The organism is Arsukibacterium sp. (genome assembly GCF_041616895.1).
Classification (GTDB): Bacteria; Pseudomonadota; Gammaproteobacteria; order Enterobacterales; family Alteromonadaceae; genus Alishewanella.
The window spans coordinates 1-97,223 of the sequence record NZ_JBFJPY010000003.1 but is presented as its reverse complement, the minus strand read 5'-3'; the positions used below and the strand labels follow the sequence as shown (position 1 = coordinate 97,223).

The window sequence follows — 97,223 nt, the reverse complement described above, 5'->3', positions numbered from 1 at the left end:
GTAGTCGTGGTTTTGCCGGCATCAACGTGGGCGAAGATACCAATGTTTCTGTATAAGGATAAATCTGCTGACATAGTAATCTCAATAAGCTAGGGTTTGAAAATAGTGCGACAATATACAGGATTTTAAAAAGATTTGCAGAGAAAAAATGGTGTCGGTTGCTAATTTTTTATCCATGCTGTCAACGCTGCCTGACACCCGATTTTAAATAGTCGCTGCGCCAGCACCAGCCTCAGTATTAATAACTACGAAAATTAATGAAAGCTGTCTCTCACCACTAGCATGGTAGAGGCGGTATGTTATTTAACAGTGAATGAGCTTATTTAGTCAGACAGAGGTGTTTCGGGCAGGCACAGCATTAGAAAGGGCGGAAGTCAGTGTCACTGACTTCCGCCTTGATACTATGGTTACTCTATTTGACCTCGTATTTCGCCACCCGGGAATTCCGGAGTATGGACATTAACGTAGTGACCACCTGCGGCCAGCACGTCAAAAATACTTTGCGATAACTCGGCAGTTGCCGGTGCCTTCCAACGGTTAACGTTGTCAGTATCTTGTTCAAGCGCTAAAAGGACCGGGCCGTTTACTCCAGCCACACCGGTATGGATGTGCGCAGCCGTAGCATCTTCCACTCCTGAGGTCAGCACTTGCAGCTCCAGTTTGAAATCACTTAACCCCACCAAAGCATAACCGCTACCACTGGCGGTAGTGGTTACTGCAGGGACTTCCTGAGCACCTGACAGCGGGAACGTGATTAACGCGAACTGATCGCTAGCGACAATTTGACCACGAAGCTCACCACCGGGATTAGCTGGCGTATGCACATTGACATAATGACCGCCTGATGCCAGCACCGCTAAAATATCTGCGTCTATCATGGTGTCAGCTGGGGTCGCCCATTTGCCAGCATCATCAGCAGACTGTTCCAGTGAAACCAGCACATCGCCATTTAAGCCAACACGGCCGGTGTGAATATGGGCCATGGTGGCATCATCCACGCCTTCAGTCAGGGCCGTTACTTCGAGAGCAAAAGTGGTTGTATTAACCAGTGCATAGCCGGTACCGGTAGCAGTCGTCGTTACCGCAGGTACTTCTTGCGCACCAGTTAATGCAAAGGTTGCCAGCACAAAGTTGTCGGTAACAATCTGACCACGCAACTCACCACCAGGATTGGCAGGAGTATGCACATTGACATAATGGCCGCCAGAGGCAAGCACGGCGAATATGTCTGCATCAATCATGGTATCGGCAGGCGTAACCCATTTGCCGGGCTCGTCCATAACTTGCTCAAGGCCTACCAATACAGGGCCATTATTACCAATGCGCCCGGTATGGATATGCGCCATGGTGGCATCATCTACGCCCTCGGTCAGGGCAACCAATTCAACACTGTAATCGGTGCTATTAACCAGGGCGTAGCCGTCGCCGGATGCGCTAGTGGTCACCGCCGGAACTTCCTGAGCACCAGTTAGGGCAAAGGTCGCCAGCACAAAGTTATCGGTTAAAATCTGCCCGCGCAGCTCGCCACCCGGATTAGCAGGGGTATGCACATTGACATAATGACCACCAGAAGCCAGTACGGCGAACGTGGCTTCGTCAATCTGAGTGTCCTCAGGTGTCATCCAGGTACCCAGATCATCACCAGATTGCACCAGACCCACTAAGACACCGCCGTTATTACCGATGCGACCGGTGTGAATATGGGCCATAGTGGCATCATCAACACCGGTAGTCACTGCGACCACTTCTACCTGAAAATCATCAGTATTCACCAGGGCATAGCCGTCTCCCGATGCCTGGGTATCTACCATGGGTACTTCCTGTTTGCCGGATAGCCCAAAGGTTGCCAGCACAAAATTGTCGGTCAGAATTTGCCCTCTCAGCTCACCACCCGGATTGGCAGGAGTGTGGACATTAACGTAGTGTCCTCCGCTTGCCAGCACCAGAAAGGTTGCTTCATCAATCATCGTATTCTCAGGAATAACCCACACCCCTTCTTCCTCGGCGGCTTCCAACGCTACCAGCACGTCACCGTTAGTACCAATTCTGCCGGTATGAACATGGGCCATCGTTGCATCATTTACGCCCATGGTCCTTGCCGTAAGGATAAGTTGGTAATCGGTTTGATCGACTGCCGCATAAGCAAAGCCAGAAGCAGAGGTATCAACTGCCGGTACTTCTTGTTGACCTGATAATGGAAAGGTAACGATTACGGTATCTTCGTCTACTATCTGACCCCGTATTTCGCCGTCAGGATACTCTGTGGTGTGGACATTGATGTACCACTCGCCGTTTTGCAGATCAGCGATAAGCTGCTGACTGATGTCGGTGGCAGCAATGGTGTACATACCGTTACTACCTGCGACAAAATTAAATGCCACAGGGCCGTTAAAGCCTAAGTCGCCATCATGAATGTGCGCGGCTTCAACGTTTTCAACAGCAGATAAATCAAGAGTAGCTCGAATTTGCCGCAAGTTGCTGTCAAGTTCTACTGTTGCAGAGGCCGATTGGGCTGAATCAACATGTGGTACTTGCTGCATACCTGACAAGGCTACCTCAAACGTTTGGGTAGTGGTAAATACCGGTGGTGGTTCAATAATAACTTCTTCATCGTCTGCGCCTTCAAAACAGCCGGTAAGCACAAACAACGGTAGTACAAGATAGAATAATTTTTTCATATCAACACTCCTGTAGCTAGCTGAAAAGTAAAAAATAAAGGGTACAAAAAATTAACTGCAATAAGACGTACGCGTGATAACGTGCTTTGGATGCAGCAATTTCAATTAATTAAGGGTAGTACATCATGTCTGATCAACAACCGGTAGCACCGGTGTAGCGCCAAGTTGAAGCATATAAGGCTAAAGGTTTCCTATCTTTAGTGCCTGCGACCACAGCGATATTGCTATTTATCGTATACCGGCCAGCTAATAAAGCTGGGATTCTGTTGTACACTTGTAGCAGGTAATGACCGCGCAGCGGCTTTAATTGTTTAGCAAAAGGGAGGTATTGATGGTCGTTGATTTTATGTTTATTGCCCTCGCACTTGGACTACTTTTTGTTGGTGCTGAGGGGCTTGTCAGGGGCAGTGCTGCAGTGGCAACCCGGGCAGGGCTAAGTCCTCTGGTTGTCGGATTGACGATTGTTGCGTTTGGCACCAGTTCGCCGGAACTTGTCGTCAGTGTCAAAGCGGCTATTTCACAGCAAGGCGATATTGCAGTAGGCAATGTAGTCGGTTCAAATATCTTCAATATTGCTTTTATTCTTGGGTTAACAGCTCTGGTGTGTCCTATCCCCGTTCACCGACAGATCATAAAAGTAGATGCGCCCATTGCGTTGGGAGCCGCCATTTTACTGGTATTCCTTCTTATGGATAGAACGCTTGGACGCATTGAGGGCGCTTTACTTATTACAGGGATAATTGGCTATACCTTTATGAACGTGATGTTGGCACGCAAAGACGGTGCTGCACTTGATACGTCTGGCACAGAGCCAACAATAGCTGTAATGCGACGTTCCTGGATGCTCGATATTGTGTTCATTTTAGCCGGATTAGTTGTACTGGTAATAGGGTCGCAGCTGCTCGTAGAGCACTCGGTGAAACTTGCCACGTACTTTGGCATCAGCGAGGCAGTTATTGGGCTAACAATTGTCGCTGCTGGCACCAGTATGCCGGAACTCGCAACCTCTGTTGTTGCGGCTTTTCGAAAGCAACCCGACATTGCGATTGGTAATGTCATCGGCTCGAACGTTTTTAACATTCTTGGAATATTGGGGGTGGCTTCAGTTGTCACGCCAATAAGTGCAACAGGCATATCGACATTCGATTACGCCACTATGATTATTTTCACGGTGTTACTCATATCCTTACTCTATACCGGGCGGCTGCTTCATCGCATTGAGGGGGTTATGCTTCTGCTGCTATATGGCGCCTATGTTTTTGTTTTATGGCCCCAGTGACGTGATTCTAGTTATGTAGCCTTAGATTTGTAGTAAAACAGGTGGCCGACGCCACCTGTTTCTGAGGTTGTGTAAAAGCGTTAGGTTACTCTGCCAGTGACGCCCATAAATCATATTCATCGGCTTCATCAACTACGGCGTCGATAATCTCGCCTGGCTTCACATTGGTTAAACCGTTTAAATACACCGCGCCATCGATTTCCGGTGCGTCGGCGTAGCTTCTGCCAATTGCGCCTTCTTCGTCTACTTCATCTATCAGCACTTTAATGGTTTTACCAATTTTGCTTTGCAAACGAGCCGCACTTATCGCTTGCTGCTTTTGCATAAAACGATGATAGCGGTCGTCCATTACCTCGTCTGGCACCGGATCAGCTAATTCGTTGGCTTTTGCACCCACCACCGGGCTGTATTTAAAGCAGCCAACGCGATCAAGCTGCGCTTCATCTAACCAGTTAAGCAACATCTGAAAATCTTCTTCGGTCTCGCCTGGAAAGCCAACAATAAAGGTAGAACGAATGGTGAGCTCAGGGCAGATTTCGCGCCATTTTTTAATCCGCTCCAGCACCCGCTCAGCCTGACCGGGGCGTTTCATCAGCTTTAAAATACGTGGGCTGGCGTGTTGAAACGGAATATCTAAATAAGGCAGTACTTTGCCAGCGGCCATTAAAGGAATAATGTCATCGACGTGCGGGTAAGGGTAAACATAATGCAGCCTTACCCAGATACCCATCTCGCCTAAGGCTTCACATAGGGACTGCATCGAGGTTTTTACCGGCGCACCATTCCAGAAACCGGTGCGGTGTTTCACATCAACGCCATAGGCGCTGGTATCCTGAGAAATCACTAGTAACTCTTTAACGCCAGCATTTTTTAAACGCTGCGCTTCATCTAATACTTCCCCGACAGGTCGGCTGACTAAATCGCCACGCATTGACGGAATAATACAAAAAGTACAACGGTGGTTGCAGCCTTCAGATATTTTTAAATACGCATAATGCTTGGGCGTTAATTTAACGCCATGGTCTGGCACCAGCATGGTGAAAGGGTCATATTTGGGCTTTGGCACAAACTCATGTACCTGCTTTAACACGTTTTCATAGCTGTGTGGGCCGGTAATACCGAGCACATTAGGATGCACCTGACGAATTTCATCTTCCCGGGCGCCCAGACAGCCGGTCACAATAACCTTGCCATTTTCAGCCAGCGCTTCGCCAATGGTATCCAATGATTCCTGCACTGCACTGTCAATAAAGCCACAGGTATTAACGATAACCAGCTGGGCATCATCGTAACTCGGTACAATATTGTAACCTTCACTTTTTAGCTGGGTCAAAATACGCTCAGAGTCGACCAGGTTTTTCGGGCAGCCCAGTGACACAAATCCAATGGTATTGCCGCTACTGGCAGCAGTTTTTGCCTGTTCTGCTATCGCTTTGGCAGGGGTATCCAGAGTAGTGGTTTGGCTTGGGTCAAAGGTTTGAACTGTCATAGTGTCTCTGTATTAAGGCGCAGCCTGAAAAAAGTCGGCGGATTATACCTGAAAGTCTGCTAAGAAACAGGTGCTATTGGTCAAATTGTAGCCATTGTGGGTTTATTTCCGTGCACTATCGCAGATCTGGTTAATACTATTAGCTGTATAGCTACTACTGACAAATAAATTAACCACACGGAGATATTATGATTAATGCATATGCGGCAATGGCAGCGAAAGGCAAACTCGAACCTTGGCAATATGATCCGGGCAAACTCGGTCGGCAACAGGTAGAAATTGCTGTCGATTACTGCGGCATTTGCCACTCGGACATCTCGATGTTACATAATGAATGGGGCATGTCTTCTTATCCGCTGGTGGCGGGTCATGAAGTGGTAGGCCGAATTGCTGCTGTTGGCTCTGATGTTACCCATTTGAAAGAAGGGCAGGTAGTCGGGCTTGGCTGGCACTCTGATTACTGTAAAGTGTGTAGCACCTGTGGCAGTGGCGATCATAACCTGTGCAGTAGTGCTGAAAGTACCATTGTTGGCCGCCACGGCGGTTTTGCCGATAAAGTACGTGCTAATGCCAGCGCGGTAATCCCATTACCCGAAGGGATGGATGCAAAAACTGCTGGCCCGTTGTTTTGTGGCGGGATTACCGTGTTTAACCCCATGGTGCAGTTTGACGTTAAGCCCACTGATAAAGTGGCGGTAATAGGCATTGGCGGTTTAGGGCACCTTGGTTTGCAGTTTCTGCGGGCCTGGGGCTGTGAAGTAACTGCCTTTACCTCCAGTGACAGTAAAATGGCAGAGGCCAAAGAGTTGGGGGCTCATCATTGCATTAATTCCCGCAGTGAAGCTGATATTGAACAAGCGGCCGGTCGGTTTGATTTTATTATCTCAACTGTCAATGTGAAACTTGACTGGAATCTTTATTTGTCAACATTAAAAGCTAAAGGTCGACTGCATTTTGTTGGTGCCACGCTCGAGCCGCTGGATATTGGTGTGTTTAATTTAATTATGGCTCAGCGCAGCATATCTGGCTCACCTGTGGGCAGCCCGGCAACAATAGCCAAAATGCTGGAATTTGCTGTGCAGCATGACATTAAGCCGGTTGTGGAAACTTTTAAATTCAGTCAGATCAATGAAGCATTGGCGCACCTGGAAAGTGGTAAAGCCCGCTATCGTATTGTACTGGAGCGGTAGGTTTATAAAAAAATGCCGGGTAAGTCACCCGGCATTTTTACATAATTTTTAAAGAGTTAAGATTTGTAAGGTAAAGCACCTAAATAATCTTTTTTACCAACATCAACGCCATTATGACGCAAAATGGCGTAGCTGGTGGTGATATGAAAATATACGTTAGGCATAACATGCTGAATTAAAAATTCATAACCATCTAAATATTTTCCCTCCCAGCGCGGCTGGCTGACTCGCACTGTAGCCGCACTATCAAAGTCTGCCTTTTTAAAACTGGCAAGGTAATCAATAGTATCGGTAATCCGTTGCTGCAACTGCGCTAGATTTACCTCGTCGTCGGCATGCTTTGGCGCACTGTCTACCTGATCTGTTAAACGCGCTGCACCGAGTTTGGCGCTGTCGCAGGCAATTTGCACCTGGCGGATAAGGGTAAACTGATCGGGCGCCAGCCGGGAATTTAGTAACACCCTCACATCAAATTTTTTCTGCTCAGCATAAGCGGCTCCTTTATCCAGTATCGCGCTTAAATTTTTCAACATTTTGCTATTTTGCACTACGGTCAAATCATAAAACATGGTCAGGCCCTCTGGCTTGGTTGATAAAACATATGGTGATTGAGTTTGGGGCTAAAGATCGTTAGGGCAATGGTTACGGTGGATTATATATTGATCGAGATTAGCGTAGATTTTATTTTTTGCTAATACAGCGAATGTGCGGTTAGTATGATTAAAATTAATTTCGGGGATAAGAAGTCAATCCATGGAACAGGAAGAACTTACCGCCTTAAATAAGCTCAATGTTCTGATTATTGATGATCAGATACTGGTGCAGAATGTCATTAAGTCAGCATTGGTTGAACTTGGCATCGAAAACGTTAAGTGTGCTGAGAATGCATATTATGCACTGCGTTTATGTGAACAAACCACCTTTCATGTCGTGATTTGCGCCTTCAACGTGCAAAGCGATAAAGATGGTTTTCATTTACTCGAAGAGCTTAAATTTAAACGCCATGTCACCAAATGTACGGTGTTGATTTTTTTAAGTGCCGAAACCAATGAAGATTTGGTAAACAGTATTGTTGAACTGCAGCCCGACGATTTCTGGGTAAAACCGTTAAGTAGTAAACATGTCCAGAACCGCCTGCCAGTGACGCTGGAAATAAAACGCACTTTATTTAATGTTTACCAGGCGATAGACCGCCAAGACTACAGTAAAGCCATTTATTTTGCCGAGCGCCATTTACTGAACACCGGTTTAATGAAATATCATCTGCAAATGAAGCGGTTAAAAGGCGAATGTTTGCTTAATTTACGTGAGTTTGCCGAGGCAGCAAGGTACTACGACAACTTGCTAAAGGCTCAGCACAAGGTGTCGTGGGTGTATCTCGGTTATATTAAAGCCTTGCTACAACAAGATAAGCTTGCTGATATTCAGGAGCTTTTACAGCAGCTTACGGATAAAACCGATACCCGTTTTGCCACTTATGACATGCTGGCACATTACTACATTGGCAAAGAAAACTATCAGCAAGCGTACACCGAGATCAAAAAAGCCAGCCGGCTGGCGCCGCGTAATATCGAACGCAACAAACGCGTACTCGATTTAGCAAGGCTGAATCATGATCATGCCGGCCAGTATCATGCCACCATTGCAATGGCGAAGTTTGCCAAAAATTCCATCCATGATTCACCCTTACTACGTCTGAATGTTGTGCGCTCAGCCATCGATTATGCCACCACGCTGGACAAAGCCGATGCGTTGAAGGTGTTGAACCAGGCCGAATTATTGTTAAGTGAGCTGGAAAAACAATTACCGCTGGCAGCTCAGCTTAAAGAGCAGCTACTGGTGGTAAGGGCGCGGTTACATACCGCCAGGGAAGAGCGGCCCAAAGCGGAGAGCATCGTTGATAATCACCTGAGTTTGCGACCGACTACTTCGGTTGAAGATAATCTGGACAAGGTCAAAGCGCTGCACGAGTTAGGCCGGCGGGAGGACGCGGTCACGCTGCTTGATGCCATTAAGCGTCAAATCGCTGGTACCGGCCTGACCAATCAGGTGGTAGGCAAATATATTGAGCAGGAAGCCGCCGAGCGCACCGCAGTACATTTTACCCCACAGCAATTAAACCGGATGGCGGTCGAGTTTTTTAAGCGCAATAAGTTTAAGGCCGCATTAAATTCGTTAGAGCAAGCCTACTCACTTACCCCGAATAATATGAACGTTGCCCTGAATATTCTGAAAGTACTGGTGGCGATGCAAGGTCAGGCGCCGTTGGATGAAGGCTGTGCTGCGCTGGCAAAAAATATTATGCAACAACTTCACTATGCTCAACTGGAACCGACACAACAACAACAGTGTTCAGAATATCAACAGCAACTGCAACCAGCACTTGTAGCTGGCAGCAGTGGCTGATAGTGCCAGCTTATATTACTTTGCGATGCACCAGTTTATAAAGTGCCGGCAACAACACCAGCGTTAGCAAAGTGGCAGAAATAATACCGCCAATCACCACCGTGGCCAGTGGTCGTTGTACTTCAGCGCCAGTGCCGCTGTTAAAGGCCATTGGCACAAAGCCAAGGCTGGCGACCAAAGCGGTCATTAACACCGGCCTTAAACGCTGCACCGCGCCTTGTTGTATTGCCTCTGACAACCTAAGGCCCTGTTCTCGCAATTGCTTAATCATGGCCAGCATCACCACGCCGTTAAGCACAGCAATACCGGACAAGGCGATAAAGCCTACCGCAGCAGAAATAGACAGCGGCATATCGCGCAGCATTAATGCTGCAAAGCCACCGGTTAATGCCAGCGGTACCCCGCTAAATACCACCAACGCATCTTTTGCTGAGTTAAGTGCACTGAACAGCAGGCCGAAAATCATCAGTAACGTTAGCGGTATCACCCACATTAAACGATTAGACGCCGATTGCAGTTGCTCAAAGGTACCGCCATAACCAAGCCAGTAACCAGCTGGCAGTGCCAGCTTATCAACCATCAATTGTTTGGTTTCAGCAATAAAACCGCCCAGATCACGCCCTGACACATTGGCGCTGACCACAATATTGCGCTTAGCACTTTCGCGGTTGATCTGATTGGGGGCATTAATCTCATTAAAATGGGCGACTTCGCCAAGCGGCACATAGGTTAACTCGCTGCTGTTGTCAGACATGCCAGGCAGCGCCAGAGGCAGACGTTTTAATTGCTGTGGGTCACTTCTTAAACTTTCATCCGCTCTGATAATCAGGGCAAAAGCTTTATCACCTTCGTAAATAAGTCCGGCGTGCGCGCCGCCCACCATGGTTTGGATATTCTGTTGCACGGTCGCCACATCAATACCCAGAAGTGCCAGATGCTCACGGTCGGGCTCAATCGACAACATCGGTAAGCCGGTTGCCTGCTCCATTCGCACATCGACTGCGCCGGGTACCGTTGCCAGTAATGCCGTCGCCTCCTCTGCAAGCTTCGCCAGTTCAGCTAAGTCATCACCATAAATTCGCAGGGCAACATCGCTGCGCACCCCGGCAATCAGCTCGTTAAAGCGCATTTCAATTGGTTGGGTAAACTCGTAGTTATTACCCGGCACGGCTTCAACGGTTTGGCGCAATAAGGCAACAAAATCGGCTTTGCTGATGCTGGCATCTGGCCACTGTGATTTTGGTTTAAGCATAACAAAGGTGTCTGCCACATTCGGTGGCATCGGATCGGTGGCAATTTCGGCGGTGCCCAGTTTGCTAAAGACCCGTTCTACCTGAGGCAGCGCCGCTATTTCACGCTCCAACAGCAGTTGCATCTGCAGCGACTGGTTTAAGCCGGTACCGGGTATACGCAGCGCATGCAGCGCAATATCGCCTTCATCCAGTTGCGGCATAAACTCACTACCGAGCTTGCTACCTTGCCAGAACATTATCGCCATAACGAGCACGGCGCTGCCGATAAACAGTACTGAATGGCGCAGGCTCTGCCTGAGCACTGTCGAGTAACCACTTTTTAAGGTGCGCATTAGCGCTGAGTCCTGCTCTTTCACTTTGCCATGAACAAAAATGGCAACAGCCGCCGGTACAAAGGTAATCGCCAGTAGCACCGCACCGGCCAGTGCGGCAATAACGGTAAAGGCCATCGGATGAAACATTTTGCCCTCGACGCCGCTTAGCGCAAAAATAGGCAGGAATACCAGTATTATAATTAACACGCCAAACACAGCCGGCGTGAAAACCTCACGGGTAGCCTGGTACACCTCGCTTAAGCGTTCGTCCAGGGTTAATAACCGGCCTGTTCTTTGCTGGGCTAAGCCTAAGCGGCGCAGGCAGTTTTCCACCACGATCACCGCACCATCGACCATTAAACCAAAGTCGATAGCGCCTAAGCTCATCAGATTGCCACTGACTTTATTGATGGCCATACCGCTAATGGCAAATAGCATGCTAAGCGGAATAACTAGCGCGGTAATCAGCGCGGCGCGAATATTGCCCAGAAACACAAACAGCACCACGATAACCAGCACGGCACCTTCAAACAGGTTTTTCTGCACGGTAGCAATGGTTTTGTCTACCAGAGTGGTCCGGTTATACACCGCTTGGGCACTGATACCGCCGGGCAATGACCGGTTAACCTCAAGCAGTTTTGCTGCCACCGCCTGAGAAACGGTGCGACTGTTTTCACCCATCAGCATAAACACGGTGCCGAGCACGGTTTCTTCGCCATTAAGGCTGGCGGCGCCGGTACGCAACTCCTTGCCTAAATACACCTCGGCAACATCGCGCAGCCGCACCGGCGCATCATCACGTTTTGCGATTATCAGCGAGCTAATGTCATCAAGGCTGCGCAACTGCCCGGGCGAACGCACCAGCCACTGTTCACCGCGTTGCTCAATATACCCGGCGCCAACATTGCTATTATTGCGCTGAAGGGCATTGGCGATATCATCCACGGTCAGTTTAAAGGCCAATAGCCTGGCCGGATCGGGCGCCACCTGATACTGGCGTTGATAGCCACCAATGGTGTTCACTTCCGTGACCCCTTTGACATTAACCAGCTGCGGTTTTATCACCCAGTCCTGCAGTGTGCGCAGGTCTTCTGCATGGTAAGCCGAGCCATCTTCTTTTAACGCATCGGGCTTAGCGCTGACGGTATACATAAAAATTTCACCCAGGCCGGTGGCAACAGGGCCCAGTGTTGGGTTAGTGTCAGCAGGCAGGTTTGCTCTGACCGCTTGCAGGCGCTCAGAGACCTGCTGGCGGGCCCAGTAAATGTCGGTGCCGTCGTTAAAGACCACCGTTACCTGTGACATACCATAGCGCGACAGCGATCGGCTGTATTGCAGCTTCGGTAGGCCGGCCATGGCATTTTCAATGATCACCGTTAGCCTTTGCTCTGCTTCCAGCGGCGAATAGCCGGGTGCAGCAGTATTAATTTGTACTTGCACGTTGGTAATATCAGGCACAGCATCCATGGGCAGGCGCTGAGCATTGTATATGCCAGCGACAATAAGCAGCAGGGTTAACCCCAGCACCAGATAGCGGCGGCTAAGGGCAAACTTTAATAGCAAGTCAATCATGGCGCACTCCTAGTGATCATGGCTGGCGCCGGATTTAAGCACATCGGCTTTAAGCACAAAGCTGTTGTCTGTGGCGTATTCAGTGCCGGGTTTAAGGCCTGCGGTCACTTCTATATAGTCATCATCTTCACGTCCAAACTGCAGCATCCGCACTTCAAAGGTATTGCCATAGCGGGCAAATACCACCGGCATATCCCGAAAGCGTTGAATAGCGCGTTTCTGCACGGCCAACGCTACCGGTATGGTAGCCGTCAGTACCTCAGCTTTAATATGCATACCTGGTCGCCAGGAGCCATTACTATTGTCCAGCACGGCGCGTGCCCGCGCTATGTGGCCTTCAGTCATCTTCGGTGCAATGTAACTTAGCTTGCTGTGGGCACTTTCACCATGATGCAAGCTGAATACGGACACCGGCATACCGACACGCAATTGGTCGATATCATTAGGAAAAGCAGATAGCTCGACATAGACGCTGCTGAAATCAACGATGTTAAATAGCACCTCGTCGCGGATCAGCTCATTGTTGTTAAAGAACCGGTCGGTAATGATGCCGTTTGCCGGCGATACAATATCGTACATTTTTAAGGTTGCGGCGTTGCTAATACGGGCTATTCGCTGGCCCTTAGTGACCATATCGCCTTGTTGTACTAATACCTCTGTCAGCGTGCCGGAGTAGGGCGCTTTTACCTTAAACTGAGCGGTTGGCGGGCTACTGATCACGCCAAATAAATGGGTTTTCTGGGTCAGTACCTGCGCTTGGGCGATATCAGTGCCAATACCTGCTAACGTAAAAATTCTGTCGCTCAGTTCAACCCGCCCTTCAAAACTATCGTAATGCCAGTGGTATTGCCGGCCCTGATAGTTGACGCTAATATCGACGCGATACGAGTGGGGCTCAGCGATGCTGATATCGCCTACCAGGTACTGCTGCTCCGGGCTAAAGCGGATGTTGTCCTGCTGGCCATCCAGCCGGTGTAGTGTCACTTCAGCGTCCAGCGCAGCGGGTGCAACCGGCTCACCACTGGCATAAGCATACAAACGCATTTCCGGTGGTATACCTGTTTCAAAAATGGTCACTTCCAGCGCAAAATCAGCTTCAGTTAACAATCTGCCGCCATGCGGGCCCTCAGCTTGTTCAGTAGCATGTTCATTATTATGATCGTCATGTCCGCCTGCGGCCTGGGCCGTGGCGATGAAAAGGAGTAGTAACGATGCCAGCAAGCTGGTCAGTATGGTTAGTGTCTTATTCATAGCTGTGCTCCAACGCAGCGGCAGGCGCTGTGGTTGTGAATGTCATGGGTTGGCCGGTAAGACGCTCCAACTCCAGCAGAGTCAGATGAAAGCGGCTTTGGCTTTGGATTAGGTCATGTTCTGCCTGCGCCAGCTCTTCTTCTGCGGATAACAGGCTTAACAGGTCAAGCTGACCCTGCTGATAACTGCTCAGACTGATTTGCTGCAGTTTTTTTGCTTCAGGCAGTAATCGGGTATTGATGACGTACACGGCATCACGCAGCTGCTGTAAATTTAACCACTGCTGTTGTATCAGTAGCGATAGCTCGCTGGCGGCAAGCTGCTGCTGCCTGGCCTGCAAGGCGTGATCTTCGGCCTGTGCCAGGCGACGACCTTCGTTTGGATCAGTAAGCGTTAGCGGTATACTAACGCCAAACACCAGTGCATTATCGTTGTTAGCCTGGCTACGTCTTAACCCGGCTGAGAAACGGACGTCGGCCTGACTGTCAGCTTCGGTTAAACGCAACTGACTATCGGCAATACGTTGCAGCGTAATATAACGCTGCAACGCCGCACTTTGTTGCAGTTGTTGCTGCAGTGACGATAATGCGGGTACTTCTGGCAACATGGCCAGTTCGCCAGTTACCGCAGCAAAATCAGGCGTGGCATTCCATCTGGCAGCCAGGCGGTATCGTTGGCTTTGAATGCTCTGCTGGATATCTGCCAGTTCAATCTGGCTGCGCAGCAGCCGCAGTTTAATCCGGCTGATATCGGCATCCAGCAGGTTACCTGCTTTACTGCGTAATTCCGCCGTCGCCAGCAGCGTTTGCTTACGACTGATTTTTTCGCGGGCCCAGTGCTGTAAATGCTGTAGACGCAATAACTCCACATAGTGCAACGTTGTCGTTGCCAGCGCATCCAGTCTGGCCAGTTCATAATTATCACGTTGCAGCTGGCTTTGCCGTTGTGCCAGCTCTACCCGGCGCTCGCGTTTTTGACCCAGTTCAACTTGCTGACTCAGACTCAAGGTAAGCTCTGCAGCTTTCAGGCCCCGGTTATCGCCTGTGCCCAACACATTTTCAAGCGAGATATCCAGCTGGGGGGTAGGTTTAATGGCAGCTTGAAGTTGCTGGGCTTCCGCCATTCGCAGTTGATACGGAAATGCTTGCAGCGTTGCATCATGCTGCAAAGTGCGTTGTAAGGCCTGAGGCAGCGCTATTGTTTGCGGTTGTTCTGCCGCAAGCATAGCTGAAAAGCTTGTTGCCGCCAGCAAAGCCGGCAGCAAAAATGTCATACGCATAGGTATGCTCCTGTTAGTTAATCAGTAATAAAAGTGATAAACGAGCAGGATCAGGTGTTGGGTGGCGGTACGGGCGGGCTGTAACTGATAATGTTAAAGTGACTTGGGCTACTGATAATGACAGTTTCATCGAAATTCAGCAGTTCAATGCCGTAAAAAAAAGCAATGTGACAGCTCACATGAGCATGCTCGCTGTGCTGTTCAGAATCGTCAGCGCTGAGGCTGTCATTCGAGGGGGTGTGGCTTTCGTAAAGGGCGGTAAAAGAATGGTTATGTTCAGGCAGATGGATCACTAACGAGTCACATGCAATCACCGCATGGTTAAGCATAATAAGTAATAGCAGTAACACATTGAGTGAGCGATTTAACACAATACTCTCAAACTAATACTCTCCAACTAATACCCGCGCAATCAAGCTTTTTTAACCCGTTGTCATAGTAGCGGCTGTATCTGCCAAAAACAACGAATTAACGATATTTGCGCTGTGCTCTGCGTTTTCGCTCAGCCTCGCGCTCGGCTTTATCTTTTGATTTGGCCGCTTCTTCGGCCTTGGCATCAATTTGCTCCTGACTGACCATATTCGGGGTTTCCAGCGTGATGGGACCCAGGTTACCGGCACGCAATTCGGTGATCAGAATGGTACCGGCTTTTTCTAAATCCACAATACCGCCTTTACGCATACAACCGCGGCGCAAACCAATGGCATCAAGCAGCGCCAGATCGTTTTCTGGTTGTTCAGTTAAATCAAAACGCTGCATCACTTCCTGAGGATACACCTGCAATAAATAATCTGCAGCAAATAGCGCAATATCGGCATACTCGAATACCGTATCTTTAATGGCACCGGTTACGGCAAGGCGATAACCACAGGTTGGGGGGCTGAGCTTGGGCCATAAAAAACCCGGGGTGTCGGTCAATATAACGTTATTTTCCAGCTTTATTCGTTGCTGTGCCTTGGTAACCCCGGCTTCGTTACCGGTTTTAGCAATGGTGCGTCCGGCCAGGGTGTTAATTAACGTTGACTTGCCTACGTTAGGAATGCCCATGATCATGGCGCGGGCGGGACGAATATCAAGGTTACGCTCTGGCAGCATGTCATTGCACAGTTTTAATAGTGCTTTTATTTGCTCGGGGTGTTGCTGGCTGATCGGAATTGCCCGCACGCCGCTTTGTTGTTCAAAATGCGCGACCCAGATTGCAGTTAGTTTCGGATCGGCTAAATCTGCTTTATTGAGCACCTTAATGCAGGGAGTGTTACCACGAAGCTGCGGTACTAATGGGTTTTCGCTGGAAAAGGGGATACGGGCATCAAGCATTTCGATGATGATATCAACCTGAGGCATTACCTCAGCAATTTCTTTTCGGGCCTTGTGCATATGGCCCGGAAACCAGTTAATTGACATCAGTTATCCTCAATAGCGATCAGGGGAGCATCATACTCTATTGTGATAAAGGGCTACAGCAAAAATTGATAAAAGCTAATCAGAGTTATCGGGGTAAGCATCGCGGAGTATACGGCGGCAGAGGGCAAACGGATAATACCCAGTCCTTTAAATAGTAACAGCAGGCTATACAAGCCTAATAGCGGCGGCAACACATCTAACCACAGGCTGTTGGCGGCGTATGGCATCAGCCAGCCTAACAGGCTACTGCCAGCACTGGCAAAAACCAGCAACAACAGTAAAAGTAAATAATGTGCGGGAGTAAACTCGGGATTTAAATTAAAATCGTCCATTGATCTCTGGCTGTGGTTAATGGGTAAGGTTACTGTAAGAAAAAACCATGTTACTTACCCGTTGTTATTTGTATAAATATGTAACGAGGGCGCTAGTGTAGTGCCTTGATTAAATAAAGCAAGCCTCAGGCAATCGCGTTAATGTTTGGCCTGCTGTAAAAACAATGATTTAGAATCATCTGTTGGCTGTGCCAGTGGCAGCCTCAGATTGTATCACTTCTGGAACTGCTGCTTCAGTGACAGGCTCCGGCTGGGGGGGGGCAAACCGCCTGATCTGAACAATCATGCCAAGATAGGGGTGATCCAGGTAATGCAGCTCACCGCTTATTACCCGCCTGCTTTGCTTGACATTGATACTCTGGATGTTGCCTTCAGGCAAAGGGCGCCGCAGGTTAAATTCAGTATTAATAAACAGGTAGTGATCTAAATGCAGTTTAAATAAACCATCAAGTTGCCAAACATGATCCGGTAAATTAGACATGCTGTCGCTAACCTTTGGCAGCGGCTGGTCTGGGCTGGCCATGTCCTCCAGTTTACCTGCAGCCTGGAGTTGGCTCAGCAAGGTATCAATGGCATTAAATAAATCATCCTGTGGCTCACTATTAAACGGGATATCAGGCAGAGCGTCTTGCTCCTCAGTCACGCTCTGTTGACGGCTCTGGCCCCAGTAATCGACCTGCGCTGAGTAATTTTTACCGGCAAACCAGCGGCTGGGCACCGCTAATTTTTCAGTAACCGGCGCCTGGCGCCACACCGTATGTAGCAACAGGCTCTGATTTGACTGACGGTTTATTTTGTTGGCAAGCTCGGTTAACTCAAACGCGCTTTTAGGTGCTATATAAGGTATAGATTGATGTTGTTCAGAGTCGCCAGCCATTACAGCGGGCAGACTGTCAGGCATGGGTAGCTCGGTATTTACTAATTTTTCCGGGAAAAGCGTTGCACGCTGCCAAGCTGCAGGTTCAGTCTCACTGATGCAAAACAGAGCGGCATAAGGCGGCTGCCATTGTTGCCAGTTACGCAGCGGGGCGGGTAAAAAACGACGCCTGGCGTCAGCGTTCGCATCACAGTGAGATAGTGCTAGCAGCAAAGACCTGATCTCAGGCTGATATCTGGCTGACACCAAATCAACGCTATTGCCCAGGCGAATGGGTTTAACCTCGCGGTCAAACTGTTCTTTAAGATCAGTACTCTGGCCAGCGCTAAACACAATAAGCTCAATCTCAAACCAGCGCTCTGCAGGTTTGCTTGATGCGGCGGCATCGTTACTGACTAAAAGCAGTGCGCCACTGATAAGGGCAGTAGCGGCAACAGCGATAGTTTTTACAACAGATACTTTCATGCTTTCTCCAGCTGATGCTGGCTGAAATCAGCCAGCATATTGGCTACCAGGCTTAACCGGTCTTTGGCATCAGGGCTGGCGATAGTAAACCGTAGTTTTTGACCGCCTTCCAGTTTAAAAATTCGGCTTTGTTGCTGGATGAGCCCAATAATATAGGCAGGGGCAACCCGGGTCTTTTCAGCAAACTCTATTAGCCCGCCTTTGGTATTGGCTTCAATTCGTTTAATGCCAAGCTGCTGGGCTTGCTGCTTAAACTCGGTAAGCTTAACCAGATTTTTCGCAGCATCGGGTAACAGTCCGAACCGGTCAATCAACTCGACCTGCACATCATCCAACTCGCTGTCATCTTTGGCACTGGCCAGCTTTTTGTAGAACGATAGCCGCAAGTTTACATCAGGGATATAGCTGTCGGGTAGCAGCGCCGGCAGTTTTAAATCAATTTCGCTTTGCTGGCTTAGCATCATATCCAGGCTGGGCTGACGGCCTTCCTTCAGTGCAGTAACGGCTTCATCCAGCATGTCCATGTACAGAGTAAAACCGATAGTTTCAATTTGACCGCTTTGCTCATCCCCTAACAGTTCACCGGCTCCGCGGATTTCTAAATCATGGGTAGCGAGCGCAAATCCGGCGCCTAAGTCTTCCAATGAAGAAATGGCTTCCAATCGCTTTTCCGCATCTTTACTAAGCCGCTTGGGTGGCGGTGTCAGCAAATAGGCGTATGCCTGATGATGAGAGCGGCCAACCCGGCCCCGCAGCTGGTGCAGCTGGGCCAGACCAAAGTTATCCGCCCGGTTGATAATAATGGTGTTGGCGGTGGGCACATCAATACCCGTTTCGATAATGGTAGAGCACAACAGCAAGTTAAAACGCTGATGATAAAAATCTGCCATGATCCGTTCTAAGTCACGCTCACGCAGCTGGCCATGGGCAATCGCAATATTGGCCTCTGGTACCAGCTCGGTCAGATCACTGGCCATTTTTTCAATGGTCGCCACGTCGTTATGTAAAAAATAGACCTGGCCACCGCGCAGGATCTCCCGCATGACGGCTTCACGCAATAAGCCGGCCTCAAACTCCCGGACAAAAGTCTTCACTGCCAGCCTGCGAGCCGGCGGTGTGGCGATAATGGAGAGATCCCGCATGCCTGACATAGACATATTTAAGGTGCGCGGAATAGGCGTCGCGGTCATGGTTAAAATATCAATATTGGCCCGCAGTGCTTTAATTTTTTCTTTCTGGCGCACCCCGAAACGGTGTTCCTCGTCGACAATCAGCAGTCCCAAATCGTGCAGTTTAATATCGTCCTGCAATAATTTATGGGTTCCAATCAAAATATCGACTTTGCCGTTGGCAACATCTTCCAGTATGGCTTTTTGCTGCTTCTGACTTACAAACCGGGATAACACTTCTACCCGAACCGGCCAGTTCGCGAAACGGTCTTTAAAGTTCTCAAAGTGTTGTTGTGCCAACAGGGTAGTGGGCACCAGAATAGCCACTTGCTTGCCATCATTAACCGCAATAAAGGCTGCCCGCATCGCCACTTCGGTTTTACCAAAGCCAACATCACCACACACCAGCCGGTCCATCGGTTGTGGGGTTTGCATATCATTTAATACGGCAGTGATGGCGTCCTGCTGATCGGCAGTTTCCTCAAACGGGAAACTATCAGCAAAAGCCGCATATTGCTCCAGATCTATTTTGAACGCATAACCCTGGTGGGCGGCACGCTGAGCATAAACATCCAGCAGCTCTGCGGCAACATCACGAATTTTTTCAGCAGCTTTGCGCCGGGCTTTTTCCCAGGTGTCGTTGCCCAGCTTATGTAACGGCGCATGCTCCTGATCGCTACCGGAATAGCGGCTTAGCAGGTGTAACGAAGAAACCGGCACATACAGTTTGCTGCTACCGGCATATTCAATGGTAACGAATTCTGCGCTGATCCCTGCGGCATCAAGCACCTGCAACCCCTGATAGCGGCCAACGCCATGTTGTAAATGCACCACGGGTTGACCTTCGCTCAGCTCGGCCAGATTGCGGATAATCGTATCGGAGGAAACCTGCTGACTTTTTTTACGGCGCCGGCGCTGGCTTATTTTCTGGCCAAACAGCTCGTTTTCACTGATCAGCGCCAGCGGCGGGCTGCTGGTAATAAAGGCACCTTGTTCCAGGGCGCCTACCAGGATGACTAAATCGGCGTCGCTATTGGCAAAATCAGCCAGCCGGGTAATTTCAGGTGCCCGGATCCCGGCTTTGTTAAACAGCTGATGCAGGCTTTCCCGCCGGCCTTCACTTTCTACAAAGAAAATTGCCCGGCCATTTTGCTGCTTTAAGCTCACTAAAAACTGGCTAAGCAAGCTAAGTGGCTGCTTTAACTGATGCTGGATATTCAGATCTGGTAACTCGGCCACCGGGGCGTTTTCCTGGCCAGCTTTAACTGGCAAGGTGGCACGACTTAGTTTTAACCGACTGAAATTATTTAGTTCACTGAACAGCTCATCGGTTTGCAGATAAAGTTCCTGCGGTGGCAAAATCGGCCGCATGGTGTCGATTGCGCGATCATGATAGCGGCGCTTTAACTCAAGCCAGAACTGATTAGCACTGTGTTCAATATCACCATAACTTAAGGCAATGCAGCCTGGCGGTAAAAAACTGAACAAGCTGGCTGTGTCTTCAGCAAATAAGGGCAAGTAGTATTCAATGCCCGCCGGGAAAATACCTTGTGTGACTTGCTGATATAATGACTCTTTTTCATTACGGGCCGCAAAACGCTCACGATAGCGCAGCCGGAACCGCTCAATCGCCGCTTTATCAGTTGGAAACTCATGTGCCGGCAATAACTCAATGGCTTTGACCTGACTTAAACTGCGCTGATTATCCGGATCAAAAGTACGAATACCATCCACTTCATTATCAAAAAAATCGATCCGAAATGGCGAGCTGCAACCCATTGGAAACAAATCGAGTAACGATCCCCGGGCTGAAAACTCGCCATGCTCCATCACCTGATCCACTGCCCGGTAACCTACCGCAGTCAGTTGCAATTTCAGCGCGGTTAAATCAACCTGCTGGCCCTGTTCAATCAGAAAACTGGCCTGTTCCAGGTAATTGCGCTGGCTGATTTTAAGCAGCAGGGTACTGACCGGCACAATAACCAGTCCTTGTGTTAACAGTGGCATCTGATAAAGCGTCTTCAGCCGCTGGGAAATAATATCCTGATGTGGCGAAAATACGTCATAAGGCAAGGTTTCCCAATCGGGCAGGGTAAGTACCGGGCAGCTGCTGTCATGAAAAAAAACAGCCAGTTCCTGTTCCAGCCTGAGCGCACTGGGGGTATCGGGCACGATCAGTAAATATACCCCAGGTTCGGTCTGTACCAGTTGGGCAATAGCATAAGGGAGGGCGGCGCCATGCAGCTGGCCCCAACTAATCTGATCCTGCTGACGTTTAATTCGTGGTAAAAACTTAATAAAACTCATTAAAACCTGAAGCCCTATACAAAAAATGTCACTGTTATTAATGCTGGCAGCAGTGCCAACTTTTACTGCAGATGGTTAATCTGGTAACTGACGCTGTGCGGCTTTTTGTTTTAACTGGCGCGATTGCTGATGCAAACTGGCCCGGACAATAAGTTCGCGATCTTGATCTCTAATCCGCCTAAACACAACTTTTATTTGCCAGCCATCGTTTGTCTGCTCAGAACTGATTACCTGGCCCAGGCAATATACCGCCCCTTCGTTTTCAGCCAGGAAAACTTTTAATTCCACCAGTGCCAGTACCGAGAGCGGTTGGCTGCTTTGCAAACATAAGCCTGCACCACCATAACTTAACGTAAACTGACGATGCGCTGAGCTGTCTTGCTGTCGAAGTACGTAGTGCAGTAACAAGTCGATCTTGCGGGCTTGCTGCTGCAGATAATTAGCTAACTCATCAGCCAGCTCGCCAATCCGGTTAAGCGAGCGCAAGGCCGACATATTTAAACCACCCATTTCACCCGCCAGTAGAAACGGTTCCGGTATACTGGCTAAAAATTCCTGCTCAGAAGGCAAACTGCCGCTAATCTCTTTGCAATTGACGGTAATGTCGTGCTCGACATTAAAGTAGTCGTTATAAGCGTCGGTTAACGACTGTAATATTGGGTCCATAGCAGGCCTCGAGTAAGGTTGCTTGTCATTATGGCTAATAATCACTATTATCAGCAGCGATTTTTGCAGCTAATTTACCATCTAACCGAGGCGAAGTCCTGAATATTAACATGCAATTACCTGTCAGCATTTTGCTTGGTTTACGTTATAGCCAGAGCCGCAAGGGCAATGCCTTTATCTCATTTATTACATTTTTTTCAGTAGCAGGTATTTTGCTGGGTGTGATGGCCTTAACGCTGGTTAGCTCGGTAATGAATGGCTTTGAAGCTGAGCTTAAAAAACGGATCCTGGGGGTGATTCCCCACGTTGTGGTGCAACCCTCAGCTGCTGACAATGGCTGGCAAGCGGCGTTAACCGAGCACGATGGTGTGCAGGATATCAGCCCATTTTTACAAACCGAAGCCCTGGTTCAGGCACCCAGACAACTGAATGCAGTCATGCTGCAGGGCATTAATCCGCAGCAGTTACCGCAGTTTTTAGAGCAAGCGCTGGTGGTCGGTAGCTGGCAAAATTTCGCCGATACCCGTTATGGCGTGGTATTAGGGCGAGGCCTGGCTGAGCAGCTGGAAGTTAGCCGTGGTCAGCAATTACGTTTTATGCTGGCGCAGGGGGGCAGTTATACTCCGGTAGGCTGGCTACCCCGGCAACGGTTGTTTGAAGTCGTGGGCATTGTTGACACCGGCTCTGAAGTTGATGGTTTGCTGGCGGTCACCCGGCTAGATGATTTGGCCCGGTTGTTGCCGGCTACTAGCCGGGAACCGGCTTGGCGCTTAAGCCTGGCAGAACCGTTCAGTGCTCCTCTGCTGGCAGAACGTTTAAGCGAAACCCCCCAATTACGCAGTGTTACAGACTGGCGCCAGAGTCAGGGTAAATTGTTTGCTGCCGTTGCGATGGAAAAAGCCATGATGTGGCTGATGTTACTGCTGATTGTCGCCGTGGCCGCGTTTAACATTGTCTCGGCGCTGGTGATGATGGTGACGGAAAAACAAGCGGAAGTGGCCATTTTAAAAACTCTGGGCATGACAGATCGCCAATTGTTTATGGTGTTTGCGTTTCAGGGCGTGGTCAATGGCATGGTTGGCGCGCTGCTCGGGGTGCTCGGTGGGGTAGTGTTAAGCTTGCAGCTTAACGAGGTGCTAAACCTGTTTGGTTTGCAGCTGGCCAGTGGTATTGCTCTACCGGTAGACATTAACCCGTTACAAATTATCACTATCTTTGCCTGCGCAGTAGGGTTAACCCTGCTGGCAGTGCTGTACCCAGCCTGGCGGGCTGTTAAAGTTAATCCGGCGGAAATTTTGCGCGATGAATAAAGTATTAGAAGCTCACCAGATCAGTAAAAGCTACCGTGATGGCAGTGCGGTTACTCAGGTGTTAGATAACGTGAGCCTGAGCGTCGCCGCTGGAGAAATGGTGGCAATAGTCGGCAGTTCCGGTTCGGGTAAAAGTACCTTGCTGCATATATTAGGTGCGCTGGATCTGGCTGACAGCGGCTCGGTCGAGATTGCCGGCCAATCTCTGGCAGGGTTAAGTTCAGCTAAAAAAGCCAGGTTACGTAACCAGCAGCTGGGCTTTATTTATCAGTTTCATCATTTGTTGATGGATTTTACTGCGCTGGAAAATGTGGCAATGCCACTGTTTATCCGGGGCGACAATAAACAGGATGCCCTGGAAAAAGCGGCAGCGTTGCTTGCCCGGGTAGGCTTGAGCCACCGAGGCCACCACAAGCCTTCAGAGCTGAGTGGCGGTGAGCGGCAACGGGTAGCCATTGCCCGAGCACTGGTTACCCAACCTGCGCTGGTGCTGGCCGATGAGCCTACCGGTAATCTTGATCAGCATACTGCTGAGTCTATTTATCAGTTACTACGTGAGTTAAATGCCAGTATGGCGACCAGTTTTGTGGTAGTCACCCACGATACTCATCTGGCGGGAAGGCTGGATACCCAATACTTAATGCGCGAAGGACAGCTTGAGGTGATGCATGGCTAGTCTGGCCTGGCAACTGGCAAAGCGCTACCGTTCCACCCGTCACACCAGTGGCTTTATCCGTTTTATTTCGGCGTCTTCTACCTCGGGTATCGCCCTGGGCGTCGCGATTCTTATTCTGGCGCTGTCGGTAATGAACGGTTTTGAGCAAGCATTAAAAGATCGTCTGCTGGCAGTGATCCCCCATATTGAGCTTGAAGCGGTAGATTACTCGCTGGCTGACTGGCCACGCCAGCTTGCGACTATGTCGGGTGTAGATGGTGTCAGTGCCGGCGCCCCTTTTATTAAAGCCAACGGCATGCTGCGCCATGGCAGTGCGGTAAAAGCGGCTCAGGTGCGGGGCGTTAGCTTGCAGCACGAGCGGCAGATCAGTGCGGTTACCGAGTTTGTCACCCAGGGCAGCATGGCCACGCTGGATGAAACGCAAATTATCCTGGGCCAGGGTATTGCTGATGCGTTAGACATTACGGTGGGTCAAAGTTTACAACTGATGCTGCCTCGGTTTGCTGCCGATGGCAGTCTGGCTAGTCATCGCACCGTTAGTTTAACGGTCAGCGGTATTGTGGCACTTGGTGGTCAGCTTGACTACAGCCAGGTTTGGGTTGATATGCCGGCATTAGCGCTCTGGTTAGGAATGTCAGAGGGTGAAGTACATGGCTTGGCGTTTCGGGTAGACGACGTATTCGCGGCGCCGCAGTTGTCCAGGGTGCTGGGCAGGCTATCTGAAGAGTACGTCTATACACTGGATTGGTATCGCAGCCAGGGCCATGTTTACAACGATATTCAGATGGTAAGGGCTATTTTGTATCTGGTGCTGACCCTGGTCATTACTGTGGCCTGTTTTAATATTGTGGCAACCCTGGTCATGGCGGTACGTGAAAAAGAGGCGGACATTGCGATCTTGCTGACCATGGGAATGGCGCCCGGCCAGTTGATTAAAACCTTTGTGTTACTGGGTTGGTTAAACGGGCTTATTGGTTCATTGCTGGGGGTGGGGTTTGGTGTGCTGTTAGCCAGTACAATTGAATCTGTTTTTGCCACGATAACCCGGGTGGTTGGCAGCACCTTACTGGATCCGAGCATTTACTTTATCGACTTTGTGCCTTCAGTGCTGCGCTGGCAGGATGTGCTGCTGACCCTTAGCATAGCATTGTTACTGAGTTTACTAGCGACGTTATACCCCGCCTGGCGCGCCAGTAAAGTCGAACCTGCAACCATTTTAGGCCAGCATTAGGGCTGGTTAACGTTTGCGATTTTTCAGCAGTTTAGCAAGCTGAGCTTTCTTAACAGATAATCGCCATAGCCAGTCAATCATAAAATAACCGCTGATACTGGCGGTTATCGCCATTAATACCGATCCTAGTAAAAATGGTTTACCAATAGTGTGCAGGCTATGGTTAAGCCATTCCAGACTCGCCTCAAACGCAAAAGGTTCCAGCGGTTGTGCCAGGACAACCGTCCCAATCAGATAACTTAAATAGAACATAATTGGCATGGTTAGTGGGTTTGAAGTCCATACCAGCGCTAGTGTCAGTGGTAAGTTTACCCGAAATGGAATTGCTGTAGCGGCCGCTGCCAGCATCTGAAATGGCATAGGGATCCAGGCCCAAAACAGGCCCACAGCAAAAGCACCGCGCGCCGAGCGCCGGTTTAAATGCCAAAGGTTACCATCATGTAGCAAACTTCCAAATAAATTTATAAGTTTTTGTTGCTTGATTTTTTCAGCTGATGGTAGATATTTCTTAAATAGTTTTTTGGGCATTCTAACCTGTATTAGAAAGAGGCCATGCTAGGATTTTGCATCGGAGTTATTACAGCCAGCCTATTGTCATTATTTTTGCCGATAGTGCCACCTTTTTTCAGTATTTTTTTTGGAATACTGCTTTTGCTGGTTTTTGTCTGGCGCCGGCCAGGGTTAATGATGTTTATGATAGGGGCTGGCTGCTTTATGGCCAGCTGGAGTTGGCAGTATCAACAGCACCAGATGGCCCGTGATGCCTTGCTAAGTACAGCAGATGCTGCGGTGTTGGTAAATATTGATACGCCACCTAGGGCCTATCCAGATTACACCCAGCTTAGCGCAACTGTGCTAAAGGGGCCAGCATCGGGATTTAAACTATCATTACGCTGGCAACAACCTCCAACACTCGCTGTGGGCCAGCAATGGCGCTTAAAGCTGCAACTTAAACCGGTTCATGGCTATGCTAATCCGGGTAGCTTTAATGCCCAAACCTATGCGCTGGTACAAGGAGTGGTCGCCAGCGGGCAGGTTGTCGCTGGCCGGCACATTCTGCTGAAGCAGCATGACTCAGTGCGCCAGCGCATTGTTACCAGGGTAGAACAGGCCATTTCGCCATATCGCACCGCCCCTTTACTCAGAGCGCTGGCAGTGGGGCAGCGTGATTTTCCACCCTGGCTATGGCAGGGCGCTCAGCACTCGGGGTTAGGCCACTTACTGGCGATCTCTGGTTTGCATATCGGTCTGGTATTTGGCTGGATGTTGTGGCTTGGCAGCTGGAGCAAAGGCTTGTTTGCGGTGACGCGACAGCAACAACTGGCCTTAATCCTGGCATTGGCAGTGGCGCTGCTCTATGCCTGGCTTGCCAGTTTTGCCATTCCCACCTTGCGTGCCAGCATTGGGCTGGCCATTCTGGTTATATGCCGCAGTCAGTTGCAAAAAATATCATTAAGTCGCTTCTGGTTGCTGTTGGTGACCTTATTATTGCTGATCCAGCCGTTCTGGGTGCTTAGTGCCAGTTTCTGGCTGTCGGTGCTGGCTGTTGCTATTATATTCCTTGCAATATGGCGTTATCCGCTAACACACTATCACTGGCGGGGCAGACTACGCTGGTTTCTGATGTTTCATCTGATTTTGACCTTGGCAATGACCCTGCTTGGCATCATCCTGTTTGGTGGTTTCAGTCCGTTAATGCTGCTCTCAAATCTGCTGTTTGTGCCCTGGTGCAGCCTGGTGGCAATTCCAATACTGCTACTTTGCTTACTATTTACCGCTTTAGGTATGAATGTCGGTGGGTTATGGCTGCTCGCAGACAGCACTTTTATGCCGCTACTGTGGTGGTTAGAGTATAGCGCTCAGTTGCCCCTGTGGTGCTCGGTGACAGCGGTTTCGGGCACAGCAGTGGCGCTTTTGGCCATAGTAACGCTGGCCTTACTGATTTTTGCCAGAAAAGCCACCATGCTGCTGTTGCCCCTTAGTCTGGTGTTGCTTACCGGCAGCACACTGCAGTCACCGCCATGGCAATTGCATTTACTCGACAGCGGTCAGCGTCAACTGATATTACTGCAGCGGGGACAGCGGGCTTTACTGTATGACCTGGCGCCCGCGCTGGCTAGTCAGGACATTGCTGGTCGCCAGTTAGCACCGATATTGCGGCAGTTGGGGGTGCAACAGCTCGATTATGTGTTGTTTCGACAACTTCGCACGGAACATAGCCGGTTCTGGGCGTTGCAGCACAACTACCGGGTAGGACAGCACAACCTCACTGATTTAAGCCAGCAACCTGGCGCAGGATCCTGTGCTGAATTACCGACTTCCTACCAGGATGTCTGGCTTGAAATATTAAACGCAGCAGCAGGCGACAGCTGTATCGTTCGGCTTACGATAGGCCCGTGGCGGATCCTTATTCCCGGAAAACTAGACCAAACCACAGAACAGGCGCTGGTGGATAGTAACGAAAATTTGGCTGCGGATATTGTTATTCTGGCCAATAACGGCAGTGGGGCAGTTAACAGCCTGGCAATGTTGCAGCGAGTGCGTCCGGCCCTGGCGTTAAATGCCGCTGCTTTTATGAATGGTTATCAACATCCTGCTGTAGCTGTGCAACAGCGGCTGGCGTTACTGCAAGTCCCTTTGCTTAATACCGCGGACTATGGTGCTATTACCGTTGAATTTAGCGATCAAAACCTGCGCTTAACCAGCTGGCGGCAGCAAAGATTACCGTTTTGGCTGGAAAAGCCAGCGGCAATTGCTGAAACCTTGGCAACAACGCGCTAGAATAAGCAAAATTTTAAAGGCAGGATTACCCATTGTCAGTGTCTGAAATAAAACAAGTTGGAACCGCCCGGCGTTTACTGCGATATGTGATTCCTTATAAATTCGGTTTTCTGGCGGCGGCGCTCGGTATGCTCGGGTATGCTCTGATTGACGTCTACTTCATCTCAAAACTGCCGCAGTTTATTGATAATGGTATTAATGACAAAAATACCGATTATCTGCGCTATGCCCCGGTCTTTATTGTCCTGATATTTATTCTGCGCGGCGCATTTAACTTTGTCGCCAGTTATTGTCTGAACTGGGTGGGCACCCACGTTGTAAAAACCTTGCGCCAGCAATTGTTTGAACATTACATGCGCCTGCCGGTTAGCTTTCATGATCAGCATTCGACCGGCGAGCTTATATCAAAGGTGACATACAACACTGAACAAATTAAGCAAACGACGTCCCGCTCGTTATCCGTGGTATTACGGGAAGGGGTCTTCGTTATTGGTTTGCTGGTAATGATGTTCATCATGAGCTGGCAGCTCTCGGCGATTTTTCTGTTAATTGCCCCGGTGATTGCCGTGGTAGTGAGCTTTGTCTCCAAACGCTTTCGATTGCTCAGTCGTAATATTCAGAATGCAATGGGTAATGTCACCACCTGCTCCGAGCAGATGTTAAATGGCCATAAAGTGATTTTGTCTTTTGGCGGCCAGGAAATTGAAAAAGACCGGTTTCATAAAGTAAATAATTTAACCCGGCAGCAGGATGTCAAATTAGAGGCCACCCGGGCGATCAGCGTATCTACCATTCAGGTAATTGCTTCTTTTGCATTGGCGTTCGTGGTGTATATGGCCAGTTTTCCTGAGATGCTGGAAAGCCTGTCGGCCGGCACTTTTACTACCATTGTTGCCTCCATGATGATCATGCTGCGGCCCTTAAAGCAGTTAACTACCGTAAACAGTGAATTCCAGCGTGGTCTGGCCGCGGCTAAGAGCGTGTTTGAGGTATTGGATCAGCCGGTAGAGCAAGACACCGGCACCGTGCAATTAAACGAGGTTAAGGGGGATATAACATTCGAGCAGGTAAACTTTACCTACCCCGGCCATGACAAACAGGTGTTATTTGATATTAGTTTTAGCGCCAAAGCAGGCCAGACTATCGCGCTGGTGGGACGCTCTGGTAGTGGTAAAACCACTATTTCGAGCCTGCTACCGCGGTTTTATGAGCTTAATAGTGGTGATATTACCATTGATGGTCAGAATATCCGGCAATGCACCTTACCCTCGCTGCGCAGCAAAATGGCGATAGTATCGCAACATGTCACTTTGTTTAATGACACTATTGCCAATAATATTTGCTACGGCCTCAGTGAGCCGGTAGCCGAGGCGACGTTGCTGGATGTGGCTGAAAAAGCGCATGTGTTAGAATTTTCCAAGCAGCTGCCTGATGGTCTGGATACCGTTATTGGTGAAAACGGCGTGAGTTTATCGGGAGGTCAGCGTCAGCGAATAGCGATTGCCCGGGCCTTGCTGCGCCAAGCGCCGATCCTGGTGCTGGATGAGGCTACCTCTGCGCTTGATACAGAGTCAGAGCGAAAAATTCAGGCGGCATTGGATGAATTACTGATAGGGCGTACCAATATTGTTATTGCTCACCGTCTGTCGACCATTGAACAAGCGGATAAAATTATTGTGATGGAGCAGGGCCGGATTATTGAACAAGGTTCTCATGCTGACTTGCTAGCCGCGAACGGCACCTATGCGCAGTTATACAAGTTACAGTTTGGCGCAGAGCAATGAACCTGCTGGAACAAAGCTGGTATCAGAAGGGTCATTGGTTATCCTTGTTACTGTTGCCTCTGGCAGCCCTGTATTGGCTGATTAGCAGTACCAGACGCGGTTTATTCCGGCTAGGGATTAAAGCTCAGCATAGGCTGGCCGTGCCGGTGGTTATCGTTGGTAATATCAGTGTTGGTGGTACCGGCAAAACGCCATTTACGCTCTGGCTATGTCAGCAGTTGCTGGCTAAAGGCATCAAGCCTGGCATCATCAGTCGCGGCTATGGTGCGAATATCAGCTCGCCACTAACCGTCACTACAACAAGTACTGCCAGTGAGGTTGGTGATGAGCCTTTGTTACTGGCCAGACGCAGCCATTGCCCGGTGGTGGTATGTCCGGACCGGGTTGCCGCTGGCAGGGCACTGCTAGCTCAGCACCATGTTGATATCATAATTTGTGACGATGGTTTACAGCATTACCGGCTGGGCCGTCAGCTTGAAATCGTGTTAATTGACGGTCGGCGTGGTTTTGGCAATGGCCTGTTGTTGCCTGCCGGGCCGCTGCGTGAACCGCGCTCGAGATTAACCGCCGTTGACTTAATTATTGCTAATTCAGGTAACATCTCCGAGGCGAATTACCAGATGCAGCTTAGCAGCGGCACAGCTAAAAGCCTGTTAGCTGACACAGCGCTATCACCTTGTGAGGTTACGCTGGTGGCGGGGATAGGTAACCCTGAGCGGTTTCTGACAACTGCACAACAAGCCGGCTTTACTGTTGTCGAGCAACGTTTTTTTGCCGATCATCATCAGTTCTGCGCAGCAGATTTCAGCGGTATTGCCGGCCCGGTGCTGATGACAGAGAAAGATGCAGTGAAATGCCAGCACTTTGCCAGGGACAACTGGTATTCTTTGCCGGTTGACGCCGGTTTTAGTAGCGTTCAAAACAATCAAATTATTAATCACATTACACGATTACTGGAAAAATAATGGCCATTAATGTTGCTCTGACCGAAATACTCGCCTGCCCGTTATGCAAAGGGAAATTAAAATACGATAAAACAGGCCAACGCTTAATTTGTCTGGCAGATGCGTTGGCATATCCGGTGCGAAATAATATTCCGGTGCTGATTGCTGACGAAGCCGAACACCTTGACAGCGATGAGGTTAAGAAATGGCGTTCGTAGTGGTGATCCCAGCGCGGTATGCCAGCAGTCGTTTACCTGGCAAACCACTGGCCGATATTGCTGGCAAGCCAATGATTGAATGGGTGTATCAGCAGGCACTGCAAAGTGGCGCCAGCCGGGTTGTGGTAGCAACCGATGACCGGCGGGTAGCGGATGTTGTCGATGCATTTAGCGGTGAAGTCTGTATGACGCGTGCCGACCATCATTCGGGTACCGAGCGTCTGGCTGAAGTGATCAGTAAACTGCAACTGCCAGCAGATACCATCGTTGTTAATGTGCAGGGCGATGAGCCTTTTATTCCGCCGCTGATTATCCGCCAGGTTGCTGAAAACCTGGCCGGCCAGCAAAAGGCCCGGATGGCAACCTTAGCAGTGCCATTAAGCCATGGCGCAGAAATTAGAAACCCGAACATTGTCAAAGTAGTCAGTGATAAACAAGGCTATGCCCTGTATTTCAGCCGCAGCCCCATTCCCTATGATCGTGATGGCATTGTCGCTGACGATTTAGCCCGCCATTACCGTCGGCATATTGGGATTTACGCTTACCGCGCCAGTTTTATTCAGCGTTATGTTGACTGGCCGGCGTCAGCCTTAGAACAAATTGAAAGTCTGGAGCAGTTGCGGGTGTTATGGCACGGTGAGGCAATTCATGTCGATACCGCGCTGGAGACCCCGGCGGTAGGAGTTGATACACCATCTGATCTGGAACACGCGCGCCAGTATGCGTTGAGTTTGGCTAAATGATCTGTTTGCTATGAGCTATTGTCAATGAATTGGCCGTTTGAACTGGTGGCGCAAACTGCAGAGTTTGTAGTGCTGAACAAAGCCCCCGGGCTGAGTTTTCATTCTGAGCAGGGCGCAGGTCTGGTAGTACAAGCCGAGCAAGCGCTGGGTGTTAAGTTGTATCCTGTTCATCGCCTGGATAAAGTCACTTCAGGGCTTATCGTGCTGGCTCGAAGCAGTGAAGTTGCAGCTGAACTTACCTCGCTGTTTACACAGCATCAAGTACAAAAGTACTATCTGGCGATTAGTCTGACTAAACCGGCCAGGAAGCAAGGCTGGGTTAAAGGGGATATGGCTCCTGCACGTCGCGGGGCCTGGAAGCTGCTGAAGTCTCAGGATAACCCGGCAGTAAGTTATTTTATCAGCAAGGGGGTTGCCGGGCTGCCCTGGCGGGCATTTCTGATAAAGCCCTTCAGTGGTAAGACCCACCAAATTCGGGTAGCGTTGAAAAGTGTCGGTGCAGCTATAGCCGGCGACACCCTGTACCAGGGCGCGACTGCAGATCGGGTTTATCTGCACGCTTACGCATTGAGCTTTAGTTTAGCAGGTAGCTGTTATCAGTATGTTCAGTCTCCAACAACGGGCGCGTTTTTCTTACAAGGCAACGAGCAGGGCTTATGGCATGACTGGGCTGAGCCTTGGCAGCTAAACTGGCCGGAATATAAACAACCGCAACGGATCACTAACTAAGATGTCTGATTATTTACTTCGTTTTGCCGGTATCGGCCGATTGTATGGTGCTGATGCGCTGCAGGCGTTCTCTAAGGCCCATGTTTGTGTCATTGGTATCGGAGGGGTCGGTAGCTGGGCAGCAGAAGCGCTGGCGCGTTCGGGGATCAGTGAAATTACCCTGATCGATCTGGATGATGTTTGTATTAGCAATATTAATCGCCAGCTTCATGCCACCACAGACACCATTGGCCAGGATAAAGTCGCTGTGATGGCGCAGCGGATTAAAGCGATTAATCCTGAGTGTATTGTCCATCAAATTGAAGACTTTATCAGTGTTGATAATCTGCAGCAGCTTATTACGCCGCAACTGGATTATGTGATTGACGCGATTGATTCGATTAAGGCAAAAGTCGCCTTACTGGCGCATTGTAAACGTAACAAAATTAAGGTGATCAGCACAGGTGGCGCAGGGGGGCAGACGGATCCGACCCAAATTCTGATAAGCGACTTAACCCAGACCATTAATGACCCGCTGCTGGCAAAAGTGCGTAACACTTTACGCCGTGATTATAACTACAGTCGCAATCCGCAGCGTCGTTTTGGCATAGACTGCGTGTATTCAACAGAGCAGTTAAAATATCCGCAGCCAGATGGCAGTGTATGTCAGCAAAAAGCGTCGCAGGCAGCGCCAGACGGTAGCACCAGCAGTATGCGTTTAGATTGCAGTGCAGGTTTTGGTGCGACCACTGTCGTGACCGCCAGTTTTGGTTTGGCGGCCGTGTCCAGGGTATTATCGAAAATAGCAGCTAAAGCTAATGAAGCGGCCAAAAATTAATGACAACAATCTTTAATTCGCACCATCATGGCATTAAGACCACTACCCCGTGACTGACTCAGGTAGGGCTTTAAATTTAGTTTGTCAAAAGCATGGGCCAAATCAAATTTCTTCAGCTCAGTGTTACTCATGCCATTGACCAAACACAACATTATCGCCATCAGGCCTTTGACAATTCGCGCTTCACTATCTAGTACAAAAAAATGTTGGTCCTGATGCTTATTATAATAATGCATTAACCAGGCACGGCTTTCGCAGCCTTTAACTAACAATGAGGGTTGTTTCATTTTTTCCGGAATAGGAGGAAGTTTACGGCCCAGATGCATCAGAATCCGATATTTGCTTTGCCAGTCTTTGGCCTCGCTCAGCTCAGGTAAGTCTTCGTTATAGATATGACTCAGCGCAGGTTTAGTCTCAGTCAGTAATTGGTCTAAGGTCATGCCGTTAATATCTCCACGGCCTGCGATAAGGCTTGCAGGCTGGTTGCCACATCTGCTTCATTATTATAGGGCGCAAATGAAAATCTGACCGCACCAGCTAATCCCAGTTGGCTGAAAAAAGGCATGGCGCAGTGCTGACCGCCTCTGACCGCTACTCTTTGCTGGTTTAGTAACTCTGCGACATCGGCAGGATGTTCACCCTGTACATTTAGCGCTACGATCCCTGCATTATGCACAGGCGATGATAAAATATCCAGCCTGTCAATCTTATTAAGTCCTTCAAAAAACTGGTTTAATAACATCGCCTTATAGTTTTTCATTTCATTTCGGTTAATGTTATGTAACCAGTTGGTGGCGGCTGCCAGGCCGATAGCCCCCGCGATATCTGGCGTTCCGGCTTCCAGCCGGAATGGCAGAATGTTAAATAAGCTGTGACTAAATTGAACTTCGCTAATCATTTCACCGCCACCAAAAAGTGGCGTAAGTAGCTCCAGAGCCGCTGTTTTTCCATATAACACACCAATACCGGTAGGACCGAACAGCTTATGTCCGGACCAGACATAAAAATCAGCATCCAGTACCTGCACATCAATGCTATCGTGCACGATACCCTGAGCACCATCTACTACAGTCAATGCTCCGGCTGCTTTGGCCTGGCTGATCATTTGTGCTGCCGGTTGAATATGACCCAGCACATTAGAAATGTGGCTGAAACTAACCACTTTCGGTTTATGTTGTAACAGTCGGCTGAACGCCTGTTGATCCACCTTGTGCTGGGCATCAAGCGGAACCACATCCAGCGTCACTCCGAAGCGGGCGCAGTGCAGTTGCCAGGGTACAATGTTAGCATGGTGCTCAAGTGCAGTGATCAGCACGCGATCTCCTGCTTTTAACACCGTATGCATCAGGCCAAAAGCAATCTGGTTTAACGCTGCAGTCGCACCACTGCAAAAGATGATTTGTTGTCGCTCGCTGGCATTAATAAAGGCGGCAATGTCATCACGTGCCTGCTCAAATGCCCGGGTGGCGTTTTGGCTTAAGCTATGAGCACCACGGTGCACGTTGCTGTTGTTGCGCTGATAAAACACCGTCATCGGGTCAATTACGGCATTCGGTTTGTGCATGGTGGCCGCATTATCCAGATATACCCAATCGGGGTTGTGCTGAAAGAACTCAAACTGGCCGCGAAAGTTTACAGGATCAAAAGGCTGCATAAGGTCTCAGAAGATTAATATGTTATGCGAATTGTCGGTTGTGTCGGAGAAGATAGCAAGGTTACAGGCTGACTTTGAGCCATAAAAAAAAGCGGCGAAGATCGCCGCTTTTTAACGTAGTAACGATTAGCGTTGGCCAAGCTTTTTAAAGTCGCGGCTGGCATAACCGGTGTAAAGCTGGCGTGGACGGCCAATTTTATGGCCTTTTTCACCCAGCATCTCATCCCAGTGAGAAATCCAGCCAACGGTGCGTGACATCGCAAAAATCACCGTAAACATACTGGTGGGAATACCAATAGCTTTTAAAATGATACCGCTGTAAAAATCAACGTTGGGATACAATTTCTTCTCAATAAAGTAGGAATCTTCCAGTGCAATTCGCTCTAACTCCATTGCCACATCTAACAACGGGTCTTTAATATTGAGCTCTTTTAATACTTCGTGGCAGGTATCGCGCATGACTTTCGCGCGCGGGTCAAAATTCTTGTAAACCCGGTGACCAAAACCCATCAGGCGGAAGCTATCGTTCTTATCCTTGGCCCGGGCAACAAATTCCGGTATCCGCTCGACAGAGCCAATTTGCTGTAACATTTTCAGACAGGCTTCATTGGCACCGCCATGGGCAGGGCCCCATAATGATGCAACACCGGCAGCAATACAGGCATAAGGATTAGCACCTGAAGAACCCGCCAGCCTTACTGTTGATGTTGAAGCGTTTTGTTCATGGTCTGCATGCAACATAAAAATCCGGTCCATGGCTTTGGCCAGAATAGGACTCACTTTATATTCTTCTGCAGGCACTGAAAACATCATATGTAAGAAGTTTTCAGAATAGCTCAGGTCGTTGCGTGGATGCACAAACGGCTGGCCAACTGTGTACTTATAAGCCATTGCTGAGATCGTAGGCAACTTGGCAATTAAGCGATGTGCGCTACGCTTACGCTGCTGTGGGTCATTAATATCTAAATCAGAATGATAGAAAGACGACAGCGCGCCGACGACGCCACACAGCATGGCCATAGGATGCGCATCTACCCTGAAACCCTGGAAAAATGAAGCAATTTTTTCATGAACCATGGTGTGGCGGGTAATGGTGGTAACGAAATCAGTATATTGTTCTTTCTTCGGCAACTCGCCTTCAAGTAACAAATAGCATAGTTCAAGATAGTCTGAATGTTCAGCAAGTTGCTCAATCGGGTAACCACGATGCAGTAATACGCCGTTATCGCCGTCGATGTAGGTGATTTTAGATTCGCAGGAGCCCGTTGCCATAAAGCCCGGGTCAAATGTGAAATAACCTTGCTGCCCGAGCGTACGAACGTCAATTACGTCAGTACCAGCCGTGCCAGAATAAATTGGTAATTCAAATGACTTACCATCAATCTGCACGACGGCCTTTTTATCTGCCATTGGATTTCTCCTAATTGTTGTAGTTTCGGATTCTTAAGGGTATTGCACCTATTCTACTCGCAAACTGCCCCTATAAGTCAATTTTAATGCGTATTTGCTTAATAAGTATTCGACTCTAGTAGTATTGTAACCACCCCCCAAGTGTGTAATGTTTCGTATGCGGAATTTTCCGACTAAAATCAAACAAAAATTGTAATGAGCGGCTATGAAATATATACTATTGCCGGCGTAAAATCAGTTCACCAGTCAGATAGTTTTTGTTGAACCAGCTTGAGCAAAAATGAGTATATCGATAACGGCGGGTGGCTGTTTCTACAGCACCTAAAACAACAACTAAGGCTCTGTACGAGCATCGATAGGCAAGAAACTGTGAAAAAGCAAAGACCAGTAAATCTAGATTTATCAACGATCTCTCTACCTGCTGCAGCCAAAGCGTCGATTTTGCATCGTGTTACCGGTGTAGCAATGTTCTTCGCGCTTGTGTTCGTTATCTGGGCATGGGCTTATTCATTGCAAAGCCAGGCAAGCTTTGATTATGTGCAGTCTCTGATGACCTCGCATCTGGCGAAGTTCATCGCCCTGGGTACCATTTCTGTGCTTATCTATCACCTGTTGGCAGGGTTAAGACACCTGGTAATGGATATGGGGCACTGGGAAGAGCTTAAATCAGGCACCTTAAGCGCTAATGTCGTTATGGGTTTATGGATAGTATTGTCAGTTCTGGCAGGAGTATGGTTATGGTTCTGAATCAGGCAAGCTTAAAACGTAATGGTATTGAGGATTACGTCTCATTACGTGCTACCGCCGTAGTGCTGGCGTTGTATACCGTTTTTATTCTTGGTTTTTTCTTAGTAACTCCGGTGGTTACTTTTGAAGTCTGGCAGGGCTTGTTTGCCAATATGGCAATGAAAGTGTTTACCTTGCTGGCGTTGATCTCGATTGCCGTGCATACGCGTATAGGCTTGTGGCAGGTACTGACTGATTATGTGAAATCAGCCCGACTACGTGCCATTTTGCAATTCTTCCTTTACGCACTGGCCTTTGGTTATGTCGCGGTCGGCTTATTTGTGTTGTGGGGTGCTTAAGTGAATATTCCAGTAAGAGAGTTTGACGCCATTGTAATTGGTGCCGGTGGTGCAGGTATGCGTGCGGCGTTACAAATTACCGAGTCAGGGTTAACCTGCGCATTGTTATCAAAAGTGTTTCCTACCCGTTCACATACTGTATCTGCTCAGGGCGGTATTACTGTAGCATTGGGTAACAGCCATGAAGATAACTGGGAATGGCATATGTTCGACACCGTTAAAGGATCGGATTATATTGGTGACCAGGATGCTATTGAATACATGTGCAAAACAGGTCCTGAAGCAATTACTGAATTGGAGAATTTAGGGCTGCCGTTCTCTCGTTTTGAAAATGGTCGGGTTTATCAGCGTCCTTTTGGTGGACAATCAAAGAATTTTGGTGGTGAACAAGCTGCTCGGACAGCCGCTGCAGCTGACCGTACTGGTCATGCCTTGTTGCATCTTCTGTACCAACAAAACGTTAAAAACCGAACGCAGGTTTTCTCTGAATGGTACGCCTTAGACCTGGTAAAAAACCAAGACGGTACCATTGTCGGTTGTACTGCAATTGATATTGAATCTGGTGAAATTGTCTACTTCAAAGCGAAAGCAACCGTGTTGGCAACGGGCGGGGCAGGACGTATTTATGCCTCTACCACAAATGCCCACATCAATACTGGCGACGGTATAGGTATGGCGATGCGTGCTGGTGTGCCACTGCAAGATATGGAAATGTGGCAATTTCACCCAACCGGTATTGCTGGTGCAGGTTCTCTGGTAACAGAAGGCTGTCGTGGTGAAGGTGGTTATTTATTGAATAAAGACGGCGAGCGCTTTATGGAGCGTTACGCGCCCAATGCTAAAGACTTAGCCGGTCGTGATGTTGTCGCGCGAGCGATGATGACTGAGATCCGCGAGGGTCGTGGTTGCGATGGTCCTTGGGGTGTACACCTTAAACTAAAACTTGACCATCTCGGTGAAGAAGTGTTGGAAAGTCGCTTACCGGGTGTTTGTGAGTTGTCCAGAACCTTTGCTCATGTTGATCCGGTGAAAGAACCTATTCCAGTTATTCCAACTTGCCATTATATGATGGGTGGTATTCCAACTAACGTTCATGGCCAGGTAATTACGCCCAAAGCAGATGGTTCTGAATCGGTTGTTGCCGGGCTGTTTGCCTGTGGTGAAATAGCGTGTGTATCAGTTCATGGTGCTAACCGCTTGGGCGGCAACTCGCTACTTGATTTGGTTGTGTTTGGTCGAGCGACTGGTCTACATTTAGGTGAAGCCCTGGCGGCAACAACCGAAGCACGTGCCGCATCTGAATCAGATTTAGAGGCTGCCTTGGCGCGGACCAAGCGCTGGGAAGATTCTAAAGCTGGCCAGGGTGAAGACCCGGTGCAAATTAAGAAAGATTTGCAGCAGTGTATGCAGCTTAACTTCTCGGTGTTCCGTGAAGGCGCAGCAATGGCTGAAGGTTTAGAACAGTTAAAGGAAATCCGTGAGCGGATTAAATTTGCACGTCTTGACGATAAAAGCTCAGATTTTAATACCATGCGCATTGAGTGCTTAGAGCTTGATAACCTGATGGAAACAGCATACTCAACGGCTGCATCAGCCAATTTCCGTATGGAAAGTCGTGGTGCTCACTCACGTTCAGATTTCCCAGAGCGTGATGATGAAAATTGGTTGTGTCATAGCGTCTATCTGCCGGAAGACGAATCGTTATTTAAGCGCAAAGTAAACATGGATCCTAAGTTCCGTGAAGCTTTCCCGCCTAAAGCACGTAATTATTAAGAGGGCTCAGCGATGAAGAAGTTAGTTATTTCCGTGTATCGTTACAACCCTGACGTTGATGCAGCGCCACGGATGCAGGACTACACACTGGATAACCCGGAAGGTCGGGATATGATGGTGTTAGACGCGTTGTTGAAATTAAAAGAGCAAGATCCTACGCTATCATTCCGTCGTAGCTGTCGTGAAGGTGTTTGCGGTTCGGATGGCTTTAACATTAATGGTAAAAATGGCTTAGGGTGTATCACGCCATTATCTGCCGCCGGATTAAAAGGCGGAAAACTGGTTATCCGTCCTTTACCTGGTTTGCCGGTAATCCGCGATCTGGTTATTGATATGAGCCAGTTTTATACACAGTATGAAAAAGTGAAGCCATATTTGATCAATGATGATCTGCCTCCTGCTGGCGAGCATTTGCAGTCACCGGAAGATCGCGCTAAGTTAGATGGTCTTTACGAGTGTATTCTTTGCGCATGTTGCTCAACGTCTTGCCCGTCATTCTGGTGGAACCCAGATAAGTTTATCGGTCCGGCAGGTTTATTACATGCCTATCGGTTCTTAGCGGATAGTCGGGATACGGCTACTGAGCAGCGATTGAATGACTTAGACGATGCCTTTAGCGTATTCCGCTGTCATGGCATTATGAATTGTGTAAACGTTTGTCCGAAGGGCTTAAACCCAACTAAAGCTATTGGCCAGATAAAATCGATGTTGTTAAACCGGGCGCTGTAATGCGCCCTTATTTTAGTTAATATTTAAAAACCGGCCATTTCGCCAGCGAAGTGACGGTTTTTTTGCTACTTTTTTCCAGGTGCTCAGAAATAAGGGAAACTAAATGCACGAAGGTGTAATGAAGGCGTGGTTAGAGTCTTCACATCTTGGCGGTGGTAACATGGCCTATGTGGATGAACTCTATGAATCCTACCTAGCAGAGCCCACCAGTGTTGGTGACGAATGGCGTGAATTTTTCGCCGGTTTGCCAAAAATCGATGGGGTCGATCTTGAAACTCGACACGCTGACGTACGTCAGCAGTTTGCCGATTTAGCCCGTAACAAACACCGTGAAGTGGTGGTTGTTAACAGTGGTAGCGCTACTGACACTCGTCAGGTTAAAGTGCTGCAACTTATCAATTCTTATCGTTTCCGTGGTCATCAACATGCAAACCTTGACCCGTTAAATTTATGGAAACAGCCAAGAGTTCGTGACCTTGAACTGTCGTTTCATGACTTATCTGAAGCTGATTACGATACCGAGTTCAATGTTGGATCATTCGCTAGTGGTCAGGAAACCATGAAATTAGGCGATTTGCATAAAGCACTGGAGAAAACCTACTGCGGTTCTATCGGCGCTGAGTATATGCATATCGTCTCTACCGACGAGAAACGCTGGATCCAGCAACGACTTGAAGGCACCCAATCTACTTCAGTATTTGATAAAGAAACCCGGCTTGGTATTTTAAAAGGCCTGGTGGCAGCAGATGGCCTGGAAAAATATTTAGGTTCTAAGTTTCCGGGAGCTAAGCGTTTTGGCCTGGAAGGTGGCGACGCCATGATCCCGATGCTAAAAGCCATGATACATCGTGCTGGCGAGCAGGGAGCGAAAGACTCTGTTATTGGCATGGCCCACCGTGGTCGCCTGAATACGTTAATTAACGTTCTGGGTAAAAACCCTTCTACCTTGTTTGACGAATTTGCCGGCAAATATGAAGTGGTGGGCGCCGGTGATGTTAAATACCATATGGGTTTTTCATCTGATTTTGCGACCAAAGGCGGTAATGTCCATTTGGCATTAGCGTTTAACCCGTCTCATCTGGAAATTGTTAACCCGGTGGTGATTGGCTCAGTGCGCGCCAGACTGGATCGTCGTGGTTGTACTGATGGTTCTCTGGCATTGCCTATTACCATTCATGGTGATTCTGCCTTTGCCGGTCAGGGTGTTGTGGCTGAAACTTTTAATATTTCGCAAACCCGAGCTTTCAAAGTAGGTGGCACGGTGCGGGTGGTCATTAACAACCAGGTAGGCTTTACCACCTCTAACCCGGAAGATACCCGTTCCACTCCTTATTGCACCGATATTGCCAAGATGGTGTTGGCGCCTATTTTCCACGTTAACGGCGATGATCCGGAAGCAGTGGTGTTTGTAGCGCAATTAGCAGTCGATTATCGTAATACATTTAAACGTGACGTCGTTATCGATTTATTTTGTTACCGGCGTAATGGCCACAATGAGTCTGACGAGCCAAATGCGACTCAGCCATTGATGTATCAAAAAATTAAGAAACATCCAACGCCACGCGAGATTTACGCAAAGAAACTAGTCGATGAAGGCGTATGCACCGAAGATGACATTAAAGCGTTAATTAACGATTATCGTGATGCGCTGGATAAAGGCGATTGTGTGGTTGATGAGTGGCAGCCAATGAGCGAGCCGTCGGTCGACTGGACGCCGTTTCTGGGCCATGACTGGGATGCAACCTACGACGCTAGCATGGCGGTAGAAAAGCTGGTGGCGCTGGGTGAAAAAGCTATCCACGTACCTGATAGTGTTACCTTACAACGCCAGGTAAACCGTGTTTATGAAGACCGGGCACTGATGCTGACTGGCGAGAAGAAGATCGATTGGGGTATGGCTGAAATTCTTGCCTATGCCGCAACGGTAGCTGATGGTAACCGGATCCGCTTTGTTGGCCAGGATTCCGGCCGTGGTACCTTCTTTCATCGTCATGCCGTATTACACAATCAGGATGATGGCAGTACTTACACACCGTTGACTAAAATCAGCGATGAGCAGGGGCCATTTCAGATTTTTGATTCTGCGTTATCAGAAGAAGCAGTACTGGCTATTGAATACGGCTATGCGACAGCTGAACCGCGGGCGATGGTGATCTGGGAGGCGCAGTTCGGTGATTTTGCTAACGGTGCTCAGGTGGTTATCGATCAGTTCTTAAGTTCTGGTGAACAGAAATGGGGCCGTTTGTGTGGCCTGACCTTATTATTGCCACACGGGTATGAAGGGCAGGGCCCGGAGCACTCATCCGCACGGTTAGAGCGCTTCTTGCAGTTATGTGCAGATCATAATATGCAGGTTTGTGTGCCGACGACCCCAGCACAGGTATTTAATATGCTGCGCCGGCAAATGGTACGGCCAATGCGCCGGCCGTTAATTGTTATGTCACCAAAATCCTTGTTGCGTCATCCTCAGGCGACTTCATCGCTCGAAGAACTGGCCTGCGGCAAGTTCCTTAACGTTATTGGTGAGATTGACGACATCAAACCAGACGCGGTAAAACGCGTTATATTCTGCAGTGGCAAAGTATACTACGAACTGCTTGAAGAGCGTCGCAAACGTGAGCAGATTGACGTTGCTATTGTTCGGGTAGAGCAGTTATATCCGTTCCCCCGGGAAGAGTTGATGGACGTGCTTAGTCAGTATCAGCATGTAACCGATTTTGTCTGGTGTCAGGAAGAACCGCAAAATCAGGGCGCCTGGTACTGCAGTCAGCACCATTTCCGCTCTGCTATTCCTAAAGATGGCTATTTAAGTTATGCCGGACGTGAAGCATCATCGTCACCTGCGGTAGGATATCTGTCGGTACACAATAAGCAGCAGCAGGCTTTGGTCAACGACGCACTGAGCATTAAATAATACATTGACCGGCCCGGTTAGCGGGCTGGTTAAACGAAAAAAGACTAACCGGTAAAAGGTGAAAAAGTGGAAATTAAAGTACCCGTACTTCCAGAATCTGTTGCTGATGCAACCATCGCCACCTGGCACGTTAAAGCAGGCGAAGCCGTAACACGCGATCAGGTATTAGTTGATATTGAAACCGACAAAGTGGTACTTGAAGTCGCTGCCCAGGCTGATGGCGTCATGGGTGAAATTATTCATGATACCGGTGCGACCGTTTCTGCAGAAGAAGTGATCGGTAAGATGGAAGCCGGCGGCTCGGCAGAGAAAAAAGAAGATTCGTCAGATAAGAAAGACGATGCTGGCGATAACAAAAAATCAGCGACAGAGGGCAAAGATGCTCAGGCATCCACAAAATCAGAAGCAAAATCTGATGACAAAGCAGATGATAGTAATGATGATGCCTTAAGCCCGTCAGTGCGCCGGATGATTTCAGAAAAAGGTTTAGACGCCAGCAAAATTAAAGGCTCAGGCAAAAACGGCCGGGTTACTAAAGAAGACGTTGAAAAATTTGTTGCAGACAGCAGCAAAAAGCCTGCAACTAGCAGCTCAACTACGTCAGCCGTTGCCGGCGATCGCAGCCAGAAGCGCGTACCCATGACTCGGTTGCGCAAGACGATAGCCAACCGTTTGTTGCAAGCGAAAAACTCCACGGCAATGTTAACGACGTTTAACGAAGTGAACATGAAGCCGATTATGGACCTGCGTAAGCAATATCAGGACGTGTTTGAAAAGCGCCATGGTATTCGTCTGGGCTTTATGTCGTTCTATGTTAAAGCAGTGACCGAAGCCCTGAAACGCTTCCCTGAAGTTAATGCAGCAATTGATGGCGATGACATTGTTTATCACAACTACTTTGATGTCAGTATCGCGGTATCAACGCCACGTGGTCTGGTAACGCCGGTATTACGTGACTGCGACAAAATGAACCTGGCCGAAATTGAAAAAGCCATTAAAGACTTAGCGTTAAAAGGCCGTGATGGCAAGTTAGCGATGGACGATTTAACCGGTGGTAACTTTACTATTACTAATGGTGGTGTATTTGGCTCGTTAATGTCTACTCCCATTATTAACCCGCCACAGTCCGCTATTCTGGGAATGCATAAAATTCAGGACCGGGTAATGGTGGTTGATGGCAAGATGGAAATTTTGCCAATGATGTATCTGGCATTGTCTTACGATCACCGGATCATTGACGGAAAAGAGTCGGTAGGTTTCCTGGTAACCATTAAAGAATTACTGGAAGATCCAACCCGTATTTTACTGGATATCTGATTATTCAGAAAAAGTGCAAGAAAATGCTGTTGTTTTAGGACAACAGCATTTTGTATTTCGCCGGTTGGCACTATAATATGCGCCGATCGAAACATCAGGCTGCACCATAACGGGCAGCTTCCATATTCAAATGAACGGAAAATAGCCATGAATTTGCACGAGTATCAGGGTAAGCAACTGTTTGCCCAATATGGTTTGCCTGTATCTAAAGGCATCGCCGCAGCTACGGTAGAAGAAGCGGTAGCAGCTGCAGATAAAATCGGCGGCGATATGTTTGTTGTCAAAGCACAAGTTCACGCTGGCGGTCGCGGTAAAGCGGGCGGCGTTAAACTGGTTAAGAGCAAAGAAGACATCAAAGCATTCGCGGAAAAGTGGCTTGGTAAAAACCTGGTTACGTATCAGACAGACGAGAAGGGTCAGCCTGTCAGCCGTATTTTGGTTGAACCTTGTACAGATATTGCTCAGGAATTGTATCTGGGCGCTGTGGTTGATCGCGCTTCACGTCGTATCGTGTTTATGGCCTCTACTGAAGGCGGCGTTGAAATTGAAACGGTTGCCCACGAAACCCCGGAAAAAATCTTAAAAGCGGCTATCGACCCGTTGGTTGGCGCTCAGCCATACCAGGGCCGTGACCTGGCGTTTAAACTGGGTCTGGAAGGCAAGCAAGTTAACCAGTTCGTGAAAATTTTCATGGGTCTGGCTAAATTGTTCCAGGAAAAAGACCTGGCGTTATTAGAAGTTAACCCGCTGGTTATTACGCCTGCCGGTGATTTGCACTGTTTAGATGCCAAACTGGTTATCGATGGCAATGCGTTATACCGTCACCCTGATTTAAAAGCAATGCAAGACCCATCACAAGAAGATCCACGTGAAGCCCACGCGGCATCATGGGAGCTGAACTATGTCGCCTTAGGTGGTGATATCGGTTGTATGGTTAACGGTGCAGGCTTGGCGATGGGTACGATGGATATCGTTAAGCTGCATGGTGGTAAGCCGGCTAACTTCCTGGACGTTGGTGGTGGTGCTACCAAAGAGCGTGTTGTTGAAGCCTTTAAAATTATCCTGTCTGATGATGCTGTTAAAGCAGTATTTATTAACATTTTTGGCGGTATCGTTCGTTGCGATATGATTGCTGAAGGTGTTATTGGCGCGGTGAAAGAAGTTGGCGTTAAAGTACCGGTAGTGGTACGTCTGCAGGGCAATAATGCAGAAGTTGGTGCTAAAGTGCTGTCTGAAAGCGGCCTGAATATCATCGCTGATACAGACCTGACCAGTGCTGCCAAGCAAGTGGTTGCAGCAGCGGCTAAGGCATAAGGGGTAACGAATGAGCGTATTAATTAATAAAGATACCAAAGTAATTTGTCAGGGTTTTACCGGTGCTCAGGGCACCTTTCACTCTGAACAAGCTATCGCATACGGTACCAAGATGGTTGGTGGCGTAACACCGGGTAAAGGCGGTCAGACTCATTTAGGTTTGCCTGTTTTTAACACGGTTCAGGAAGCCGTAGATGCAACAGGCGCTACTGCATCTGTTATTTATGTACCGGCAGCATTTTGTAAAGACTCTATTCTGGAAGCGGCAAACAGCGGCATTCAGTTAATCGTCTGTATTACTGAAGGCATTCCAACACTTGATATGTTAGATGCTAAAGTAAAATGTGATGAATTAGGCGTAATCCTGATTGGTCCTAACTGTCCGGGTGTTATCACACCGGGTGAATGTAAAATTGGTATTATGCCAGGCCACATTCATAAACCAGGTCGGGTCGGTATCGTTTCACGTTCAGGCACCCTGACGTATGAAGCGGTTAAGCAAACTACCGATCACGGTTTTGGTCAGTCTACCTGTGTTGGTATCGGTGGTGACCCAATCCCAGGTTCTAACTTTATCGACATTCTGAAGTTGTTCCAGGAAGATCCGAAAACTGAAGCTATCGTCATGATAGGTGAAATCGGCGGTTCTGCAGAAGAAGAAGCAGCAGCCTATATTAAAGAGCACGTAACTAAGCCTGTAGTATCTTACATCGCCGGTGTTACCGCGCCTGCCGGTAAGCGCATGGGCCATGCCGGCGCTATTATCTCTGGTGGTAAAGGCACCGCAGATGAAAAGTTTGCTGCGCTGGAAGATGCCGGTGTTAAGACGGTGAAAAGCTTAGCCGATATTGGTCAGGCGTTAAAAGAAGTTACTGGCTGGTAAGCTTGTAGCGAAAAGAACCAAAAAAACCGCCAGTTGGCGGTTTTTTTTATGCACATAAATATCGGCACAGACTGTTAAAATCAGAGTAAACGGACATTTTTGATTGCATTTCATTTTTGAGCCACTAGTATAGATTCAGATTGCGGTTGAACTTTGACAACAATGTCTTGTCTGTCGCCGCCTTACAACATAATAAAAATCTATTCAGGAAGCTCTTATGAAAAACGTTGCTCCAATTATCAGGAAGAAGCCACTGTCACTGGCTGTCAGTTGCGTGCTGGCGTCATCCATGTTTAGCCTGCAGGCGCAGGACCAAAGCGTTGAAACAGAAAAAGCCGAAGAGAAAACCGAACGTATTCAGGTCGTCGGTTCACGGATCAGAACCGATGGTCTGGATCAGGCTCAACCAATTGAAGTGATTAGCGCCAGTGCTGCGGCCAGTCAGGGTATCAATAACCTTGCTGAATTATTACGTAACTCTACCGTGGCTGCTGGTTCAAACCAGATCACTGCGGCGGCATCTACTGCTTTTGTGACTGAAGGCGGTACCGGTTCAGAAAGTATTTCACTGCGTGGTTTAGGTGCTAACCGTACTCTTGTTCTATTAAACGGTCGTCGGGCAGGCCCCGCCGGTACCCGTGGTCAGGTATCTTCTTTTGATCCAAACGTGCTGCCATTATCGGCAATTGACCGGATTGAAATCTTAAAAGACGGTGCTTCATCGTTATACGGCTCTGACGCCGTTGCTGGTGTTATTAACATTATTACCAAAAAAGGCGATGAAAGTTCGGTTAATTTTAACACTTCACAACCAAGCGAAAGCGGTGGTGAAAACTATCAGCTAAATGGTACTTTTGGCAGGACTTTTGGCCGCGGTTCATTCCGGGTGGTGGGTGATTATAAAAAGCAACAAGAATTAGCACAGGGCCAACGCAGTTTCTTTAATTGCGCCGAGCGTTATATCTTTGATCCGGCAACCGGTGAGCGCGCCGACCCGATTGATCCACGTACCGGCAGTTATCACTGTAGTGATTTACCTTGGGGCCACGTCTGGTTATATGACTACCAAGGAGCCGGTGGCAACGTGCCACCCGGCGCGTTGGCACAGTATGATTACGATGGTAATTTAGGTAATTTTATTCCGGGTTTTGCCACCGACCCAAGCAACCCTGATTTCCTGGTCGCGCCGCCTGGTTGGTTCCCGGTAGCATACGACCGCGCTTCAGACGCAGTGACTAATTCTGACCATCCATTCCAGGATCGTGAAACATTAATTCCGGAATCTGAATTAATTACCGCCTATGCTCAGGGTGATTACGAGTTAAGTGATAGCGTTATGCTGTACGGTGAGGCGCTATTAAACCGCCGGACAACCACCACTAACGGTTATCGGCAGTTCTGGAGTTACAAATATAATGAAGACTTTTTCGCTGGTGACCCGTTAAGCGCCGGCTGGACCGGTGCCCAGTGGTTAAGTCCAACGCCTATTACTGATCATTCGGGTGAAAAAATTACCGTGGATTACCGTCGTTTTGTACTGGGTTTAAATGGTGACTTTGGTAACTGGTTCTGGGATCTGTCTTATCAGGACAGCCATAGTGATGGCGAGTATCAATCCAAGTTAATCTATGAAGATGCCATATCGCCTTATAACTTTGCCTCTGGTTCCTGTGTTGGTGAAGTTACCCCAATTCGTGGTGTGGATTGTGTCGATGTACCTTGGTTAGATCCGCAGTTCCTGGCCGGCAATATCACCGGTGAGGTACGGGATTTCCTGTTTGGTGAGCAAACCGGTAACACCGTTTATAAACAACAGTCGCTGGAAGGTTATATCACCGGTGATTTATTTGAACTGCCGGCAGGCCCAATTGGTTTGGCAGTAGGTGCCAGCTATCAGCGTGACTCTATAAAAGATACCCCGGGTGCAGAAACCCTGCGCGACAATACCTGGGGTCAGACTTCAGCCGGTATTACAGAAGGTAAACACAATACCAAGGCAGTATTTACTGAACTACAAATCCCATTCCTGCGTGATATGCCATTTGTTGAAGCCCTGGATTTCACTGTTTCAGGTCGTTATACCGATGTATCTTCTTACGGCAGTGATTACACCTATAAAGTGGGCGCGAACTGGCAGATTGGCCAGGGCTTCCGCTTGCGGGCATCTCGTGGTTCGTCATTCCGCTCGCCAGCATTATATGAGCTGTATCTGAATAACCAAACCAGTTTTGTTGGTCAACGATCGATTGACCCTTGTATTAGATGGGGTGAAGGTTTAGCTGCGGGTACTACTAGCGAAATCGTTGCAGATAACTGTGCGGCTGATGGCATACCGGCAGATTTCGGTGGCGGTGCTATTTCCGCTACCGTTACCACTGGTGGTGGGGCTGGTCAGCTAGAAGCTGAGACTTCAGTAGCTAAGACCGTTGGTCTGGTGTGGATCCCCGAGTTTACTGATAACTTCAGTGCCTCAATCGATTACTTTGATATTCAGATCACTGGTGAAGTCGATAGCTTATCCGCAGGCGAGATAGTTGGTAATTGTTATTTTTCAGAAACATTTAGTACAGAACCCCTTTGTACCCAGTTTGATCGTGACCCGGTTGATTTAAGAATTACTGATGTGCGAGGTGGCTATTTAAATATCGCTACCCAGATTAATCGAGGTTATGACTTAACTTTGGGCTATAAAGTTGATACCCCAATTGGTCAGTTATTTGCTACTTACCAGCATACCCGTCAGTTAGAAGCCTCAAAGCAACTGTTTGCTACCAGTGAACCAATTGATAGAACTGGCGAGTTTGGTAGTCCAAAAGATGTGGGTAATTTGACGGTCGCTCTGGAATATGAAGACTGGACCTTTAACTGGACAGCTCGATACATTGGTGAAGTGTCTAACTATACCCGTTATGGACGTGGTGACTATCGTGATACCGGTGAGTATCGTGATGATGAAGTTAAACTGGTCTTACACTCAGATGCGGTAATTTATCATGCCTTCTCGGTAACCAAAGACTTCTCTGATGCCGGTGTTGATGTCACCTTTGGCGTGGCTAACGCCTTTGATAAAGAGCCACCAAAAGTGAGTGGTATCGGTGGTGTGACCCGGCTGGGCACCTCGGCGTTCTACAGTCAGTATGACTGGTTAGGACGTCGGCTGTTCTTAAACGCGTCATACTCGTTTTAAGTTAAGTTCGATGTAGCTAAAAAAATGCCGACGTAAGTCGGCATTTTTATTTACTTAGCATGCTAAAAAAGTTAAAAACCTTGTAAGGCTTTGCCCTTCAGTTCTTTGTGGGTAAAAGTGAAATATAAAAAAGAGATTAACATGCCAACAATCCGCGCTAAACCTGACACATTAAACGAGATTAATGCCAATTATCAGCAGTCTGAACTTCAAAGACCGGTATTTTTAAACTCTGTACCAAAGTGCGGCACGCATTTGTTAAAAAATATTTTCAGAATGTTTGTACCGGTAGCGCAGCAGTATGATAAACAATTTATTCAGATCCCGATTTTACATCAGCATTTGGCCGCATTCAGTTCTACGCAACCCAAGCTCAGCTGGGGCCATTTGTTGTTCTCCGACAGCTCAGCCATTGCGCTGAAAAATGTCCGGCAAATTGTCATTGTCCGTGACCCGTATGATTGGGTATTGGCACGGGCCCGGTTTTTTCTGTCTGATACTTTTCAAGGCTCGATGGATCACTTAAAAGGTGGCAAAGTATCTATTGAGCAAATGCTGAATATGATGATTTTTGGTATTTACCAGAAAGCGCCAACCTTAAATGAAATTTATACTCATAATGCGGTGGCCTGGCTCGGTACCGGCAGTAAGTTAGTGCGCTTCGAAGACGTTATTTCACATTTGAAAAAACTGGATACGCCGCAGGCCGAAGCCTTTTTTACGGATTTGCTGCAACCACTGGGTTTAGCTGAGTTACCGGCAGATTGGCGTGAACGGGTGTTAGCCGGCGCCGATAAAGAACAAAGCGGTACCTACCGCGAAAATCTGGCCGGACAAAAAGTGGAGTTACCTGCGGTATTACCCGATATGCAAAAGCAATTGGTTGAATATGCCGCGCCGGGGTTGCGCCGTTTACTGGGTTACTATTAAAAATATAATAAGCAATAAGTGGTGGAAGCGTAATGCAGCAACGTAAAGTACTGATTGTCGGTGGTGGTTCAGCCGGCTGGATGACCGCAGCCTATCTTAACGGTGCTTTGAATAAGCAGGGTACCGAGCAGAATGTCTTGATTGAATTGCTGGAATCACCCGATATTCCAAGAATTTCGGTAGGCGAGGCTACTATACCGTCTATGCGCCATTTGCTGGCGGTAGTTGGGGTGGACGAGCTGGAGTTTATGAAAGCGACCGATGCCACCTTTAAGCAATCTATAAAGTATTGTAATTGGGTAGATAACGACAACAGTTTTTACCATCATCCGTTTACCAGTATGCGGGTGCAACCTATAGACAGAGCGGGCAGTGACTGGCTGAAAAGTGATCGCAGCATTCCGTTTATGGAAACCTGCTCGGCCCAACCTATTATTTGTGAAATGGGCCTGGCGCCGCTGATGCTGGGTAAATGGGATATGGGGTCCCGTTTAAACTATGCCTACCATATGAATGCCCAGAAATTTGCTGACTATCTGCGTGATTTTTCTACCGCCCGCGGGGTGGTGCATACCCTGGCAAACTTAACTGATGTCGAGATGCAAGGTGCAGATAAAATCGTCGCGGTGACCACCGATCAGCAACAGCGGCTTAGCGCTGACTTATTTGTTGATTGTACTGGTTTTAAAGCCAAGCTGATTGAAGAAAAAATGCATGTTGGCTTTGAAGATTGCTCGCAATGGTTGTTGTGCGATCGCGCTATAACCATGCACATACCCTATGACAAGTTTTATCCTGGAATGATCAGGCCATATACCACGGCCACAGCATTATCCGCAGGTTGGATCTGGGATATCCCGATGCAAAATCAGCGTTCAGTCGGCTATGTCCATTCCAGCAAGTTTATCAGTGTTGAGCAAGCTGAACAGGAGATGCGGGCTTATCAGGGGCCGGGTACTGAACAGCTGAAAGCAAGAGTTGTGGATTTTAAAGTGGGCCGCCGTCAGGGCAACTGGCAGGGAAATTGCGTGGCCATTGGTTTATCGGGGGGCTTTATTGAGCCTCTGGAATCGACCGGTTTATACTTAAGTGATTTGGGTGCTGTACTGCTGGCAGAGCATTTTCCGTATGATGATCAGGATATGGAAATACTGACGGGTCGGTATAACCGGTTAATGGCCAACCGTTTTTGTGAAATCCTTGATTTTATCAATATGCACTACTGCATGACCAAGCGCACAGATACCGCGTTTTGGCGTGAAGTACAAAAACCAGAACGGATAACTGAACGTTTAAAAGCTAAGCTGGCGTACTGGCGAATTAAACCACCCAGTGCCCATGATTTTCAGGATCAATGGTATCCCGGTATGACAACAACGGTAAATAGTGGTACTGCAACAGCAGATAACCGGGCGGCCATTGATACCGGTGGATTATGGAACCATGAAAGCTATGAGTGTATTTTGTATGGCATGGGCTTTTTAGAGCAGGAATGCAAAGAGCGCTACGGCGCGCAACGGCCACCTAGCGGCGTACACCCCGCTATTATTCAGCGTTTGCAAATGGCCAGGCAAAAGCTGCCACCTCATGCCATCTGGTTAAACCGGGTGTTGGGTATGCCAGCATACCAAACTGCATACCGGCCTAAAGGCTGGGTGTAGCAGGTTATACTCCGGACAATCTTGGTGCTGGTTGGTTTTTTGCTAAACTGGCAATAGCTACTGCTAATAGCAGTGTTATAATGCCGTCCATTACTTTTTTCTTTAGCTGTTTTAACAAGGACATTTTTCATTATGGCGGACGTTGAACATCGCCCCAGTAATTTTATCCGGCAAATTATCGATGCTGACTTAGCCAGTGGCAAACATAGCGCGGTACAGACTCGTTTTCCACCCGAGCCCAACGGTTTTTTACACATTGGTCATGCCAAATCTATTTGTTTAAATTTCGGTATTGCCAAGGATTATCAGGGGCAATGTAATTTACGTTTTGACGATACCAACCCTGAGAAAGAGAATATCGACTTCGTTAATTCTATTCAACAGGACGTAAACTGGCTGGGTTTTGAATGGAGTGGCGAGGTCCGTTATTCATCAGATTACTTTGATGCCTTGCATGATTTTGCGGTTGAGTTAATCAGCAAAGGCCTGGCTTATGTGTGTTTTCTTAACAATGAGCAGATGCGTGAGTATCGTGGCAATTTAACTCAGCCTGGTAAAAATAGTCCAACCCGTGATACCTCGATAGATGAGAATCTGGCACTGTTTGCTAAAATGCGCGCCGGCGGCTTTAAAGAAGGTGAATGCTCGTTGCGCGCCAAAATTGATATGAGCTCCAGCTTTATGTGTATGCGCGATCCGGTGATTTACCGGGTGAAATTTGCGCATCACCATCAAACCGGCGATAAGTGGTGCATTTACCCAATGTACGACTTTACCCATTGTATTTCGGATGCGCTGGAAGGGATCACCCATTCGCTCTGTACCCTGGAATTCCAGGATAACCGCCGCCTGTACGACTGGATCCTGGATAACATCTCGATAAATTGCCATCCGCAGCAAATTGAATTTTCCAGGCTCAATCTTGAATACGCGGTAATGAGTAAGCGTAAACTGCAAACCCTGGTTGAAAAACAGGTGGTGAGCGGTTGGGATGACCCCCGGATGCCAACAATAGCCGGCCTGCGCCGCCGCGGTTACACGCCAGCTGCAATCCGTGAGTTTGCCAAACGTATTGGTGTTACCAAACAAGACAACGTCATTGAAATGAGCGCGCTGGAAGCCTGTATCCGCGAAGATTTAGATGCGGCTGCGCCACGGGCAATGGCCGTATTAGACCCACTTAAGGTAACCATCACCAATTACCCGGCTGATGGCATAGAGTGGCTTGATGGCCCAAACCATCCCAAAGATGACACTATGGGCATTCGCAAGTTGCCGTTTGGGCCTGTTGTGTACATCGACAAGGCTGATTTTCGCGAAGAAGCTAATAAAAAATACAAACGGCTGGTGCTGGGCAGCGATGTGCGCTTGCGTAATGCCTATGTTATTCATGCAGATGAGGTAATGAAAGATGCCGAAGGTAATATTACAGAGCTTAAATGCAGCTATCTGCCGGAAACGTTAGGTGAAAACCCGGCCGATGGCCGCAAAGTGCGCGGGGTAATTCACTGGGTCGAAGCGGGCAATGCTATTCCGGCAGAGTTTCGGGTGTACGACCGGTTATTCAGTGTGGCAAACCCAGCGGCAGAAGAAGACTTCTTAACAGTTATTAACCCACAATCGTTAGTAGTTAAACACGGTTTTGCCGAGCCATCTTTAGCCACTGCAGTGGTTGAGCGGGCGTTTCAATTTGAGCGTGAAGGCTATTATTGTGCTGATCTTGACTCTGCCAGCGATAAACTGGTGTTTAACCGCACCGTGGGTTTACGCGATAGCTGGGGTAACGCTGACGAATAAGCGCTAAAATAGTGTTGTTGAAATAATAAAGGCCACGAGTGTGGCCTTTATTATTTATAGCGAGATGTTTACAACCCAGAGTAGGTTTTTATTTTTTCAGTAGTACACCAATACCAATAATAGCCGCCAGGCCACCCGCAACCAGATACCAGACCGCGTTATCGGTCGGGCTACCAGTAACAAACTCGGTAACTTCGGAAGCCGCCGAGTTATAAGCGTTGTAACCAAAATAAAGCAGCACTGCACCCACAACTAATAACGCTAAACCAATAATTTTATTCATATCGTTCTCCTTTGTTATCCACACCAGTCTAGCTAATAATTTAATGAATGCAAATCAGTATGTTATTTAAGTTAAGAAAATGAGAAATTAAGTTGATCCTGATAAATTTCGTTATTGGTACAGCGAGTCTGATATCATCAGCACAGACGCTGAATCGCTTAATTGAGGCCATATATGGAATTATTTCTGGCAGTGCTTTTTTTTGCATTTTCCACCACTATTACTCCCGGCCCTAATAATGTGATGATAATGTCATCCGGGGTAAATTATGGTATCAAACAAAGTGTGCCACACTGGCTGGGCATTTGTTTTGGCTTTCCGTTGATGGTGCTTTTGGTCGGCTTAGGATTTGGCGTGATATTTGACCGCTATCCACATTTGCATCAGTTAATTAAAATAGCGGGCACCCTATACTTAATATGGCTAGCCTGGCGCATTGCCAGTGCCCGACCTGAGACAATCGCCACTGGCCAAAGTAAGCCCTTTACTTTTTTACAAGCTGCATTGTTTCAATGGGTTAACGGTAAGGCCTGGGTTATGGCCTCAGGTGCAGTCGCTGCATTCACTTCAGTTACCGGCGTTTACTGGTGGCAGGTAGCCATGATTACCCTGGCTTTTTTAATGATGGCGTTTCCGTGCGTTGGCGTTTGGCTGGTATTTGGTGCCGGTTTGCGCAAAGTGCTGACAAAGCCGTTGTTTCAGCGCATTTTTAATATGTTTATGGGATCTATCTTGTTGCTATCTGTATTGCCTGTTATTGCACAAATCTGGCGCTATTACTTCACAGCGGCAAGTTAAGGCTGTTAAGGTAACCGTTATGAACGGGTCTGAAGAGAAAATAAAACTGGAGCATGAGGCCGCCCGGATTTTTATGCGTCGGTATCAGCAGCGCTTTGGCATTAAGATGCGCCATATCTGGCACAATGAACCCGCCAGACCCGATGTGTCATGCTACTATGAAAATACTAAGCTGGATTTAGAAATTGCCCACCTGTATGGCAGCGAAGTCGAGGCCATGCACATTCTGGGCAGGGCAATTAGCGCAGAAACGCATCGTGAACTGATGGCGCTGTTGCGAACGCCACCAGAGCACCGTTTACTAACTGCCCTGAACCGGATTATCAGCAGCAAGGCACAAAAGCATTATCAAAGTGACAATGTCTGGTTGGTGATCCGCAATGCTAATCCATTATGGACTCGGGAGGACATGCTGTCACACTGCGATAAATTGTGTATGCCGAAGTCCCACCCTTTTAAGCAAATCTGGCTGGTGGGCGATATGGCGGGGGAGTCGGGTATCCTGCCGTTATATCCGGCGGCGTTGCGTCAGCAAGAGGAGGAGCAATGCTAAATTTTTATCATGTTCTGGCCCGTAAACTAAAACCATTACAACCGTTATGGTTACTGCTGGCACTGGCTAGCCTGGTGTGGCTGGGTTATTTATTGTTGCTGGCGCCGGTGGCACTGAGTCAGCGCTGGCAGTTGACTGCAACGGTTTGTTTCGCGTTTTCGCTTAATGTCATGTTATTAACCTTACTGTTTGCAGAGCCGGCAACGGCTGGCGTTGCCACCGATTTCTGGGGCCGGCTGCTAAACCGGTTGCGTTATGCCGGGCGCTATCTACTTGGCTGCCTGGTTAGCGTGCTTTTTCTGCTCATCGTATGGCTGTTTCTGCGTATCGCACTGGGTATAATAGTGCCACTACTTTTTTAAACCAGTTGGCAGGGCGATTGTTGCAACATTCAAATCAATCCGTTTTTGACGGAATATGGCGGATCTTCTGCTCGGTAGTGGATAATTTTGGTGATATTGGTATTTGCTGGCGGATCAGCCGCCAGCTGGTGGCTGAGCATGGCCTGACGGTGCAGCTCTGGGTGGATGATTTAACCAGTTTTCAACGTATCTGCCCGGAGATTAATCCCGAACGTATTAGTCAGTCGGTGCTGGGGGTCGAGGTTTGTTACTGGCCTGCAGCGCAGGAGTCTACTGTTAACTGGCAGCAGCTACCCGCGGCGGCTGTGGTGATAGAAGCATTAGCCTGTACTATTCCTCGTGCATATAAGCAGCAAATGGCAAATCAGCAACCGGCACCGCTTTGGATAAATCTGGAATATTTATCGGCTGAACCCTGGGTTGAAGGTTGTCATGGCCTGAGTTCGCCGCAAGCAGAGCTTGCTGTTAATAAATACTTTTTCTTTCCGGGCTTCACCCAACTTACAGGTGGCCTGCTGTATGAGCAGGACCTGGCACAGCACCTTGCCAGCTTTATTGACTCAAAGCAGGCCCAAAAAGCATTCTGGCAAAAAATAGCAATTAAACCTGCTGATTATCAGTTAACAGTGTCGATGTTTGCTTACAGTCACGCTCATATTACTGAGCTTTTCCAACAATGGCAGCAGCATCCTGCCAAGGTATTGTGTGTTATTCCGCACGGCGATCTTGCAAATGCGCTTGCGGCGCAGTACCCCGAGTTTCCGGGGCTGTTAACTGGCGATATGCTGCAACTGGAAAATCTGCATATAAAGGTTATCCCTTTTCTGGCACAGCCAGATTATGATTTATTGCTGGCCGCTTGCGATGTTAATTTTGTCAGGGGGGAGGACTCGATTATCCGGGCGCACTGGGCGGGTAAGCCATTTGTCTGGCAAATTTATCGTCAGCAGGAAAATGCCCACCTGCTGAAGCTGCAGGCCTTTCTCGATCGCTATTGCCGGCAAATGCCCGCAAACCTTGCGAGTTCGGTTCAGCAGTGGTTCCTGGCGTGGAATACCGATAGACATTTAACCGGCAACTGGCAGGAATTCTATTCGCACCTGCCAGAAATTGCCGAGTATAATCAGCAATGGCGCCAACAATTGCTCGCAAATGGAGATCTTGCCAGCAACCTCGTGCACTTTGCCAAAAAAAAATTTATAATAACGCCCAATTTTTCCCAACAATGAAGATATTTCAATAATGATGAAAACAGCCCAAGAACTGCGCGCTGGCCAGGTAATTATGGTTGGCACTGAACCGATGGTAATTTTAAAAGCCGAATTTAATAAATCCGGCCGTAACTCTGCCGTGGTTAAAATGAAAATGAAAAACCTGCTGAATGCTCAGGGCATGGAAACGGTTTACCGTGCTGATGATAAGTTTGAGCAGGTTCTACTGGAAACTAAAGAAGTTACGTATTCTTATTTCTCGGATCCAATGTACGTATTTATGGATTCTGAGTACAACCAGTATGAAATTGAAGCGGAAAACATGACTGAAGCGCTGAAATACCTGACCGATGGTATGGAGTGTTCAGTGGTATTCTACAACGAGCGGGCTATTTCTGTGGATTTACCTACCGTAGTAGTACGTGAAGTGGTTTACACCGAACCGGCTGCTAAAGGCGATACCTCTGGTAAAGTTATGAAGCCCGCAAAACTGGATACCGGTTTTGAATTGATGGTACCGGCGTTTGTCGAAATAGGTGACAAAATCGAAATTGACACCCGTACTGATGAATACCGTAGCCGCGCGAAGTAATTTCGCACGTTAACGATAGCAAAGGGCGCGTTCTGCGCCTTTTGTTGTTTTACAGCCTATAACAGGATTGCATTGTGACCAATAATGACGTGTTACGCCGCTTGCGGTATGCCTTCGAATACAACAACAACACCATGAGCGAAATTATGGCACTTGGCGGCCAGACCCCAAGCCGTGAGCAAATGATTGGCTGGTTGAGTAAGGATGATGAAAGCGACTTTGGCGCCATGGCCGATGTCGATCTTGCCCGTTTTTTAAATGGTCTCATTGTTCATAAGCGTGGCCGCAAAGAAGGACCACAACCTGAGCCAGAGCAGCGGTTGAATAATAATATTATTTTCCGCAAGCTTAAAATTGCACTGGATTTTAAAGACGACGATATTATGGCTATGATGGCACTGGCTGATTTCAGATTAAGTAAGCCGGAGTTAAGCGCATTTTTCCGCCGGGCCGACCATAAGCATTTCCGGGTATGTCAGGACCAGGTGCTGCGCAACTTTATTAAAGGCTTGCAACTGAAGTTTCGCCCCGATACTCAAGCACAGGAGTAACACCATGCATGCCGGCGACAGCTTCAGCAATCTGCAACTGAGCACTGAGCAACTCACTCCACTGGATGCTGTGCAGTTGGAGAACGTAGCCAAGCGCTACCGGCTGCTGCGTCAGGGCGTAAATGCGGTGTTCTTCAGCGTGCTGTGGTTCGTGCTGCTTGGCTGTTATTTGCAACCCTGGTGGCCGTTGCCCGTCGAGCTATCCGCTGCCGGGTTGTATGGCCTTTGGCTGATCCCTTTGCTGGGTTTGGTGCGCGCACTGTATTGCTGGCAGAGTGACCAACATAAGCTGTTTGCGCTACGCGAACACGATATTAGTTATAAATCAGGTATTTTTTTTCAGAAAATGATCACGCAGCCCGTTGTCCGGATCCAGCATATTGAACTTAAGCAAGGGCCACTGGAACGCAAAACAGCACTGGCTCGTTTACAACTGTTCAGTGCCGGTGGTGCGATGCACACCTTTGAGATCCCCGGGCTGCATTTAGAGCAGGCACAGAAAATTCGTCAGTTCGTATTGCAGCATAAGGATGCATTGCAAGATGAACAACAGCAATGAGGGTAAGGTAGCGAGCCCATCAGCACCTCGTTCTGAGGAAATGCCTGAACAGCTGCCAGAAAAAATGCCTGGCATATCCGAGCTGGAACATGCAGACGCTCAGGGACAATGGCAGCGGGTGTCAGCCATTGCCATTTTGTATTTTGCGGTAGCCGTGCTGCGGTTTTTTGTTGGTCAGTTTGTTTATCTTATTCCGCCTTTTATTCTGTTGTTTAACCGGATTAAAGATAACCCTGGTTTTGCTGTTGGTTTGCTTAGCGGGTTATTATTGCTGATCATTGTTTCAGCCATCCTTAAGTTTTATTATTTCCAATACCGGCTTTCGGCCGGAACGGTCGAGATCCGCTCTGGTGTTATCAGTAAAAAGTATCTGAATTTACCGTTTAATCGGATCCAGAATATTAAACTGGAGCAACCTATTTTCTACCGGCCGGCAGATTATGTTTGTTTGCAGCTTGACACTGCAGGCTCGGTGCAACAGGAGGCCAGGTTAGTCGCGCTAAGCCGTCCGTTTGCCGAGGCGTTGAAAAAACATATTTTGGCGTTTCATCAGCTAACCGATACCATTGCTAAACCTGCTGACGCTGATGACAGTGATGGTCCAAAGCCCGCTGCTGTTGCAGCAACAGAACAGCTGTTGAATCAGCGCAGTCTGGGCGATTTAATTATTCATGGCATCAGCAATAATCGGATCTGGCTGTTTTTAGGCCTGGCTGCTCCGTTTTATAACCAGCTTGCAGATCAGATACTTGGCTGGTTGTTGCAGCTGGGTATTGATTTACCTGCCTTATTTGACCCTGCCCAGCAATCCTGGATGGTTATTGGCTTGTACGCGTTGTCACTTACCATGTTTATTATGCTACTGCTGACGCTGTTTTCAGTGTTCGGTTCGGTATTGTCATTCTATGGGTATACCCTGCATAAAAAGCAGGACAATTATATCCGGCGTAGTGGCTTACTTACCCGGCATGAAGTGAGCATGCGGCTATCAAGGTTGCAATGGGTTGCTATGAAACGCGATTGGCTTGATATGCTGCTGGGCCGGGTAAATCTAAGCTTTGAACAAATTAATGGTCAGCAGCAATTTGCTACTGAACAAAAAATTATGGTGCCTTCAGTAACCCCTGATCAGGCGAGCACCTTATTAAGCAATGCTTACCCGGATAATCAACTGCGCAGTATTGACTTCAAAACCATTAGCCGGCGTTTTATCTGGCGCAATGTCGCGTTGTTCTGGCTACCTGCAGCAATAATTGGTCCGGTGTTGCTGTGGCTGCAACACCAGCCGCAACTGGCTGCACTTAGCGTAATACCCCTGACATTCTGGGCGTTACTGATTGTGATGCGCTGGTACCGCTATGGTTATGCGCAGGATGATTCTTATTATTATCTTCGTCGCGGTTATTTTGGTGTGGACTACTACTGTTTCGCCAAATATAAATTGCAGCAGGTACAGTACAAACAAAGTTGGCTGATGCGCCGGCCCGGGCTATGCACGATTAAGCTGATTACGGCTTCAGGCGCGCTGGAAATTCCCTTTGTTAAAGAGGCTGATGGCAGGGCGTTACTGGAGCAGGGCCTGTTGCAATTGCAGCGTAGCAAAAAAGCCTGGATGTAAGTCTCTATAACAACAGTGCTATGACCACAGTGCCACAACCACAGTAAGGCTTGTTAGCGGCTTTGAAGCTGTAAATCTGCCAGCGTAATCTCTGGATGGCTATGCTTAAGCTGGCTTAACAGCAGTAAGGCGCAACTGTAGGCATCTGCCAGGGCATGATGCTGATCACTGTGTGGCAATTTATGCCGCACTAAACAGTGAGGCAGGCGTAAAGCGTCTTGCTTCATCACAATACCCTGTTTATGCAAGCGGTACAGCTCAATATTCAGAGTGTCGATAAAACTGAATTTTGCGGCTTTGCCAAAGATCCGCTGGCACGCCACTTCCAGAAAACGTAAATCCAGCTGACAGTGATGTGCCACAAAAATATAGCCGGCATACGCCTGCATTAATTCGGTTAACACGTCGGCCAGATCCCTTGCCTGAGAAAAATCTTTGTCATGCAGACCGTGATATACCGCACTTTGGCCAACACTCACCGGACTGTGAACCAGATAATGCCTGGCTTCACTTAGTATAATTTCAAACTGTCGTACCGGCACCCAACCGAGGCTGACAATATGATCCTGTTTGGCATTTAAGCCCGTCAGTTCTAAATCAATCACTAAAAAGGGGCAATCAGCTGCTTTGACAGTGCCGGCAGGTGCAGCGGACTGGTTAAATTCCTGCACAATATGACTCAGTGGCGTGGTTTTATTAGCGAGCCAGCTTAGCATTATTATAAATCCCGGCAGAAGCGATGTTTAAGCGATGACTGGGCATCATTAATTACCGTGAGGCTGTCTTTGAGCTGATGTCGCTGCAAGCCAGATAATACATTGGGGTCGAGTAAATTACTGACATCGTGGCCCTGGATCAGATCATGCTGATGTTTGTCCCAGCGAAGTTGCGCCAGCACATCGAAGGCATCAGATAAATTCTGGGTGTCTTTGCTATCCAGCACTCCAGCATTAGCCAGCTGGACAAGCCGCTGGCGGGTATTAATTTCACTGATCCCGGCCGACAGCGCATACACTCTGACAATATCGGTGATTAAACTGATACCACGTTTTTTCAGATCCAGCCCTTTTTTTTGTTTGCCGTCATGTTCCAGAATAAAATTTCTAAGAAAACTGAGCGGAGCACTGCGTTGCAGGGCAGTTTGGGCTAAATGATATAAAAATAACGGGTTATCGCTGGTTTTTGCCAGAATATCCTGTTGCAGAGCATTAAATAAACCTTTGCTGCCTTCGATAACCCGAAGGTCGAAAAAGATACTGGATTTAAGTAGTGCCTCTGGCGTTGGGGTGGTGACCCATTTGGCAAATTGTCCGGACCAGCCTTTTAAGCTTAAGCGCAGTGCACTGTTAGAAGCCATAATATTACCCGGGCATAGAATAATGCCGCAGCGGGCCAGACCCTGACAGACGAAGTCAGCCATAGCGGCAAAATAAACAGCGACCTCAGCTACCGGCTCCTTCTCCAGTAATAATGCATTATCCTGATCGGCGTTTAAGCTTTGATCCATCCGGCCTTGCGAGCCAAACGCCAGCCAGCTGAACACGCAGGGAGCCGGGCCAAGCTCTATCTGCGCCAGCGAAATTAAACGTTGGGTCAGTGCATCGGTAATGGTGGTGATAATATGCCCGGCCTCATGAGCCGGCACCTGTTGTTTACCCAGGGTAATGGCAAGGCTGCTGATTTGACTGGCACAGTGCTCCAGGCCATCAATACTGGTTTGGCGATGAATTTCGCCAATCAGATACACCGGGTGATCTTGTTGCGAGCGAATAATATCGGTTGCGGTAATCATCGAGTAGCTTTGCTGTTTATCCAGCACCGGCAAGTGGTGTACGTTATGCCGACTCATCAGTTGCACCGCTTCGAACAGATAGGCATGTTTGTCGATGCTGTAGGGTTTGGCCGTCATTACTTGCCGTACTGGCGTTTGCGCCGGTAAGTCTGCCGCCAGCACTCTGCTGCGCAAGTCACGGTCGGTGACAATACCAATCAGTTGCTCGTCTTGTTCTACCAGCAGTGAAGACACCCGTTTTTCAGTCATTAATGCGGCCGCTTGTTGCACGGTTTGTTCAGCACTGATTGCAATTTTTCTAGCCTGAACAATATCGCTTATTTTTAGGGTAAAGCGGGAGTTTTGCTGTTGAGCTTTATACTGATGCAGGCGTCGGCTAAATAGCCGCTGAAAGAAAATATCAATATTTTTATACTGATAACGCAGTTGATGGAAAGCATCTGCAGCTAACCAGTACACCAGGCCATCTTCTTCACATACCAGATTGTCGTTATCTTTAAGCCCGGTTAACAGTAACTGATAGCCATAAAAGTCGCCTTGTTCCAGCTTGGTTAACAGTGTCTGCTGGTCACTGTACAGCGCAAAGATACCGGTACGAACAATCATTAAGCGCTCGGTACTCAGTTGCACCGTTTCACCATTCTGACAGTAATAAACGCTGATATTACTGGCCAGACTGGTCAGCTGGCCAGCATCAAGCTGGTCAAATGGGGTTGTCTCAGCTAAAAAGTTAGAAACTTCAGCAACTTCCATAAAACCTCAGACCATCAAATATATTACACTTTCTGGAGTTGGCATAACGCCAGGAGTAAGGGATCATTTTGCTCCAGCTGATACCAGTCAGCGCTTATCGCTTCACCTGGTGCCGGAATGGCTAATTCTGTCGTAAAATCTGCTCTGGCATGTTGCTGACAATGAACAACCTGCACCACTTTTTTTGCAGAAAGCCGCCGTTCAAAGAAATACAGATCGACCAGCCAGATCGCTTCGTTTCGCTGATTAGGTGCCGCATTTGCAATATCTGCGGCAATAAAGCGTAAGGTTTGCGGGTACAGGTAGCTCCATGGACGCCAGAATGTTTGTTGTTCAACGGTGCGTACTACTTCCACGCCCTCTGGCAACAAACCAGCCTGATGTGAATACCAGCTATATTCACTTTGCACCTGAAAACTTAGCATACCCAGCCCGGCAAACACAGGGATAAGCCAGCGTGGCGCTTTTTTACGACTAATAAAACGGATGGCCAGGGCAATGCCCGCAGCGCCTAAACCGGCAACAATAGTTGCAATTAATTCCCACAACATAACGTCTTCCTGCTTACAGATTGTTTTTAAAAAGGCGGGCTTTCAACTGAAAGCCCGCTATTACTTTAACATGTCGCAGATAACGGCTGCTTATGTTGCCACTGGCTATTTACTATAGCTAAGTGGATATAGCTCAGTGGTCTGTTGCCTGACCAGCGCCCCGCGGGAAACGAACGCTCTCGACCAGTTCCTGAATACGCACCGGTGGTGGTGCAGTCAGGGCTGACACAGTGAACGCAACCGCAAAGTTTATCATGGCACCCACCGCGCCAAACGACAGGGGAGAGATACCGTAGCCTGTGCCACCAAACAACCAGTTTTGCGGAATATTCTCAAAGGTTGCCGTGCCGGGAATAAAGAACCAACCCAGGTACAGAAAGATATAAACACAGGTTGAGATTAAACCGGCCAACATACCGGCAATCGCACCGACATTATTCACCCGTTTGGAGAAGATCCCCATCATTAGCGCCGGGAAAATAGACGCTGCAGCGATACCAAAGGCAAGCGCTACCGTTTGTGCGGCGAAGCCGGGGGGGTTCATTCCCAGCCAGGTTGCCACAATAATTGCGACTCCCATTGAAATTCGCGCAGCCAGTAATTCTCCTTTTTCACTGATATCCGGCTTAATAGAGCCTTTGATTAAGTCATGACTGATAGCAGACGATATCGCCAGGAGTAAACCAGCAGCAGTTGATAACGCCGCAGCTAAACCACCTGCGGCAATTAAGCCGATGACCCAGCCCGGTAAGTTAGCAATTTCAGGGTTTGCCAACACCAGAATGTCGTTATTAACCACTAATTCATTACCGTTCCAGCCACGCTCGGCAGCAGTTGCTGCAAAGGCAGGCGTATCGTTATACAACTGAATACGACCATCTGCATTTTTATCATCGAACTTAATTAAACCGGTGGTTTCCCAGGTTTTCATCCAGTCTGGCCGTTCAGCGTACTGAATAGCATCTGCGGTCGGCCCTGCGGGATATATCGTATTCATCAGATTTAAACGCGCCATTGAAGCAACAGCAGGTGCAGTTAAATATAACAAGGCGATAAATACCAAGGCCCAGCCGGCAGACCAGCGGGCATCGGCAACTTTAGGCACAGTGAAAAAACGGATAATAACGTGCGGTAAGCCCGCTGTACCAATCATCAGTGATAAGGTAAACAGTACCATGTTCAGCTTATTGTCCACATCAGCGGTATAGTCTCTGAAGCCCAGCTCGCTGACAACCTGGTCAAGCTTCGCCAGTAATGGCATTCCCGACTCCGTGTGTTCAGAAAATAAACCTAGTGGTGGTAAAAAAGTGTCGGTCAGCTGCAAAGAGATAAATACCGCAGGAATAGTATAGGCAATAATTAACACCACATACTGGGCTACCTGCGTGTAAGTGATGCCTTTCATCCCACCCATAACGGCATACAAAAACACAATAACCGCGGCGATAATCAACCCCATATCACTACTGACTTCTAAAAAGCGTGAGAATGCCACACCGGCACCGGTCATCTGGCCGATAACATAGGTAACCGAGGCAATAATTAAACAGGCCACTGCGACCAGACGGGCCCCGGTGCTGTAGAAGCGATCACCAATAAAATCAGGCACGGTAAACTTACCGAACTTACGTAAGTAGGGGGCCAGTAACATCGCCAGCAACACGTAGCCGCCGGTCCAACCCATTAAAAAAGTGGAATTAGCATAGCCGCCCACGGCAATTAAGCCGGCCATTGAAATAAATGACGCTGCTGACATCCAGTCTGCGGCGGTCGCCATACCATTCATAACCGGGTGTACGCCGCCACCAGCGACATAAAACTCTTTGGTGGTACCGGCACGGGCCCAGATTGCGATTGCGATATAGAGGGCGAAGGAGCCGCCGACAAATATCAGGTTTATTGCAAATTGACTCATCCTGCTTACTCCTCGTCCACGCCGAATTCTTTATCGAGTTTGTTCATTCTCCAGGCATAGAAAAAGATCAAAACGATAAACGTTAAAATTGAACCTTGTTGCGCAAACCAGAAACCCAGGTCTGTGCCTCCAACTGGGATACCTGCTAACATAGGCCGCAGCAAAATGCCAAAGCCATAGGACACCAACGCCCATATCGCCAGGCTGATAATGATCAAGCGAAGGTTCGCTTGCCAGTATGCCTGGGCGTTACTTTTATGGTCCGCCATCATATTTCTCCTTTAATTATTTTTATCGAGCATTGTTAATCTAGCAGTAGTTACCGGTGGCGCCAGCCCGACTTTAGTCGAAGCCCGCCAGCCAGAGATTGACAGCAGGGGTTATTGCAGCCCAAAGTAGCGCTATAAAATACGAAGGAGATTGCTGTGACAGCATGGACTGTCGCCTTATTGGCGCTGATTTATGTCGGGGGTTTGTTCTGGGTTGCCAACTGGGGCGAGCGTCATGCCGATGACCGGGTTATACGAAAGTATGGCGGGCTTATTTATAGCCTGGCTCTGGCAGTGTATTGCACCTCCTGGACTTATTATGGCGCGGTGGGCACCGCGGTTACCCGTGGCTGGGATTATATTCCTATTTATCTGGGGCCGGTGCTGCTGTTTATTTTTGGCCAGCCGTTTTTATTCAAACTTTTGTATGTGTCAAAAAAGCAAAATGTCACTTCCATTGCCGATTTTATTTCTGCCCGTTACGGTAAGCGCAAAAATATTGCTATGTTCTCGGCCATTATTTGCCTGATTGTGGTGGTGCCATATATTTCGCTGCAATTAAAAGCCGTGGCAAGCTCTTACCAGGTATTGCTGGGAGGTGACTTTACCGACACCGCCAGCCACTGGTATCAGGACAGTGCCTTACTTAGCGCCATCGCCATGGCTTTTTTCGCCATTTTATTCGGCACCCGCAAGTTGCATTTAACAGAGCAGAATCGCGGTGTTATGGTCGCCATTGCCTTTGAATCTGTGGTTAAACTGTTTGCATTGCTGACCCTGGCCATCACGGTATATGTGTTTATTCTGGACAAAGATCAGAATGTCCTGCGAGCATTCGCCGAACATGCCGCTAATCAGCAGGTCCAGCACAGTACCTCAGGCATTATTGAGTTTATTACCAAAACCATTCTGGCGATGGCTGCTGTTTTTTTATTACCGCGGCAATTTCACGTCGCTTTTGTTGAAAATGTCTCGCACCATCATTTGCGTCATGCCAGGCGCTGGTTCTCCGGTTATCTGCTGCTGGTTACTTTGGTGGTGGTACCATTGGCGGTCGCCGGAATGCAAATGTTTCCCGGTATGGCGCAACAGGCTGATAGTTTCGTATTGTTGATCCCGGCTCAGTCAGGCTGGAGCAGTTTAAGTGCACTGGTGTTTATTGGCGGTTTTTCCGCGGGCACTTCAATGATCATTATCGCCACCCTGGCGCTCAGTACCATGATCAGTAACGATGTGGTGATGCCAAGTTTACTGCACTCCAGTCGGCGCAAAAGCATACCCCATGATTACAGTTTACTGATTATTCTGGTGCGCCGGGCGATGATCTTGCTGGTGATGGGCTTATCCTATTTTTACTATCAGGTATTTGCCCGCAATTACGAACTGGCCGAAACCGGTTTGCTGGCGTTTGCCCTGGCTATTCAACTGGCACCGGCAGTACTGGGCGGTCTGTATTGGCGCCGCGGCAATGCCTGGGGGGTTTATGCCGGTCTGAGTCTAGGACTGGTGCTGTGGTTCTACACCCTGATGTTACCGCAACTGGTCAATGCCGGGGTCATTAACAGTGACATCATGCAGCAGGGTTTATTCGGGCTGACCTGGTTGTCGCCCACCGGCATGTTTGGCATCAACCTGGATGGCTTGAGCCACGGCGTACTTTTGTCGCTGGGCTTTAATATTCTGGCCTACGTAGTTGTTTCGCTGCTCAGTGATGTCAACCTGCAAGACCGTTTGCAAGCCGTAGCGTTTGTAAAACCCAATTTACCCGTTGATCATCAGGATACGCCGGCACGAAGGATCCGTATTCATAATGCCGATCTAAAAATATTACTGGAACGGTTTGTCGGCAGCAGCCGGGCTATTGAGTGTCTGGCAGAATTTGGCCGTAAGCATAAACTCAGCCTGCAACTGGATGATCTGCCAAGTGTTGGCCTGGTAGAACATGTTGAACGCGAGTTATCCGGGGTTATCGGCGCATCATCAGCTTCGGCAATGGTAAACGCTGTCCTGGAAGGTCGCCAGCTTGGCTTCGAAGATGTGGTCACCTTGTTTGACGATACTACTCAGGCCATTCAATTCTCCCGCAAAATATTGTTCTCCACCCTTGAGCACTTAAGTCAGGGGGTCAGTGTGGTCGACCGGGATCTTAAGCTGGTGGCCTGGAACAAAGCCTACCTGGAAATGTTCAGCTACCCGGAGGGCATGGTTCGGGTCGGCCGGCCGGTGGCAGATATTGTGCGGTTTAATGCAGAGCGGGGGCTTTGTGGCCCTGGTAATCCCGATGAGCATGTTGAAAAACGGATTGCCCATATGCAAAAAGGCACCGCCCATGTATTTCAGCGGGTCAGGCCTGATGGCCGGGTGATTGAAATGCGCGGTAATCCCATCCCCGGCGGTGGCTTCGTTACCAGTTTTACCGATATTTCTGAGCATGTTAAAGCCGTTCAGGCCCTTGCTGAAACTAAGCAGCATCTGGAAGACAGGGTGCAGGAACGCACCCAGACTATCTCGGATATAAATCACGAGCTGCTGGCTGAAGTGGGGCGTCGCCGGGAAACCGAACTGCAACTGTTACAGGCAAAAGCCGAGGCTGAAGCGGCAAATGCGTCGAAAACCCGCTTTCTGGCGCTGGCCAGCCACGATATTTTGCAACCGCTGAACGCGGCCAGGTTGTTTACCGCCGCGCTTAGTGGCGCCCGGGAGAAGAGGCAGCAACAACTTATATTAAACCAGCTTGATAACTCCTTAAAAGCTTCAGAAGAGTTAATCTCAACCTTGCTGGAAATTGCCAAGCTTGACGATGGCAAACTAAAGCCGGATGTGCAACCGGTGGCTTTGCAGGAGTTGCTGTCCCAGTTGGCAGATGAATACAGTTTAGTGGCCAGTCAGAAAGACCTGGGATTGACTGTGCGCAAAACGGAGCATTATGTGTTATCCGATCCCACTTATTTGCGACGAATTTTGCAAAATATGTTATCAAATGCGCTGAAATACACCGTAAAAGGGCGAATTTTACTTGGTTGCAGAAAGCGGGCAGGTAAGGTGGTGGTACAAGTGTGGGATACCGGTCCCGGCATTGCTCCGCATGATTTAGACCGGATTTTTGAAGATTTCTATCGGATAGACGCAACAGCCAAAGGCCAGCAAGGTGTTGGCCTGGGGTTAGGTGTGGTCCACCGGATGGCAAAATTATTGGGGCACTCGCTGCACGTTCGTTCCTGGCCGGGCAAGGGTACGCTGTTTAGCATAAGTTTACCGCTCACCGAACAGAAACAGCGTTTGCTGTTACCGTTGCCGGGTCAGCACGCGCAGCGACCTTTACCCGGGTTAACCGTCGTATGCATTGATGATGATGTGGCAAATCTGGCGGCTTTAAAAATATTGCTCGAGCAATGGCAAATTGCAACGGTAAGCTGTTTTTATGATGAAGCTGAGCTACTGGAATATGCCAGCCATGCGCCGCCACCGGATGTGATGCTTATAGATTATCAGCTGGGACAGCACGCCAATGGCCTGGAGGTGTATCAGCAAATTAAAGCGTACTGGGGCGAGGTTGGCGGAATTTTGGTGTCGGCATCACCTCAGGCAGATTTAGCGGCACAGGCAAAAGCTGCTGGGTTGATGTATTTAGCAAAGCCGATTAAGCCTGGGGCACTCAGAGCCAGTTTGAACCACTTTAAAATGCTCAAGCGTTCCCGACAGGCACCGTAATATATAACCATAGGCGATGAGAATATACTCAGCGCTGCTGGGCCATGGCCCGGTCTACCGGCGGCTCTAAGGTTAGCCGCTGCGCCTGAATCACTACCTGGGTGCGATTGGTGCAACCCAGTTTGCGAAAAATAGCGGTAATATGGGCTTTAACCGTGGCTTCTGAAATATGCAGATCATAAGCAATTTGCTTGTTCAGCCAGCCTTCGGTCAGGTAATACAGTACTTTATATTGTTGCTGGGTAAGCTGTGCTACTTTTGCCGCTAAGTCTAAATCTTCCCCGGCACTTTGTTGTTCAAACACTGTTTTTTGCAAATGCGTCGGTACCCAGAGCTCACCAGCCAGCACCGCATTAAGTGCGGTGCTAATATCAACAGGGTTGGCAGACTTGGGAATATACGCCGAGGCACCGAAGGCGATAACCCGACGAATAACATCTAACTCTTCACTGGCAGAAATAACAACAATGGGTAAGCTGGGATAATTTTTTCGTAACTGAATTAATCCCAGAAAACCGCAATTGCCGGGCATATGTAAATCGAGCAGCAGCAGATCGGTATCGGGATGTTGTTCCAATGCAGCGCAGGTACTGTCGAAACTGTCTGTCTCGATGGTCGCCTTTGTGACAAAGGTACTGCTTATCGCATTTATCAGTGCATTGCGAAATAACGGATGGTCGTCTGCAACAATAAGCTTTGCCATATAAATCCTCCGGTAAGATCCAGAATTATAATTATTATAAAGGCCGCAATAGCGGCCTTTTTGCTGCAACTGGAACAGCGTTGAGTGTACGCTGATTTTGCCTTACGATCGATTTAAACGGTTATTTACTAAAATTTCAACTACTGAAGGGTCAGCCAGGGTCGAAATATCACCTAACTGATCATGCTCGTTGGCGGCAATTTTGCGCAGAATACGCCGCATAATTTTACCTGAGCGGGTTTTTGGCAAACCTGCAGGCGCCCATTGCACCAGATCTGGAGTGGCAATGGGAGAGATTTCCTCCCGCACCCAGGCCCGGATGGCTTTCGTCAGGTCATCGCTGGGTTCAACGCCAACTCTTGGCGTGACATACACATAAATTCCCTGACCTTTTATCGGGTGCGGATAACCGACTACTGCCGCTTCGGCTATCGCCTCATGCGCCACCAGACAGCTTTCAATTTCAGCTGTCCCCAGACGATGGCCGGAAATATTCAGCACATCGTCTACCCGGCCGGTTAGCCAGTAGTAGCCATCTTCATCCCGTCTGGCACCATCACCGGTAAAATATACACCAGCATAAGTACTGAAATAGGTTTGCTCAAAGCGATCATGGTCGCCATATAATGTACGCATCTGGCCAGGCCAACTGTCCAGGATCACCAGGTTACCTGCTGCAACCCCATCAAGTTGTTTGCCTTCATTATCAAGGATTGCCGGTTTTACCCCGAAAAACGGCCGGGTGGCCGATCCTGGTTTCAGTGCCGTTGCACCCGGTAATGGTGTAATTAAAATGCCGCCGGTTTCAGTTTGCCACCAGGTGTCAACGATAGGGCAGTTACTGTTACCTACTTTTTCGTAGTACCAGTTCCAGGCTTCCGGGTTTATTGGCTCGCCGACGCTACCGAGAATTTTCAGCGAACTTAAGTTGGCGCCTTCAACCGGGCTGTCACCATGAGCCATTAATGCCCGGATTGCGGTAGGGGCGGTGTAAAGAATATTAACCTGATATTTATCAACAATTTGAGCTATGCGCTTAACGCTGGGGTAGGTTGGTACCCCTTCAAACATCACACTGCTGGCTCCATTGGCCAACGGACCATAGATAATGTAACTGTGGCCGGTAACCCAGCCAACATCTGCCGCGCACCAATAAATGTCACCATCGTGATAATCAAATACATACTGATGGGTCATCGCCGCATATACCAGATAGCCCCCGGTGGTGTGTAACACCCCTTTTGGCTTGCCGGTAGAACCTGACGTATAAAGAATAAACAGCGGATCTTCGGCGTTCATCGGTTCAGGTTCGCAGTGTTTGCTCTGGCTGGCAACCAGCTCGTGGTACCAGATATCCCGCTGCGAATGAAAATCGATATTTTTGCCGACGTGTTTTACTACGATAACATGCTGCACTGGGCTGTCATCGCCCAGATGAGCCAGAGCCGCATCAGTATTGTCTTTTAAATGGGTCGCGCGGTTACCGCGTAGCGCCTGATCAGAAGTAATGACCAGCTTTGAATCACAATCAATAATCCGGCTGCCCAGTGCATCGGGTGAAAACCCGGCAAACACCACTGAGTGCACCGCGCCAATCCGGGCGCAGGCTAATAACGCGATTGCCGCTTCCGGGATCATCGGCAGATATATTGTTACCCGATCACCTTTTTTAATCCCCAGCGATTTCATGCCGTTCGCCAGCGCGCACACCTGATCGTAAAGTTGCTGGTAGGTCACCGTCTTCTGCACCCCGGGCTCGTCGCCTTCCCAGTAAAAGGCGACCTGATTGGCCCTGTCAGCCAGATGACGGTCTAAACAGTTGTAACTGGCATTCAAAGTGCCGTCGCTATACCAATTTACTTTTACTTTACCAAGTTCAAAACTGGTGTCTTTTATCTTGCTGTACGGCGTAATCCAATCCAGTCGTTTACCTTGTTCAGCCCAGAATTGCTCAGGCTGTTCAACCGACTGACGGTACATTTCCTGATAAATGTCATCGGTAATATGGGTGTTGGCTTTGGCCTTAGCACTTACCGGATAAAGGCTTGGATGTGACATAGTTTCCCCTGTGGATCTGCAGTATTTATATAATCATTTATAATGACTTACTTTCTATCGAAATGAGGCACAAATTGAAATTAGACCATAGTCTAGCCAAGCATCGGGTATTGCGCTAACTGCGACTAAAGGCTAATTGCGAAGTGACAGGCAGTCACCCAAAGTTGTAACGTCTAAAACCAAATAACGCAATTCAGATGTTATTACAATAATAAAGATGGAGAACTTCAGATGAGACAAAGAAAGATCCTAAGCACCCTTACTGCAGCCATTACCCTGGCGTTGTCAGCTGGCAGCGTGCAGGCCAATGGGTTTAATATTGGTGATACCGATGTTACCTTCGGTGGCTACGTCAAACTGGATGCTATGTATACCGACAGCTCCGATGGCCAGGTAGCAACCGGGATTGGTCGCGACTTTTACATTCCAAGTCTGACCCCGGTCGGCGGTGCTGATGAAGGTGGTACCTTTGATTTTCATGCCCGCCAGTCGCGTTTTTTCTTTAAAACCACCACCCAGCTGGAAAATGGTAAAACAGTAGGTGGCCACATTGAGCTGGACTTTCTGGCAACCTCTGGTGGGGATGAGCGAATTACCAACAGTTATTCGCCACGGTTGCGGCATGCGTTTATTACCTATGATGGATGGTTATTTGGCCAAACCTGGTCTACCTTTATGGATTTAAATGCGTTGCCGGATACCCTTGATTTTATCGGCAATACCGATGCGATGCCATTTGTCCGCCAGGCACAAATTCGCTACACCAATGGTAATTTTCAGGTCGCTATCGAGAACCCTGAAACCACGGTAACACCTTTCGGTGGTGGTGGCCGCATTACCACGGATGACAATGCCACACCTGATCTGGTGTTTAAATATGGCCAGAAAACAGAGTGGGGTAACTGGTCGGTATCGGGTTTATTACGCCAACTAGCCTATGAGACAGCCACTATTGACACCACGACCTCAGCATTTGGTTTGAGTGCGACCGCCAAAATTATGCTAGCCAATAATAATGATATCCGGATCACAGCGACAACAGGTTCGGGTGTGGGCCGTTATATCGGTTTAAATACGGCAAATGGCGGTGTGCTCGATGCAGGCAACGAGCTTGAAGCGATTGATTCCAGCGCTTTTGCTATTGCCTACCGGCATAACTGGAATAGTCAGTGGCGTAGTAATCTGGTGTATTCCATGCTAAGTGTGGATAACGACATTGCTTTGACCGGCGCTGGCGTGACTAAAACCACCAGCAGCTGGACCACTAACCTGATTTACCAGGCAGCGAAAAAGCTGATGTTCGGTATTGAGTACAAATTTGCCAACCGAGAGGTTGAGTCGGGGCTGGACGGTGATATGCATCGGTTGCAGTTCAGTGCCAAGTACGATTTCTAATAAAAAAAAACCAGCAATAGTGCTGGTTTTTATAATTAACAGTATCGAATAAAAGCCCCCTTTACCGGGGGCTTTTTCTATTCTGCTTTTTCTGGCTTAGTCATGGGCGCAGTAACGGCCTGTCTGGCAAAAGCAGAGCCGGCTGGCCGGTTTGAACTGCTGACCGCAGGACGCTCTGCAACCGGAGTTGCTGGCTTCGCTGCATCATTATTAGTATTGACCGAAGCTGACTCAGGAGCGCTGGCAACAGGCTTAGCCATATCGGCAACGACCATATTGCCAAAGCGGCTGCCGGATTTTGCTGGCGCAGCCTTAACTGCCACTGCTTTGGACGCAACAGCGTTAGTTTCTGCTTTTGGCTCTGCAGCAGCCTGAGCAACGGCCGGGGCCGCAGCAGCAGCTTCTACTGGCGCCAGGTTCAGCTCAGATTGCGCTGGAGCGTCAGATTTCTGTTTGGCCTCTGGCGCAGCAGGCTGTGCTTTTGGTGCTTTCTCCACATTGCCTTTCCCTGCTGTTTCAGCAACAGAGTCTGCCGTGGTTTCAGCTGTTTTACGTTTGCCACGCGGCCTGCCAGGTTTGGCTCTGGCTTTCGTCGCCGCTTTGGGCTTACTATCAACGGTTTCTGCTACCTCGGACGATGTTGCCTTTGCTGAATCATCCGTCGCCGTGTCAGCCGACGCCTCAACATTAGCAGACGTCTCAACAGCAGCAGAAGCCGCGTCCTCTTTTGTCGCTGTTGCCGGAGCGGCAGTGGTATCAGCTGTTGCTTCTGGCGTCGCTGTTACAGCTGCAGTTGCCTGAACATCAGCCGGGGCATCTGTTGCACTGTCCTGGCTCTCTGCAGCCGTTGCTTCCGCGCCTGCAGCGAGTTCCTGCTGGTCTTTCTTGCGTTTCTGACCAGCTGCACGTAAATGCCGTGGTGAGCGGCGATTGCGGCTGCGAGGTTCAGAACTTTCAACTTCTTCCTGTTCAGACGCCTCATTTACTGCAGGCTCTGCCGCGTCTGTGTCGCTAGCAGAGGTTGCAGTTATGGCTTGCTCTGCTGAACTGACTGTTGTTGTTTCCGCTGCGTTTTTTGTTACCTCACCTGCTGGCGTCGTATTTACTTCCGTAGCCTGGTGTGCAGTGGCGGTTGTTTTTGCCTCTTCAACCTTGGTTGCGGCAGTTGCAGCGCTTTGCTCCGCTGCGCCTGATGTTTCGGCAGGCACTGCAGAGGTAACCGTTGTCGTTTCAGCAGCTTGATTCAGCCGTACTGATTTACGCACGTTACGACGTTGCCGGCGCTCTGCTGCAACACTGCGCTCTTTGGGTTCATCAGCGCTTTCAGCTACTGTTGCCTCAGCACGTTCAGCTTGTGGCTTACGAGCGTCTGGCTGACGGGTACGTTCCTGCGCAGGGCGTGGGGCACGTTCCTGCTTTACCGGTGCAGCGGCAGTGTTAGTAACGGTTTCGTCTTTATCAACTGCGCGGTCAACCTGATCAGGGCGACGGCGCTTGTTATTGCGACGACGATTATTGTCATTTTTACCATCAGCACGGCTACTATCACGGCCGGAATCACGTCCCGAATCACGATTGTTATCTTTACCTGCATCACGGGCGCCATCGCGGTTGTTGCGGTTGGCCCTGCCATCCTCTTTCCGGGCAGTATGCTGCTGGCTTGGCGTTTTGCTGTGTTCAGTTTTAGGTTCGCTACCGGTAACTAACCCTTTAAACCATTTACTCAACTTGCTGAATAAATCAGGTTTAGGCTCTGCTACCGGAATACCCGATGCCGGAGCAGGCGCGGTGCGAGCTGGAGCTGACTGGGCAATATTGATTGCCGACACTGCTGGCTTTTCTTTTATTACTTCAACAGCAGGTTGGTAAGGCTTGCTGATGACTTCAGGTGCCTTGACCATGTTATAGCTAACATCATCAAGCTCTTCATCAATCCGGATCCGTGATACTTCGTAGTTCGGTGTTTCCAGATGCTCATTTGGAATAATGAAGATCTGAATACCATTGCGTTTTTCAATTCGACGCACTGATTCCCGTTTCTCGTTCATTAAATAGGTAGCAACGGATATCGGAACCTGAGCATGGATCTGACTGGTATTGTCTTTAATCGCTTCTTCTTCGATTAAACGCAAAATGGATAAGGCAGAGCTTTCCGTACCACGTATGGTGCCACGGCCATGACAGCGGGGGCAAACATGACCGGCAGATTCACCCAGCGACGGGCGTAAGCGCTGACGTGACATTTCAAGTAAACCGAAGCGCGAGATCCGGCCAATCTGCACCCGGGCCCGGTCGTGCTTAACCGCATCTTTCAGACGGTTTTCCACTTCACGCTGATGCCGAACTGGCGTCATATCGATAAAGTCGATAACAATTAAACCACCTAAATCGCGCAAGCGTAATTGACGGGCAATTTCATCTGCCGCTTCCAGGTTAGTATTAAACGCCGTTTCTTCAATATCACCGCCCTTGGTTGCCTTTGACGAGTTAATATCAATTGCAGTAAGCGCTTCGGTACCGTCGATAACGATAGAACCGCCTGATGGTAAGCGTACTTCGCGGCGAAATGCGGTTTCTATCTGAGTTTCAATTTGGTAGTGCATAAACAGCGGTACTTCGCCGTCATACATTTTTACCCGATGGGCAAAATCTGGCCGGAACTGCTGAATATAAACTTTGGCTTCTTCAAAGATTTTCGGGTTGTCGATAAGGATCTCACCAACGTCACGGCGCAGATAATCACGGATGGCGCGAAAGACCACGTTACTTTCCTGGTGAATAAGAAATGGCGAAGGGCGTTTAGCAGCTTCTTCGGTGATCGCTGACCAATGCTTTAACAAGGCTTTTAAATCGTAATCCAGCTCTTCATACGATTTACCTACCCCGGCAGTACGGACAATTAACCCCATGCCATCAGGCATTTCCAACTGACCTAAAGAGTCTTTCAGATCCTGGCGTTCATCGCCTTCTATTCTGCGGGATATGCCGCCAGCCCGGGGATTGTTTGGCATTAAGACCAGGTAAGAGCCTGCCAGACTAATAAAAGTAGTTAACGCCGCCCCTTTCTGGCCACGTTCTTCTTTATCGATCTGAATAATAACTTCCTGGCCTTCTTTAACCACTTCTTTAATGTTAGGGCGGCCATCAAAGCTATAACCCTTGGGGAAATACTCGCGGGAAATTTCTTTTAACGGTAAAAAACCATGACGGTCAGCACCGTAGTCAACAAATGCAGCTTCCAGGCTGGGTTCAACCCGGGTAATTTTGCCTTTGTAAATATTTGCTTTTTTTTGTTCATGGCCCGGACTTTCTATGTCCAGGTCATACAGTTTTTGGCCATCGACCAAAGCAACGCGGATTTCTTCTTCCTGCGTGGCATTTATTAACATTCTTTTCATTGTTGGGTGACTCTGTTATGCAGCCACAACGCAACCTTACTGGGCACCTGGGTGTTCAGATGTTATCAGGCATCAAATAATGCAATCTCCCGATTGGGATGCCTGAGGGAACCAAATTGTCACTATTTACAGTTATTCTGTTTTCGTTTGAATCTGAAACACACCGCCGTTCGGCGTTGCGTTATAGCAAATTATTCTTGTTGCTCAGGTAACTGGAAACTGTGTTTTGCCGTTATTGGTAACAGATTACGCAACATCACCTCAGGCAAATGGCTTATTTAAACGCCGGGGCTATAAAAACGTTGGTTTTCACCACGATTTCGGTATGATCACATCCCCTGACGGTGCCGCACAATTTCTCTTATGTCACTTTGAGCGCCCTAATTGCCACATTTTGGCATAATTAGCCGGGTGATTATCCCACTAATATGCACCGGATAGCAACTTAAAAGTAATTTTAGCAGAGTATTTAAAGCACATGGCAGATGAAATCAAATTACCGATACAAATGATTGAAATCGAAGATGATTTTATCGGTCAGCGAATAGACAATTTTTTGCTGGCACGCCTGCGGGGAGTGCCCAAAAGTGTTATTTACCGGGTTTTGCGAAAAGGGGAGGTGCGAGTTAATAAAAAACGTGTCAAACCTGAGTATAAACTGCAGCAGGCCGATGTCGTCCGGGTGCCGCCGTTAACCGTAACTGCAGAACCTGACCGGGTATCCGTTAAGCTTACCCTGGTAAGTGAACTTGAAGGTCATATTTTATATGAAGACAATGACCTGATTGTGCTGAATAAGCCATCCGGCATGGCTGTGCATGGCGGCAGTGGTTTACAGTTCGGGGTTATTGAAGCGATGCGTGCCTTGCGCCCGCAGGCTAAATTGCTGGAACTGGTGCACCGGCTGGACCGCGATACCTCAGGATGTCTATTGATCGCTAAAAAACGCTCGGTTCTGACCCACTTGCATGCCCAGCTTCGCGATAAAACCGTTGAGAAAAAATACTGGGCACTGGTTAGCGGCGACTGGGATAATAAAGTGCGTAAAGTCACTGATCCGCTGCGCAAAAATACTCTGCAATCAGGAGAGCGGGTGGTTAAAGTGGACGAGGTTAATGGTAAACCATCAGAAACCCGTTTCAGAATTTTGCAGCGCTATCAGGAAGGCACGCTGGTGGAGGCGTTTCCGGTGACTGGACGTACCCATCAAATCCGGGTCCACACTGCCTGCAAGGGACATCCTATTGCCTGTGATGATAAATACGGCGACAACGCCTTTAGCACTCAGATGCAGCAACTGGGGCTGAACCGGTTATTTCTGCACGCCAAAAGCCTGAGTTTTACCCACCCAAACAGTTTAACCACCATGCGGATTGAAGCGCCACTTGATATTCAGCTAGAAAGCGCTATAAGCAGATTAACGAGAAAGTAGTATGGTACAAATCGACAAGGCACACGGCAGTAACATAGAAAGTGGCATGGCAGAAGTCAATTTAGTCATTTTTGACTGGGACGGCACCGTCATGGATTCGATTGGCCGTATTGTATCATCAATGCAGGCTGCTGCCGGATTAACAGGCTTAGCAGTGCCGAGCAGTTACGCCGTTAAGCAAATTATTGGTTTAAGCCTGGACCCGGCATTTGCCGTGCTTTTTCCGAGTACGGATAGCACCCAGCGCGCTCAGTTGTTTGAGCATTATCGTGATCACTACACCATTTACGACACCACTCCGACCCCGTTATTTAATGGTGCTGAGCAGGTGCTGAAAACCCTGGCTGAACAAAATGTGTTGTTGGCGGTGGCCACCGGCAAAGCAAGAAAAGGGCTGGACAGAATGTTTGCCGAAACCGGTCTTGGCCATTATTTTGTTACCAGCCGCTGCGCTGATGAGGCAGAGTCGAAACCGCATCCGGATATGTTATTGCAAATAAGTCAGCAGCTGGGGATTAAACCTGCCAATGCCATGATGGTCGGAGATACCAGCCATGATATGAAAATGGCGCAGGCCATTGCGATGCCAAGAGTCGGGGTAACCCATGGTGTGCATGGGGCTGATGTGTTAAGTCAGTTTCAGCCCAAAGCGATAATTGACGATTTACCGTCGCTGTTAGCACATATATAGGATGCATAGCAGTGCGGCTATAACAGCGAGAATTAATCGCTTGCTGCGCTATGCCGGAACTGTTGGCTGCTTAGTGGCCGGCAGTTAATAAGTTTACGCCCTCATTGCGCAGCAGTTGCAAAAGCTTTATCAGCGGCAGCCCAATCAGACTGTTAGGGTCATCACCGCGCAGTGCACTAAATAAACTGATGCCCAAACCTTCACTCTTAAAACTTCCGGCACAATCCAGTGGTTGCTCGCGTTCCACATACGCTACTATCTCCTGCTGGCTCAGGGTCCGAAAACATACCGCAAACGGTTCTACCACCAGCTGACACTGGCCGGTTGCCGCATTAATCAGGGCCAGCCCGGTTAAAAACGTTACACTGTGGCCACTAAACTGGCTTAACTGGGCGATGGCATTAGCTACGGTATGTGGCTTGCCAATTATCTGGCCGTTAAATACGGCCACCTGATCAGAACCAATGACCAATCCTTCGCTGAGCGTAGCGGCAACGGCCTGCGCTTTTGCTCTGGCCAGGCGACGAACCAGCGCCGTGGCGTCTTCGTCAGGAAGCGGCGTTTCATCGGTTTGAGGTTTAACCGCGGTAAAATGAGGTGTTAATTTCGTCAGTAATTGCTGCCGATAGACCGAGGTGGATGCAAGATACAGCGCGGGAAGCGCAGAGTGATTCATAAAACTCCCAAAGCTGGCCAATAAAACGCTATTATGCCTCCTCATCACGTGTTGTACAAAGTGCGGTTTTTTTACGGGTAATAAAAAGCTGAAAAAACTGCGGGAACCCTTTGACAGCAGGGGTTGGGTTCTATATGATGCGCGCCTTATGCAAAAAGTGAAAATACCTGTTACGCTTGATCCGGTTAAAGCTGCCCAGAAACGGTCGGTGTTTGACGGCATAGTGCTGCTGCAAACCTTAACCCGGTTAACTGAGAGCCTGGTTGAAAAACAAGGTGAAGTGGCAGTAAGAATTGAATGCGGTACCGATGAGCAAGGTCTGGCTGTATTGCACGGCGAGGCGGCATGTCAGGTTGCTGTATGTTGTGAACGTTGTGGTGAGCCCATGACACTGGCGTTAAACAGTGAGTTTGTTTACACCCCGGTGAAAGGTGATGATGACGCGGCTTTGGCGTTAATACCAGAGCGTTACGATGTTGTTGTTCGCAACGAGCATGGCGAAATAAATTTACGGCAGTTGGTTGAGGATGAACTTATTCTGGCATTACCACTGTTTCCGATGCATGATGCAGCAGCTTGCCAAATCAACGCTGATGCGATGAGTTTCGGAGATATAGGGCCAGAACCAGAAAAACCAAACCCCTTTGCCATACTGCAAGAACTGAAAAAAAAGTGATTTAGGAGAAATACCATGGCTGTTCAGCAAAACAAAAAATCTCGTGCACGTCGTGACATGCGCCGTTCACACGATGCGTTAACTGGCCCTACGCTGTCAGTTGATTCAACTACCGGTGAAACGCACCGCCGTCACCATATTACTGCCGATGGTTTTTACAAAGGCCGTAAAGTAAAGTAAGTCTGGATGCACCTGGTGCAGCCATTAAAGATTAAACTTGCTTTAGATATGATGGGGGGCGATCATGGCCCCCATACTACTATTGCTGCCGCCCTGGCAGCGATTGCTGAATTCCCCCAGTTACAGTTAGTGTTGTGTGGCGACGTTGATATGTTGCAGCAACAACTCGTTTTTCATAACAGTTTTCCTCATCCTCAATTGAGTCTGGTCGCCAGCAGCGACGACGTTGGCATGGCCGATAAACCGTCGGTTGCCCTGCGCAGCAAACGTCAATCCTCCATGCGCAGAGCGCTCGATTTGGTAGAGCAGGGCGAAGTACAGGCGTGCGTCAGCGCCGGCAATACCGGAGCACTGATTGCCATGGCGCACTATGTGCTTAAAATGCTTAACGGTGTCGAGCGACCGGCATTAATCAGTGGCCTACCCAGTTGCAAGGGTAATCCGGTTTATATGCTGGATTTAGGCGCAACGGTAAATTGTGACGCTGATACCTTATTTCAATTTGCGGTGATGGGCGCAGTAATGGCCGAAGAGGTGGTGGGGATCCACCATCCGAAAGTGGCGCTGCTTAACATGGGTGAAGAAGAGATTAAAGGCTCGGATCAAATTAAGCGGGCATCGCAATTACTTACTCAGTGCAATGATATTAACTACATTGGTTATATTGAAGGCGACGATATTTTCTCCGGTAAAGCCGATGTTATTGTCTGTGATGGCTTTGTCGGTAATGTGGCATTAAAAACCTGTGAAGGTGTTGCCAAGCTTATATTACGCCGCTTTGAAACCAGTTTACGGCAACGGGTCAGTGCCCAATTTTTCAGCTGGCTGTTTAAACCTTTTATAAAAAGTCTTTATCAGGGGGTGAACCCCGACCACTATAATGGTGCAAGTCTGATAGGATTGCGCGGAATTGTAGTGAAAAGTCACGGAAATGCGACAAAAGACGCATTTTTAAGTGCCATCCGACAAGCAGTGCGCGAGGTTGAACGCCAGGTGCCTGTTAAAATAAAAGATCGGCTGGAACACGTATTAATTGATAAAGCATAGGTTCGCATGTACTCACGCATTATTGGCACCGGGAGTTACTTCCCGTCACAAGTTCGCACCAACTCAGATTTAGAAACCATGGTGGAAACCACCGATGAATGGATTATCGAGCGAACGGGGATAAAAGAGCGACGGATAATCGGCGCGGATGAGTCTGTCGCTACCATGGGTGCCCAGGCTGCGTTAAAAGCGATAGAAGCGGCAGGGGTAGATAAGAACAGCATTGATATGATTATCTGTGCTACGACCAGTGCGTCGCGGGCTTTACCCAGTGCTGCCTGCGAAATTCAACGGGAATTAGCCATTCCTGCTATTCCAGCCTTTGACATTGCTGCTGCTTGTGCCGGCTTTTGCTATGGCTTAAGTGTCGCTGATCAATATATTAAAACCGGGATAGCGAAACGCATTATGGTCATCGGTTCTGACTGTTTATCGCAGCTAATCAGCCCGGAAGACCGCTCAATGGTTATTTTATTTGGTGATGCCGCAGGGGCGGTATTGCTCGAAGCTTCAGAGCAGCCGGGTATTCTGTCGACTCATATTCACGCCGATGGCAAATATTCAGAATTATTATACGTCGATAACCCTATCCGCGGTGATGAAAACTCGGTACATAATTCCTGGGGTAGCATGAAGGGGAACGATGTGTTTAAAGTTGCCGTCACCAAGCTATCGCAGGTGGTTGAGCAAACACTCGCTGCCAATAATATGGATAAGTCAGAAATAGACTGGCTGGTGCCGCATCAGGCAAACCTGCGAATTATTTCGGCGGTGGCCCGCAAACTGGACATGTCGATGGATCAGGTGGTGATAAATCTGGATCGTTATGGTAACACTTCCGCTGCGACGGTGCCCACTGCGCTGGATGAAGCCATTCGGGATGGCCGGATTAAACGTGGCCAGACCTTACTACTGGAAGCCTTTGGCGGCGGGTTTGCCTGGGCATCTGCGCTGGTTCGTTACTGATTTTCTTTTCTGGTTTTCGTTACCGTTTTAATATGCAGGACAAAAAATGACTCAAAAACTTGCAATCGTATTTCCCGGGCAGGGTTCACAAAGTGTTGGTATGCTTGGTGATCTTTATCAGCACGACAGTGTTAAAGAAACCTTCGCCGAGGCCTCTGCTGCGCTTGGTTATGACTTATGGGCACTGGTGGCCAATGGTCCGGAAGCAGATTTAAATGAGACACACCGAACGCAACCCGCGTTATTAACAGCCTCCGTCGCTATCTGGCGCTTATGGCAACAGCAGGGCGGTGACATGCCAGTTTATCTGGCGGGGCATTCGCTGGGCGAATATTCGGCGCTGGTGTGTGCTGATGTGTTAAGCCTTGGTCAGGCAGTAAAGCTGGTTGAACAACGTGGGCACTATATGCAACAGGCTGTGCCGGCAGGGGTTGGCGGTATGTCTGCCATTATTGGTCTGGACGATGCTGCTATTGCCAACGCCTGTGCTGAAGCGGCGCAGGGTGAAATAGTGGCACCGGTAAATTATAATTCGCCGGGCCAGGTGGTTATCGCAGGTCACAAAGCTGCGGTAGAGCGGGCCGGTGAGCTGTGTAAAGCTGCCGGTGCGAAACGTGCTTTACCATTACCGGTCAGCGTTCCGTCACACTGCGCCCTGATGCGCCCGGCTGCAGAAAAGTTGGCCAGCGATTTAGCCGCACTGAATTTTAACACGCCGCAAATACCTGTTATTAATAATGTTGATGTCAGTATTGTTAACGGCAGTGCAGCCATAAAAGAGGCGCTGATACGTCAGCTATATAGCCCGGTACGTTGGACCGAAACCATTGAATGGTTGGCGAGTCAGGGCGTTACGGCGGTGATTGAACTCGGTGCGGGTAAGGTGCTAAGTGGCCTGATCAAACGTATCGATAAAAATCTTACAACCAGTTCAGTGTATGATCAGGCGTCGCTGCAGTCAGCATTAACTCAGCTTACACAGGAATAATTATGATAAATTTACTTTCATTAGAGGGCAAAGTGGCCCTGGTAACCGGTGCCAGCCGTGGTATTGGCAAAGCTATTGCTGAACAATTAGCCGCGTTAGGTGCAAAAGTCGTCGGTACCGCCACTACCGAAAAAGGGGCCGCAGCGATTTCAGCTTATCTGGCAGATAAAGGGCAGGGCATGGTGTTAAACGTGACTGACACCGACTCTATTGAACAATGTTTAACTGAAATTAAAAACCAGTTTGGCGAAATTGATATTTTGATTAATAATGCAGGTATTACCCGCGACAACTTATTAATGCGGATGAAAGATGACGAGTGGTTTGACATTATTCAGACCAATCTGACATCGGTATTCCGCTTAAGCAAAGCGGTGTTGCGTAGCATGATGAAAAAGCGTTATGGTCGCATTGTTACTATCGGCTCGGTTGTGGGCTCGATGGGTAACGCCGGCCAGACCAACTATGCTGCGGCGAAAGCCGGGGTGCTGGGCTTTACCAAGTCATTGGCACGTGAAGTGGCATCACGCGGTATTACGGTTAATGCCGTTTCGCCGGGCTTTATTGACACAGACATGACGAAAGAGCTGTCGGACGAGCAAAAAGAAGCGATTTTTTCACAGGTACCTGCCAATCGGCTGGGACAACCTGATGAAATTGCCGCGACAGTGGCTTTTTTAGTGTCAGCACCGGCTGCCTATATTACCGGTGAAACAATTCACGTTAACGGCGGGATGTATATGCTGTAAGCAGAGCAGGTTTGACCAGCAAAAAATGCTGGTAAGCATGCTTGCAACAATTGCTGCTTACGCATAAACTAGCGCCACACAAAATTGCACGAATTGTTGCGATTTATATGAGAAAAAGGAAGAAAAGATGAGCAACATCGAAGATCGCGTTAAGAAAATTATCATCGAGCAACTGGGCGTTAAAGAAGACGAAGTGAAGAACGAAGCGTCTTTTGTGGACGATTTAGGTGCTGACTCACTGGATACTGTTGAGCTGGTAATGGCGCTGGAAGAAGAATTCGATACTGAAATCCCTGACGAAGAAGCTGAGAAAATCACTACTGTTCAGTCGGCGATTGACTACATTAAAGCCCACGCTGAGTAAGCGAAAAGCTTGTAAAACGGGTAGCTTAGCTACCCGTTTTCGTTTCACGACAGATATAATTTGCTAAGACGGAGGACACGATGGCAAAACGTCGTGTGGTAGTGACCGGCCTGGGAATGTTAACGCCACTGGGCAATGACGTGACCAGCAGCTGGCAGGCTATGCAGCAAGCCAAGAGTGGTATTGGTTTTATTGAACATTTCGATACCAGTGCATACACTACAAAATTTGCAGGGTTGGTTAAAAATTTTGATATTGAGCCTTATTTTCCGGCTAAAGATGCCAAGAAAATGGACTTATTTATTCAATATGGCGTGGCGGCTGGTATTCAGGCGTTTCGCGACTCAGGACTTAAGATAACCGAGCAAAATGCCCCACGAATTGGTGCGGCTATTGGTTCTGGAATTGGTGGCCTGGGATTAATTGAAGAAAACCATACCAAACTGCTTAACAGCGGCCCCAAACGTTTGTCACCGTTTTTTGTTCCCTCAACCATTATTAATATGATCGCGGGTCATCTGTCGATCAACCTTGGGTTGCAGGGGCCGAATATCAGTATTGTTACCGCTTGTACCACTGGCGTACACAATATTGGTCAGGCAGCCCGAATGATTGCTTACGGCGATGCCGATGCGATGATAGCCGGTGGCGCAGAAAAAGCCTCGACGCCACTTGGTATGGGTGGCTTTGGTGCGGCAAGGGCTTTGTCTACCCGGAACGATGCCCCAGAACAAGCCAGCCGCCCCTGGGATAGAGACCGTGATGGTTTTGTGCTGGGTGATGGGGCCGGGGTGATGGTGGTCGAAGAATACGAGCATGCCAAAGCCCGTGGTGCAAAAATCTATGCCGAGTTGGTTGGTTTTGGCATGAGTGGCGATGCGTACCATATGACCTCACCACCAGAAAGCGGTACCGGTGCTGCGCTGTCTATGAAGAATGCCTTAAATGATGCCGGGGTAAACCCTGATCAGGTGCAGTATATTAATGCCCATGGTACTTCAACCCCAGCAGGTGATATTGCTGAGACCATGGCCATTAAATCCATTTTTGGTGCTAAACCTGAAAACCTGATGGTCAGCTCATCGAAGTCGATGATGGGCCATCTGTTAGGGGCTGCGGGCTCGGTTGAATCAATTATTACCGTGATGTCGTTACAGGATCAGTTGGTCACGCCAACCATTAACCTGGATAACCCAAGTGACGGTTGTGATCTGGATTACGTGCCACATACGGCTCGCCAGGCTAAGCTGGAGTATGCACTTTGTAACTCGTTTGGTTTTGGTGGAACCAACGGTTCTATCTTGTTTAAACGGATGTAACCGCATTATATCGACAACCAAGGCTGCCGCGGCAGCCTTTGTTTTATCTGCAAATTAAGGCATACTCGGCTTTATTTAACGGTTGTTATAGCGCTACGTGACCAACATTATCAGTCCAAACATAAACCCTGACATAAACCCTGAGATCAGCCCTAACGATCGCTGCTTTTTATATGGTGATGGCTTTTTCAGTACCGTGCGGGTGACCGCTGGGGTGCCAGAGCTATGGCCATTACATCTGGCTCGCTTACAACATACTGCAGCGCAGTTGGCGATTGACATTGCAGACTGGAATGTTATCAGCGAGGCGGTGGTTAACGCTATTGCCGCAGCGCACGTAGATAAGGCAGTATTAAAAATTCAAGTCTCGCGCGGCTCGGGTCAGCGTGGTTACAGCCCGGCTGGCATTGCGCCGGCCAGTGTCTATATTAGTCTGGGTAATTTGCCGGATTACAGCCGCTGGCAGCAACAGGGCGTAACGCTGGCACTGGCAGAGCTGCAGCTTGCTGTGCAGCCGGTGTTAGCCGGGCTAAAACATTGTAACCGGCTGGAACAGGTATTATTAAAGCGCCAAGCCAATGGCCGAGGGGTTGATGATTTGCTGGTATGCGATCAGCAGGGTTACGTCACCGAGGCAATTGCGGCTAACTTATTTTTGCATCGGGCCGGGCGCTGGTATACGCCAGAATTAAGCCGGGCCGGCGTTGCCGGTGTTATGCGCAGCCACTTGCTAAGCCGCCATCCCGACATTGAACAGGTCAACTGGCTGCTGAGTGAGCTAAACAACGTCGATGCCATGGTGCTTAGTAATGCACTGATGGGGGTAGTGCCGGTGCAATCATACAATAATCAGCCTCTTGACCTGGCGCTGGCCAAAACCTGGTGTAATAAGCTGTTATGCTGAAAAAAATACTATTGCTGTTGTTAGTCGCCGTGGTGGCGTTGGCGTTGTTACTTCGCCAGGGGATTAGCCAACTGGAGCAACGGCCAGTTGCACTGGCTGAGCCCTATTTTAAGCTGCAAGCGGGCAGCAGTGCCCGCGGCCTGTGCCAACAGTGGCGAGCAGAAGGCCAGCTTAGCCCCTACGACTGTTACCTGTTGCGCTTGTATTTAAAGTGGCAGCCTGAACTGGCTCAATTGCGCCAGGGTACCTACCGTACCCCGGAACAAGCCACGTTACTATCGTTGTTGCGGTTATTTGCCAGTGGCGAGGTGGCTCAGTTCAGTTTAACTTTTATCGAGGGCGAAACGGCGCAACAGGCCCTGCTGCGATTGCAGGGTGCAGAGTATTTGCAGCAGGACCTTAACAGTACAGAGCAGATGCTGAAGCTGTTAAGCTGGCCAGCCGACTGGGGAGCGCCCCCAGCGCATCCGGAAGGTCTGTTATTCGCGGATACGTATTTTTATACAGCAAACAGCGCGGCCAGTGCCTTGGTTCAACGGGCACAGCAAGCACTGCTGCGCCAGCTTGATCTTGCCTGGCAGCAGCGACAGGGTGAGCTGCCGCTGCAAAATCGCTATCAGTTGCTGATCATGGCGTCGTTAATCGAAAAAGAGAGCGGTTTGCTGGCTGAAAAATCGCTGGTAAGTTCAGTATTTGTCAATCGGTTACACCGCAATATGCGGCTGCAAACCGATCCTACGGTAATTTATGGCTTAACTGACTACAGTGGCCGGATAACCTATGCTGATTTGCGGAATCCTCATCCGTACAATACTTATCGTCATCATGGCTTACCACCGGGGCCTATTTCGCTGGTCGGTGCCAGTGCGTTGCAGGCGGCAGCACAACCTGATAACAGTGACTATTTTTATTTTGTCAGTCGTGGTGATGGCTCACATGTGTTTTCAGTGACCCTTGAGCAACATAATGCGGCAGTAAGGAAGTATATTTTGGGAAAAAATGATGACTAAGCCCGGCAGGTTTATTGTAGTGGAGGGATTGGAAGGTGCGGGTAAAAGCAGCGCGATAGCAACCATCCGCCATTGGTTAGAGCTACGTCAGTTAACGGTAGTCTGTACCCGTGAACCCGGTGGTACGCCGCTGGCTGAAAAGCTTCGCACCCTGGTAAAACAGGTTGATAACTCAGAGATACTCGCGCCACAAACCGAATTGCTGCTGATGTACGCGGCCCGGGTGCAATTATTGAGTAATGTTATCCGACCTGCGCTCAGCCGCGGGGAGTGGGTGCTGGCAGATCGGCATGATATGTCATCCCGGGCCTATCAGGGCGGGGGGCGCCAGCTAGATGAGCAGCTTATTAATAACCTTCGAAGTACGGTTTTAGGTAATACCCGGCCGGATCTGACGTTGTACCTGGACATCGATCCGGCAGTGGGCTTAAGCCGAGCTGCGGCTCGTGGCGAACTGGACCGGATAGAGCAGGAGCAACTGGACTTTTTTGTCAGAACCCGGCAAAAATACCGGCAAATAGCCGCCACCGAACCCGGTATTATTACCATTGATGCCAGTCAACCGTTGGCAGAAGTGCAGCAAGCCATTACTGACGCACTACAAAACCATTTTGCCGGCCACTCAGATGACTAAGTTGTATCCCTGGTTATTACCACAGTTTAACCAAATGCAGGCGCTGACCAGCAAAGGGCAGCTGGCCCATGCACTGGTGCTTACCGGGGCAGCGGGTATTGGCAAAGATATGCTGGCTAATGCGCTGGCTGCTTTGTTGTTATGCAAAAACCGCCAGCCTGACGGTGCCTGCGACACCTGTAAAAGTTGTTTGCTGCGCCTGGCGGGTAATCATGCAGATTTATTAGTGTTGCAAACTGAAACGCAGCATATTGGGGTTGACGCTATTCGCCAGCTTAATCAATTTACCTACGGCGCAGCCCAGCAACAAGGCTACAAAGTGGTGATTATTCCCGCTGCGGATACGATGACCGAAGCGGCTGCCAATGCCTTGCTTAAGACATTGGAAGAACCTCCGGCGGGTTGTTTTATTATCCTGGTGAGCAGTAATTATTCGCAGTTGTCGGCGACTATTCGCAGCCGTTGCCAGCAATGGCAATTGCATGCAGGCAGCGAAGCTATGCTGAGCGAATGGCTTAAAACGCAAAGTAACACGCCGCTGCCGCCGTTTTTGCTCGATTATTGTCAGGGCGCTCCGCTCAAAGCACTAGGCATGCTGAAAAATGAGCAAGCCGGCAGTCTTACCGAGATGATAGCATTGCTGGATGACTATTTTAGTGGCAAGCTACAGTTGGCTGCTCTGGTAAAGCAGCTTGATGGCAAAGCAGAGTTAAGCGGTATGCTGGGGTTCTATTTGCGGCAACGGCTGGCTCAGCCGGTAGACTTTTTGCGTCAGCAAGCCGTACTGACGGCTTATCAGCGTTGGTGTCGTGACGCCACCCGGATAATAGGGCAAAATAGTGCCTTAGCCTTAACCGGTTTATTAACTGAATTAAAACCCTTGTTGCAACATCAGGAGACGAAATGGAAGAGCTGACCCTGGGCTTTAGCGATAACAAAGAGTTATATCGCTGCTACATGCCCTTTTTTAAAAATGGTGGGTTGTTTGTTCGCTCGGCCCGGCAATACAAAATGGGCCAGTCACTGGCACTTAGTGTCACGTTGCCTGATGCACTGGAGCCGATGGTAGTTACCGGCAAAGTAGCCTGGGTAGCGCCGCATGGTTCGCAAAGCGCTAATCCTGCTGGTATTGGGGTGGCGTTTATCGATGATAAATCTAACTTATCCGGCAAAATTGAGAAGCTGATCGGCGGTATGCAAAACAGTACCGATCCTACGTATACCATGTAACTATTTTGTCAGAGGTTGTTTTGTTTGTAGATTCACATTGTCATCTGGATAGATTAGAGCTTGATAAACTTGGTATGACCCTGCAGCAGGTTATGGATGCTGCGCTGGCGCAACGCATTGAGCATATGCTGTGTGTGTCGGTCAGTCTGGCAGAGTTTGCTGAGATGGCAGCTAAAGTGGCTGAGTATCCGCAGGTATCGGTATCTTGCGGTGAGCACCCGTTGCATCAGACCGGCACGGTTGACCCTGAGCAGTTATTGACGTTATGTCAGTCAGCGAAGGTGGTTGCTGTTGGTGAAACCGGCCTTGATTATTTTTATGCGCCAGAGTCAAAACTGGCGCAGCAACAGGCGTTTGTAAGCCATATCGAGGTTGCCCGTAAGGTAAAAAAACCGCTGATCATCCATACCCGGGATGCCCGTAGCGATACCATTGCTTTGTTAAAGTCGCACCAGGGCGATCAGGCCGGTGGGGTGTTACATTGTTTTACTGAAAGCTACGAGATGGCCAGAGCCGCCCTGGACCTTGGTTTTTACATTTCTATTTCCGGCATTATGACATTTCGCAATGCCGACGAGCTTCGCGCAGTGGTTAAAAAGCTGCCGCTGGACCGGTTGCTAATTGAAACCGATTCGCCTTATCTGGCACCGGTACCGTTTCGCGGCAAAACCAACCAGCCAGCTTATGTCACCGCGGTGGCAGAGGCGATTAGCGAGTTGCGTGGGATCAGTGTCGATAGTCTGGCTGAGCAAACCACCGAGAATTTTTACCGCCTGTTTACGTTATGTAATAAGGCCGCGTAACGATAATAATCACCGTAACGATAAACCGTTATGACCTAACTTTTTTTCCTGATAAGCAGCAAGTTCTGCAGATAAAAGAAGCCCAGAACCAATCCGAATTGTTCTGGGCCTAGGGGAATGGCTCATAGGGAATGAGCCGTGCGCTATCGAAAAACTGTTACAAATAAAGTAAGGTAAAGTGTAGTAAACCTAATTCACTTTTTCCTGTTCGTCGTTGGCGTTTATTTACCACCAGCCATAAAGTTACCCACCGTTTGTGCTCAGGTTATGCCCAGCTTATCCCCTGATTTTGACCGCAGCATCGCATCGTTGCAGCCTTTGTCCTTAAATAGGGGCAAACTCTAGTTATAAGCACGTGGTATAAAGGTTATTTATTTAATGAAAATAAAGTCTAAAAAATAATTTATAAAGTCGTAACCGAATCCAGCCAATTCAGTTTTTAACCTGATACACCATTACCTAACCTCTACAACTTTAGGCGTATATTGTCGACAATCTATCTCGCTTCGGCTTGACATAGCCGATTAACAAGCTTAAAAAGACACTATTAAATATTTATGTCGACAATATATGTATCAAGCTCATCCTGCTTTGCGACAACCTGTTACTGCAGCCGACCGGGTTTTACTGGAAATACAGCGCGCCATTGTCGAAGGTGATATTGCGCCTGGCAGCAAAATAAGTGAACCCGAGCTGGCGCGACGCTTTGATTTAAGCCGGGCACCGCTGCGCGAAGCGTTGGCGCGGCTGGAGCGTTGTCATTTAATTGAACGCATTCCTAATGCCGGTGCCAGAGTGGTGAGGTTGTCGACAAGCGGATTATTGGCGCTTTATCAGTTGCGGGAAAATCTGGAAGGGCTGGCGTGTAAGCTGGCGGCTGAGCACATGACCGACGCTGAGATAACCGAAGTGCGTCAATTGCTGGATCAGCATTTGACATCGCAAAGGGTGCGGGAGGGCGAAAGTTATTACCAGGAAGCGGGCGATCTGGATTTTCATTACCGAGTGATCCTGGGAAGCAAAAACAGTTATTTAATTAATATTTTATGTGACGAGTTGTACTACCTGGTCAGAATGTACCGGGTACAACTGGGTATGAATGGGCCGCGAGTGTCCCGTGCGTTTGATGAACATAAAGCTATTATTAATGCCATTGCCAACCGTGACGGTGAGCTGGCTGACTTATTAATGCGCCGCCATATAGCAGCATCGCGGCGTAACATTGAACAACAACTTGAACAAATGGGAACCTGATATGGCTAACACACTTTCTGCCGGCGCTAAGTTCCGCGCGGCTATTACTGCAAACCAACCGTTACAAATTGTCGGTACCATAAACGCCTATACCGCAATGATGGCCGAGCGTTGTGGTCATCAGGCTATTTACCTCTCTGGTGCAGGGGTGGCCAATGCCTCCTTTGGTTTGCCAGACTTAGGTATGACATCGTTAAACGACGTATGTGAAGACATCAGACGGATCACCGCTGCGACCAGCGTACCTTTATTAGTGGATGCGGATACTGGCTGGGGCGGTGCTTTTAACATAGCCCGCACCGTTAAGGAAATGAGCCGGGCGGGTGCAGCCGGTTTTCATATTGAAGATCAGGTCGCGCAAAAGCGTTGTGGTCACCGGCCTAATAAAGAAATTGTCAGCCTGAATGAAATGGTCGACCGGGTTAAAGCCAGTGTTGATGCGCGTGATGACGAAAACTTTTTTATCATGGCCCGCACCGATGCGCTGGCGCAACAAGGTATTGATGCGGCGCTGGAGCGCGCTCTGGCCTGCGAAGCCGCCGGCGCCGATGCCATTTTTGCCGAAGCCGTGCATACCCTGGAGCAATATCAGGCTTTTACCAAGGCATTAAAAATACCGGTACTGGCAAATATTACCGAGTTTGGCCAGACTCCGCTGTTTAATAAAGCCGAGTTGGCCAGCGTTGGGGTAGCTATGGTGCTGTACCCGCTAAGTGCGTTTAGGGCTATGAATAAAGCGGCGTTAAATGTCTACCAGTCTATTTTGGACAATGGCGATCAGAAAGCGGTGGTGGAAACCATGCAAACCCGTGCTGAATTATATGACTTTTTAAATTACCACAGCTTCGAGCAAAAACTTGATGCGCTGTTTAGCGACGGTAAAAACAAGTAAGCCAGCAGCAGAGCGTTAACAGATTAATTAGCAAAGAATTGGAGTAGAAAATGGCAAATGCAAAACAGTTATCAGGCGCAGGTTTGCGCGGGCAGGTTGCGGGTAAAACGGCGTTATCAACCGTGGGTAAAAGCGGTTCGGGGTTAACCTATCGTGGTTACGATGTAAAAGATTTAGCGGCAAACTGTGAGTTTGACGAAGTGGCGTTTTTAATTTTAAAAGGCGAACTGCCGAATAAGAGTGAGCTGGCGCAGTACAAAACTAAACTTAAAAAAATGCGGGCGCTGCCACAAGCACTAAAAGATGTATTAGAGCGCATTCCGGCATCGGCTCACCCGATGGATGTGATGCGCACCGGCTGCTCTATGCTGGGTAATCTGGAGACAGAGCAGAATTTTGGCGAGCAACAGGATGCAACGGATCGGATGCTGGCGGTGTTCCCGGGTATGGTGAACTACTGGTACAACTACAGCCACCACAACAAAAAAATTGAAGTAGAAACCGACGCTAATTCAACCGCTGAGCAATTTTTATGGACCTTGCATGGTGAAAAACCAACGGCGCTGCACACTCAGGTGATGGAATCGTCACTGATTTTATATGCTGAGCACGAGTTTAACGCCTCTACCTTTACCGCCCGGGTTTGTGCCTCTACTCTTAGTGATATGCATTCGTGCGTGACCGGCGCTATTGGTTCACTACGGGGGCCGCTGCATGGTGGCGCCAACGAAGCGGCAATGGAACTGATTGAAAATATGCAAAGCCCGGACGATGCCGAACAAAAACTGCTTGGCATGCTAGAGCGCAAAGAAAAAATTATGGGTTTTGGTCATGCGGTGTATTCCGAGTCTGATCCGCGTAATGCGGTGATCAAAGCCTGGTCAGAAAAACTCGCTAAGGCCAATGGTGATACCCGCTTATATGATGTATCTGAGCGGTGCGAAGCGGTAATGTGGCGCGAGAAAAAGCTGTTTTGTAATGCCGATTTTTTCCATGCCTCTGCTTACAATTATATGGGTATTCCCACCAAACTGTTTACGCCAATTTTTGTTTGCAGCCGCTTAACGGGTTGGGCCGCACACGTAATGGAACAGCGCGCGGATAACCGGATCATCCGGCCAAGTGCCGACTATGTTGGCGTAGAGCCGCGCAGCGTTAAACCAATTAATGAACGGTAATAGCAATGAATAACGACTTTCGTAAAAAATTGCCTGGCACAACGCTTGAGTATTTTGATACTCAGGCTGCGGTAGATGCTATTGAACCTGGCGCCTATGCCAAACTGCCCTATACCTCGCGGGTATTTGCCGAAAACCTGGTACGCCGTTGCGATCCTGCGATGTTAACAGACTCGTTAAAGCAGTTTATTTATCGCAAAAACGATCTGGATTTCCCGTGGTATCCTGCGCGGGTAGTGTGCCACGATATTCTAGGCCAGACGGCTTTAGTTGATTTAGCCGGCTTACGTGACGCTATAGCTGAGCAGGGCGGCGATCCGGCTAAGGTAAACCCAGTGGTGCCAACCCAGCTTATTGTCGATCATTCTTTAGCGGTAGAACATGCCGGTTTTGAGAAAGACGCGTTTGAAAAAAACCGCAGTATTGAAGACAGACGCAACGACGATCGGTTTCACTTTATTAACTGGACTAAAAAAGCCTTTAAAAATGTCGACGTTATCCCACCAGGTAACGGCATTATGCACCAGATCAATTTAGAGCGGATGTCGCCGGTAGTGCATAGTCTGGACGGTGTCGCCTTCCCCGATACCTTAGTGGGTACCGACAGCCATACGCCGCATGTTGATGCGCTCGGTGTAATTGCCATCGGGGTTGGTGGTTTAGAAGCCGAAAGCGTGATGCTCGGCCGGGCCAGCTGGATGCGCCTGCCAGATATTATTGGCGTAGAGCTAACCGGTAAAGCCCAACCCGGCATTATGGCGACTGATATTGTACTGGCATTAACCGAGTTTTTGCGTAAGCAAAAAGTGGTATCCAGTTACCTGGAGTTTTATGGAGAAGGTGCCAGCAGCTTAAGTTTAGGTGACAGAGCCACCATCTCTAACATGACACCCGAGTATGGCGCTACTGCTGCGATGTTTTATATTGATCAGCAAACGCTGGATTATTTAACCCTGACCGGCCGTGAGGCCAAGCAGGTACAGCTGGTTGAAACCTATGCCAAAACCGCAGGTTTATGGGCAGATAGTTTAACAACTGCGCAATACGAGCGGGTACTAAAGTTTGATTTATCCAGCGTTGGCCGTACCATGGCCGGACCATCCAACCCACATGCGCGCCTGGCAACCAGTGATTTAGCAGCGCGAGGCATCGCCGGTAAATATGAAATTGAAGAGGGCAAAATGCCCGATGGTGCGGTGATTATCGCCGCTATTACCAGCTGTACCAATACTTCTAACCCACGCAATGTTATTGCGGCCGGTTTGTTGGCCCGTAATGCTAACGCCAAAGGGTTAACCCGCAAGCCGTGGGTGAAAACCTCACTGGCGCCTGGCTCTAAAGCGGTGCAGTTGTATCTGGAAGAAGGCGCTTTGTTGCCTGAGCTGGAGCAACTGGGTTTTGGTATTGTTGGCTTTGCCTGTACCACCTGTAATGGTATGAGCGGTGCGCTCGACCCGGTTATCCAAAAAGAAGTGATTGAACGTGATTTATACGCCACCGCCGTGTTATCGGGTAACCGTAACTTTGATGGGCGTATTCATCCGTATGCCAAGCAGGCGTTTTTAGCCTCACCGGCATTAGTGGTGGCCTATGCCATAGCCGGCACGATTCGCTTCGATATTGAGAAAGATATTCTGGGTTATGATGATCAAGGTAATGGCATTACCTTAAAAGACATCTGGCCGGATGATGCAGAAATTGATGCCATGGTGGCCAAGAGCGTTAAGCCTGAGCAATTCAGACGGGTATATGAGCCAATGTTTAATGTCGCCGTCGATTTTGGTGAGCAAATAAGCCCGTTGTACGATTGGCGGCCACAAAGTACCTATATTCGCCGGCCACCTTACTGGGAAACGGAAGGCGAGGGAGCCATTGCCGGCGAGCGCAGTTTAACCGGGATGCGGCCTTTGGCGGTGCTTGGTGACAACATTACTACCGACCATTTATCGCCGTCGAACGCTATTATGCTGGACAGTGCGGCGGGTGAATACCTGCATAAAATGGGCTTGCCGGAAGAAGACTTTAACTCTTATGCCACCCACCGTGGTGATCACTTAACGGCACAGCGAGCCACCTTCGCTAACCCGAAGCTGATTAATGAAATGGCAGTGGTAGATGGTAAAGTAAAACAAGGCTCGTTAACCCGGCTGGAACCCGAAGGCAAAGTAGTGCGCATGTGGGAAGCGATTGAAACCTATATGCAGCGCAACCAACCGCTAATTATCGTGGCCGGTGCTGATTACGGCCAGGGGTCATCGCGCGACTGGGCAGCGAAAGGTGTTCGATTAGCGGGTGTTGAAGCGATTGCTGCTGAGGGCTTTGAGCGTATTCACCGTACTAATTTAATTGGTATGGGCGTATTGCCGCTGGAGTTTAAAGCGGGTACCACCCGGCAAACGCTGCAACTGAATGGTACTGAAACCTATGATGTCAAAGGTGAGCGCAAGCCGCGGGCAACCTTAACCCTGGTTATTCACCGTAACAATGGTGAAACGCTTGAAGTGCCAATGACCTGCCGGCTGGATACTGCAGAAGAGCTGTCTATTTATGAAGCAGGCGGTGTGTTGCAGCGCTTCGCGCAGGACTTTTTGCAGGGTGCAGTTTAACGAATAGCAAGAAGCCGTTTAGGCTTCGGTTGCAACTCCCCGAAAAGCTCGCCACAGCAATTACGCTGGTCAATCCTGCCCATCGCCGGAGGCCAGCCAGAGGCTGTTCAAATTCGTTCCAGACGAATTTGTCACTTCGCTGTTGGCGCGCTCACTCAGACACTCTGTGTCGACTTTTCTGGGATTCCAACCTGCGCTATCAAGTTAAGCTGACATCGACAAGGGAGGGCCGATGCCTCTTTATGTCATCACAGAGTGTCTGAGCCCTGCCGTAGGCATTGGGGCGAGTTGCTGTGATGAGCAGAAAGAGGTTGTCGGCCCGGACTAAGCAAATTTCGTAACAAGAGATCAGTACTTATGTCTGTTCCACAAATTAAAATTTCAGCCACTTATATGCGGGGCGGTGAAATTTTTTACCGGAGAAAGCTGCTCCTGCAGTTTTCTCCTTTCACTGCGGAAAAATGCGATTTTTCCTTGCTCGCAGGCACTAATGTGCCTGGCGGTAGTTCCCTCTACCGCAGAGGTTCCGCTTTTTTCGCTGTAGGAGGTTAAATGTTTGCACCACAAATAAAAATTCCAGCCACTTATATGCGGGGCGGAACCTCTAAAGGGGTGTTTTTTAAGCTGGATGATTTACCAGAAGCGGCGCAGCAGCCTGGCTCAGCCCGCGACAAACTATTGTTACGGGTGATTGGCAGCCCCGACCCTTATGGTAAACACACTGATGGTATGGG

The 97,223-nt window shown here is 48.8% G+C and carries 82 protein-coding genes; 56 read left to right on the top strand and 26 right to left on the bottom strand.

The features are described 5' to 3' along the window. Positions 1–407 precede the first annotated feature (407 nt). Positions 408–2,678: a CHRD domain-containing protein gene (locus ABY802_RS01425; RefSeq protein WP_372625220.1), complete on the bottom strand. Its 2,271-nt coding sequence runs from the start codon at positions 2,676–2,678 to the stop codon at positions 408–410. A gap of 331 nt (positions 2,679–3,009) precedes the next feature. On the opposite strand from ABY802_RS01425, the gene ABY802_RS01420 reads away from it, so the two are divergent. Continuing rightward, a complete protein-coding gene (locus ABY802_RS01420) occupies positions 3,010–3,957 on the top strand; it encodes a calcium/sodium antiporter (RefSeq protein ID WP_372625219.1) in 948 nt (315 codons plus the stop codon). Between the two features lie 85 nt (positions 3,958–4,042). Here ABY802_RS01420 and rimO read toward each other — a convergent pair whose 3' ends face one another. Next, entirely contained in the window at positions 4,043–5,446 is a 1,404-nt protein-coding gene (gene rimO, locus ABY802_RS01415; protein ID WP_372625218.1) for a 30S ribosomal protein S12 methylthiotransferase RimO, read from the bottom strand. A gap of 188 nt (positions 5,447–5,634) precedes the next feature. Here rimO and ABY802_RS01410 point away from each other — a divergent pair, with 188 nt between their 5' ends. Beyond that, complete coding sequence (locus tag ABY802_RS01410) at positions 5,635–6,636, top strand: NAD(P)-dependent alcohol dehydrogenase (RefSeq protein WP_372625217.1); 1,002 nt, start codon at positions 5,635–5,637, stop codon at positions 6,634–6,636. A gap of 56 nt (positions 6,637–6,692) precedes the next feature. Here the strand turns inward: ABY802_RS01410 and ABY802_RS01405 are convergent, their stop codons facing one another. After that, positions 6,693–7,205: a DUF1993 family protein gene (locus tag ABY802_RS01405; protein WP_372625216.1), complete on the bottom strand. Its 513-nt coding sequence runs from the start codon at positions 7,203–7,205 to the stop codon at positions 6,693–6,695. 184 nt (positions 7,206–7,389) lie between these two features. Between ABY802_RS01405 and ABY802_RS01400 the strand changes: the two genes are divergently transcribed. Next, positions 7,390–9,042, top strand: coding sequence for a response regulator (locus ABY802_RS01400; protein ID WP_372625215.1), 1,653 nt, complete (start codon positions 7,390–7,392; stop codon positions 9,040–9,042). 10 nt (positions 9,043–9,052) lie between these two features. On the opposite strand, the gene ABY802_RS01395 is transcribed toward ABY802_RS01400, so the two are convergent. The 9 genes from ABY802_RS01395 to ABY802_RS01355 form a co-directional block, all read right to left on the bottom strand. Beyond that, positions 9,053–12,181: an efflux RND transporter permease subunit gene (locus ABY802_RS01395; RefSeq protein ID WP_372625214.1), complete on the bottom strand. Its 3,129-nt coding sequence runs from the start codon at positions 12,179–12,181 to the stop codon at positions 9,053–9,055. Between the two features lie 9 nt (positions 12,182–12,190). After that, positions 12,191–13,432: an efflux RND transporter periplasmic adaptor subunit gene (locus ABY802_RS01390; RefSeq protein WP_372625213.1), complete on the bottom strand. Its 1,242-nt coding sequence runs from the start codon at positions 13,430–13,432 to the stop codon at positions 12,191–12,193. Beyond that, a complete protein-coding gene (locus tag ABY802_RS01385; RefSeq protein WP_372625212.1) occupies positions 13,425–14,711 on the bottom strand; it encodes a TolC family protein in 1,287 nt (428 codons plus the stop codon). Before ABY802_RS01385 ends, ABY802_RS01390 begins: the two co-directional genes overlap by 8 nt. 50 nt (positions 14,712–14,761) lie before the next feature. Further along, entirely contained in the window at positions 14,762–15,082 is a 321-nt protein-coding gene (locus tag ABY802_RS01380; RefSeq protein WP_372625211.1) for a cobalt transporter, read from the bottom strand. 97 nt (positions 15,083–15,179) lie between these two features. Further along, positions 15,180–16,115 (bottom strand): ribosome biogenesis GTPase YlqF, encoded by a 936-nt coding sequence (gene ylqF / locus ABY802_RS01375; RefSeq protein WP_372625210.1) that lies wholly within the window; start codon positions 16,113–16,115, stop codon positions 15,180–15,182. A gap of 53 nt (positions 16,116–16,168) precedes the next feature. Next, positions 16,169–16,447 carry a hypothetical protein gene (locus ABY802_RS01370; protein ID WP_372625209.1) on the bottom strand — a complete coding sequence of 93 codons (279 nt, stop codon included), beginning with the start codon at positions 16,445–16,447 and terminating at the stop codon, positions 16,169–16,171. A 175-nt stretch (positions 16,448–16,622) separates the two neighbouring features. Next, entirely contained in the window at positions 16,623–17,789 is a 1,167-nt protein-coding gene (locus tag ABY802_RS01365) for a CsiV family protein (RefSeq protein ID WP_372625208.1), read from the bottom strand. After that, positions 17,786–21,265: a transcription-repair coupling factor gene (gene mfd, locus ABY802_RS01360; RefSeq protein ID WP_372625207.1), complete on the bottom strand. Its 3,480-nt coding sequence runs from the start codon at positions 21,263–21,265 to the stop codon at positions 17,786–17,788. Before mfd ends, ABY802_RS01365 begins: the two co-directional genes overlap by 4 nt. A gap of 75 nt (positions 21,266–21,340) precedes the next feature. After that, complete coding sequence (locus tag ABY802_RS01355) at positions 21,341–21,931, bottom strand: PilZ domain-containing protein (RefSeq protein WP_372625206.1); 591 nt, start codon at positions 21,929–21,931, stop codon at positions 21,341–21,343. A gap of 110 nt (positions 21,932–22,041) precedes the next feature. Between ABY802_RS01355 and ABY802_RS01350 the strand changes: the two genes are divergently transcribed. The 3 genes from ABY802_RS01350 to ABY802_RS01340 are packed head-to-tail and all read left to right on the top strand — an operon-like array spanning position 22,042 to position 25,148. Continuing rightward, positions 22,042–23,241 carry a lipoprotein-releasing ABC transporter permease subunit gene (locus tag ABY802_RS01350; protein ID WP_372625205.1) on the top strand — a complete coding sequence of 400 codons (1,200 nt, stop codon included), beginning with the start codon at positions 22,042–22,044 and terminating at the stop codon, positions 23,239–23,241. Beyond that, positions 23,234–23,917, top strand: coding sequence for a lipoprotein-releasing ABC transporter ATP-binding protein LolD (gene lolD, locus ABY802_RS01345; RefSeq protein WP_372625204.1), 684 nt, complete (start codon positions 23,234–23,236; stop codon positions 23,915–23,917). The genes ABY802_RS01350 and lolD overlap by 8 nt, the downstream gene beginning before the upstream one ends. Next, on the top strand, positions 23,910–25,148 hold the full coding sequence (locus ABY802_RS01340) for a lipoprotein-releasing ABC transporter permease subunit (protein ID WP_372625203.1): 1,239 nt from the start codon (positions 23,910–23,912) through the stop codon (positions 25,146–25,148). The genes lolD and ABY802_RS01340 overlap by 8 nt, the downstream gene beginning before the upstream one ends. Before the next feature lie 6 nt (positions 25,149–25,154). Here ABY802_RS01340 and ABY802_RS01335 read toward each other — a convergent pair whose 3' ends face one another. Further along, entirely contained in the window at positions 25,155–25,676 is a 522-nt protein-coding gene (locus ABY802_RS01335) for a DUF2062 domain-containing protein (RefSeq protein WP_372625202.1), read from the bottom strand. Between the two features lie 24 nt (positions 25,677–25,700). Here ABY802_RS01335 and ABY802_RS01330 point away from each other — a divergent pair, with 24 nt between their 5' ends. The 7 genes from ABY802_RS01330 to tcdA are packed head-to-tail and all read left to right on the top strand — an operon-like array spanning position 25,701 to position 33,164. Further along, positions 25,701–27,929: a ComEC/Rec2 family competence protein gene (locus tag ABY802_RS01330; protein WP_372625201.1), complete on the top strand. Its 2,229-nt coding sequence runs from the start codon at positions 25,701–25,703 to the stop codon at positions 27,927–27,929. 38 nt (positions 27,930–27,967) lie between these two features. Further along, positions 27,968–29,713 carry a lipid A export permease/ATP-binding protein MsbA gene (gene msbA, locus ABY802_RS01325; RefSeq protein ID WP_372625223.1) on the top strand — a complete coding sequence of 582 codons (1,746 nt, stop codon included), beginning with the start codon at positions 27,968–27,970 and terminating at the stop codon, positions 29,711–29,713. Further along, entirely contained in the window at positions 29,710–30,678 is a 969-nt protein-coding gene (gene lpxK / locus ABY802_RS01320) for a tetraacyldisaccharide 4'-kinase (protein WP_372625200.1), read from the top strand. The genes msbA and lpxK overlap by 4 nt, the downstream gene beginning before the upstream one ends. A 5-nt stretch (positions 30,679–30,683) precedes the next feature. Continuing rightward, entirely contained in the window at positions 30,684–30,875 is a 192-nt protein-coding gene (locus tag ABY802_RS01315) for a Trm112 family protein (RefSeq protein WP_372625222.1), read from the top strand. After that, positions 30,863–31,618, top strand: coding sequence for a 3-deoxy-manno-octulosonate cytidylyltransferase (gene kdsB / locus ABY802_RS01310; protein WP_372625199.1), 756 nt, complete (start codon positions 30,863–30,865; stop codon positions 31,616–31,618). The genes ABY802_RS01315 and kdsB overlap by 13 nt, the downstream gene beginning before the upstream one ends. Before the next feature lie 24 nt (positions 31,619–31,642). Beyond that, positions 31,643–32,347 (top strand): pseudouridine synthase, encoded by a 705-nt coding sequence (locus ABY802_RS01305; protein WP_372625198.1) that lies wholly within the window; start codon positions 31,643–31,645, stop codon positions 32,345–32,347. Position 32,348: 1 nt separating this feature from the next. Further along, a complete protein-coding gene (gene tcdA / locus ABY802_RS01300; RefSeq protein ID WP_372625197.1) occupies positions 32,349–33,164 on the top strand; it encodes a tRNA cyclic N6-threonylcarbamoyladenosine(37) synthase TcdA in 816 nt (271 codons plus the stop codon). On the opposite strand, the gene ABY802_RS01295 is transcribed toward tcdA, so the two are convergent. From ABY802_RS01295 to gltA, 3 genes are all read right to left on the bottom strand, one after another. Next, complete coding sequence (locus ABY802_RS01295) at positions 33,161–33,604, bottom strand: SufE family protein (RefSeq protein WP_372625196.1); 444 nt, start codon at positions 33,602–33,604, stop codon at positions 33,161–33,163. The two genes, tcdA and ABY802_RS01295, sit on opposite strands and share 4 nt — an antisense overlap. After that, positions 33,601–34,818, bottom strand: a complete 1,218-nt coding sequence (locus ABY802_RS01290) for an aminotransferase class V-fold PLP-dependent enzyme (protein ID WP_372625195.1) — start codon at positions 34,816–34,818, stop codon at positions 33,601–33,603. Before ABY802_RS01290 ends, ABY802_RS01295 begins: the two co-directional genes overlap by 4 nt. Before the next feature lie 126 nt (positions 34,819–34,944). Continuing rightward, the gene (gltA, locus tag ABY802_RS01285) at positions 34,945–36,228 is read right to left on the bottom strand and encodes a citrate synthase (RefSeq protein ID WP_372625194.1); all 1,284 of its coding nucleotides are present in this window, start codon (positions 36,226–36,228) and stop codon (positions 34,945–34,947) included. A 369-nt stretch (positions 36,229–36,597) separates the two neighbouring features. Between gltA and sdhC the strand changes: the two genes are divergently transcribed. The 12 genes from sdhC (at position 36,598) to glnS (ending at position 53,818) form a co-directional block, all read left to right on the top strand. Then, positions 36,598–36,975, top strand: coding sequence for a succinate dehydrogenase, cytochrome b556 subunit (gene sdhC / locus ABY802_RS01280; protein ID WP_372625193.1), 378 nt, complete (start codon positions 36,598–36,600; stop codon positions 36,973–36,975). Then, positions 36,966–37,313 carry a succinate dehydrogenase, hydrophobic membrane anchor protein gene (sdhD, locus tag ABY802_RS01275; protein ID WP_372625192.1) on the top strand — a complete coding sequence of 116 codons (348 nt, stop codon included), beginning with the start codon at positions 36,966–36,968 and terminating at the stop codon, positions 37,311–37,313. The genes sdhC and sdhD overlap by 10 nt, the downstream gene beginning before the upstream one ends. Further along, the gene (gene sdhA / locus ABY802_RS01270; RefSeq protein WP_372625191.1) at positions 37,314–39,086 is read left to right on the top strand and encodes a succinate dehydrogenase flavoprotein subunit; all 1,773 of its coding nucleotides are present in this window, start codon (positions 37,314–37,316) and stop codon (positions 39,084–39,086) included. Positions 39,087–39,098: 12 nt separating this feature from the next. Continuing rightward, on the top strand, positions 39,099–39,815 hold the full coding sequence (locus tag ABY802_RS01265; protein ID WP_372625190.1) for a succinate dehydrogenase iron-sulfur subunit: 717 nt from the start codon (positions 39,099–39,101) through the stop codon (positions 39,813–39,815). A gap of 103 nt (positions 39,816–39,918) precedes the next feature. Continuing rightward, a complete protein-coding gene (locus ABY802_RS01260; protein WP_372625189.1) occupies positions 39,919–42,729 on the top strand; it encodes a 2-oxoglutarate dehydrogenase E1 component in 2,811 nt (936 codons plus the stop codon). Positions 42,730–42,795: 66 nt separating this feature from the next. Next, a complete protein-coding gene (gene odhB, locus ABY802_RS01255; protein WP_372625188.1) occupies positions 42,796–44,046 on the top strand; it encodes a 2-oxoglutarate dehydrogenase complex dihydrolipoyllysine-residue succinyltransferase in 1,251 nt (416 codons plus the stop codon). 147 nt (positions 44,047–44,193) lie between these two features. Then, positions 44,194–45,360, top strand: coding sequence for an ADP-forming succinate--CoA ligase subunit beta (gene sucC, locus ABY802_RS01250; protein WP_372625187.1), 1,167 nt, complete (start codon positions 44,194–44,196; stop codon positions 45,358–45,360). A gap of 10 nt (positions 45,361–45,370) precedes the next feature. Next, on the top strand, positions 45,371–46,243 hold the full coding sequence (gene sucD / locus ABY802_RS01245) for a succinate--CoA ligase subunit alpha (RefSeq protein WP_290610667.1): 873 nt from the start codon (positions 45,371–45,373) through the stop codon (positions 46,241–46,243). Between the two features lie 217 nt (positions 46,244–46,460). Continuing rightward, positions 46,461–49,430 carry a TonB-dependent receptor domain-containing protein gene (locus ABY802_RS01240; protein ID WP_372625186.1) on the top strand — a complete coding sequence of 990 codons (2,970 nt, stop codon included), beginning with the start codon at positions 46,461–46,463 and terminating at the stop codon, positions 49,428–49,430. 141 nt (positions 49,431–49,571) lie between these two features. Further along, positions 49,572–50,360, top strand: a complete 789-nt coding sequence (locus ABY802_RS01235) for a hypothetical protein (RefSeq protein ID WP_372625185.1) — start codon at positions 49,572–49,574, stop codon at positions 50,358–50,360. A 32-nt stretch (positions 50,361–50,392) separates the two neighbouring features. Continuing rightward, positions 50,393–52,021: a tryptophan halogenase family protein gene (locus tag ABY802_RS01230; RefSeq protein WP_372625184.1), complete on the top strand. Its 1,629-nt coding sequence runs from the start codon at positions 50,393–50,395 to the stop codon at positions 52,019–52,021. Positions 52,022–52,153: 132 nt separating this feature from the next. Further along, the gene (glnS, locus tag ABY802_RS01225) at positions 52,154–53,818 is read left to right on the top strand and encodes a glutamine--tRNA ligase (protein ID WP_372625183.1); all 1,665 of its coding nucleotides are present in this window, start codon (positions 52,154–52,156) and stop codon (positions 53,816–53,818) included. Positions 53,819–53,906: 88 nt separating this feature from the next. Here glnS and ABY802_RS01220 read toward each other — a convergent pair whose 3' ends face one another. Next, positions 53,907–54,101: a DUF3185 family protein gene (locus ABY802_RS01220; protein ID WP_097109843.1), complete on the bottom strand. Its 195-nt coding sequence runs from the start codon at positions 54,099–54,101 to the stop codon at positions 53,907–53,909. A gap of 174 nt (positions 54,102–54,275) precedes the next feature. On the opposite strand from ABY802_RS01220, the gene ABY802_RS01215 reads away from it, so the two are divergent. The 8 genes from ABY802_RS01215 to ABY802_RS01180 all read left to right on the top strand — a co-directional run bounded on the left by ABY802_RS01215 (position 54,276) and on the right by ABY802_RS01180 (position 60,345). Next, the gene (locus ABY802_RS01215; RefSeq protein ID WP_372625182.1) at positions 54,276–54,899 is read left to right on the top strand and encodes a LysE family translocator; all 624 of its coding nucleotides are present in this window, start codon (positions 54,276–54,278) and stop codon (positions 54,897–54,899) included. A gap of 19 nt (positions 54,900–54,918) precedes the next feature. Next, positions 54,919–55,452, top strand: a complete 534-nt coding sequence (locus ABY802_RS01210; RefSeq protein ID WP_372625181.1) for a hypothetical protein — start codon at positions 54,919–54,921, stop codon at positions 55,450–55,452. After that, complete coding sequence (locus tag ABY802_RS01205) at positions 55,446–55,814, top strand: hypothetical protein (RefSeq protein WP_372625180.1); 369 nt, start codon at positions 55,446–55,448, stop codon at positions 55,812–55,814. The genes ABY802_RS01210 and ABY802_RS01205 overlap by 7 nt, the downstream gene beginning before the upstream one ends. Before the next feature lie 20 nt (positions 55,815–55,834). Further along, entirely contained in the window at positions 55,835–57,043 is a 1,209-nt protein-coding gene (gene earP / locus ABY802_RS01200; RefSeq protein WP_372625179.1) for an elongation factor P maturation arginine rhamnosyltransferase EarP, read from the top strand. A 16-nt stretch (positions 57,044–57,059) separates the two neighbouring features. Continuing rightward, on the top strand, positions 57,060–57,617 hold the full coding sequence (gene efp / locus ABY802_RS01195; protein ID WP_290610751.1) for an elongation factor P: 558 nt from the start codon (positions 57,060–57,062) through the stop codon (positions 57,615–57,617). 74 nt (positions 57,618–57,691) lie between these two features. Beyond that, positions 57,692–58,168, top strand: coding sequence for a DUF1456 family protein (locus ABY802_RS01190; RefSeq protein ID WP_372625178.1), 477 nt, complete (start codon positions 57,692–57,694; stop codon positions 58,166–58,168). 4 nt (positions 58,169–58,172) lie between these two features. Next, positions 58,173–58,727 (top strand): PH domain-containing protein, encoded by a 555-nt coding sequence (locus tag ABY802_RS01185; protein WP_372625177.1) that lies wholly within the window; start codon positions 58,173–58,175, stop codon positions 58,725–58,727. Then, positions 58,711–60,345: a PH domain-containing protein gene (locus ABY802_RS01180; RefSeq protein ID WP_372625176.1), complete on the top strand. Its 1,635-nt coding sequence runs from the start codon at positions 58,711–58,713 to the stop codon at positions 60,343–60,345. The genes ABY802_RS01185 and ABY802_RS01180 overlap by 17 nt, the downstream gene beginning before the upstream one ends. Before the next feature lie 53 nt (positions 60,346–60,398). Here ABY802_RS01180 and ABY802_RS01175 read toward each other — a convergent pair whose 3' ends face one another. The 5 genes from ABY802_RS01175 to ABY802_RS01155 all read right to left on the bottom strand — a co-directional run bounded on the left by ABY802_RS01175 (position 60,399) and on the right by ABY802_RS01155 (position 65,625). Then, a complete protein-coding gene (locus ABY802_RS01175) occupies positions 60,399–61,061 on the bottom strand; it encodes an exonuclease domain-containing protein (protein ID WP_372625175.1) in 663 nt (220 codons plus the stop codon). Positions 61,062–61,063: 2 nt separating this feature from the next. After that, positions 61,064–62,890, bottom strand: a complete 1,827-nt coding sequence (locus tag ABY802_RS01170; protein ID WP_372625174.1) for a DUF294 nucleotidyltransferase-like domain-containing protein — start codon at positions 62,888–62,890, stop codon at positions 61,064–61,066. Positions 62,891–62,913: 23 nt separating this feature from the next. Beyond that, the gene (locus ABY802_RS01165; RefSeq protein WP_372625173.1) at positions 62,914–63,441 is read right to left on the bottom strand and encodes a hypothetical protein; all 528 of its coding nucleotides are present in this window, start codon (positions 63,439–63,441) and stop codon (positions 62,914–62,916) included. Between the two features lie 133 nt (positions 63,442–63,574). After that, positions 63,575–65,356, bottom strand: coding sequence for a sodium:solute symporter family protein (locus ABY802_RS01160; protein ID WP_372625172.1), 1,782 nt, complete (start codon positions 65,354–65,356; stop codon positions 63,575–63,577). Positions 65,357–65,361: 5 nt separating this feature from the next. Then, positions 65,362–65,625: a DUF4212 domain-containing protein gene (locus ABY802_RS01155; protein ID WP_290610749.1), complete on the bottom strand. Its 264-nt coding sequence runs from the start codon at positions 65,623–65,625 to the stop codon at positions 65,362–65,364. Between the two features lie 156 nt (positions 65,626–65,781). Here ABY802_RS01155 and ABY802_RS01150 point away from each other — a divergent pair, with 156 nt between their 5' ends. Continuing rightward, the gene (locus tag ABY802_RS01150) at positions 65,782–69,336 is read left to right on the top strand and encodes a PAS-domain containing protein (RefSeq protein WP_372625171.1); all 3,555 of its coding nucleotides are present in this window, start codon (positions 65,782–65,784) and stop codon (positions 69,334–69,336) included. Between the two features lie 28 nt (positions 69,337–69,364). Here the strand turns inward: ABY802_RS01150 and ABY802_RS01145 are convergent, their stop codons facing one another. Together ABY802_RS01145 and acs are read right to left on the bottom strand one after the other, a co-directional pair. Continuing rightward, positions 69,365–70,039, bottom strand: a complete 675-nt coding sequence (locus tag ABY802_RS01145) for a LuxR C-terminal-related transcriptional regulator (RefSeq protein WP_372625170.1) — start codon at positions 70,037–70,039, stop codon at positions 69,365–69,367. A gap of 102 nt (positions 70,040–70,141) precedes the next feature. Beyond that, positions 70,142–72,097: an acetate--CoA ligase gene (gene acs / locus ABY802_RS01140; protein WP_372625169.1), complete on the bottom strand. Its 1,956-nt coding sequence runs from the start codon at positions 72,095–72,097 to the stop codon at positions 70,142–70,144. A 231-nt stretch (positions 72,098–72,328) separates the two neighbouring features. Here acs and ABY802_RS01135 point away from each other — a divergent pair, with 231 nt between their 5' ends. Further along, positions 72,329–73,492: a DcaP family trimeric outer membrane transporter gene (locus ABY802_RS01135; protein WP_372625168.1), complete on the top strand. Its 1,164-nt coding sequence runs from the start codon at positions 72,329–72,331 to the stop codon at positions 73,490–73,492. A 77-nt stretch (positions 73,493–73,569) separates the two neighbouring features. Here ABY802_RS01135 and rne read toward each other — a convergent pair whose 3' ends face one another. After that, positions 73,570–76,890 carry a ribonuclease E gene (rne, locus tag ABY802_RS01130; RefSeq protein WP_372625167.1) on the bottom strand — a complete coding sequence of 1,107 codons (3,321 nt, stop codon included), beginning with the start codon at positions 76,888–76,890 and terminating at the stop codon, positions 73,570–73,572. A 478-nt stretch (positions 76,891–77,368) separates the two neighbouring features. Between rne and rluC the strand changes: the two genes are divergently transcribed. Beyond that, positions 77,369–78,322, top strand: coding sequence for a 23S rRNA pseudouridine(955/2504/2580) synthase RluC (rluC, locus tag ABY802_RS01125; protein WP_372625166.1), 954 nt, complete (start codon positions 77,369–77,371; stop codon positions 78,320–78,322). Between the two features lies 1 nt (position 78,323). Further along, on the top strand, positions 78,324–79,013 hold the full coding sequence (locus tag ABY802_RS01120) for an HAD-IA family hydrolase (RefSeq protein WP_372625165.1): 690 nt from the start codon (positions 78,324–78,326) through the stop codon (positions 79,011–79,013). Between the two features lie 70 nt (positions 79,014–79,083). Here the strand turns inward: ABY802_RS01120 and ABY802_RS01115 are convergent, their stop codons facing one another. Beyond that, positions 79,084–79,689 (bottom strand): nucleoside triphosphate pyrophosphatase, encoded by a 606-nt coding sequence (locus ABY802_RS01115; protein WP_372625164.1) that lies wholly within the window; start codon positions 79,687–79,689, stop codon positions 79,084–79,086. Positions 79,690–79,837: 148 nt separating this feature from the next. Between ABY802_RS01115 and yceD the strand changes: the two genes are divergently transcribed. The 19 genes from yceD to ABY802_RS01020 all read left to right on the top strand — a co-directional run. Then, positions 79,838–80,365 (top strand): 23S rRNA accumulation protein YceD, encoded by a 528-nt coding sequence (gene yceD, locus ABY802_RS01110; protein WP_372625163.1) that lies wholly within the window; start codon positions 79,838–79,840, stop codon positions 80,363–80,365. A gap of 15 nt (positions 80,366–80,380) precedes the next feature. After that, the gene (gene rpmF, locus ABY802_RS01105) at positions 80,381–80,545 is read left to right on the top strand and encodes a 50S ribosomal protein L32 (RefSeq protein WP_019675618.1); all 165 of its coding nucleotides are present in this window, start codon (positions 80,381–80,383) and stop codon (positions 80,543–80,545) included. A gap of 6 nt (positions 80,546–80,551) precedes the next feature. Continuing rightward, positions 80,552–81,592 carry a phosphate acyltransferase PlsX gene (gene plsX, locus ABY802_RS01100; RefSeq protein ID WP_372625162.1) on the top strand — a complete coding sequence of 347 codons (1,041 nt, stop codon included), beginning with the start codon at positions 80,552–80,554 and terminating at the stop codon, positions 81,590–81,592. A gap of 6 nt (positions 81,593–81,598) precedes the next feature. Beyond that, positions 81,599–82,558 carry a beta-ketoacyl-ACP synthase III gene (locus ABY802_RS01095; protein ID WP_372625161.1) on the top strand — a complete coding sequence of 320 codons (960 nt, stop codon included), beginning with the start codon at positions 81,599–81,601 and terminating at the stop codon, positions 82,556–82,558. A 46-nt stretch (positions 82,559–82,604) separates the two neighbouring features. After that, on the top strand, positions 82,605–83,546 hold the full coding sequence (fabD, locus tag ABY802_RS01090) for an ACP S-malonyltransferase (RefSeq protein WP_372625160.1): 942 nt from the start codon (positions 82,605–82,607) through the stop codon (positions 83,544–83,546). A gap of 2 nt (positions 83,547–83,548) precedes the next feature. Then, on the top strand, positions 83,549–84,295 hold the full coding sequence (gene fabG / locus ABY802_RS01085; RefSeq protein WP_372625159.1) for a 3-oxoacyl-ACP reductase FabG: 747 nt from the start codon (positions 83,549–83,551) through the stop codon (positions 84,293–84,295). A 127-nt stretch (positions 84,296–84,422) separates the two neighbouring features. Then, the gene (gene acpP / locus ABY802_RS01080) at positions 84,423–84,659 is read left to right on the top strand and encodes an acyl carrier protein (RefSeq protein ID WP_027670184.1); all 237 of its coding nucleotides are present in this window, start codon (positions 84,423–84,425) and stop codon (positions 84,657–84,659) included. Positions 84,660–84,739: 80 nt separating this feature from the next. Then, entirely contained in the window at positions 84,740–85,978 is a 1,239-nt protein-coding gene (gene fabF, locus ABY802_RS01075) for a beta-ketoacyl-ACP synthase II (RefSeq protein WP_372625158.1), read from the top strand. Positions 85,979–86,075: 97 nt separating this feature from the next. Continuing rightward, entirely contained in the window at positions 86,076–86,882 is an 807-nt protein-coding gene (pabC, locus tag ABY802_RS01070) for an aminodeoxychorismate lyase (protein ID WP_372625157.1), read from the top strand. Next, entirely contained in the window at positions 86,876–87,892 is a 1,017-nt protein-coding gene (mltG, locus tag ABY802_RS01065) for an endolytic transglycosylase MltG (RefSeq protein WP_372625156.1), read from the top strand. Before pabC ends, mltG begins: the two co-directional genes overlap by 7 nt. Then, a complete protein-coding gene (gene tmk / locus ABY802_RS01060) occupies positions 87,882–88,526 on the top strand; it encodes a dTMP kinase (protein WP_372625155.1) in 645 nt (214 codons plus the stop codon). The genes mltG and tmk overlap by 11 nt, the downstream gene beginning before the upstream one ends. Next, a complete protein-coding gene (holB, locus tag ABY802_RS01055) occupies positions 88,519–89,442 on the top strand; it encodes a DNA polymerase III subunit delta' (protein WP_372625154.1) in 924 nt (307 codons plus the stop codon). Before tmk ends, holB begins: the two co-directional genes overlap by 8 nt. Beyond that, entirely contained in the window at positions 89,430–89,756 is a 327-nt protein-coding gene (locus ABY802_RS01050) for a PilZ domain-containing protein (protein WP_290610616.1), read from the top strand. The genes holB and ABY802_RS01050 overlap by 13 nt, the downstream gene beginning before the upstream one ends. A gap of 20 nt (positions 89,757–89,776) precedes the next feature. After that, positions 89,777–90,559, top strand: coding sequence for a TatD family hydrolase (locus ABY802_RS01045; protein ID WP_372625221.1), 783 nt, complete (start codon positions 89,777–89,779; stop codon positions 90,557–90,559). 570 nt (positions 90,560–91,129) lie between these two features. Beyond that, positions 91,130–91,813: a GntR family transcriptional regulator gene (locus ABY802_RS01040; RefSeq protein ID WP_372625153.1), complete on the top strand. Its 684-nt coding sequence runs from the start codon at positions 91,130–91,132 to the stop codon at positions 91,811–91,813. A gap of 1 nt (position 91,814) precedes the next feature. Next, positions 91,815–92,705 carry a methylisocitrate lyase gene (prpB, locus tag ABY802_RS01035; protein WP_372625152.1) on the top strand — a complete coding sequence of 297 codons (891 nt, stop codon included), beginning with the start codon at positions 91,815–91,817 and terminating at the stop codon, positions 92,703–92,705. A gap of 50 nt (positions 92,706–92,755) precedes the next feature. Next, positions 92,756–93,883: a 2-methylcitrate synthase gene (gene prpC, locus ABY802_RS01030; protein WP_372625151.1), complete on the top strand. Its 1,128-nt coding sequence runs from the start codon at positions 92,756–92,758 to the stop codon at positions 93,881–93,883. Positions 93,884–93,888: 5 nt separating this feature from the next. After that, positions 93,889–96,489, top strand: a complete 2,601-nt coding sequence (gene acnD, locus ABY802_RS01025; RefSeq protein ID WP_372625150.1) for a Fe/S-dependent 2-methylisocitrate dehydratase AcnD — start codon at positions 93,889–93,891, stop codon at positions 96,487–96,489. Between the two features lie 552 nt (positions 96,490–97,041). Next, the coding region (locus ABY802_RS01020) for a PrpF domain-containing protein (protein WP_372625149.1) at positions 97,042–97,223 on the top strand (182 nt) is incomplete at its 3' end.

What these genes read in the sequence shown, in the direction of transcription:
- ABY802_RS01095 (WP_372625161.1), top strand. Translation starts at nt 81,599, where the DNA reads ATGTACTCACGCATTATTGGCACCGGGAGTTACTTCCCGTCACAAGTT.
- ylqF (WP_372625210.1), bottom strand. Translation starts at nt 16,115, where the DNA reads ATGTCAATTAACTGGTTTCCGGGCCATATGCACAAGGCCCGAAAAGAA.
- lolD (WP_372625204.1), top strand. Translation starts at nt 23,234, where the DNA reads ATGAATAAAGTATTAGAAGCTCACCAGATCAGTAAAAGCTACCGTGAT.
- ABY802_RS01305 (WP_372625198.1), top strand. Translation starts at nt 31,643, where the DNA reads ATGAATTGGCCGTTTGAACTGGTGGCGCAAACTGCAGAGTTTGTAGTG.
- ABY802_RS01230 (WP_372625184.1), top strand. Translation starts at nt 50,393, where the DNA reads ATGCAGCAACGTAAAGTACTGATTGTCGGTGGTGGTTCAGCCGGCTGG.
- holB (WP_372625154.1), top strand. Translation starts at nt 88,519, where the DNA reads ATGACTAAGTTGTATCCCTGGTTATTACCACAGTTTAACCAAATGCAG.
- ABY802_RS01135 (WP_372625168.1), top strand. Translation starts at nt 72,329, where the DNA reads ATGAGACAAAGAAAGATCCTAAGCACCCTTACTGCAGCCATTACCCTG.
- ABY802_RS01215 (WP_372625182.1), top strand. Translation starts at nt 54,276, where the DNA reads ATGGAATTATTTCTGGCAGTGCTTTTTTTTGCATTTTCCACCACTATT.
- ABY802_RS01390 (WP_372625213.1), bottom strand. Translation starts at nt 13,432, where the DNA reads ATGAATAAGACACTAACCATACTGACCAGCTTGCTGGCATCGTTACTA.
- prpB (WP_372625152.1), top strand. Translation starts at nt 91,815, where the DNA reads ATGGCTAACACACTTTCTGCCGGCGCTAAGTTCCGCGCGGCTATTACT.
- ABY802_RS01235 (WP_372625185.1), top strand. Translation starts at nt 49,572, where the DNA reads ATGCCAACAATCCGCGCTAAACCTGACACATTAAACGAGATTAATGCC.
- ABY802_RS01350 (WP_372625205.1), top strand. Translation starts at nt 22,042, where the DNA reads ATGCAATTACCTGTCAGCATTTTGCTTGGTTTACGTTATAGCCAGAGC.
- ABY802_RS01420 (WP_372625219.1), top strand. Translation starts at nt 3,010, where the DNA reads ATGGTCGTTGATTTTATGTTTATTGCCCTCGCACTTGGACTACTTTTT.
- ABY802_RS01335 (WP_372625202.1), bottom strand. Translation starts at nt 25,676, where the DNA reads ATGCCCAAAAAACTATTTAAGAAATATCTACCATCAGCTGAAAAAATC.
- ABY802_RS01410 (WP_372625217.1), top strand. Translation starts at nt 5,635, where the DNA reads ATGATTAATGCATATGCGGCAATGGCAGCGAAAGGCAAACTCGAACCT.
- lpxK (WP_372625200.1), top strand. Translation starts at nt 29,710, where the DNA reads ATGAACCTGCTGGAACAAAGCTGGTATCAGAAGGGTCATTGGTTATCC.
- rluC (WP_372625166.1), top strand. Translation starts at nt 77,369, where the DNA reads ATGGCAGATGAAATCAAATTACCGATACAAATGATTGAAATCGAAGAT.
- fabD (WP_372625160.1), top strand. Translation starts at nt 82,605, where the DNA reads ATGACTCAAAAACTTGCAATCGTATTTCCCGGGCAGGGTTCACAAAGT.
- ABY802_RS01240 (WP_372625186.1), top strand. Translation starts at nt 46,461, where the DNA reads ATGAAAAACGTTGCTCCAATTATCAGGAAGAAGCCACTGTCACTGGCT.
- ABY802_RS01365 (WP_372625208.1), bottom strand. Translation starts at nt 17,789, where the DNA reads ATGAAAGTATCTGTTGTAAAAACTATCGCTGTTGCCGCTACTGCCCTT.
- sdhD (WP_372625192.1), top strand. Translation starts at nt 36,966, where the DNA reads ATGGTTCTGAATCAGGCAAGCTTAAAACGTAATGGTATTGAGGATTAC.
- acnD (WP_372625150.1), top strand. Translation starts at nt 93,889, where the DNA reads ATGAATAACGACTTTCGTAAAAAATTGCCTGGCACAACGCTTGAGTAT.
- ABY802_RS01170 (WP_372625174.1), bottom strand. Translation starts at nt 62,890, where the DNA reads ATGGAAGTTGCTGAAGTTTCTAACTTTTTAGCTGAGACAACCCCATTT.
- ABY802_RS01265 (WP_372625190.1), top strand. Translation starts at nt 39,099, where the DNA reads ATGAAGAAGTTAGTTATTTCCGTGTATCGTTACAACCCTGACGTTGAT.
- fabG (WP_372625159.1), top strand. Translation starts at nt 83,549, where the DNA reads ATGATAAATTTACTTTCATTAGAGGGCAAAGTGGCCCTGGTAACCGGT.
- plsX (WP_372625162.1), top strand. Translation starts at nt 80,552, where the DNA reads ATGCACCTGGTGCAGCCATTAAAGATTAAACTTGCTTTAGATATGATG.
- ABY802_RS01405 (WP_372625216.1), bottom strand. Translation starts at nt 7,205, where the DNA reads ATGTTTTATGATTTGACCGTAGTGCAAAATAGCAAAATGTTGAAAAAT.
- gltA (WP_372625194.1), bottom strand. Translation starts at nt 36,228, where the DNA reads ATGGCAGATAAAAAGGCCGTCGTGCAGATTGATGGTAAGTCATTTGAA.
- ABY802_RS01210 (WP_372625181.1), top strand. Translation starts at nt 54,919, where the DNA reads ATGAACGGGTCTGAAGAGAAAATAAAACTGGAGCATGAGGCCGCCCGG.
- ABY802_RS01330 (WP_372625201.1), top strand. Translation starts at nt 25,701, where the DNA reads ATGCTAGGATTTTGCATCGGAGTTATTACAGCCAGCCTATTGTCATTA.
- ABY802_RS01165 (WP_372625173.1), bottom strand. Translation starts at nt 63,441, where the DNA reads ATGTTGTGGGAATTAATTGCAACTATTGTTGCCGGTTTAGGCGCTGCG.
- glnS (WP_372625183.1), top strand. Translation starts at nt 52,154, where the DNA reads ATGGCGGACGTTGAACATCGCCCCAGTAATTTTATCCGGCAAATTATC.
- mfd (WP_372625207.1), bottom strand. Translation starts at nt 21,265, where the DNA reads ATGAGTTTTATTAAGTTTTTACCACGAATTAAACGTCAGCAGGATCAG.
- mltG (WP_372625156.1), top strand. Translation starts at nt 86,876, where the DNA reads ATGCTGAAAAAAATACTATTGCTGTTGTTAGTCGCCGTGGTGGCGTTG.
- ABY802_RS01115 (WP_372625164.1), bottom strand. Translation starts at nt 79,689, where the DNA reads ATGAATCACTCTGCGCTTCCCGCGCTGTATCTTGCATCCACCTCGGTC.
- ABY802_RS01050 (WP_290610616.1), top strand. Translation starts at nt 89,430, where the DNA reads ATGGAAGAGCTGACCCTGGGCTTTAGCGATAACAAAGAGTTATATCGC.
- ABY802_RS01180 (WP_372625176.1), top strand. Translation starts at nt 58,711, where the DNA reads ATGAACAACAGCAATGAGGGTAAGGTAGCGAGCCCATCAGCACCTCGT.
- ABY802_RS01185 (WP_372625177.1), top strand. Translation starts at nt 58,173, where the DNA reads ATGCATGCCGGCGACAGCTTCAGCAATCTGCAACTGAGCACTGAGCAA.
- ABY802_RS01145 (WP_372625170.1), bottom strand. Translation starts at nt 70,039, where the DNA reads ATGGCAAAGCTTATTGTTGCAGACGACCATCCGTTATTTCGCAATGCA.
- ABY802_RS01370 (WP_372625209.1), bottom strand. Translation starts at nt 16,447, where the DNA reads ATGGACGATTTTAATTTAAATCCCGAGTTTACTCCCGCACATTATTTA.
- ABY802_RS01040 (WP_372625153.1), top strand. Translation starts at nt 91,130, where the DNA reads ATGTATCAAGCTCATCCTGCTTTGCGACAACCTGTTACTGCAGCCGAC.
- prpC (WP_372625151.1), top strand. Translation starts at nt 92,756, where the DNA reads ATGGCAAATGCAAAACAGTTATCAGGCGCAGGTTTGCGCGGGCAGGTT.
- tmk (WP_372625155.1), top strand. Translation starts at nt 87,882, where the DNA reads ATGATGACTAAGCCCGGCAGGTTTATTGTAGTGGAGGGATTGGAAGGT.
- acpP (WP_027670184.1), top strand. Translation starts at nt 84,423, where the DNA reads ATGAGCAACATCGAAGATCGCGTTAAGAAAATTATCATCGAGCAACTG.
- kdsB (WP_372625199.1), top strand. Translation starts at nt 30,863, where the DNA reads ATGGCGTTCGTAGTGGTGATCCCAGCGCGGTATGCCAGCAGTCGTTTA.
- fabF (WP_372625158.1), top strand. Translation starts at nt 84,740, where the DNA reads ATGGCAAAACGTCGTGTGGTAGTGACCGGCCTGGGAATGTTAACGCCA.
- acs (WP_372625169.1), bottom strand. Translation starts at nt 72,097, where the DNA reads ATGTCACATCCAAGCCTTTATCCGGTAAGTGCTAAGGCCAAAGCCAAC.
- ABY802_RS01400 (WP_372625215.1), top strand. Translation starts at nt 7,390, where the DNA reads ATGGAACAGGAAGAACTTACCGCCTTAAATAAGCTCAATGTTCTGATT.
- yceD (WP_372625163.1), top strand. Translation starts at nt 79,838, where the DNA reads ATGCAAAAAGTGAAAATACCTGTTACGCTTGATCCGGTTAAAGCTGCC.
- rpmF (WP_019675618.1), top strand. Translation starts at nt 80,381, where the DNA reads ATGGCTGTTCAGCAAAACAAAAAATCTCGTGCACGTCGTGACATGCGC.
- ABY802_RS01290 (WP_372625195.1), bottom strand. Translation starts at nt 34,818, where the DNA reads ATGCAGCCTTTTGATCCTGTAAACTTTCGCGGCCAGTTTGAGTTCTTT.
- rne (WP_372625167.1), bottom strand. Translation starts at nt 76,890, where the DNA reads ATGAAAAGAATGTTAATAAATGCCACGCAGGAAGAAGAAATCCGCGTT.
- ABY802_RS01295 (WP_372625196.1), bottom strand. Translation starts at nt 33,604, where the DNA reads ATGACCTTAGACCAATTACTGACTGAGACTAAACCTGCGCTGAGTCAT.
- ABY802_RS01120 (WP_372625165.1), top strand. Translation starts at nt 78,324, where the DNA reads ATGGTACAAATCGACAAGGCACACGGCAGTAACATAGAAAGTGGCATG.
- ABY802_RS01260 (WP_372625189.1), top strand. Translation starts at nt 39,919, where the DNA reads ATGCACGAAGGTGTAATGAAGGCGTGGTTAGAGTCTTCACATCTTGGC.
- ABY802_RS01155 (WP_290610749.1), bottom strand. Translation starts at nt 65,625, where the DNA reads ATGGCGGACCATAAAAGTAACGCCCAGGCATACTGGCAAGCGAACCTT.
- ABY802_RS01340 (WP_372625203.1), top strand. Translation starts at nt 23,910, where the DNA reads ATGGCTAGTCTGGCCTGGCAACTGGCAAAGCGCTACCGTTCCACCCGT.
- sucC (WP_372625187.1), top strand. Translation starts at nt 44,194, where the DNA reads ATGAATTTGCACGAGTATCAGGGTAAGCAACTGTTTGCCCAATATGGT.
- efp (WP_290610751.1), top strand. Translation starts at nt 57,060, where the DNA reads ATGAAAACAGCCCAAGAACTGCGCGCTGGCCAGGTAATTATGGTTGGC.
- sucD (WP_290610667.1), top strand. Translation starts at nt 45,371, where the DNA reads ATGAGCGTATTAATTAATAAAGATACCAAAGTAATTTGTCAGGGTTTT.
- ABY802_RS01395 (WP_372625214.1), bottom strand. Translation starts at nt 12,181, where the DNA reads ATGATTGACTTGCTATTAAAGTTTGCCCTTAGCCGCCGCTATCTGGTG.
- ABY802_RS01385 (WP_372625212.1), bottom strand. Translation starts at nt 14,711, where the DNA reads ATGCGTATGACATTTTTGCTGCCGGCTTTGCTGGCGGCAACAAGCTTT.
- rimO (WP_372625218.1), bottom strand. Translation starts at nt 5,446, where the DNA reads ATGACAGTTCAAACCTTTGACCCAAGCCAAACCACTACTCTGGATACC.
- ABY802_RS01205 (WP_372625180.1), top strand. Translation starts at nt 55,446, where the DNA reads ATGCTAAATTTTTATCATGTTCTGGCCCGTAAACTAAAACCATTACAA.
- ABY802_RS01220 (WP_097109843.1), bottom strand. Translation starts at nt 54,101, where the DNA reads ATGAATAAAATTATTGGTTTAGCGTTATTAGTTGTGGGTGCAGTGCTG.
- ABY802_RS01175 (WP_372625175.1), bottom strand. Translation starts at nt 61,061, where the DNA reads ATGCTAAGCTGGCTCGCTAATAAAACCACGCCACTGAGTCATATTGTG.
- ABY802_RS01160 (WP_372625172.1), bottom strand. Translation starts at nt 65,356, where the DNA reads ATGAGTCAATTTGCAATAAACCTGATATTTGTCGGCGGCTCCTTCGCC.
- ABY802_RS01355 (WP_372625206.1), bottom strand. Translation starts at nt 21,931, where the DNA reads ATGGACCCAATATTACAGTCGTTAACCGACGCTTATAACGACTACTTT.
- tcdA (WP_372625197.1), top strand. Translation starts at nt 32,349, where the DNA reads ATGTCTGATTATTTACTTCGTTTTGCCGGTATCGGCCGATTGTATGGT.
- ABY802_RS01425 (WP_372625220.1), bottom strand. Translation starts at nt 2,678, where the DNA reads ATGAAAAAATTATTCTATCTTGTACTACCGTTGTTTGTGCTTACCGGC.